General features: G+C 72.4%; 86 protein-coding genes, 2 tRNA genes, 1 other RNA gene and 1 pseudogene (1 of these 90 running past the window's edge). 63 read left to right on the top strand and 27 right to left on the bottom strand.

The window, feature by feature from the left end:
• Window positions 1-85: 85 nt before the first annotated feature.
• Window positions 86-1,045: a prolyl aminopeptidase gene (pip, locus tag CK485_RS03565; protein WP_109446825.1), complete on the bottom strand. Its 960-nt coding sequence runs from the start codon at window positions 1,043-1,045 to the stop codon at window positions 86-88.
• Window positions 1,046-1,248: 203 nt separating this feature from the next.
• A complete protein-coding gene (locus tag CK485_RS29360; RefSeq protein ID WP_241968104.1) occupies window positions 1,249-2,172 on the bottom strand; it encodes a hypothetical protein in 924 nt (307 codons plus the stop codon).
• Between the two features lie 747 nt (window positions 2,173-2,919).
• Between CK485_RS29360 and mtnA the strand changes: the two genes are divergently transcribed.
• The 7 genes from mtnA to CK485_RS03605 all read left to right on the top strand — a co-directional run bounded on the left by mtnA (window position 2,920) and on the right by CK485_RS03605 (window position 12,531).
• Window positions 2,920-4,035: an S-methyl-5-thioribose-1-phosphate isomerase gene (gene mtnA / locus CK485_RS03575; RefSeq protein ID WP_109446829.1), complete on the top strand. Its 1,116-nt coding sequence runs from the start codon at window positions 2,920-2,922 to the stop codon at window positions 4,033-4,035.
• A 242-nt stretch (window positions 4,036-4,277) separates the two neighbouring features.
• Complete coding sequence (gene mtrA / locus CK485_RS03580; RefSeq protein ID WP_109446831.1) at window positions 4,278-4,955, top strand: two-component system response regulator MtrA; 678 nt, start codon at window positions 4,278-4,280, stop codon at window positions 4,953-4,955.
• A 31-nt stretch (window positions 4,956-4,986) separates the two neighbouring features.
• Window positions 4,987-7,269, top strand: a complete 2,283-nt coding sequence (gene mtrB, locus CK485_RS03585; protein WP_241968105.1) for an MtrAB system histidine kinase MtrB — start codon at window positions 4,987-4,989, stop codon at window positions 7,267-7,269.
• 95 nt (window positions 7,270-7,364) lie between these two features.
• Window positions 7,365-9,215: an LpqB family beta-propeller domain-containing protein gene (locus tag CK485_RS03590; protein ID WP_241968106.1), complete on the top strand. Its 1,851-nt coding sequence runs from the start codon at window positions 7,365-7,367 to the stop codon at window positions 9,213-9,215.
• A gap of 279 nt (window positions 9,216-9,494) precedes the next feature.
• Window positions 9,495-10,352, top strand: a complete 858-nt coding sequence (locus CK485_RS03595; RefSeq protein ID WP_109446833.1) for a phosphoribosyltransferase family protein — start codon at window positions 9,495-9,497, stop codon at window positions 10,350-10,352.
• Between the two features lie 394 nt (window positions 10,353-10,746).
• Window positions 10,747-11,463: a ribosome-associated translation inhibitor RaiA gene (gene raiA, locus CK485_RS03600; RefSeq protein ID WP_199239218.1), complete on the top strand. Its 717-nt coding sequence runs from the start codon at window positions 10,747-10,749 to the stop codon at window positions 11,461-11,463.
• A gap of 357 nt (window positions 11,464-11,820) precedes the next feature.
• Window positions 11,821-12,531, top strand: a complete 711-nt coding sequence (locus tag CK485_RS03605) for a response regulator transcription factor (protein ID WP_342673458.1) — start codon at window positions 11,821-11,823, stop codon at window positions 12,529-12,531.
• Between the two features lie 177 nt (window positions 12,532-12,708).
• On the opposite strand, the gene CK485_RS03610 is transcribed toward CK485_RS03605, so the two are convergent.
• On the bottom strand, window positions 12,709-13,893 hold the full coding sequence (locus CK485_RS03610; RefSeq protein ID WP_199239219.1) for a crosslink repair DNA glycosylase YcaQ family protein: 1,185 nt from the start codon (window positions 13,891-13,893) through the stop codon (window positions 12,709-12,711).
• A gap of 115 nt (window positions 13,894-14,008) precedes the next feature.
• Entirely contained in the window at window positions 14,009-14,596 is a 588-nt protein-coding gene (locus CK485_RS03615; RefSeq protein WP_109446841.1) for a GNAT family N-acetyltransferase, read from the bottom strand.
• A 209-nt stretch (window positions 14,597-14,805) separates the two neighbouring features.
• On the opposite strand from CK485_RS03615, the gene secA reads away from it, so the two are divergent.
• Complete coding sequence (gene secA / locus CK485_RS03620; protein ID WP_109446843.1) at window positions 14,806-17,592, top strand: preprotein translocase subunit SecA; 2,787 nt, start codon at window positions 14,806-14,808, stop codon at window positions 17,590-17,592.
• 140 nt (window positions 17,593-17,732) lie between these two features.
• Here secA and CK485_RS03625 read toward each other — a convergent pair whose 3' ends face one another.
• Entirely contained in the window at window positions 17,733-18,245 is a 513-nt protein-coding gene (locus CK485_RS03625; RefSeq protein ID WP_241968107.1) for an Rv3235 family protein, read from the bottom strand.
• Window positions 18,246-18,596: 351 nt separating this feature from the next.
• Here CK485_RS03625 and CK485_RS03630 point away from each other — a divergent pair, with 351 nt between their 5' ends.
• Together CK485_RS03630 and CK485_RS03635 are read left to right on the top strand one after the other, a co-directional pair.
• Window positions 18,597-19,103, top strand: a complete 507-nt coding sequence (locus tag CK485_RS03630) for a hypothetical protein (protein WP_109446845.1) — start codon at window positions 18,597-18,599, stop codon at window positions 19,101-19,103.
• Between the two features lie 91 nt (window positions 19,104-19,194).
• On the top strand, window positions 19,195-19,857 hold the full coding sequence (locus tag CK485_RS03635; protein ID WP_109446847.1) for an HAD family hydrolase: 663 nt from the start codon (window positions 19,195-19,197) through the stop codon (window positions 19,855-19,857).
• Between the two features lie 99 nt (window positions 19,858-19,956).
• Here the strand turns inward: CK485_RS03635 and CK485_RS03640 are convergent, their stop codons facing one another.
• Entirely contained in the window at window positions 19,957-20,523 is a 567-nt protein-coding gene (locus CK485_RS03640; protein ID WP_109446849.1) for a DJ-1/PfpI family protein, read from the bottom strand.
• A gap of 485 nt (window positions 20,524-21,008) precedes the next feature.
• On the opposite strand from CK485_RS03640, the gene CK485_RS03645 reads away from it, so the two are divergent.
• Window positions 21,009-25,979, top strand: coding sequence for an NAD-glutamate dehydrogenase (locus CK485_RS03645; RefSeq protein ID WP_109446851.1), 4,971 nt, complete (start codon window positions 21,009-21,011; stop codon window positions 25,977-25,979).
• 106 nt (window positions 25,980-26,085) lie between these two features.
• On the opposite strand, the gene CK485_RS03650 is transcribed toward CK485_RS03645, so the two are convergent.
• Window positions 26,086-27,657 carry a hypothetical protein gene (locus tag CK485_RS03650; protein ID WP_241968108.1) on the bottom strand — a complete coding sequence of 524 codons (1,572 nt, stop codon included), beginning with the start codon at window positions 27,655-27,657 and terminating at the stop codon, window positions 26,086-26,088.
• Window positions 27,658-27,907: 250 nt separating this feature from the next.
• On the opposite strand from CK485_RS03650, the gene CK485_RS03655 reads away from it, so the two are divergent.
• Complete coding sequence (locus CK485_RS03655) at window positions 27,908-28,996, top strand: acyltransferase family protein (RefSeq protein ID WP_109446853.1); 1,089 nt, start codon at window positions 27,908-27,910, stop codon at window positions 28,994-28,996.
• A gap of 91 nt (window positions 28,997-29,087) precedes the next feature.
• Here the strand turns inward: CK485_RS03655 and CK485_RS03660 are convergent, their stop codons facing one another.
• A complete protein-coding gene (locus CK485_RS03660; RefSeq protein WP_109446855.1) occupies window positions 29,088-32,240 on the bottom strand; it encodes an FtsK/SpoIIIE domain-containing protein in 3,153 nt (1,050 codons plus the stop codon).
• A gap of 561 nt (window positions 32,241-32,801) precedes the next feature.
• Here CK485_RS03660 and CK485_RS03665 point away from each other — a divergent pair.
• The 4 genes and pseudogenes from CK485_RS03665 to CK485_RS03680 all read left to right on the top strand — a co-directional run bounded on the left by CK485_RS03665 (window position 32,802) and on the right by CK485_RS03680 (window position 39,442).
• Window positions 32,802-34,526 carry a serine/threonine-protein kinase gene (locus CK485_RS03665; RefSeq protein ID WP_109446857.1) on the top strand — a complete coding sequence of 575 codons (1,725 nt, stop codon included), beginning with the start codon at window positions 32,802-32,804 and terminating at the stop codon, window positions 34,524-34,526.
• A gap of 237 nt (window positions 34,527-34,763) precedes the next feature.
• A pseudogene (locus CK485_RS29365) lies at window positions 34,764-35,975 on the top strand (serine/threonine-protein kinase); the annotation flags it as partial.
• Window positions 35,976-37,071: 1,096 nt separating this feature from the next.
• Window positions 37,072-38,178, top strand: a complete 1,107-nt coding sequence (gene prfB, locus CK485_RS03675) for a peptide chain release factor 2 (protein WP_109446861.1) — start codon at window positions 37,072-37,074, stop codon at window positions 38,176-38,178.
• A gap of 352 nt (window positions 38,179-38,530) precedes the next feature.
• The gene (locus CK485_RS03680) at window positions 38,531-39,442 is read left to right on the top strand and encodes a hypothetical protein (RefSeq protein WP_241968109.1); all 912 of its coding nucleotides are present in this window, start codon (window positions 38,531-38,533) and stop codon (window positions 39,440-39,442) included.
• Window positions 39,443-39,530: 88 nt separating this feature from the next.
• Here CK485_RS03680 and CK485_RS03685 read toward each other — a convergent pair whose 3' ends face one another.
• Window positions 39,531-44,504 (bottom strand): LamG-like jellyroll fold domain-containing protein, encoded by a 4,974-nt coding sequence (locus CK485_RS03685; RefSeq protein WP_241968110.1) that lies wholly within the window; start codon window positions 44,502-44,504, stop codon window positions 39,531-39,533.
• A 424-nt stretch (window positions 44,505-44,928) separates the two neighbouring features.
• Here CK485_RS03685 and CK485_RS03690 point away from each other — a divergent pair, with 424 nt between their 5' ends.
• Both CK485_RS03690 and CK485_RS28410 read left to right on the top strand, forming a co-directional pair.
• Complete coding sequence (locus tag CK485_RS03690) at window positions 44,929-51,927, top strand: RHS repeat-associated core domain-containing protein (protein WP_109446867.1); 6,999 nt, start codon at window positions 44,929-44,931, stop codon at window positions 51,925-51,927.
• Between the two features lie 29 nt (window positions 51,928-51,956).
• Window positions 51,957-52,352, top strand: coding sequence for a hypothetical protein (locus CK485_RS28410; RefSeq protein WP_146214480.1), 396 nt, complete (start codon window positions 51,957-51,959; stop codon window positions 52,350-52,352).
• A 220-nt stretch (window positions 52,353-52,572) separates the two neighbouring features.
• On the opposite strand, the gene CK485_RS03695 is transcribed toward CK485_RS28410, so the two are convergent.
• The gene (locus tag CK485_RS03695; protein WP_109446869.1) at window positions 52,573-52,761 is read right to left on the bottom strand and encodes a hypothetical protein; all 189 of its coding nucleotides are present in this window, start codon (window positions 52,759-52,761) and stop codon (window positions 52,573-52,575) included.
• 299 nt (window positions 52,762-53,060) lie between these two features.
• Between CK485_RS03695 and ftsE the strand changes: the two genes are divergently transcribed.
• From ftsE to ssrA, 5 genes are all read left to right on the top strand, one after another.
• Window positions 53,061-53,750, top strand: coding sequence for a cell division ATP-binding protein FtsE (ftsE, locus tag CK485_RS03700; protein WP_109446871.1), 690 nt, complete (start codon window positions 53,061-53,063; stop codon window positions 53,748-53,750).
• 115 nt (window positions 53,751-53,865) lie between these two features.
• Window positions 53,866-54,783 carry a permease-like cell division protein FtsX gene (ftsX, locus tag CK485_RS03705; RefSeq protein ID WP_109446873.1) on the top strand — a complete coding sequence of 306 codons (918 nt, stop codon included), beginning with the start codon at window positions 53,866-53,868 and terminating at the stop codon, window positions 54,781-54,783.
• 57 nt (window positions 54,784-54,840) lie between these two features.
• Window positions 54,841-56,106, top strand: coding sequence for a S41 family peptidase (locus CK485_RS03710; protein ID WP_109446875.1), 1,266 nt, complete (start codon window positions 54,841-54,843; stop codon window positions 56,104-56,106).
• Window positions 56,107-56,124: 18 nt separating this feature from the next.
• On the top strand, window positions 56,125-56,604 hold the full coding sequence (smpB, locus tag CK485_RS03715) for an SsrA-binding protein SmpB (protein WP_109446877.1): 480 nt from the start codon (window positions 56,125-56,127) through the stop codon (window positions 56,602-56,604).
• Window positions 56,605-56,734: 130 nt separating this feature from the next.
• Window positions 56,735-57,115, top strand: a transfer-messenger RNA (tmRNA) gene (gene ssrA, locus CK485_RS03720).
• Between the two features lie 205 nt (window positions 57,116-57,320).
• Here the strand turns inward: ssrA and CK485_RS03725 are convergent.
• Entirely contained in the window at window positions 57,321-57,536 is a 216-nt protein-coding gene (locus CK485_RS03725; RefSeq protein ID WP_109446879.1) for a KTSC domain-containing protein, read from the bottom strand.
• 99 nt (window positions 57,537-57,635) lie between these two features.
• Window positions 57,636-58,058 (bottom strand): Hsp20/alpha crystallin family protein, encoded by a 423-nt coding sequence (locus tag CK485_RS03730; RefSeq protein WP_109446881.1) that lies wholly within the window; start codon window positions 58,056-58,058, stop codon window positions 57,636-57,638.
• A 232-nt stretch (window positions 58,059-58,290) separates the two neighbouring features.
• Here CK485_RS03730 and CK485_RS03735 point away from each other — a divergent pair, with 232 nt between their 5' ends.
• The 3 genes from CK485_RS03735 (at window position 58,291) to CK485_RS03750 (ending at window position 63,281) form a co-directional block, all read left to right on the top strand.
• On the top strand, window positions 58,291-60,597 hold the full coding sequence (locus CK485_RS03735; RefSeq protein ID WP_109446883.1) for an AAA family ATPase: 2,307 nt from the start codon (window positions 58,291-58,293) through the stop codon (window positions 60,595-60,597).
• A gap of 620 nt (window positions 60,598-61,217) precedes the next feature.
• Entirely contained in the window at window positions 61,218-62,660 is a 1,443-nt protein-coding gene (locus tag CK485_RS03740) for an NAD-dependent malic enzyme (RefSeq protein WP_109446885.1), read from the top strand.
• A gap of 339 nt (window positions 62,661-62,999) precedes the next feature.
• The gene (locus CK485_RS03750) at window positions 63,000-63,281 is read left to right on the top strand and encodes an HU family DNA-binding protein (RefSeq protein WP_109446887.1); all 282 of its coding nucleotides are present in this window, start codon (window positions 63,000-63,002) and stop codon (window positions 63,279-63,281) included.
• A 128-nt stretch (window positions 63,282-63,409) separates the two neighbouring features.
• On the opposite strand, the gene murA is transcribed toward CK485_RS03750, so the two are convergent.
• Window positions 63,410-64,750 carry a UDP-N-acetylglucosamine 1-carboxyvinyltransferase gene (murA, locus tag CK485_RS03755; protein ID WP_109446889.1) on the bottom strand — a complete coding sequence of 447 codons (1,341 nt, stop codon included), beginning with the start codon at window positions 64,748-64,750 and terminating at the stop codon, window positions 63,410-63,412.
• Window positions 64,751-65,146: 396 nt separating this feature from the next.
• On the opposite strand from murA, the gene CK485_RS03760 reads away from it, so the two are divergent.
• The 7 genes from CK485_RS03760 to CK485_RS03790 all read left to right on the top strand — a co-directional run bounded on the left by CK485_RS03760 (window position 65,147) and on the right by CK485_RS03790 (window position 74,291).
• Window positions 65,147-65,725 carry a YqgE/AlgH family protein gene (locus tag CK485_RS03760; protein ID WP_199239220.1) on the top strand — a complete coding sequence of 193 codons (579 nt, stop codon included), beginning with the start codon at window positions 65,147-65,149 and terminating at the stop codon, window positions 65,723-65,725.
• Window positions 65,726-65,794: 69 nt separating this feature from the next.
• Window positions 65,795-66,082: a DUF3039 domain-containing protein gene (locus tag CK485_RS03765; RefSeq protein WP_109446893.1), complete on the top strand. Its 288-nt coding sequence runs from the start codon at window positions 65,795-65,797 to the stop codon at window positions 66,080-66,082.
• Between the two features lie 104 nt (window positions 66,083-66,186).
• Window positions 66,187-67,815: a beta-N-acetylhexosaminidase gene (locus tag CK485_RS03770; RefSeq protein WP_199239221.1), complete on the top strand. Its 1,629-nt coding sequence runs from the start codon at window positions 66,187-66,189 to the stop codon at window positions 67,813-67,815.
• Between the two features lie 296 nt (window positions 67,816-68,111).
• Window positions 68,112-69,011, top strand: coding sequence for an FAD binding domain-containing protein (locus CK485_RS03775; RefSeq protein WP_109446897.1), 900 nt, complete (start codon window positions 68,112-68,114; stop codon window positions 69,009-69,011).
• A 137-nt stretch (window positions 69,012-69,148) separates the two neighbouring features.
• Window positions 69,149-70,471: a (2Fe-2S)-binding protein gene (locus tag CK485_RS03780; RefSeq protein WP_241968150.1), complete on the top strand. Its 1,323-nt coding sequence runs from the start codon at window positions 69,149-69,151 to the stop codon at window positions 70,469-70,471.
• Window positions 70,472-70,526: 55 nt separating this feature from the next.
• On the top strand, window positions 70,527-72,860 hold the full coding sequence (locus CK485_RS03785; RefSeq protein WP_109446899.1) for a xanthine dehydrogenase family protein molybdopterin-binding subunit: 2,334 nt from the start codon (window positions 70,527-70,529) through the stop codon (window positions 72,858-72,860).
• 642 nt (window positions 72,861-73,502) lie between these two features.
• On the top strand, window positions 73,503-74,291 hold the full coding sequence (locus CK485_RS03790) for a transglycosylase SLT domain-containing protein (RefSeq protein ID WP_109446901.1): 789 nt from the start codon (window positions 73,503-73,505) through the stop codon (window positions 74,289-74,291).
• Window positions 74,292-74,405: 114 nt separating this feature from the next.
• Here CK485_RS03790 and CK485_RS03795 read toward each other — a convergent pair.
• Window positions 74,406-74,477: transfer RNA gene (locus CK485_RS03795), tRNA-Cys, on the bottom strand.
• Window positions 74,478-74,732: 255 nt separating this feature from the next.
• Between CK485_RS03795 and CK485_RS03800 the strand changes: the two genes are divergently transcribed.
• From CK485_RS03800 to CK485_RS03810, 3 genes are all read left to right on the top strand, one after another.
• Window positions 74,733-76,514, top strand: a complete 1,782-nt coding sequence (locus CK485_RS03800) for a DEAD/DEAH box helicase (RefSeq protein WP_109446903.1) — start codon at window positions 74,733-74,735, stop codon at window positions 76,512-76,514.
• Between the two features lie 297 nt (window positions 76,515-76,811).
• Window positions 76,812-77,501, top strand: a complete 690-nt coding sequence (locus CK485_RS03805) for a helix-turn-helix domain-containing protein (RefSeq protein ID WP_109446905.1) — start codon at window positions 76,812-76,814, stop codon at window positions 77,499-77,501.
• 60 nt (window positions 77,502-77,561) lie between these two features.
• Window positions 77,562-78,344, top strand: a complete 783-nt coding sequence (locus tag CK485_RS03810; protein ID WP_109446907.1) for a S16 family serine protease — start codon at window positions 77,562-77,564, stop codon at window positions 78,342-78,344.
• A 53-nt stretch (window positions 78,345-78,397) separates the two neighbouring features.
• On the opposite strand, the gene CK485_RS03815 is transcribed toward CK485_RS03810, so the two are convergent.
• The gene (locus tag CK485_RS03815) at window positions 78,398-78,871 is read right to left on the bottom strand and encodes an Lrp/AsnC family transcriptional regulator (protein WP_109446909.1); all 474 of its coding nucleotides are present in this window, start codon (window positions 78,869-78,871) and stop codon (window positions 78,398-78,400) included.
• A 121-nt stretch (window positions 78,872-78,992) separates the two neighbouring features.
• Between CK485_RS03815 and hppD the strand changes: the two genes are divergently transcribed.
• Together hppD and CK485_RS03825 are read left to right on the top strand one after the other, a co-directional pair.
• Entirely contained in the window at window positions 78,993-80,105 is a 1,113-nt protein-coding gene (gene hppD, locus CK485_RS03820) for a 4-hydroxyphenylpyruvate dioxygenase (protein WP_109446911.1), read from the top strand.
• 102 nt (window positions 80,106-80,207) lie between these two features.
• The gene (locus CK485_RS03825) at window positions 80,208-81,575 is read left to right on the top strand and encodes an FAD-linked oxidase C-terminal domain-containing protein (protein ID WP_109446913.1); all 1,368 of its coding nucleotides are present in this window, start codon (window positions 80,208-80,210) and stop codon (window positions 81,573-81,575) included.
• A 20-nt stretch (window positions 81,576-81,595) separates the two neighbouring features.
• On the opposite strand, the gene CK485_RS03830 is transcribed toward CK485_RS03825, so the two are convergent.
• Window positions 81,596-82,072 carry an SsgA family sporulation/cell division regulator gene (locus CK485_RS03830; protein WP_109446915.1) on the bottom strand — a complete coding sequence of 159 codons (477 nt, stop codon included), beginning with the start codon at window positions 82,070-82,072 and terminating at the stop codon, window positions 81,596-81,598.
• 295 nt (window positions 82,073-82,367) lie between these two features.
• Between CK485_RS03830 and CK485_RS03835 the strand changes: the two genes are divergently transcribed.
• Window positions 82,368-83,729 carry an RDD family protein gene (locus CK485_RS03835; protein WP_109446917.1) on the top strand — a complete coding sequence of 454 codons (1,362 nt, stop codon included), beginning with the start codon at window positions 82,368-82,370 and terminating at the stop codon, window positions 83,727-83,729.
• 75 nt (window positions 83,730-83,804) lie between these two features.
• Entirely contained in the window at window positions 83,805-84,458 is a 654-nt protein-coding gene (locus tag CK485_RS03840) for an RDD family protein (protein ID WP_109446919.1), read from the top strand.
• 21 nt (window positions 84,459-84,479) lie between these two features.
• Here CK485_RS03840 and CK485_RS03845 read toward each other — a convergent pair whose 3' ends face one another.
• Entirely contained in the window at window positions 84,480-84,743 is a 264-nt protein-coding gene (locus tag CK485_RS03845; protein ID WP_109446921.1) for a hypothetical protein, read from the bottom strand.
• A gap of 316 nt (window positions 84,744-85,059) precedes the next feature.
• Here CK485_RS03845 and CK485_RS03850 point away from each other — a divergent pair, with 316 nt between their 5' ends.
• A complete protein-coding gene (locus tag CK485_RS03850) occupies window positions 85,060-85,371 on the top strand; it encodes a hypothetical protein (RefSeq protein WP_109446923.1) in 312 nt (103 codons plus the stop codon).
• 19 nt (window positions 85,372-85,390) lie between these two features.
• Here the strand turns inward: CK485_RS03850 and CK485_RS03855 are convergent, their stop codons facing one another.
• Together CK485_RS03855 and CK485_RS03860 are read right to left on the bottom strand one after the other, a co-directional pair.
• Window positions 85,391-85,981 carry an isochorismatase family protein gene (locus CK485_RS03855; protein ID WP_109446925.1) on the bottom strand — a complete coding sequence of 197 codons (591 nt, stop codon included), beginning with the start codon at window positions 85,979-85,981 and terminating at the stop codon, window positions 85,391-85,393.
• Window positions 85,966-87,330, bottom strand: coding sequence for a nicotinate phosphoribosyltransferase (locus CK485_RS03860; protein WP_109447557.1), 1,365 nt, complete (start codon window positions 87,328-87,330; stop codon window positions 85,966-85,968). Before CK485_RS03860 ends, CK485_RS03855 begins: the two co-directional genes overlap by 16 nt.
• Window positions 87,331-87,482: 152 nt before the next feature.
• Here CK485_RS03860 and clpS point away from each other — a divergent pair, with 152 nt between their 5' ends.
• The 7 genes from clpS to CK485_RS03895 all read left to right on the top strand — a co-directional run bounded on the left by clpS (window position 87,483) and on the right by CK485_RS03895 (window position 92,358).
• Window positions 87,483-87,794 carry an ATP-dependent Clp protease adapter ClpS gene (clpS, locus tag CK485_RS03865; protein ID WP_199239222.1) on the top strand — a complete coding sequence of 104 codons (312 nt, stop codon included), beginning with the start codon at window positions 87,483-87,485 and terminating at the stop codon, window positions 87,792-87,794.
• 31 nt (window positions 87,795-87,825) lie between these two features.
• A complete protein-coding gene (locus tag CK485_RS03870; protein ID WP_109446927.1) occupies window positions 87,826-88,416 on the top strand; it encodes a DUF2017 domain-containing protein in 591 nt (196 codons plus the stop codon).
• A gap of 417 nt (window positions 88,417-88,833) precedes the next feature.
• On the top strand, window positions 88,834-90,249 hold the full coding sequence (locus tag CK485_RS03875) for an amino acid permease (RefSeq protein ID WP_241968151.1): 1,416 nt from the start codon (window positions 88,834-88,836) through the stop codon (window positions 90,247-90,249).
• Between the two features lie 89 nt (window positions 90,250-90,338).
• Entirely contained in the window at window positions 90,339-90,764 is a 426-nt protein-coding gene (locus CK485_RS03880; RefSeq protein WP_109446931.1) for a M67 family metallopeptidase, read from the top strand.
• A 109-nt stretch (window positions 90,765-90,873) separates the two neighbouring features.
• Window positions 90,874-91,035, top strand: coding sequence for a putative leader peptide (locus CK485_RS03885; RefSeq protein WP_342673453.1), 162 nt, complete (start codon window positions 90,874-90,876; stop codon window positions 91,033-91,035).
• A gap of 94 nt (window positions 91,036-91,129) precedes the next feature.
• On the top strand, window positions 91,130-91,408 hold the full coding sequence (locus CK485_RS03890) for a MoaD/ThiS family protein (protein WP_109446935.1): 279 nt from the start codon (window positions 91,130-91,132) through the stop codon (window positions 91,406-91,408).
• The gene (locus CK485_RS03895; protein ID WP_109446937.1) at window positions 91,408-92,358 is read left to right on the top strand and encodes a cysteine synthase; all 951 of its coding nucleotides are present in this window, start codon (window positions 91,408-91,410) and stop codon (window positions 92,356-92,358) included. The genes CK485_RS03890 and CK485_RS03895 overlap by 1 nt, the downstream gene beginning before the upstream one ends.
• Window positions 92,359-92,430: 72 nt before the next feature.
• Here the strand turns inward: CK485_RS03895 and CK485_RS03900 are convergent, their stop codons facing one another.
• Window positions 92,431-92,943: a type II toxin-antitoxin system PemK/MazF family toxin gene (locus CK485_RS03900; protein WP_109446939.1), complete on the bottom strand. Its 513-nt coding sequence runs from the start codon at window positions 92,941-92,943 to the stop codon at window positions 92,431-92,433.
• 324 nt (window positions 92,944-93,267) lie between these two features.
• Here CK485_RS03900 and CK485_RS03905 point away from each other — a divergent pair, with 324 nt between their 5' ends.
• A complete protein-coding gene (locus CK485_RS03905; protein ID WP_109446940.1) occupies window positions 93,268-94,020 on the top strand; it encodes an MBL fold metallo-hydrolase in 753 nt (250 codons plus the stop codon).
• 130 nt (window positions 94,021-94,150) lie between these two features.
• Here CK485_RS03905 and CK485_RS03910 read toward each other — a convergent pair whose 3' ends face one another.
• Window positions 94,151-95,452 carry a PTS transporter subunit EIIC gene (locus tag CK485_RS03910; RefSeq protein WP_109446942.1) on the bottom strand — a complete coding sequence of 434 codons (1,302 nt, stop codon included), beginning with the start codon at window positions 95,450-95,452 and terminating at the stop codon, window positions 94,151-94,153.
• 547 nt (window positions 95,453-95,999) lie between these two features.
• Here CK485_RS03910 and CK485_RS03915 point away from each other — a divergent pair.
• From CK485_RS03915 to CK485_RS03925, 3 genes are all read left to right on the top strand, one after another.
• A complete protein-coding gene (locus CK485_RS03915; protein WP_275124586.1) occupies window positions 96,000-96,263 on the top strand; it encodes a PTS glucose/sucrose transporter subunit IIB in 264 nt (87 codons plus the stop codon).
• Window positions 96,264-96,512: 249 nt separating this feature from the next.
• On the top strand, window positions 96,513-97,247 hold the full coding sequence (gene rph, locus CK485_RS03920) for a ribonuclease PH (protein WP_109446946.1): 735 nt from the start codon (window positions 96,513-96,515) through the stop codon (window positions 97,245-97,247).
• Between the two features lie 2 nt (window positions 97,248-97,249).
• Window positions 97,250-97,636, top strand: a complete 387-nt coding sequence (locus CK485_RS03925) for a hypothetical protein (protein WP_109446948.1) — start codon at window positions 97,250-97,252, stop codon at window positions 97,634-97,636.
• Between the two features lie 67 nt (window positions 97,637-97,703).
• Here the strand turns inward: CK485_RS03925 and CK485_RS03930 are convergent, their stop codons facing one another.
• Window positions 97,704-99,203 carry an MFS transporter gene (locus CK485_RS03930; protein ID WP_158288151.1) on the bottom strand — a complete coding sequence of 500 codons (1,500 nt, stop codon included), beginning with the start codon at window positions 99,201-99,203 and terminating at the stop codon, window positions 97,704-97,706.
• Between the two features lie 112 nt (window positions 99,204-99,315).
• Between CK485_RS03930 and CK485_RS03935 the strand changes: the two genes are divergently transcribed.
• Together CK485_RS03935 and rdgB are read left to right on the top strand one after the other, a co-directional pair.
• Window positions 99,316-99,840: a helix-turn-helix domain-containing protein gene (locus CK485_RS03935; RefSeq protein WP_109446952.1), complete on the top strand. Its 525-nt coding sequence runs from the start codon at window positions 99,316-99,318 to the stop codon at window positions 99,838-99,840.
• A 174-nt stretch (window positions 99,841-100,014) separates the two neighbouring features.
• The gene (gene rdgB, locus CK485_RS03940; protein ID WP_109446954.1) at window positions 100,015-100,617 is read left to right on the top strand and encodes an RdgB/HAM1 family non-canonical purine NTP pyrophosphatase; all 603 of its coding nucleotides are present in this window, start codon (window positions 100,015-100,017) and stop codon (window positions 100,615-100,617) included.
• 41 nt (window positions 100,618-100,658) lie between these two features.
• Here the strand turns inward: rdgB and CK485_RS03945 are convergent.
• From CK485_RS03945 to bcp, 3 genes are all read right to left on the bottom strand, one after another.
• Window positions 100,659-100,735, bottom strand: a tRNA-Leu gene (locus CK485_RS03945).
• Window positions 100,736-101,268: 533 nt separating this feature from the next.
• Window positions 101,269-102,762 carry a glycine betaine/L-proline transporter ProP gene (gene proP / locus CK485_RS03955; protein WP_241968111.1) on the bottom strand — a complete coding sequence of 498 codons (1,494 nt, stop codon included), beginning with the start codon at window positions 102,760-102,762 and terminating at the stop codon, window positions 101,269-101,271.
• 236 nt (window positions 102,763-102,998) lie between these two features.
• Window positions 102,999-103,466, bottom strand: a complete 468-nt coding sequence (gene bcp, locus CK485_RS03960; RefSeq protein ID WP_109446957.1) for a thioredoxin-dependent thiol peroxidase — start codon at window positions 103,464-103,466, stop codon at window positions 102,999-103,001.
• A 150-nt stretch (window positions 103,467-103,616) separates the two neighbouring features.
• Between bcp and CK485_RS03965 the strand changes: the two genes are divergently transcribed.
• Together CK485_RS03965 and CK485_RS03970 are read left to right on the top strand one after the other, a co-directional pair.
• Window positions 103,617-103,940, top strand: a complete 324-nt coding sequence (locus CK485_RS03965; protein WP_109446959.1) for a DUF3618 domain-containing protein — start codon at window positions 103,617-103,619, stop codon at window positions 103,938-103,940.
• Window positions 103,941-104,097: 157 nt separating this feature from the next.
• Window positions 104,098-104,400, top strand: coding sequence for a co-chaperone GroES (locus tag CK485_RS03970; protein ID WP_109447561.1), 303 nt, complete (start codon window positions 104,098-104,100; stop codon window positions 104,398-104,400).
• 161 nt (window positions 104,401-104,561) lie between these two features.
• Here the strand turns inward: CK485_RS03970 and CK485_RS03975 are convergent, their stop codons facing one another.
• Window positions 104,562-106,970: a transglycosylase domain-containing protein gene (locus CK485_RS03975; protein WP_109446961.1), complete on the bottom strand. Its 2,409-nt coding sequence runs from the start codon at window positions 106,968-106,970 to the stop codon at window positions 104,562-104,564.
• Between the two features lie 329 nt (window positions 106,971-107,299).
• On the opposite strand from CK485_RS03975, the gene CK485_RS03980 reads away from it, so the two are divergent.
• The 3 genes from CK485_RS03980 (at window position 107,300) to CK485_RS03990 (ending at window position 109,955) form a co-directional block, all read left to right on the top strand.
• Complete coding sequence (locus tag CK485_RS03980) at window positions 107,300-108,097, top strand: ABC-2 family transporter protein (protein WP_109446963.1); 798 nt, start codon at window positions 107,300-107,302, stop codon at window positions 108,095-108,097.
• 121 nt (window positions 108,098-108,218) lie between these two features.
• Window positions 108,219-108,983, top strand: a complete 765-nt coding sequence (locus tag CK485_RS03985; RefSeq protein WP_109447563.1) for an ABC-2 family transporter protein — start codon at window positions 108,219-108,221, stop codon at window positions 108,981-108,983.
• A gap of 3 nt (window positions 108,984-108,986) precedes the next feature.
• Window positions 108,987-109,955 carry an ATP-binding cassette domain-containing protein gene (locus tag CK485_RS03990; RefSeq protein WP_109446965.1) on the top strand — a complete coding sequence of 323 codons (969 nt, stop codon included), beginning with the start codon at window positions 108,987-108,989 and terminating at the stop codon, window positions 109,953-109,955.
• Window positions 109,956-109,982: 27 nt separating this feature from the next.
• On the opposite strand, the gene CK485_RS03995 is transcribed toward CK485_RS03990, so the two are convergent.
• On the bottom strand, window positions 109,983-111,299 hold the full coding sequence (locus CK485_RS03995; protein WP_109446967.1) for an SGNH/GDSL hydrolase family protein: 1,317 nt from the start codon (window positions 111,297-111,299) through the stop codon (window positions 109,983-109,985).
• Window positions 111,300-111,549: 250 nt separating this feature from the next.
• Between CK485_RS03995 and CK485_RS04000 the strand changes: the two genes are divergently transcribed.
• From CK485_RS04000 to CK485_RS04015, 4 genes are all read left to right on the top strand, one after another.
• Window positions 111,550-112,980, top strand: coding sequence for a DUF445 domain-containing protein (locus CK485_RS04000; protein WP_109446969.1), 1,431 nt, complete (start codon window positions 111,550-111,552; stop codon window positions 112,978-112,980).
• A gap of 268 nt (window positions 112,981-113,248) precedes the next feature.
• On the top strand, window positions 113,249-113,569 hold the full coding sequence (locus CK485_RS04005; protein WP_241968112.1) for a DUF6412 domain-containing protein: 321 nt from the start codon (window positions 113,249-113,251) through the stop codon (window positions 113,567-113,569).
• Between the two features lie 254 nt (window positions 113,570-113,823).
• Window positions 113,824-114,609, top strand: coding sequence for a membrane protein insertase YidC (yidC, locus tag CK485_RS04010; RefSeq protein WP_241968113.1), 786 nt, complete (start codon window positions 113,824-113,826; stop codon window positions 114,607-114,609).
• A 100-nt stretch (window positions 114,610-114,709) separates the two neighbouring features.
• A protein-coding gene (locus CK485_RS04015; RefSeq protein WP_109446975.1) for a fumarylacetoacetate hydrolase family protein crosses the window boundary here: on the top strand, window positions 114,710-115,343 show its 5' portion. It continues 224 nt past the right edge of the window; the window shows 634 of its 858 coding nt (coding positions 1-634); it begins with the start codon at window positions 114,710-114,712; the stop codon falls past the right edge of the window.

The raw sequence follows: 115,343 nt of genomic DNA on the forward strand, positions 1-115,343 counted from the left end.
GCGGTAGCGGACGCCACCGTGACGCCCCTCAACTCCCTTCGTTTCGCCGGACGTTCAGACGGCGAAAGCGCCTACAGCCTTGCGGTCAGCGGTTCTTGAACTCCTCCAGCGCTGCCCTGACCACGCGCTTCATCGCCTCACTGCCGACGTGCCCGGAGTCGTCGAAGTTGTGGAGCCGTGCGTCCGGCCATGCCTTGGCCAACTTCCAGGCCGTTTGCGGTGGGCCGCCCATGTCGTGTCGGCCGTGGACCAGGACGCCGGGGATTCCGGCGAGCTTGTGGGCGTTGCGAAGGATCTGGTCCTTCTCCAACCACGCGCCGTTGCTGAAGATGTGGGAGCAGATCCGTACGAACGCGATCCGTGCGTCGCCCTCGCGGTCGCTGTACATGCCGGGGGTGCCATTGGGCTCGTTCGAGATGACCGCGTCCTCCCAGGCGAGCCAGTCGGCGGCGGCCTTCTCGCGGATCGCGCGGTCGGGGTTCTCCATCAGGCGTGCGTATGCGGGCAGAAGGTCGCCGTCGCGTTCGTCCTCCGGGACGCCGTCGCGGAACCGGTCCCAGGCCTCCGGATAGAAGCGACCCGCGCCCCGGTAGAGCCAGTCGAGTTCAGCGGGGCTGCTCGTCGTCACCGCCTGGATGACGATCTCGGTGACCCGCTCGGGGTGCTGCTGGGCGTAGGCGAGACCGAGCGTGGAGCCCCAGGAGGCGCCGTTCACCAGCCACTTGTCGATGCCGAGGTGCTCGCGCAGCCGCTCCATGTCGTCGATGAGGTGCTGCGTGGTGTTGAGGCTCATGTCCGCCGCGGGGTCGGCGGCGTGCGGGGTGCTGCGTCCGCAGTTGCGCTGGTCGAAGCGGATGAGGCGGTAGCGCTCGGGGTCCCAGGCTCGCGTCGGTCGTTGCGCGGTACCGCTGCCCGGGCCGCCGTGGACGTGCACCGCGGGCTTGCCGGCCGGGTTGCCGAGCTGCTCGTAGTAGACGCGGTTGCCGTCCCCGGTGTCGAGGAAGCCGTGATCGTAGGGGTAGGTGGGCTGGTAGAGGTCGACCATGACCAGCGAGCCTAGACCGCGGCCCCGCGCCGGCTCACGTGGTTTTGTCTCAACCTGCCGTCAAGCCAAGGGCGTTGTGCCAAGGGCGCGGTGTGCCGCCCCGGCCTGCCCTCCCACTGAACGAGACGGAGGCCGGGGCGCGGTCCACCTGCCGAAGCCTGACACGACTGACGAAGCTGACGCGGGCTGACGAGGTCGTTCCGTCACGCGGCGGGCCGGGCCGGCGTGGCCGCCCGGATCAGTTCGATGTCCAGGGACTCCTTGCGGATGCGCTGGTCGAGGTAGAGCAGGACGCTGATGCCCGCGCTGAAGGGGAACGTCAGCGTCGCACCGACGACCGTTCCGATACCGGTGATGATCAGATACGGCCAGCCCGTCGTGCCGCCGCCACTCGCGACGGTCGCGGCCATCGTGAACGGGATTCCGATGATCGAGGTGACCACGAGCGTCAGGAGTCCGGCCAGCAACTGCACGCCGAAGACCCGCCACCACGTGCCGCGCACCAACCTGAACGAGCGGGCGATCGAGGTGAGGACGCCCTGGCGCTCCAGCATCAGCGCGGGCGACGCCAGGGACAGGCTGACCCACAGCCACACCACGACGACGATGCCGACCAGGGAGCCGAGGGCGATGAAGCCGGTGCCCGCGTCCCCGTTGCCGAGCAGGGCGACCGCGGTGCCGGGGGCGACGGACACCACAAGGACCGCGACCGCGATCAGCGGCAGCAGCAACGTCAGTCCCAGCAGTCGCGGCACCTGGGGGCGCGCGTCGCGCCACGCCTCGTTCACGCCGGCCGTGCGGCCGAGGACGGCGCGGCTGACGATCATCGTGAGCATCGCGGTGGCGACGATCTGGCCGAGGAGGCTGATCACGGAGGCCAGAAGGCCGCCGGCGAGGGTGTCGCCGACGGTGTGCAGCACGTCGTGCAGCGTCGGGTTCGGTGTGGAGCGCAACGCGTCAAGGCCGCCGCCGTGATCGAAGAAGAGCCCGTTGACCAGCGTGGACGCGGTGACGGTCAGGAGCGCGACGACGAGCGAGATACCGAAGACCGTGCGCCAGTGGGTCCGCATGGTGGAGATCGCGCCGTCGAAGATCTCGCCGACGACCAGCGGCCGCAGCGGGATCACGCCCGGCTTCGGCGCCTGCGGTGCGTGTTGCCAGGGCGGAACAGGGCCGGGGCCCTGCGCGGACACGCCGCCCCAGCCCCAGCCCTGCGGCGGCGGCGTGCCCCAGCCGCCGTTGCCGTACCCGGGCGGCGGCGGGGTGTGGCCGGGAGCAGGCGGGGGCGGAGGCGGCGGTACAGCGCCGGAGGGCCGGCCCGAAGGCGCCCCGGCCCCGGGGCCGTTCCACTGGGCGGGAGGAGGCTGGTTCGGCGACCAGTTGGGCGGTACTGGGGGCACGGGGGACGCGTCGGCCTGTTCTGGTTGGTGGGCCTGTTCGGCCTGTTCCGCCTTGCCGGCCTGGTGAGGCTGACCCGCCTGATCGGAGTGGCCAGTCTGCCCAGCCTGATCGGACTGATCCGCCTGATCGGACTGCCCACCCTGATCGGGCCGACCGGGCTGGTCCGGCACGCCGGGCTGGTTCGGCCCGCCCGGCCGGTCTGGCTGGTCCGCCGCGGGCGGGGTCCGGGTCGGAGTCGTCGTGGGGTCCGACGAGTCGGCGGGAGTGGATCCGGGCGAAGCCCAGCCCGCAGAGTCGTTCATCGATGCTCCTTCGTGGCGGCGCCTCTCGCCGCGGCGCGTCAGGACCGTCCGTCCGCGGCCCTCGGGTGGCCGTCGGTCCGCGGCCATCGTGTCATGGGGCCCTTCGCGCCGTGTCGGGCCGCCCGCTCCCGGGCATTCTGCCGACGGGGTGCGACAGGGCAGACTGGGCGAATGGATGATCAGTCCGTCACACCCCAGGCCAACGATCAGGTCCGCGGCGTCCCGGCTCCGTTCGCCGCGCTGCGCTGGGAGGAGCCGCCCGAAGGACCGGAGGGCGCCGTCCTCGTACTGCTCGACCAGACCCGGCTGCCCGCCGAAGAGGTGGAGCTGGTCTGCACGGATGTCCAGGCGCTCGTCGCGGCGATCAGCACGCTCGCCGTACGGGGCGCGCCACTGCTGGGTCTCGCGGGGGCGTACGGCGTCGCGCTGGCGGCCGTACGCGGCTACGACGTGGACGAGGCCGCCGAGCTGCTGGCCGCCGCCCGCCCCACGGCGGTCAACCTGAGTCGCGGCGTACGCCGGGCGCACGGCGCGTACCGTGCCGCGCTGTCGGCCGGGTCGGACGTGTCCGCGGCGGCCGCCGTCGCGCTGTCCGAGGCCCGCGCCCTGCACGCCGAGGACGCCCGCGCGAGCGAGAGCATGGCGGCGCACGGCCTTGCCCTGCTGGAACGGCTCGTCCCGGGCGGCGGCTACCGCGTGCTGACGCACTGCAACACCGGTGCGCTGGTCTCCGGGGGCCGGGGCACCGCGTTCGGCGTCGCGCTCGCCGCGCACCGGGAGGGCAGGCTGCGGCGGCTGTGGGTGGACGAGACGCGTCCGCTGCTGCAGGGCGCCCGGCTCACGGCGTACGAGGCGGCCCGCGCCGAGATGCCGTACACGCTGCTGGCCGACAACGCCGCCGGCTCGCTGTTCGCGGCGGGCGAGGTGGACGCCGTACTTGTCGGGGCGGACCGCATCGCCGCCGACGGCTCGACGGCGAACAAGGTGGGCACCTATCCGCTGGCGGTGCTCGCCCGGCACCACGGGGTCCCGTTCGTGGTGGTCGCGCCGACGACCACGGTGGACCCGGCGACGCCGGACGGCGCGTCCATCGAGGTCGAGCAGCGCCCGGGCCACGAGGTCACCGAGCTGCCCGGGGCGGCCGGCCCCGCCGCCCCGCTGGGCACGCAGGCGTACAACCCCGCCTTCGACGTCACCCCGCCCGACCTGATCACGGCGGTCGTCACGGAGACCGGCGTGGCGTCCCCGGTCGACGCGGCGTCGATCGCGGCCCTCGTCGCGAGCTGATTCGCGGCCCTGGCCGTGAACCGAGAACGGGTGCCCGTACGTCAGCGGCGGCGCCGGATCGTACCGGCGCCGCCGCGAGGCAGCAGGGGGCGTACCGGCGACGCCGTAAAGGCGACACCCTTCTGCTGCCCGCGCCACCGCACGTAGGTGACTGATTACGGACATAGCCGCACGTCATCGCAGGCCAGTGACCTGGATCACCCGGCCGCACATAACGGATGGGTAAATGGGATGATGTCTCTATGAAGGGACGCGTCCTTGTCGTCGACGACGACACCGCACTGGCAGAGATGCTCGGCATCGTGCTGCGTGGAGAAGGTTTTGAGCCGTCGTTCGTGTCGGACGGGGACAAGGCTCTCGCCGCCTTCCGCGAGACCAAACCCGACCTGGTCCTGCTGGACCTGATGCTCCCGGGACGTGACGGCATCGACGTCTGCCGGCAGATCCGGGCCGAGTCCGGGGTGCCGATCGTCATGCTCACCGCCAAGAGCGACACCGTCGACGTGGTCGTGGGCCTGGAGTCGGGCGCCGACGACTACGTGATCAAGCCGTTCAAGCCCAAGGAGCTGGTGGCCCGGGTGCGGGCGCGGCTGCGCAGGGCCGAGGAGCCGACGCCCGAGCAGCTGACCATCGGCGACCTGGTCATCGACGTCGCGGGACATTCGGTCAAGCGGGACGGCCAGCCGATCGCGCTGACCCCGCTGGAGTTCGACCTGCTGGTCGCGCTCGCCCGCAAGCCCTGGCAGGTCTTCACCCGCGAGGTGCTGCTCGAACAGGTCTGGGGCTACCGCCACGCGGCGGACACCCGCCTGGTCAACGTGCACGTGCAGCGGCTGCGTTCCAAGGTCGAACGGGACCCGGAGCGCCCGGAGATCGTCGTGACCGTGCGCGGCGTCGGCTACAAGGCCGGGCCGGGCTGAGCACGGCATGCCCGCGAGCAGGGGCCCCCGTATGACCGGGCCCGGGTACGAGAGCGGTCCGGTGCCGCCCGAGGAGCACCGCGACGGCGCGCTGCCGCGTTCCCTGACGGCTGAGCGCGGCGCGGCGGCGGAACCGGTGGAAGGCGGCCAGGGCGCACTGCCCGGCGCGCGACGGGAGGCCTCAGGGCCCGCCACGGCGCCTGACGCCGGCGCGCAAGACGGTCGGCCCGCCGCTCCCTCCGGGCCGCCGGAGACCCGGCACACCGACCCCCTGCTCGGTCTGCTGCCCGTCCTGCGGGCCGCCTGGCGGTGGGCGCGCCGACCGCTGCTGCCCGCCGCCCGGCTGTGGCGGCGCAACATCCAGCTGCGCGTCGTCGCCACGACACTGCTGATGTCGATGGGCGTCGTCCTGCTGCTCGGCATCGTCGTGATCGGCACCGTGCGCAACGGGCTGCTGGACGCCAAGACCAAGGCGGCGCAGGGCCAGGCGCTGGGCGGCTTCAGCGTCGCCCAGGCGCAGGCGACGGCCGCGGACGACCCGGGCGCCGCCGAGGACGGATCGTCCTCCGCCGCTGCCGGCGCGGCCGGTGCGAACGGCTCCGGGCACGCCACGGTCGACCCCGGCACCTGGCTGACCAACCTCGTCCAGCAGCTCGCCAGCGGCGGCCAGGGCGTGTTCTACGTGGTCGCGCTCAGTTCCGACGCCGACCAGCAGCCGTACCAGTCGGACAGCCCCAGCACCCGCGGCCCGCGCGCGTCCGGTGACGTGCTGCCCGAGGAGAGCGTGCCGATGGCGCTGCGCAACGAGGTCGCGCAGCAGGGCGGCGTCTACCAGCGGGACACCAGCATCATCCGCGAGGGTGATTCGGGCGGTCAGCCCGGCCTGGTCATCGGCAAGCGGCTCACCGATTCGAGCGGTAAGTCGTACGAGCTGTACTACCTCTTCCCGTTCACCCAGGAGGAGAAGACCCTCAGCCTGGTCGAGACGACCCTCGCGACCGCGGGGGTGTTCGTCGTCGCGCTGCTCGGCGCGATCGCGTGGCTGGTGGTGCGGCAGGTGGTCACGCCGGTGCGGATGGCGGCCGGGATCTCCGAGCGGCTGGCGGACGGCGTGCTCCAGGAGCGGATGAAGGTCTCCGGCGAGGACGACATCGCGCGGCTCGGCGAGTCGTTCAACAAGATGGCGCAGACCCTCCAGACCAAGATCATGCAGCTGGAGGAGCTGTCGCGGATGCAGCGGCGGTTCGTCTCAGACGTCTCGCACGAACTGCGCACGCCGCTGACGACCGTACGGATGGCGGCCGAGGTCATCCACGACAGCCGCGAGGACTTCGATCCGATCACCGCGCGCTCCGCGGAACTGCTGCAGAGCCAGGTGGAACGGTTCGAGTCGCTGCTGTCCGACCTGCTGGAGATCAGCCGCTTCGACGCGGGCGCGGCGGCCCTGGAGGCCGAGCCGATAGACCTGCGCGAGGTGGTGCGCCGGGTGGTCGACGCCGCGGAGCCGCTGGCCGAGCGCAAGGGCAGCCGGGTGCTGGTGCGCGGCGACGAGCAGCCCGTGGTCGCCGAGGCGGACGCCCGCCGCGTCGAGCGCGTCCTGCGCAACCTCGTGGTCAACGCGGTCGAGCACGGCGAGGGACGCGACGTGGTGGTCCGGCTGGCGACGGCCTCCGGCGCGGTCGCGGTCGCGGTGCGCGACTACGGCGTCGGGCTCAAGCCCGGCGAGGCGACCCGCGTCTTCAACCGCTTCTGGCGGGCTGACCCGGCCCGCGCCAGGACCACCGGCGGCACCGGCCTCGGTCTGTCGATCGCGGTGGAGGACGCCCGGCTGCACGGCGGCTGGTTGCAGGCGTGGGGCGAGCCGGGCGGCGGTTCGCAGTTCCGGCTGACGCTGCCGCGTACGGCGGGCGAGGCGCTGCGCGGATCGCCGATCCCGCTGGAACCGGAGGACTCGCGCCGCCAGCGCAGGGTCAGGGCGCAGGCGTCGGCGAAGGCCTCTGCGGCGCCGGCGGCGCCCGCGCTGCCGTCGGCGCGTTCGCCGATACCGCGGATGCCGATGAGCCCGCCGAGGCCGCCCGCCGCCGATCCGGCCGCGCTGCCGGGCAGCGGCGCGCGGGTGGTGGGCACACGGGCGCAGGACGCGCCCGCGCCGCAGGAGCCGGACGCGCGGGACGACGACACCGCCCGCGGTGACGCCGCGAGCAGGCACGCCCTGGGCGGTGACGACGTACGGCCCGGGGGCCCGGCGGCGTCCGCTCGGGCGGGCACCGTACAGTCGCAGACCCGGCGGCAAGGACGACCGGGCAGCAGCTGAGCGGTTCCGGCGGCTGAGCGGCGCGCAGGACCGGCCGGGACCCACCGGGCCCGGACGGCACGGGCGCCGCCGGGCCCGCAGGAGCCGGGGGAGGGATGGACGCGATGCCGCACACCAGGGGTGGCGTACGCGGGGCGGGCCGTGGTCCCGCGCCGCGCCGCCGCGCGCTCGCCAAGGCGGGCGCGCTGCTGGCCTGCGCCGCGCTGCTGACCGGCTGCGCGTCGATGCCCGACAGCAGTGACGTGACGAAGGTGGGCGACGAGACGCGCACCGACTCCGATCCGCAGGTGCGGGTCTTCGGCGTGCAGCCGCAGAAGAACGAGCAGCCGATGCAGATCGTCAGCGGCTTCCTGGAGGCGGTGACCAGCGACGAGGCGGACTACCAGACCGCCCGCAAGTACCTGACGGGACCGGCCGCCCACTGGGACCCCTTCAGCCAGATCACCGTGGTCTCCGGCGGACCCCGGTTGACGGTGCAGCACAACGACGCCGACCGCCTGGAGAACGGCACCACCATCGCGTTGACGGCCGACCAGGTCGCCGTGGTGGACCGCAAGCACTCCTACACGCCGGTTTCCGCCACCTACCGCACGAGTTTCCATCTGACGCAGGTGGGCGGCGAGTGGCGGATCGACGCGTTGCCGGACGGGCTGGTGCTCGGCGATTCCGACTTCCAGCGCATCTACCACTCCGTCAACATGTACTACTACGCGCAGCTCGGCACGGACGCGGAGGGCCTGGCCAAGGACGTGCTGGTGGCGGACCCGGTGTACGTGCGGCGGCGGATAGACCCCGTCACCTCGTCGGTGCAGGCGCTGCTGTCGGGACCGAGCACCTGGCTGCAGCCGGTGGTCGCCTCCGCGTTCCCCGCCGGCACGACGCTGAAGGGGCAGAACCTCGCGCTGGACGACTCCGGCAGGCTGCGGGTGCCGCTGAGCAGCGCCGCGGAGCACGCCTCCCGTCCGAGTTGCGAACGCATGGCGGCGCAACTGCTGTTCACCGTTCAGGACCAGTCGACCGCTCAGGTGTCGTCGGTGGACGTGGAGCGCGCCGACGGCTCCTCGCTGTGCTCGATGAGCCGCGACCGCGCGCAGGCGTACGCCCCTGCCAGGGTGACCGGCAGCGGCAGCGAGCAGTACTTCGTCGACGACGACCACCGCCTGGAGAGCGTCGACCCGGGGGGCGGCACCCCGCAGCCGGTCGTGGGCCCGTTCGGCAAGGAGCAGGCCAGGCTGGAGTCGGTGGCGGTCTCCCGCGACGAGCAGACCGCGGCGGGCGTGTCCACGGACGGCCGGACGCTGTCCGTTGCGCCGCTCAACGCCTCCGGCACGCCGAAGCAGGTGGCCACCAGCGCGGCGCACTCCACCGACGAGGGCTTCACGGCGCCGAGTTGGGACGGCCTGGGCGACCTGTGGGTGGCCGACCGCGACCCCGGCGATCCCCGCCTGCTGATGTGGCAGGACGGCCGGACCACCGAGGTGTCGGTGCCGGACCTGTCGAACGGCACGATCGAGGCGGTGAAGGTCGCGGCGGACGGCGTGCGCATCGCCCTGCTGGTCAGCCGCGGCGGGCACACCACGCTGCAACTCGGGCGCGTCGAGCGCACCGGCACGGCCGCCGCACCGCAGGTCTCGGTCACCGAACTGCGCGACATCGCACCGCAGTTGGAGGATGTGCAGGCCGCGTCGTGGGCGGGGGAGAGCAGGCTGGTCGTGGTCGGCAAGCAGTCGCGCGGAGTGCAGCAGTTGCAGTACGTCGACACCGACGGCTCGGCCGCGTTCACCCCGACGCTGCCCGGCATCAGCAAGGTCTCGGCGGTCGCGGCCTTCGAGGATCAGACGCGTCCTCTGCTGGTCGCCTCCGACGAGGGCATGTTCCGGCTGCCGGAGGACGGCGAGTGGAGGCTGGTCTCCCAGGACGGGATGTCGCCGGTCTACCCGGGCTGAGGCGGACGGCCTGATCGGGCGGGGCAGCGAGGGCCGGCTCGGAGGAGGGACCGACGGCCCGGTCATGGCGGGGCAGGGCGGGCCGGCTCGGAGGAGGGCTGCGTGGGCCCGCTTGTGAGGGGCCGCGGTGGCGCGGGGACGGGCTCGCGGTGCCGAGGCGGACGCGATCCTGGCCTTCTGACCTGCCGTGATCCCATCGCCCGTGAGGCTGCGCAGAGTTGTCCACAGGCGTTGTCCACAGGGCTGGTGGCGTCGGGCGCGAGTCGGCACAGTGGAGCCATGAAAGGGATGTGGCGGGAGCTGGCGGACCTGGTGCTCCCGGTCGACTGCGCGGGGTGCGGCCGGGCCGGCGGCGGCACGCTGTGTGAGGGGTGCGACGGACGGCTGACCGGCGCGGGGGCGGCCCGCCGGGTCAGACCGGACCCCGAGCCGCCCGGGCTCCCCGAGGTGTACGCCGCCGGGGCGTACGAGGACACGGTGCGCTCCGCGCTGCTGGCCCACAAGGAGCGCGGTGCCCTGCGGCTGGCCGGGCCGCTGGGGGACGCCCTGGCGCGTGCGGTGCGGGCGGCGTGCGGGGCGGGTGCCGCGGTCGGCGGTGGTGCCGGGGCCGGGAGCCCGGTCGGCGCCGGGCCGCCCGGGCCGCCCGGGACGGACGCGCCGTTGCTGCTGGTCCCGGTGCCGTCGTCGCGGCGGGCGGTGGCGGCCCGGGGACACGATCCCGCGCGGCGGATCGCGTTGCGGGCGGCGCGGGCGCTGCGTGGGGGAGGGGTGCCCGCGCGGGTGCTGGCGGTGCTGCGGCAGCGGCGGCCGGTCGCCGACCAGACGGGGCTGTCCGCGGCCGGGCGGATGGCCAACCTCACCGGTGCCCTGGGCACCGTCGCGGGCGGCGAACGGCTGCTGGCGCACGGCCCCGTTGTGGTGGTCGACGACCTGATGACCACCGGTGCCTCGCTGGCCGAGGCGTCCAGGGCGGTCCGTGCGGCCGGCGGTGCGGTGTGCGGCGCGGCGGTGATCGCGGTTCCGCCGCGGGCCTGGGAGGCGCCGCAGCCGGTGCGGGTGTGCGCGGGAGGGGCGTGGGCAGGCGAACGATCGCCCTACCCGGCGGTACGGCGGAGGATGAGGGACGGAGGCGGTTGACGGTGGACGTGAGGCGCCACGGGGCGCGGGGAGACGGTGCCGGAACCGATCGCGGACGCGCTTCGTTCCTGCTGGTGCAGGGTGCCGTTCACTCGAACGGAGGTATAGCACCGCAGGGGGTGCCGACCATCACCCCAGGGGGATATGTTCGGGTATGAGAAGCGCGGACGCTTTGTCGCAACCCCGTCGTATCCCGGTGTTGTCCGGCGGTCCCCCGGGCGTTTCCCTCGGGATCCCGGGGATTCCGTGAATCGCGTGGGGTGTTGATCTTCCCCTTGGGGGAGGAGGAGGTGAAAGCCGCGACCCCGCCGCTCCGGAGGCGTCCGGAGCCCGCGGATGCAGCTGTGAACGCAGTGCCGGACGGGACCGGTGCCCGCCGGCCTTAGCGCAAGGGATGTGCCCCGCGCGCCGGGGCGATCCGGGAACGGAGTTCTGCGTGGACATCGTCGTCAAGGGCCGTAAGACCGAAGTGCCCGAGCGGTTCCGCAAGCACGTCGCGGAGAAGTTGAACCTGGAGAAGATCCAGAAGCTGGACGGCAAGGTCATCAGCCTCGATGTGGAACTCTCCAAGGAGCACAACCCGCGTCTCGCCGACCGTTCCGACCGGGTGGAGATCACGCTGCGCTCCCGGGGTCCGGTGGTCCGGGCCGAGGCGTCCGCGGGTGACCCGTACGCGGCGCTGGACGCGGCGACCAGCAAGCTGGACGCACAACTGCGCAAGCACGCCGACAAGCGGCACATGGCGCGACGCGGCGGGCGTACCGCGGTCAGCGTCGCCGCCTACACCGCGCCGCTCGCCACGCCCGCCGAGGAGGACGGTTCCGCGGGGGTGGGCGAGGTGCCCACCACGAAGGTGGGGCCGCTCGACGTCCAGGGCGAGGGGCCGCTGGTGGTCCGCGAGAAGACGCACGCCGCCTCCCCGATGACCCTCGACCAGGCGCTCTACGAGATGGAGCTGGTCGGGCACGACTTCTACCTCTTCGTCGACTCGGAGCGGAACCAGCCGAGCGTCGTCTACCGGCGGCACGGCTACGACTACGGCGTCATCTACCTCAAGGAGGACCCGTCCGCCGAGCCGCCCTCGGGCGCCGGCGGCATGCTGCACCGGTGAGCCGCCGGTGATCCGACGCACGCGGTGCCCCCGGCGAGCGGCCGGGGGCACCGCCGTTCCCGGGCGCAGACGGCGGCGCGTGGTGCTCGGCGCATGGTGCTCGGCGCGGGGGGCGCGCGGAGCGGGAAGTGCGCCGTTGGCGGCCGTCAACCGGCTGCCCGGCGCTGCCGCGGAATCGCCGGTGCGCGGCCCGGGCATGAAATCATGATGAGAGTCAACCGCCGGGCAGCGCAGCCGCGTTGACTCGTCACCGTGCATGCGTGCGTGCGATGCGGTGGGGACCGGCTCGAGGGAGGGGAACCGATGCCGGACAGCTTCGATTCGACGGCCGTCGGTGCCGTGGGCGCCGTCGATGCCATCGGCACCGACGAGTGCCCGGACGGACCGGGGGCGGGCGCGCGGCGCAGCGAGCCCATCAGGGTCCTGGTCGTCGACGACCACGCGCTCTTCCGGCGCGGGCTGGAGATCGTGCTGGCGGCTGAGGAGGACATCCAGGTCGTCGGTGAGGCCGGAGATGGCGCGGAGGCCGTCGACAAGGCCGCTGACCTGCTGCCCGACATCGTTCTCATGGACGTGCGGATGCCGCGTCGTGGCGGGATCGAGGCGTGCACGTCCATCAAGGAGGTGGCCCCGAGCGCGAAGATCATCATGCTGACGATCAGCGACGAGGAGGCCGACCTCTACGAGGCGATCAAGGCCGGCGCCACGGGTTACCTGCTCAAGGAGATCTCCACCGATGAGGTCTCGACCGCCATCCGCGCGGTCGCCGACGGCCAGTCGCAGATCAGTCCCTCGATGGCGTCCAAGCTGCTCACCGAGTTCAAGTCGATGATCCAGCGCACCGACGAGCGACGTCTCGTCCCGGCCCCCCGGCTCACCGACCGGGAGCTGGAGGTGCTCAAGCTGGTCGCGACCGGCATGAACAACCGTGACATCGCCAAGGAGCTGTTCATCAGCGAGAACACCGTCAAGAACCACGTGCGCAACATCCTGGAGAAGCTCCAGCTGCACTCCCGGATGGAAGCGGTGGTCTACGCGATGCGGGAGAAGATACTGGAGATCCGCTGAGCCGGGCGCCCGCCCCGCCGCCCCCTCCAGCTCCACCAGCCGCTGCGCCCCGCCGCCTCCGGTTGCCCGCGTGGCCGCCTTCGGCCGCCCCGCTCCCCGCATCACCTCCGCGATCGGACTTCCCGCGGCAGATTTCGGCCAACCGCGGGCCGTCCCCACCGCCCCCGGCCTCCGTGGTCAGGACCGTCCCAGCTCCGTGATCAGGGCCTCCCTCAACCGCGTGTCGTCCACCCGCTCGACGCGCACCGCGTCGCACCCCACCCACTCGGCGGCCTCGCGCAGCGCACGGGCCATGGGCCCGACCGCTTGGGGACCCGCCATCGACGCCTGCCGCGCGACGAGCGTGCCGCCCTCGCGGGCCGGGTCGACGCGGCCGAGCAGCCTGCCGCCCGACAGCAGCGGCATCGCGAAGTACCCGTGGATCCGCTTGGGCTTCGGCACGTACGCCTCCAGGCGATGCGTGAAACCGAAGATCCGCTCCGTGCGGGCGCGGTCCCACACCAGGGAGTCGAACGGGGACAGCAGCGTCGTGCGGTGACGGCCGCGCGGCGCCTCCTCCAACGCCGCTGGGTCGGCCCACGCGGGCCTGCCCCAGCCCCGCACCTCGACCGGCACCAGCCCCGAGTCGGCGACCACCGCGTCGACCTGGGCGCCGGTGAGCCGGTGGTAGTCGGCGAGGTCGGCGCGGGTGGCCACCCCCAGCGAGCGTCCGGCCAGCGTCACCAGCCGCCGCACGCACTCGGTGTCGTCCAGGTCGTCGTGCAGGAGCGCGTCCGGCACGGCGCGCTCGGCGAGGTCGTAGACCCGCTTCCAGCCGCGCCGCCGGGTGCACACCACGTCGCCGGTGTCCAGCAGCCACTCGACCGCGATCTTCGTCTCCGACCAGTCCCACCAGGGCCCGCCGTTCTTGGCGCCGCCCAACTCCGTGGAGGTGAGCGGGCCTTCGGCGGTCAGGCGCTCCAGGACCGCGGCGCACGAGCGGTCGGCGTCGGCCATCACGTGCCAGCGGCGGCCGCGGGCCCGGCGGGCGCGGCGCCGGAACGCGAAGTGCGGCCATTCCTCGATCGGCAGCACGCACGCGGCGTGAGACCAGTACTCGAAAGCGTGATTCCCGCTCCAGTACGCCTGTTCCACCGCGTCACGGCCCACGGCGCCGAGACGGGCGTACGGGATCAGCTCGTGCGAGCGGGCCAGCACCGAGATCGTGTCGAGCTGCACCGCGCCGAGGGAACGCAGCACGCCGCGCACCCCGGCCCGCCGGTCGGGCGCCCCGAGCAGGCCTTGCGCGCGCAGCGCGACCCGGCGGGCCTCGTCGGCGGACAACTCGGTGCGCGGGGGCGGCAGCGTCGGCGTCGTCGTCATGGCCCTCAGCCTAGGAGCCGCCACTGACAACGCCGGGCCGCGGCAAGGCCGCACGCCGGCCGCTCCGGGCCGTCCGTCACCCCTCCAGTCGTCCCGCCCCACCGCACCGGCGCCGTCAGTCCCGTTCGTACGGCAGGTACGCGGTCGCCGACGGCAGGCCCAGGTCGGACGGCAGGAGAGCGGCGATCCATATGTCGCGGCGGGTGCCGCCGTGCAGGGTCTTGGCGCGCTGGGTGCCCTCCATGCGGAAGCCCGTCCTGAGCGCCACCGCGCGGGACGCGGCGTTGCCCGCCTCCGCGTGCCACTCCAGGCGTTCCACGCCCAGGTCCGTGAAGGCCCAGCGGGCCACCGCCCGGGCCGCCTCCACGGTGTAGCCGCGACCGCGCTGCTCCTTGGCCGTCCAGTAGCCCAGCTCCGCCTGGCGTTCCGGAGCCCGCAGCAACGCCAGCCGCACCAGTCCCATCGACCCCACGAGCTCGCCGCCGGCGCGGGTGAAGACCCCGAAGTTCAGCAGTGACTCGTCCTGCCAGCCACGCCGGGAGGTGGCGACGAAGGCGTCGGCGTCGGCACGGGAGTAAGGGGAGGGCACCGTGGTCCAGCGGGGGATCTCCGGGTCCTGGCAGGCCAGGTGGAGCGCGTCGGCGTCGGCGGGGCCGAGGGGGCGCAGCAGCAGTCGTTCGGTGGTGAGCGTTACCGGTTCCATCCAGGAAGTATTCCTGAGCGCCCGCGCCCCCGGCGCACCGCGCGCGTCACCGTACGGGGTGATGGAACGCCGGTGCGCCGCCGGACCTCCCGGCGGAGTGGCCCCTTCGCTTACGATGGCCGGTGCGGTAGGTGCCCACGGCAAGGAGGGGCCCGCCGCGCCCAGCGCGAGAGAGCGTGCCAGGCCCGACCGGCAAGGAGCCAGCCTACGTGTCCGTCTTCGGCAAGATCCTGCGCGCAGGTGAGGGAAAGATCCTGCGCAAGCTGAACCGCATCGCGGAACAGGTGAAATCCATCGAAGAGGACTTCGTCAACCTGAGCGACGCGGAGCTGCGGGCCCTCACCGACGAGTACAAGCAGCGGTACGAGGATGGCGAAAGCCTCGACGACCTGCTGCCGGAGGCGTTCGCCACCGTTCGTGAGGCCGCCAAGCGGGTGCTCGGCCAGCGCCACTACGACGTCCAGATCATGGGCGGTGCCGCCCTGCACCTCGGCTACGTGGCCGAGATGCGCACCGGTGAGGGCAAGACCCTCGTCGGCACCCTGCCCGCGTACCTGAACGCGATCTCCGGCAAGGGCGTCCACCTGATCACGACCAACGACTACCTCGCCGAGCGCGACTCGGAGTGGATGGGCCGGGTCCACAAGTTCCTGGGCCTGAACGTCGGATGCATCCTCGCCAACATGACGCCCGCCGAGCGCCGTGAGCAGTACGCGTGCGACATCACCTACGGCACCAACAACGAGTTCGGCTTCGACTACCTGCGCGACAACATGGCGTGGTCGGCCGACGAACTGGTGCAGCGCGGGCACAACTTCGCGATCGTCGACGAGGTCGACTCCATCCTCATCGACGAGGCCCGCACCCCGCTGATCATCTCCGGCCCGGCCGACCAGGCCACCAAGTGGTACAGCGACTTCGCCAAGCTGGTGCTGCGCCTGAAGCTCGACCGCGACTACGAGGTCGACGAGAAGAAGCGCACCGTCGGCATCCTGGAGGAGGGCGTCACCCGGGTCGAGGACTGGCTGGGTATCGACAACCTCTACGAGTCGGTCAACACCCCCCTCGTCGGCTTCCTGAACAACGCCATCAAGGCGAAGGAGCTGTACAAGAAGGACAAGGACTACGTCGTCATGGACGGCGAAGTCATGATCGTCGACGAGCACACCGGCCGTATCCTCGCCGGCCGCCGCTACAACGAGGGCATGCACCAGGCGATCGAGGCCAAGGAGGGGGTGGAGATCCAGAACGAGAACCAGACGCTGGCCACCATCACCCTCCAGAACTTCTTCCGCCTCTACGACAAGCTGTCCGGCATGACCGGTACGGCCATGACGGAGGCCGCGGAGTTCTACCAGATCTACCAGCTCGGCGTGGTCCCCATCCCGACCAACCGCTCGGTGCAGCGCCTCGACAAGGCGGACCTGATCTACCGCACCGAGGAGGCGAAGTTCGCGGCGGTCGTCGAGGACATCGCGGAGAAGCACGAGAAGGGCCAGCCGGTCCTGGTCGGCACGACCTCGGTGGAGAAGTCGGAGTACCTCTCCCAGCAGCTCGCCAAGCGCGGCGTGCCGCACGAGGTGCTCAACGCCAAGCAGCACGACCGTGAGGCCACGATCGTCGCGCAGGCGGGCCGCAAGGGCGCCGTCACGGTGGCCACCAACATGGCCGGCCGCGGTACCGACATCAAGCTCGGCGGCAACCCCGACGACCTGGCCGAGGCGGAGCTGCGGCAGCGCGGCCTGGACCCGGTCGAGCACGTCGAGGAGTGGGCCGCGGCGCTGCCCGAGGCGCTCAAGCGCGCCGAGGCGGCGGTGAAGGCCGAGTTCGAGGAGGTCCGCGAGCTGGGCGGCCTGTACGTGCTGGGCACCGAGCGCCACGAGTCGCGGCGCATCGACAACCAGCTGCGCGGCCGCTCCGGCCGTCAGGGCGACCCGGGCGAGTCCCGCTTCTACCTGTCGCTGGGCGACGACCTGATGCGGCTGTTCAAGGCCCAGATGGTCGAGCGCGTCATGGCGATGGCCAACGTGCCGGACGACGTGCCGATCGAGAACAAGATGGTCACCCGCGCCATCGCCTCCGCGCAGTCGCAGGTCGAGCAGCAGAACTTCGAGATCCGCAAGAACGTCCTGAAGTACGACGAGGTGCTCAACCGGCAGCGCGAGGTCATCTACGGCGAGCGCCGCCGCGTCCTTGAGGGCGAGGACCTGCACGAGCAGATCGCCCACTTCATGGACGACACCATCGACGACTACATCAAGGCGGAGACCGGCGAGGGCTTCGCCGAGGAGTGGGACCTCGACCGGCTGTGGAGCGCGTTCGCGCAGCTGTACCCGATCAAGGTCACCATCGAGGACCTGGACGACGAGGCGGGCGACCGCGCCGGAGTCACCGCGGACCTCATCGCCGAGATGATCAAGGAAGACATCCACGAGCAGTACAAGGCCCGCGAGGACCAGCTCGGCTCGGAGATCATGCGCGAGCTGGAGCGCCGGGTCGTGCTGTCGGTGCTGGACCGCAAGTGGCGCGAGCACCTCTACGAGATGGACTACCTCCAGGAGGGCATCGGCCTGCGTGCCATGGCGCAGCGCGACCCGCTGGTGGAGTACCAGCGCGAGGGCTTCGACATGTTCAACGCGATGATGGACGGCATCAAGGAGGAGTCGGTCGGCTACCTGTTCAACCTGGAGGTCCAGGTCGAGCAGCAGGTCGAGGAGGTCCCGGTGCAGGCCGAGCCGGTCGACCTGGAGAAGCAGGACGCGGTGCCGGTCGGCGCCGGCCGCCCGGAGATCCGCGCCAAGGGCCTGGAGGCCCCGCAGCGTCCGGACCGGCTGCACTTCTCCGCGCCGACCGTGGACGGCGCGGGCGGCGTCATCGAGGGCGACTTCGCCGACGACGGCGAGGTCGACGGCCACGGTGGCGACTCCGACTCCGACGGCCTGACCCGCGCGGAGCGCCGCAAGGCCCAGAAGGGCGGCCGCCGCCGCAAGAAGTGACGCGGGCGCGCGATGCGCCGGTAGTCCAAGGGACCGCGCGCGTCGCGCCCGTGGTCCGAGGGGCCGGGTTCCGCAGCAGCGGGGCCCGGCCCCTCGCCCGTGCGGGGAGCTTCGTCCGGCGGTCGCGGGACCCGCGCTCGTCACCATGACGGGCCCGCCGCGTCCACGGCCGTGCAGCGCCAGCGCAGGTCCGCGCCGCGCTCCAGCCGGAAGGCGAGGGCGCGCGAGGCGTCCCCCGAGGCGACCCGGGCGAACGCCTCCAGCACGCCCGGCGCCACCACCCGGCAGCCGCAGCCGCGCACCAGCGGCACCGGCCGCCCCTTCGGCGGACGCAGCACGCCCTGCGCCGCCAGCTGCCACAGCCGGTCGTACGCGGCCTCGCCCGCCGTGTGGCCCAGCATCCAGGCGACCGGGCGCTGCCCGCTCAGGACCTCCAGCAGCCGGTCGGCGAACCAGCGGTGCGGCTGCACGCGCCGTGTGGTCTGCCGTACCGGGAGCGCTCCGGGGCGGCGGGCGTCGCGGCGGCTCGGGGGAGCGGTCACGGAGGGTGTCCGCCGCAGCGGTCGCGGCGCCCGCCGCCCGGCCGCCGCCCCCGCCGAGCCGGTCGTGGCAGGGGCGGCGGAGGTACTGGTCATCGTGGTGGTCGTCGTCATGGCCCTCGCCCCTTGCCGTCGGCAGTCGCGGTCGCTCTGCGTGATCGTCTCGATGTCAGACTTCTAACGACCGCGGAGCGCGGCGGACAAGGAAGAAGCGGGGCCGCGTCGGGGGTGCCGGAAGTTCACCTATCAGGGTGATTCGTGGTCCGGCGGGGTGAACCGGGGCCCGTACCACCGGCCCAGGGGCGGGGCAGGGCGTACGGCGCCAGGACCGGCGCGGTCGAGCGGATCCGCCCGAAGGGGTACCTGGCGGGGACCCGCGGCTGACCGCGCCGGCCGGTCCGACCGTATGCTGAGACCGTCCCCGTACGCAGGTCACGCCTTACGCAGGTCACCGGAGCGGCACCGATGCGCGTCTACATCCCCACCACCCTGCCCGCCCTCGCCGAGGCCCACCGGGCGGGCGAGCTGGGCCCGGCCCCGCTGGACGCCTACGCGGTCACCCCGGCGCTGCGCGAGTGGTACGTCTCCGACGACATCGAGGAGCTGGAGTACGCCGCGCTGACCCGCGCCGCGCAGACCAGCCTCCGCCTGCTCGCCGGGCAGCCGGACGCGGCTCGGCGGCGCGTCGTGGTCGCCGTCGACGTCCCCGACCAGGAGGCGGCGTTCGACCCGGACCGCGGACTCGATCCCGCGGCGCTCGGCGCGGTCCGGCTGGCCTCCGCCGTGCCGCTGGCCAAGGCCGCCGCGGTGCACGTGGACGCCGACGACGCGCAGGAGGACGTGGCCGCCGCCGCGGCGGCGCTGGGCGCGGCGGACGCGGGCGACGACGACGCGCGCTTCACGGTGGACGGCGCGGAGGACCACGAGCTGCTGTGGTTCGCGACCCAGGAGATCCCCGGCCTCATCGCCTGAGCCGACGTCCGGCCGGCGCGCGTCAGGCGCTCTGGCCTGCCGCGACGGACGGGAGGGGTCCGCTGTCGGTGGCCGCGGGTAGGGTCGTCGCATGGCCAGGGACCTGACCCACATCGTGTGGGACTGGAACGGCACGCTGTTCCACGACATCGACGCCGTCATCGAGGCGACCAACGCCGCGTTCGGCGAGCTGGGCCTGCCGCCGATCACCCTCGAGCGGTACCGCGAGCTGTACTGCGTGCCGGTGCCGAGGTTCTACGAGCGGCTGCTGGGGCGGCTGCCCACGAACGACGAGTGGCTGGTGATGGACCGCATCTTCCACCGCCACTACTGGACCCTGGCCGGCACCTGCGGGCTCGCCCAGGGCGCCGCCGAGCTGCTCGCCGCCCACCAGTCGGCCGGGCACACCCAGTCGCTGTGCTCCCTGGCCCCGCACGAGAAGCTGATACCGATCGTGGACACGCACGGCATCACCGGGCGCTTCGTGCGGGTGGACGGCGCCACCGGGCCGTCCGGCACCGGCAAGGCGGAGCACATGGCGCGCCACCTCGCGGCCCTCGACGGCGTCCTGGCGCGGCGCACGGTGGTCATAGGCGACGCGGTCGACGACGCGGTGGCGGCCGAGCACGTGGGCGCGCTGGCGGTGCTGTACACCGGCGGTTCGCACAGCAGGGCCAGCCTGGAGGCGGCCGGCGTGCCCGTGGTGGACACGCTCGCCGAAGCGGTCATGGAAGCCCTCCGCCTGACCGCCTGAGCCCCGATCGCCTGAGCCTCGATCGCCCGCGCCCCGATCGCCTGGCCCCGGTCGCCGCCTGAGCCCGGACCGCCCGCCTCGGCCCCGATCGCGGTGCCCTCAGCCGACCGGTGCCTTCTCGCGCAGGACCTTCAGGAACTCCCGCATCCACGCCGGGTGGTCCGGCCAGGCACGGGCCGAGACCATCACGCCGTCGACGACGGCCTCCGCGTCGTGGAAACGCGCGCCCGCGCTCTCCATGTCCGGCTCAAGCGCCGGGTAGGCCGCCGTGCGCCGCCCGTGGAGCGCCCCGACCGCCGCGGTGATCAGCGGACCGTGGCAGATCTGGGCGACCGGCTTGTCGGCGTCGAAGAACGCCTTGAGGATCTTGCGCAGCAGCGGATCGTTGCGCAGGTACTCCGGGGCCCGGCCGCCGGGGATCACCACGGCCGCGTACTGGCCGGGATCGACCTCGGAGAAGGCCAGGTCGGCGGGCCAGGTGTAGCCGGGCTTCTCGGTGTAGGTGTCGAAGCCCTCCTCGAAGTCGTGCACGACGAAGCGCAGCTTCTTCGCGGACGGCGCCGCGAGGTGGACCTCGTACCCCTCCTCGCGCAGCCGCTGGTACGGGTAGAGCACTTCCAGCGACTCCGCCGCGTCGCCGGTCACGATGAGAACCTTCGGTGCCATGGCGTCCTCCCGCCTTCCCGTCACACCGCTCCCGCCCTCACGCTCCACGCTGCACCGCACGGCGCCCTTTGCCAACCGGGCCGCGCGGGCGGCGACCGCCGAGGCGCCGCCGCGCGGGCGGCGACCACCCGAGGGGCGCACGCGGGGCGCGCTGCGGCGCGCGTTCGGCGCACTGTCCAAAGCGTCGAAGACGGGGATGTGGCTTTGTACACAAACGGTCCCTGACAGCTCCCCTCCCAGGAGCGATAGCCTTACCTGGTGATCAGCGCGATACCGAGCGACGGCGACGAGGCCGTCGAGCTGCGCCGCCGGCGGAATCCCGCCCGGCGCCCCGCTGGTCGTCACATCCGGGTCACAACACCGAACGCGCACCCGGATCGGCCCGTACGAGGCATAACGTCGTCCCCGAACGGCAACACCGCGCCGGGGCGACGCGCACATCAATCCCGACGTCACGCAACGGCGCGCGACAGGAGTCAGAGGACATGCAGACCAAGCTGGACGAAGCCAAGGCCGAGCTGCTCGACCGGGCGGCACGGGTAGCTGAGAACAGCCCGGCGGGGGGACTACCTGACGAGGGCCTCGACGCGGAGGCCATCGGAACGTTCCTCCAGCGCTACTACCTGCACACCGCGCCCGAGGACGTCGTCGACCGCGACCCGGTGGACGTCTACGGTGCCGCGCTGTCGCACTACCGCCTCGCCGAGACGCGCCCGCAGGGCACGGCGAACGTACGGGTGCACACCCCCTCGGTCGAGGAGAACGGCTGGACCTGCAGCCACACCGTCGTCGAGGTCGTCACCGACGACATGCCCTTCCTGGTGGACTCGGTCACCAACGAGCTGTCCCGCCAGGACCGCGCCATCCACGTCGTCATCCACCCGCAGGTCGTCGTCCGCCGTGACGTCACCGGCAAGCTGCTGGAGATCCTCGGCACCAGCAACCTGGTCGAGGCCGCCGGAGCCGGTCTGCCCGGCGCCCAGCTGCCGCACGACGCGCTGATCGAGTCGTGGATCCACGTCGAGGTGGACCGCGAGACCGACCGCGCCGACCTCAAGCAGATCACCTCCGACCTGCGCCGCGTGCTGTCCGACGTGCGCGAGTCCGTCGAGGACTGGACGAAGATGCGCGACGCCGCGCTGCGCATCGCCGACGAACTGGCCGCCACCCCGCCCGCGCTGCCGGAGCAGGAGGTCGGCGAGGCGTGGGAGCTGCTGCGCTGGCTCGCCGACGACCACTTCACCTTCCTCGGCTACCGCGAGTACAAGCTGACGACCGAGACGACCGCGGACGGCACCGAGGAGGACGTGCTGACCGCCGTCCCCGGCACCGGCCTGGGCATCCTGCGCTCCGACCCGGTGCACCGCGAGGACGAGGGCGGCAAGCCGATCGCCTCCTCGTTCAACCGGCTGCCGGCCGACGCCCGCGCCAAGGCCCGCGAGCCGCACCTGCTGATCCTCACCAAGGCCAACAGCCGCTCCACCGTCCACCGCCCCTCGTACCTGGACTACGTGGGCGTCAAGACCTTCGACTCCGAGGGCAACGTCACCGGTGAGCGCCGCTTCCTCGGCCTGTTCTCCTCCGCCGCGTACACCGAGTCCGTCACCCGGGTGCCCGTGGTGCGCCGCAAGGTGCAGGAAGTGCTGGCCGGTGCCGGGTTCGGCCCCGACAGCCACGACGGCCGGGACCTGCTGCAGATCCTGGAGACCTACCCGCGCGACGAGCTGTTCCAGACCGGCGCGGACGAGCTGCGGCCCATCGTCACCAGCGTCCTGTACCTCCAGGAGCGACGCAGGCTGCGGCTGTTCCTGCGGCAGGACGAGTACGGCCGCTACTACTCGGCCCTGGTCTACCTGCCGCGCGACCGCTACACCACCGAGGTGCGGCTGCGGCTGACCGAGATCCTGCGCGAGGAACTCCAGGGCCGCACCGTCGACTTCACCGCCTGGAACACCGAATCGGTGCTCTCCCGGCTGCACTTCGTCATCCGCGTCGCCCCCGGCACCCGCCTGCCGGAGCTGACCGACGCCGAGATCGACCGCATCGAGGCCCGGCTGGTGGAGGCCGCCCGCTCCTGGACCGACGGCTTCACCGAGGCACTGGGCGCCGAGTGCGGCGAGGAGCGCGCCGCCGAACTCGCCCGCCGTTACGCGCACGCCTTCCCCGAGGGCTACAAGGCCGACTTCTCCGCCCGCACCGCGGTCGCCGACCTCCAGCACCTCGAACAGCTCGCCCCCGAGGGCGACTTCACCCTCAGCCTCTACGAGCCGGTCGGCGCGGGCCCCGGCGAGCGCCGCTTCAAGATCTACCGCACCGGCGCCCCGGTCCTGCTCACCGAGGTGCTGCCGGTCCTGGAGCGCCTCGGCGTCGAGGTCGTCGACGAACGGCCGTACGAGCTCAAGCGCGCCGACCACTCCAAGGCGTGGATCTACGACTTCGGGCTGCGCCTGGACCGTTCGCTCGGCGACCTGGGCGACGACGCGCGCGAGCGCTTCCAGGAGGCGTTCTCCGCCACCTGGACCGGCAAGGCGGAGAACGACGGCTTCAACGCGCTGGTGCTGCGCGCCGGGCTGACCTGGCGCGAGGCGATGGTGCTGCGCGCGTACGCCAAGTACCTGCGGCAGGCCGGCGCCACCTTCAGCCAGGAGTACATGGAGGAGACCCTCCGCACCAACGTCCACACCACCCGGCTTCTGGTCAACCTCTTCCAGGCCCGCATGTCGCCCGACCACCAGCGGGCCGGCGCCGAGCTGACCGACGGCCTGCTGGAGGAGCTGGACGGCGCGCTGGACCAGGTCGCCTCGCTCGACGAGGACCGCATCCTGCGCGCGTTCCTCACCCTGATCAAGGCGACGCTGCGCACCAACTACTTCCAGCTGGACGGCGACGGCCACGCCCACCCGTACCTGTCGGTGAAGTTCGACCCGCAGGCCATCCCGGAGCTGCCCGCGCCGCGTCCGGCCTACGAGATCTGGGTCTACTCGCCGCGCGTCGAGGGCGTCCACCTGCGGTTCGGCAAGGTCGCCCGCGGTGGCCTGCGCTGGTCGGACCGCCGGGAGGACTTCCGCACCGAGGTCCTGGGCCTGGTCAAGGCGCAGATGGTCAAGAACACCGTCATCGTGCCGGTCGGCGCCAAGGGCGGCTTCGTCGGCAAGCGGCTGCCCGACCCGGCGGCCGACCGCGACGCGTGGCTGGCCGAGGGCATCGCCTCGTACAAGACGTTCATCTCGGGGCTGCTCGACATCACCGACAACCTGGTCGGCGGCGAGGTCGTGCCGCCCAAGGACGTCGTGCGGCACGACGGTGACGACACCTACCTGGTGGTCGCCGCCGACAAGGGCACCGCGGCCTTCTCCGACATCGCCAACGAGGTCGCGATCTCCTACGGCTTCTGGCTCGGCGACGCCTTCGCCTCCGGCGGCTCGGTCGGCTACGACCACAAGAAGATGGGCATCACCGCCAAGGGCGCCTGGGAGTCGGTCAAGCGGCACTTCCGCGAGATGGGCCACAACACCCAGGAAGAGGACTTCACGGTCGTCGGCGTCGGCGACATGTCCGGCGACGTCTTCGGCAACGGCATGCTGCTGAGCGAGCACATCCGCCTGGTCGCCGCCTTCGACCACCGGCACATCTTCCTCGACCCCGAGCCCGACGCGGCCTCCTCGTACGCGGAGCGGCGCCGGATGTTCGAACTGCCGCGCAGCAGCTGGGCCGACTACGACACCAAGCTGATCTCGGCCGGCGGCGGCGTCCACCCGCGCACCGCCAAGTCCATCGCGATCACCCCGCAGGTCCGCAAGGCGCTGGGCATCGAGTCCGGCGTCGCGAAGATGACGCCCGCGGAGCTGATGAAGGCCATCCTCCAGGCCCCGGTGGACCTGCTGTGGAACGGCGGCATCGGCACGTACGTGAAGGCGTCCACCGAGTCGCACGCCGACGTCGGCGACAAGGCCAACGACGCCATCCGCGTCAACGGCGACGAACTGCGCGTCAAGGTGGTCGGCGAGGGCGGCAACCTGGGCCTGACCCAGCTGGGCCGCATCGAGTTCGCCCGCAGCGGCGGCCCCGGCGGCAACGGCGGGCGGATCAACACCGACGCCATCGACAACAGCGCCGGCGTGGACGCCTCGGACCACGAGGTGAACATCAAGATCCTGCTCAACTCGGTCGTCGCGGACGGCGACCTGACCGTCAAGCAGCGCAACGCGCTGTTGGCGGAGATGACCGACGAGGTCGGCTCGCTGGTGCTGCGCAACAACTACGCGCAGAACGTGGCGCTCGCCAACTCCATGGCCCAGGCGCACAGCCTGCTCCCCGCCCAGCAGCGCTTCATGCGCCGCCTGGTGCGCGACGGCCACCTGGACCGGGCCCTGGAGTTCCTGCCCACCGACCGCCAGATCCGCGAGCGGCTCAGCGCCGGGCAGGGGCTGACCGACCCCGAGACCTGCGTGCTGCTCGCCTACACCAAGATCACGGCGGCCGACGAGCTGATCGCCACCGACCTGCCGGACGACCCGTACCTGCGCTCGCTGCTGCACGCGTACTTCCCGCACGCGCTGCGTGAACGGTTCGCCGCCCAGGTCGACGGGCACGCGCTGCACCGCGAGATCATCACCACGCTGCTGGTCAACGACACCGTCAACACCGGCGGCACGACGTTCCTGCACCGGCTGCGCGAGGAGACCGGCGCGTCCACCGAGGAGATCGTGCGGGCGCACACCGCCGCCCGGGCCATCTTCGACCTGGCCAGGATCTGGGACGACGTCGAGGCGCTGGACAACGTGGTGGCGGCCGACGCGCTGACCCGCATCCGGCTGCACTCGCGGCGGCTGGTCGAGCGCGGCACCCGCTGGCTGCTCAACAACCGCCCGCAGCCGCTCCAGATCGCCGAGACCATCGACTTCTTCGGCGAGCGCGTCGCGACGGTCTGGGCGCAACTGCCCAAGCTGCTGCGCGGTGCCGACCTGGAGTGGTACCAGGGCATCCACGACGAGCTGACCGGTGCCGGGGTGCCGGAGGAACTGGCGACCCGGGTCGCGGGCTTCTCCTCGGTCTTTCCCGCGCTCGACATCGTCGCGGTCGCCGACCGGGTCGACAAGGACGCGCTGGACGTCGCCGAGGTCTACTACGACCTGGCCGACCGGCTCTCCATCACCAAGCTGCTCGACCGCATCATCGAGCTGCCGCGGGCCGACCGCTGGCAGTCGATGGCGCGGGCGGCGATCCGCGAGGACCTGTTCGCGGCGCACGCGGCGCTGACCCAGGACGTGCTGTCGGCCGGCAACGGCGCCTCCACGCCGGAGCAGCGCTTCGAGGAGTGGGAGCGCAAGAACGCGGCGCTGCTGGGCCGTGCCCGCGCCACGCTGGAGGAGATCCAGGGCTCGGAGTCCTTCGACCTGGCGAACCTCTCGGTGGCGATGCGGACCATGCGCACCCTGCTGCGCACCCACAGCTGATCCGCCGAAGCAACTGGCCCGCTGAAGCAGTCGACTTGCTTGCGCAGCTGACCTGCTGAAGCGACGAGGGGCCCGCGGCACGCGCCGCGGGCCCCTTCGCCGTGCCTCAGCCGCCCAGCGCGACCAGCCGTTCGCCCGTGGCGTGGTCGGCCGCGACGACCCTGCCGCCGTACGGCACGGGCTGGCCGTGGTCGAGGAACGCCCAGCGCGCGTGGTAGCGGGCGGCGATCAGGCGCTGGACGGACGCGGTGGCGTGCGGCGAGAAGTAGGCGCGCACGTCGTGCGCTCGCCGGTCGCGCACCTCCGGCGTGAGCGAGGGGTCCGGCCAGGTGTCGGAGACCAGGAACATCCCGTACGCGGGCAGCACATGGGTGGCGTGGAAGTCGTCGGTGAGCACCGTGTCGCCCACCGGCACGCGGTCGGCCACCCACGCGTAGCTCGGCCAGGTCACCAGATGTGTCAGCCGTACCGGCCCGATCGGCGGCAGCTTCACGATCGCCGCGGTCTGCACCACAAGCCCCAGGCACGCGGCTGCCGCCGCCACCGCGGCCATCACCTTGCGCGCCGCCGACCACGGCCGGGCCCGGGTCAGCTCGACCGCCAGCGCGAACTGCGGCGGGAACAGCAGCAGTCCGAAGATCCGGCCGTAGGTGTAGTGCCCGCTGAACCAGCCGTACGCGGCGATGGCGACGTCGGCCAGCCACAGCAGCGGCAGCGGGTCCATCCGGTGCCGCCGCCAGCGCATCACCAACGCCGGGACACCGACCGCGCTCAGGCCGTACCAGGTGACCAACCGCCGCCCGTACAAGGCCTTGTGGAACTTGTCGACCGTGGTGTCGCCGACCAGGCCGAAGACGTCGTAGTACGGCCACAGCACCGCGATCGCCACCGCGACGCCGACCGTCAGCAGCCAGCGCGCCGCCACCCGCCGGTCCCAGCCGCGCTGCCAGCCCGCGACGATCGCCGCGATGCCTGCCGCCGCACCGATCGAGGTGATCGGGTGGATCAGCAGGATCAGGCCCATGCTCAGCCCCACCACCGCGTGCGTCAGCAGTGAGCAGCGGCGGCGCGCGGCGCGGGCGGTCAACGCCCAGGTGTGCAGGGCCAGTCCGATGGCGAACGCGGACGGGAAGGTCAGATTGCGCGTCATCGCGCCGACGTTGAGGAACCCGCTCCAGGCCGCCGGGCGGATCCCCCACAGCAGCATCATGGCGGCCAGCGCCAGCACCGGCACCCAGCGGTCGCGGCTGAGGGTGCGGGAGAACGCGGCGACACCCGTCAGCAGCACCGCGAGGTTCACCGCGCCCCAGCCGCGCAGCACCTGCCAGCCGGCCAGCCCGGTCGCCTTGGCGATCACCCCCAGCACCACGATCAGCGGGGAGTAGTAGGGGCTGTCGGTGCCCGGCAGGTCGACCAGCGGGTTGGCCGGATGCAGCGGGTTCGCCTTGACGCGTTCGATGGCGGAGGCGTGCTGGCCGAAGTCGGAGATGATGTTGTTGCGCCACGCGAGCACGTTCATCAGCACGAAGAAGACGCCCGCCACGACCACGTACGGACTCGGCCGTCGCAGCGTCAAGTACCGTACCCGCAGGCCCGGTTGGGGTCCGCCGTCGGCCGTGGCGGGATCTCGCGCGCGGTCCGCGCCGATCGTGCGGGTATCCGTCGTGGCGTCTGTCATGGGTCTCCCACCCTCTCGCCGGGCACCGAGAAGGATGACCGCGCCAGGGTTACGGGCAGGGGGCGCGCGGGCCGCGGGCGTCCGACGCCCGGCGGTATGTTTTGTGACGTGCGTGAAGTTTTGGGGTGTGGTCAGGTGTCCGAATGACGTTGGATGGCGGGCTTCATCCTGTGAAACATGTCACCCGTCGGAGTTATACGGCTCCCCGCACTTGCGGACCCCGGGTGGGTTCTGACTAGCGTCGAGTCCGATGACTACAGCGGACACTTTGCAGAAGAGCGACCCCGTCGCGGGAGAACCATCGGCGGAAGCGCTGGTGCCGCCAAGACCCCGCGCCGCTCGTGACCCGTTCTTCGACAACGCGAAGTTCCTGCTGGTCGTCCTCGTCGTCATCGGCCACAACTGGTACCCGCTCATCGGCCAGTCGCGCTCCGTCAAGGCCGCGTACATGGTCGTCTACGCGTTTCACATGCCCGCGTTCATCCTGCTCAGCGGCTACTTCTCGCGGAGCTTCGAGGCCCGCCCCGACCAGGTGCGCAAGCTCGTGAAGTCCGTGCTGCTGCCCTACCTGATCTTCCAGGTCATCTACCTGGTCGTCATCGACAAGATCGACAACCAGCCGTTCACGATGAACTGGAACTACCCCAGCTACCTGTGCTGGTTCCTGGTGGCGCTGTTCGCCTGGCGGCTGACCACACCGCTGTGGAAGGCGCTGCCGCAGCCCGTCGTGATCGCCGTGCTCATCTCCATCGTCGCCGGTCTGATGAACGTCGGACTGGACTTCGCCTTCGCCCGCATCCTGGAGTTCCTGCCCTGGTTCGTCGCCGGACTCTGCATGAAGCCGGAGCACTTCCAGTGGCTGCGGCGCTCGTCGGTGCGCCGCTGGAGCGCGGCCGCCGTGCTGGTCGCGCTGCCGGTCGCCTACCTGCTGGCCCCCGCCGCGAACGTCAAGTGGCTGGACAACGAGTGGGGCACCGACACCCTCGGCGTCGGCGACGCGGAGTACGTCGGCATACGGCTCGCGCTGCTGCTGGCCAGCACGATCATGGTGATCTCGGTGCTGGCGCTCGTCCCGCGCCGCAAGCTGTGGTTCACCGCGCTGGGCGCCGTGACCATGTACCCCTACCTGCTGCACGGGCTGGTCGTGCAGGCCGGTGAGTGGGCGGGCGTGCACAACGAAGTCGCCAAGGACGGGCCGCTCGCCGTCGTCTCGCTGACCGCGGGCGCGGTGCTGCTGGCGCTGGTGCTGGCCTCCCCGCCGGTGCGGAAGCTGGCGCACTGGGCGGTCGAGCCGTCGGTGCCGCGCCCGCCGAGCCCGAGGGCGCTGCTGGGCCGCTGAGTCCCCGAACGGGTGAGGGGCGTGGACGTCACCGGCGTCCACGCCCCTCACCCGTTCGCGGGCCTCTCGCCCTCCCGGTCGCACCCTCGCGTTACGACGACTCCGCCGCGCGGACCAGCGCGCTGGCCAGCAGAGCCAGGTCGGTCGGGCCGTTGCCCAGCTCGCGGGGGGTCCTGCGGGTCGGCGGATCACCCATCCGCTCCCACTCGAGCGGCACGACCGTGGGCCGCAGCGTCGCCGTGCGCGGGATGCGGCCACTGACCCGGCCCGCCTGGAACGGCGTCACCCCGCCGTCCGGCCTGCGCAGGTAGCCCCGCCCCGGCACCGCCTCGTCCAGCCCGGCCGGGTCCTCGACGTGCACCAGCAGCGCGGCCGACTCCGGGTCCTCGGTGCGCAGCGCGATCCGCAGCCGCGACAGCTCGTCCGCCTCGGTGCCCGCGGTGCGCTCCGGGCGCCCGGTGGACAGCACCAGGTGGACCCCGAGCCGGGCACCCGCCCGGGCGGCCGCCTCCACCGCGCGGACCACGGAACCGGCCGCGGGCCGCCCCGGGCTGCCCAGCGCGGGCGCGGTCAGCGCGTCGAAGTCGTCGACCACCACGACCAGCCGGGGCAACTCCTCGCCCGCGCGGGTGCGCAGCTTCAGCGATCCCCGCGCGGCCTCCTGCGCCGCTTCCCGCGCCGAGGGCGAGCGGTCCGCCTCGGCGGCCGGCGCGGTGCGCTCGGGGGGCGTCGTGCCGGCCCGGGCGCGCGGGGCGGCCGACTGCGCGGCGAGCGCCCGCTCGGCCTGCCAACGGTCGAAGGACGTGCCGTCCAGCAACTCCTCGCGCCGCTTCAGCTCCGCCGCCAGGCCCTGCGCGAACTCCCGCATCCGGACCGGATCGCCGGCCGCCAGATGGGTGCCGACCTGCGGCAGGTCGGTGCAGACCCGCAGGCCCTCGCCGCGCTCCGGGGCGCCGTCGACCAGCACCAGCTCCAGCCGCTCCGGGCGGGCGGAGGCCGCCAGCGCCGCCGCCACCGACCGCAGCAGCTCCGTCTTCCCCGAGCCGGGCGCCCCGCCGACCAGCAGATGGGGGCCCTCGGCGGCCAGGTCGACGGTGACCGGACCCTCGGGACCGCTGCCCAGCGCGGCCCGCGGCGCGTCCGCCCCGGCACTCCAGCGCGCGGCGACCTTGGACGGCGTGGCGACCGCCAGGTCGAGCGCGTCCAGCAGGCGGGCCGTCGTGGGCAGCGCGGTACGCGTCGTACGCCCCGCGCGGTCGGTCTCGCGCAGCGGCGCCAGCGCCCGCGCGAACCGCTCGGCCCAGGCGGGCGAGACCGCGTCCACGGTGACGTGCGAGACCGCGTCCACCGCGCCGTGCGACGGGCCGCCGGGGGTGAGGCTCAGCGTGGTCGCCACCTCACCGTCCAGCCGGGCCGTCGCGCCGCACCGGGCGACCGGCTCCTGCGGCGGGGCGGCCAGGCACAGCACGTGCACCCCGGCGGCCGGACCGGCCTGCGTCAGCCGCGCCACGCTCTCCCGCAGCGCCGCGGAACCCGGATCGCCGTCCACCACGAGCAGGGTGAACGGTCCGCCTCGGCGGGCGGCGGCCTCGGCGACCGCGCTCTCGCCCGCCGCCGCCCAGCCGGGCCCCAGCGGCCCGTCCTCCAGCCGCCGGGCCAGCTCGGCCGTGCGCGCCTCGGCCTGGTCACGGTCGAAGGCGAGCAGCAGACGGCAGTCCTGGCCGTGCGCCGGACGCAGGTGGGGCAGCCAGGACAGCCACGCCCACTCCTCCACGCGCTGCTCGGCCGGGCGCCCGCGATCCGCGCTGAGCAGCACGACCTCCAGGGCGGTGGGGGAGTGCAGCGCGCACAGCTGCGCGACGACGGAGCGGGCCAGGCCGCTCAGCCTCGGGCGCGGGCCGGTCAGCGCCAGCGAGCCGGTACGGCGCAGGTCGACGGTGACCGGGACCGCGGGCAGGGTGCCGAGCGCGGTGGGCAGGTCGGCGGTGCCCAGCCGCACCGTCAGGGCCGCCGGGTGGTCCGGGCCCCGCTCCCACAGGCGCGGGCCCGGGCCGAGCGCGGTGACCAGGACGGTGGCCGGGTCGGGTGACCGCTCGCGCAGCGCGGCGGCCTCTGCGGCGAGCCGGTCGGCGTCCTCACGCCCCGATCCGGCGCGGGCGCCGCCCGGCCGCCCGGAGGCGATCCGCCGAGCCCAGGCCCCTATGGCACCGCCGCGCCCGCTGTCCTGGCCGGAGGCGGCGCCGTCGCGTCCCGTGCCGCCCGGGGCCGCGCAGGCCTGGCCCGGGGCGCTCCCGCGTCCGGCGAGCGTGACGGCGTCCCGGCTCGCCGACGTCAGCCGGTCCCGGGTGTCGGCCCGCCCGTCACCGCCGAACGCCCCGCCCGGAGCGGAGCCCACGACACCCGGCCCGAGGTGACCCGCGCCCGCCTCCGAAGGACCCGCGCCGCCCGGTCCTGTGCCGCCGGAAGTCCGCGGGGTCGTCGTGGCGCCCGGAGCGGACGGGGCGCCCGCCCTCAGCGGTCCGCGCGGCGCCGGGACGCGCCCCGCGCCGGAGCCGGGTGTCACCCGAAGGTGTCCCTCGGCGTCGGGCACCACGGGGGGCCCCGGGGGAGGCGGGGGCGTGCCGCCGTCGTACGCGGCCGACGGCTCCACCCGCAGCGTCGACTCTCCGGTGCGCAGCAGCGCTCCCGGGGCCAGCGGCACCGGACGCGGTCCGACCGGGCGGCCGTCGAGGTACGTGCCGTTGGTCGAGCCCAGGTCGGCGACGAGGAAGCGGCCGTCCGCGTCGAGCGTCACGGCGCAGTGCAGCCGGGAGACGTCCGGGTCGTCCAGCGGCACGTCGGCGTCCGCGGACCGGCCGATCCGCACCTGGCCGCCCTGGAGCAGATGGACACCGCCCGCGTCGGGCCCGCCCACGACGAGCAGCCGGGCCGGGGCGGCGGGGGTGGGGTGCCCTGCGTGCAGCGGGCCCTCGTGACCCGGGTCGGCCGGGGCGTGCACGGAGAGGACGGCGCCGTCCACCAGCGGCGGCACGCCCAGCACGGAGGCCTTGGGGTCGAGCCGCCGGGTGCCCGCGTAGAGCACCACGGAGGAGCCGGAACCGGACGAGCGCGCCGGCTGCCCGGATCCGGCGCTCGCCGCGAGCGCGCCCGCCACCGCGCCGAGGGCCGTGCCGGCGGGGGCGGTCACCAGCACGTCGCGGGCGCGAGCACCGCGCGGCCCCAGGACGGTCAGCCGGATCTGCATCGTCGTCCGCGTCCCTTCACCAGGAAGCCCGGCGGGGGCGCTGTCTCCCCCACCGCGTCGTACGGAAGGCATCCTCCCACCCGCCACTGACACCCCGCCCTCGGCATCCCCCGCAACGATCTTGTCCGGTCACGGGTGGATCACCGGTGGACGAAGGACGGATCGCACACGGACCGCGGCCGGACGAATTCGGACGGAACGCGACGCGCCCCGGAGGCGGTCCGCGCAGCAGCCCGCGAGGCCGGCCCCGGAACGGCTCCCGACAGGGCGCGATACCGCCTGCGCCGACCGCGTCCGCCCGCCCGGGCAACCAATGCCGCCGCGATGACGTCCTCGATGCCAGCGGAGCCGGTTCCGGGCCGGCCCGCGACCCGCCGAGGGCGGAAGCGGACATCGGGGGACGGAAAGGGGAGCGGATCCGGAAGCGCGAGGGGAGCCGGTCGTCACGACCGCCGCCCGCCCGCACGACCGGACCCCGCGAGGCGTCCCGCACTACAGTGGGGCGGACGGGCCCGCACCGGCCCGGTGAACGTTGACCACCACGATCTGGGAGCGCATGACGTGCGGCCGGTAGGCAGCAAGTACTTGCTGGAGGAGCCGCTCGGGCGAGGAGCCACGGGCACCGTCTGGCGGGCCCGGGTACGCGAGGCCGCGGAGCCGGTCGAAGGCGTCGAGTCGCGGCCCGGCGAGGTCGTGGCGATCAAGGTCCTCAAGGAGGAGCTGGCCGGCGACCCGGACGTGGTGATGCGCTTCCTGCGCGAGCGTTCCGTACTGCTGCGGCTCACCCACCCCAACATCGTGCGCACCCGCGACCTGGTCGTCGAGGGCGACCTGCTCGCACTGGTGATGGACCTGGTCGACGGCCCGGATCTCCACCGCTATGTACGCGACAACGGCCCGTTCAGCCCGATGGGCGCCGCGCTGCTGACCGCGGGCATCGCCGACGCGCTGGCCGCCAGCCACGCGGACGGCGTCGTGCACCGCGACCTGAAGCCCGCCAACGTGCTGCTGGCGACCAACGCCGACGGCTCCGAGATGCACCCGATGCTCACCGACTTCGGCATCGCGCGCCTCGCGGACTCGCCCGGCGTCACCCGAACGCACGAATTCGTCGGCACGCCCGCCTACGTCGCCCCGGAGTCCGCCGAGGGACGGCCGCAAACCTCGGCCGTCGACGTCTACGGCGCGGGCATCCTGCTGTACGAGCTGGTCACCGGCCAGCCGCCGTTCCGCGGCGAGAGCGCCCTCGAAGTGCTCCACCAGCACCTGAGCGCGCAACCGCGCCGCCCGTCCACCGTGCCCGAGCCGCTGTGGACGGTGATCGAGCGCTGCCTGCGCAAGAACCCCGAGGAGCGCCCCAGCGCGCTCAACCTGGCCCGCGCCCTGCGCGTCGTCGGCCACGGCGTCGGGGTGCACGCCACCCCGCAGGCCGCCGAGGCCGCCCTCGGCGTCGCCGCGCTGCTCGTCCCCGACCCCGATCCGGCCCGCGTGCCCGGCACCGGCACCGCGGCGGGCAACGGTCTCGGCGCGGGAGGCGGCTCCGGCGAGGCCGCCCCCACGCAGGTGCTGCCCGGCGGCAGCCGCGGCCCGCTGCCCGGCGGCTTCGGCCCCGCCGACCCGAACGCGGCCACCAGCGTGCTGCCCAGCACCGGTTCCGGCTCCGGCGGCGGTGACGACGCGGCGGGCGGCACCCGGGTCATGCCCCCGATGCCGGACGGCACCCCGCCGCAGCCGCAGGGCCCGCACCCGTGGGAGTCGCAGCTGAGCGCGGCCCGAAGCCGCAACGAGCAGACCGAGGTGCGCTACCTCGACCCCAGCGAGGACCCGCTGCGCCACCGCCCGCGCCGCAGGCCGGGGCAGGGCCAGCTGCCCCCCGACCTCGCCCGCCCCCAACAGCCGTACCCCCAGCAGCAGTACGGCGGACAGCAGCGGTACGCGGGAGCCCCGCAGCCCCAGCGGTACGCGGAACCGCAGCCGCAGCGCTACGCGGAACCGCAGCGCCGCCCGGAGCGCGAGCCCGCGCCGCGCCGCGAGCCGAGGCCGCGCAGCCGCATGCGCATCCCCGGTGCGGGCTGCCTCAAGGGCTGCCTGTTCATGGTCGCGATCATCGTGGTCATCGGCGTGCTGGTGTGGAACTTCACGCCGGTGCCGCAGTGGGTCGCGGACGGCCGCAGCTGGTGGCAGGCGAGCAGCGACTGGGTCCGCTCGGCCTGGCACTGGGTCTCCAGCCTCGGAAACTCCGCCGGCACCGTCCGGCGGTCCGTGCCCACGAACTACGGGCAGTAGGGCGGCGGTCAGCGCTCCGGCGGGCGGTCAGCGCTCCGGCGGGGGTCAACTGCCCCGCCGGAGACGCTCACTGAGGTGATTTGTCGACTTCCTGAGGGTGATTTCCCGCGCAGAAGCCGCACTCACCACCCTCCGGTGCCCCCAACACCCCCTCCTCCGCGTAGCTTTGTCGCCAACGCATTCGCCGCGGCGGACCGTCGTACGACATCCGCGGGCGTGGGACGAGTCGGAGCAGCCTTGGCACGGAAGATCGGCAGCCGGTACACCGCCCAGCAGGTCCTCGGGCGGGGATCCGCCGGAACGGTATGGCTGGGCGAGGGACCCGAAGGTCCGGTCGCCATCAAGCTGCTGCGCGAGGACCTCGCCTCCGACCAGGACCTGGTCGGCCGCTTCGTGCAGGAACGCACCGCGCTGCTCTCCCTCGACCACCCCCGCATCGTCGGCATCCGCGACCTGGTCGTCGACGGCACCGACCTCGCCCTGGTGATGGACCTGGTGCGCGGCTCCGACCTGCGCTCCCGGCTCGAACGCGACCGCCGCCTCGCCCCCGAGACCGCGGTCGCCATCACCGCCGACGTCGCCGACGCGCTGGCCGCCGCGCACGCCGCGGGCGTCGTCCACCGCGACGTCAAGCCGGAGAACGTGCTGCTGGACGCCGCCGCCCCCACCGGCCCCGGCGGCGCCCCGCCCGCGCTGCTCACCGACTTCGGCATCGCCCGCCTCGTGGACGCCCCGCGCCGCACCCGCGCCACCCGCATCATCGGCACGCCCGACTACCTGGCCCCCGAGATCATCGAGGGCCTGCCGCCGCGCGCCAGCGTCGACATCTACGCGCTCGCCACCGTGCTGTACGAACTGCTGGCCGGCTTCGCGCCGTTCGGCGGCGGCCACCCCGGCGCCGTGCTGCGGCGGCACGTCACCGAGACCGTCACCCCGCTGCCCGGCGTCCCGGAACCGCTGTGGCAGATCCTCGCCCAGTGCCTGGCCAAGGCGCCCGCCTCCCGGCTGACCGCGGGCGAACTCGGCGACCGGCTGCGCGGAACGCTGCCCCTGCTGGCCGGGGCGCCGCCGATCGAGGTCGCCGCACCGGACGGCCGCGGCGAGGAGGCCCGGGACGCGTACGACGACGAGGACGAGGCGGGGGAGGCGGCGCACGGCGAACGGCCGGAGGGCGTCCGGCGCGGCGCCGTGCCGCTGGTGCGCGGCGCGGCCCCCGACTCCAGCCGCGACACCCACACCAGCATCAAGCTGCCGACCGCCGAGGAACTGGCCGCGGGCCCGCCCGGCGCCCGCCGCGATCCGTACGACCGCGGCAACCACGGCCACAAGCACCGCGCGGTGCCCGTCGCGGTGCGGCGGCGCAGACTGAAGCTGGCCGCCGCGGCCGCCGCCACCGTGGTCGCGGCGGGGCTCGGCGGCTGGGCGCTGGCCTCCGGGGGCGACGGCGGCAAGCACCACGCGCGCCAGGACGACGCCCCCGGTTCCGGCACCCAGGGCCACGCGATCCCCACCGCGCCCACCGGTACCGCGGCCTCCCCGCAGGGCGGCACCGGGGCACCGGTCGCGTTGCCGCGCTGGTCGGCGTTCCACGACCTGCCGAGGGCGGGCGTCCCCCTCACCGGCGGCCCCCGCGCGCTCGACCTCGCCGGGACCACCTACGTCTTCGCCCGCGGCACCGACCAGAACATCTGGTACCTGACCAGGGACGACGCGACCGGCCGCTACGGCTCGTGGCAGCGGCTGACCGGCATACACGTCGCCGACGACCCGGCCGTGGTGTCCGCCTCCCCCGGCACGCTCGACCTGTTCGCGCTCGGCACCGACGGACTGCTGTACCGCAGGACCCTGGGCACCACGGGCGGCGGCTGGAGCGAGTGGTTCCAGGTGGACGAGCGCACCCGGTTCGACGCCGCCCCCGCCGCCGCCTCCAGCGAACCCGGCCGCATCGACCTCGTCGGCCGCACCGGCGGCGACCTGGTCACCGCTTCCCTGGTGGACGGCCGCTGGAACGCCTGGGCGGTCGTCCCCACCCCCGGCCAGATCACCGGCGCCCCCGGCCTGGTCTCCCGCCGCGGCGGCACGCTGGACGCGTTCGTGGTCCGCAAGGCGGACGGCGCCGTGCTGAGCCTGCCGTACGCGGACGGGGCGTGGCGCCCCACGCAGGTCGTCCAGGGCATGCCCGCCTCCGGCCGGGTCGAGCCGGTCACGCTCGCCGGGCACACCTGCCTGCTGGCTCCCGCCCCGGGCGGATCGCTGGCCCAGGCGGTCAGTTCACCGGCGGGCGTGTGGGCCGTGCAGCCGCTGCGTGAGCGCACCTCGTCGGGCGTGGCCCTGACCGCCTCAGGCGGCACCGCGGACGCGTGGGTGACCACCGCGGACGGCGGCCTGGCGTGGGCCTCGGGACGGCTGTAGGGCGCTTCGCGCGGGGAACGGTGGCGGCCGGGCGGGGCGACGGCGGTGGCCGCGGCCGTGCGAGGGCGGCGGCCGGGGCCGGTGACCGCCCGCTGGGGGCCGCCTTCCGGGGCGAACCGGTACCCTGAACCCCGTGGCAATCCTCGACGCATCCGAAGAGCTGAAGTCCCTCTCCTCCACCATGGAGTCCATCGAGGCCGTTCTCGACCTCGACAAGATGAGGGCCGACATCGCCGTGCTCGAGGAGCAGGCCGCGGCCCCCTCGCTGTGGGACGACCCCGAAAGCGCCCAGAAGATCACCAGCCGCCTGTCCTACCTCCAGGGCGAGCTGCGCAAGACCGAGGCGCTGCGCGGTCGGATCGACGACCTCGAGGTCCTCTTCGAGCTGGCCGAGGCGGAGGACGACGCCGACACCCGCGCCGAGGCCGAGGCGGAGCTTTCCGCCGTGCGCAAGGCGGTCGACGAGATGGAGGTGCGGACCCTCCTGTCCGGCGAGTACGACGCCCGTGAGGCGCTGGTCAACATCCGCGCCGAGGCGGGCGGGGTGGACGCCGCCGACTTCGCCGAGCAGCTCCAGCGGATGTACCTGCGCTGGGCCGAGCGCCACGGCTACCCGACCGAGGTCCTCGACACCTCGTATGCGGAAGAGGCCGGCATCAAGTCGACCACCTTCGCGGTCAAGGCCCCGTACTCCTACGGCACGCTCTCCGTCGAGCAGGGCACCCACCGCCTGGTGCGCATCTCGCCCTTCGACAACCAGGGCCGCCGCCAGACGTCGTTCGCCGGCGTCGAGGTGCTGCCGGTGGTGGAGCAGAGCGACCATGTCGAGATCGACGAGTCCGAGCTGCGCGTCGACGTCTACCGTTCCTCCGGCCCCGGCGGCCAGGGCGTCAACACCACCGACTCCGCGGTCCGCATCACCCACCTGCCGACCGGCATCGTCGTCTCCTGCCAGAACGAGCGCTCCCAGATCCAGAACCGCGCCTCGGCGATGAACGTCCTGCAGGCCAAGCTGCTGGAACGGCGCCGCCAGGAGGAGCAGGCCAAGATGGACGCCCTCAAGGGCGACGGCGGCAACTCCTGGGGCAACCAGATGCGTTCGTACGTGCTGCACCCGTACCAGATGGTCAAGGACCTGCGCACCGAGTTCGAGGTCGGCAACCCGCAGGCGGTGCTGGACGGCGAGATCGACGGCTTCCTGGAGGCGGGCATCCGCTGGCGCAAGCAGCAGGAGAAGTAGTCCGGCTCACGGCTCACGCCTTACACGCGACGGTCTTCCGCACGAACAACTCGTGCCGTTTGTGCGGAAGTTGGAGTTCTTTATCACAGCCGTATACCCAACTGCCCGGCAAACGTTGTCAATTTCGGGCATCACGCGCCGAACGACCTTGACGGTGCCGTGGAAAATGGGAAGGCTGGCGCGCGGCAAGCGTATGGCGGGGCGCGGGCGAACGGGGGCGGGGGGACCGAAGACGGTCCCCGGGTTCGAAGCGCCCCGAGATGTCGCCGCTTCGGTCATAGCTGCCCCGTATTCGATGTGATCAGCTACTGGGGGTAGTTGGCGAATGACCAATCGTAAGACTCGCGTGCGCATGGCACGCATAGCCGCCGGCACGGTGTTCCTCGCCGGCGCGTCCCTGACCGCGGTGGGCACGGCCCAGGCGGTCGGCCTGACCGCGGGCGGTTCCACGCCCACCACGCTGGCCGCCCCGCAGGACACGGACGGCGGGACGTCGACGGTCGGCGGCGACGCGGTGGGCGGCACGGTGACCACCGGCGGCGACGCTGCTGTCGGCGGCACGGTGACGACGGGCGGCGACGCTGCTGTCGGCGGCACCGTGACCACGGGTGGTGACGACTCCACCGGGGGGACCGTGACCACGGGTGGCGACGACTCCACGGGCGGCTCGGGTACCGGTGGGACCTCGTCGACCGGTGGCGACAACTCCGCCGGAGGCACGGGTACTGGCGGCACCTCGTCGACCGGCGGCGACAACTCCGCCGGAGGCACGGGTACCGGGGGCACCTCGTCGACCGGCGGCGACAACTCCGCCGGAGGAACCGGCACCGGGGGGACCACGTCGACCGGTGGTACCGGAACTGGAGGCACCACCAGCACTGGCGGCTCCTCCTCGACCGGGGGCTCGACCACCGGCGGTGGCACCTCCTCGACCGGCGGTTCCTCTTCGACCGGCGGTTCCTCCACCAGTGGTGGTAGCTCGTCCACCGGTGGCGGCACCTCGTCCACCGGTGGCAGCTCGTCGTCCACCGGTGGCGACAGCACCTGCACGCTGTCCCAGGACAGCGTGACCTGCGGTGGCAACAACGCCAGCACGGACAACACTGCGACGTCCCAGGTCGCGCAGGGCAAGGCCAAGGAGCAGCTGGCCGAGACCGGCGCGGGCGACACCACGTTCCTGATCGTGGGCGCCGCGACGATGATCGCGGGCGGCATCGCCTTCCGCGTCATGCCCCGCCTGAGCAGCCGCCGTACGGCGGCCTGACCGGCTGAGCACGGAAGAGGCCCGGCCCGGTGCGGCTGACGCACCGGGCCGGGCTTTCGTGTGCTTGACGGTTACATCCCGGCCCGCCTCATTGCAGGTGCTCGTCGAGGGCGGAGACCTGGAAGGAGTCGAGCGCGTAGTTCCACATCTGAACGTGGCTGATCAGGCCAGGGAAGTAGTGGGTGTCGCTCCCGTCGGTCCTGTCTCGCCCGACGGTGAGAGGCCCTGAGGCCTTCCACGACGACACATTGCTTACGGTGGCGGCCAGCGTGCCGTTGACGTAGAGCTGGGCCGTTTTGGTTTGGGCGTCGTACACCCCGACCAGGTGGGTCCAGGTGTTCGCCGTGATCCCGGCTGAGTAGGCGTTGCTGAACGACGCCGGTGTGGCATCCGACGACGGGACTGCGAAGTCCCACCCAGTGTTGTCACAGACAAGGGAGAAGGCGCTCTGCTGGTCACCGGTCTGCGCGGCCACGGTGGCGATGCCTGTGGGCAACGAGGAGAGCTTCGCCCAAGCGGACACGGAGTAGCTTTGCGATGTGTCAAGAACCGGAGCGCTGGTCGCCGCGTACGCCGTGCTGCCGTCGAAGGACGCCACCTCGCCCTGAGTGCCGTCGTCTGCCCAGGTGACCGCGCCACTGAGAGCGAGCGGACTGGCTCCGGCGGTCGGGTCGCCCACCATCGAGGCGGTGTCCGTCGCCGCCGTGTCGCTCGCGGTGGTGAGGCCGTTGCCGTCGTTCAGTTCCCACGAGTCATGAGGTGACAGGATGGTGGCGGCTTCCGCCGCGTACCCGTTGGAGTTCAGGTTGACGTGGTCGCCCGTGTCCACTTGGGAGTTGAGCTTCTCCTCGTCGTCAGTGGTGTCGGGGACGGCCACCGCTTGGTCGAAGTCGGCGAAGTACACCGCGGGGGTGGACCATGGACTGCCGACGTTCCCACCGCCCAGCCATGCGTTCACGTTGGTGCGGTAGCCGTCGACCGTCGAGGTGCAGGGATCGTTGAGCGACGTGCTGTCGCCCGGGTATCCGTCACAGGGCGTCAGCGACGCGAGGGTGGTGGAGACGCCCCAGCCCTGTAGCTGCTGGACGAGCGCCGTGTAGCCGTTCGCCTCCAAGTCCTCGTCGCTGCGGCCTCCCAAGAGGTCCTCCAGGCCTTCCGTGACGATCACCTCTCCGAGCCCGGGCTGATCGAGTATGTCGCGATCGATGCGCGACAACGCGGCCGCGCCGCCGACGCGTGCGCCGGAGGCGTTCGGTTCGGGGAAGTCGGTCATGAGCTCGTTGGCCTGGATCCCTTCCGCGATCGTGCTGTAAGAGTCCGGCGATGTGGGCACGGTGTCGTCCATGATGTCCGGGATTCGGTACCCGTTCGCCTGGGCCTTCGAGTTGGCCTGGATCGGGTCCACGAGCCCGTCTCCGAGCACGGCCTGCGTAGGCATGTTGTCCGTCGTCACGTCGAGGTCGGTCAGAAGGTCGGTGAACGAGCCGTCCGTCGTGCCGGTGCCGGTGAACGGCGTCAGGGTGGTGTTCGTCGTCAGGTCGCCAGACCCGGGAGCGGTGATCATCTGGTAGGTCGTGTTCGCGTACGCGTGTTGTACGAGGTAGGGCACGGAGTTGGACAGGTAGAAGGAGACGAGCAGGTACCGGTTCTGCGGCACTGGGTAGGTCAGTGGATCGCTGTAGACCATCCCGCCCGCCGGGATCGCCACGGACGTGCTGCCGCCGAACGTCAGCGTCGTGGGTGTCGACGTGGGAGTTCCGTTGATGTGGAACTCGGTGGTGGACGAGTCCGTCGCCACGGTGGCGTGCCCGATCGACAGTTTCTCGGTGCCGAGCGCGTTGTCCAGCTTGATCCTCACGACGTTCCCGGAGACGGAGGGCTTCACCGCGACGCGGAAGGTCTGGTTGCCGAATCCGCTTCCGTTGAGGTTGTACTCGCCGTCGTTCGGGCTTGCCCAAGCCCCCGTCCAGCTCCGGCCGTTGGGAGCCGCGACCGTGGAGCCGTCAGCCTTGGGGGTGCCGGTGGTCGTGTCGCGCGTCGCCATTCCGAAGATGTGCAATGCCGGTGTGTTGTTGTCGGCGGACTGCGACACGTCCGGCAGAGTCACCGACGCGATGGTCTTCGACGGGTCGAGGGGAACGGCGAAAGAGTAGATCTTCGGTTGCTTGGTCGTGTCCGTCGACTGCCCCGAGGGAGTGTTCCAGTGGGGCAGACAGGCGCCCGACAGAGTGGAGGGCCCCGTGATCCAGTCCGGCACCGTCAGGTCGTAGGACGCCGTCGTCCCGTCCGTGTACGTGATCAACCCCGCGGCGGGGCATGCCTGGCCCGCGTCCGTGCCCGAGAAGCAGTACGACCCCGTCACCGCCGTGCCCTCGGGCACGTACGGCGCGGTCGCGTCGCCGCTGATGGCTCCCGGGTCCTGGGCCGTGGCATGGGTGGACGTCGCCAGGAACATCAGCGCGTTGCCCGAACCACCGTAGGTGATGGTCTGGTTGGCGGCCAGGACGTTGTCCTTCTGGCCTGAGCCGTACGCGGGCAGCGTGAACGTGGCGCCGTCGATGGTGACCTTGCCGCCGCTGTTCCAGCCGGACGTCGTCAGGTCCCCGGCGGAGTAGCTGTCGGAGCCGTCCGCGTCTCCCGCCGAGGTGTTCGTGTCGGCGGTGATCGCGGTGTTGTCGAAGCAGGCCGCGAGGCTCGCGCAGGTCTTCGCGGCGTGGTTGGCGGCGACGAATCCGTAGCCGTACGCACCGGACACGTCGATGTCGCCGGCCGCGTCCACGGAGTAGACCCACAAGGTGTGCGGGCCGGGGGAGGGCGGGGCGATGGAGATCGTGGCGGTGTTGCCGCCGGCGGCGACCACCTCACTGGCCGGCGGGTTGCTGGTCGCCGGAGGCGTGTCCAGGCGGTAGACGAACTTCGACACGCTCGTCCCGCCGCCCGCGGTCAGGGTGAACTGTCCCGACGTGCCGGCCGCGGCGCCCGTGGCGCCGTCAGCGCCGTTGTTGGTCTGCGGGTACAGGCCGTCCTTGGAGCTGACAACGGGGGTGTCGGGTGCCGTGGGCTCCGCGGTGAAGTGGCAGACGGACGAGTAGGCACTGGTGTCCTCGCCGTCGGTCACCCTGGCCTGCCAGTCGACGACCTGCCCGCTGGTCAGCGAGGAGATGAAGCTCGCCGGCAGGCTGTACGCCGCGTAGCTGCCGCTGGCGAGGTTGTCACCGCTGACCCCGGTGGCCTTGGTGGACGAGCCGTCGACCCAGTACTGGAAGGTGGCCTGGAGCTTGTCGCCGTCCGGGTCGGAGACCTTGGCCTTCAGCACCGGCGGCGTGCTGGCGATCGTCTTGCCCATGTACGGGTAGGGGGCCGAGGTGTCGCAGGCCGCGTTGTCGGCACCGGAGACGGCCGCCATGGTGGCGGGTGTGGGCGTCGCCGGGACGCGGTTGAACTGGATCTCCAGGGCCGGGTTGTGGGCGAAGCGGGAGAATCCGTCGTCGTCATGGCGGGACTCGGCCGAGTCCTCGGACAGGGTGGCCGTGAACGACGACGAGTGGCCGGCCGCGTCGTCCTTGATCGGGGCCAGGACGTTGAAGCCCTCGCTGACGCTGCCGCTGCTGGGGCAGTGCGTCGGGTTGTACGCGCGGCCGAAGTCCGTCGACGTCGAGTAACTGTTGTACCCGGGGCGGTTGTTCCAGTCCGTTCCGGACCCGATGCCCTTGGACCAGTGCAGGTTGACCGTGTAGGAGCCCGCGGTGCACGACGCCGAGTAGACCTCGGTGGCCTTCACCGTGGCGCTGTTGATGTGCGCGCCCCACAGGAGCGAGGGCAGGTTCCACTGGTAGAGGGCGTGTTCGTCGCCGGTGTCGCAGTCGCCCTCGATCCAGCCGTTGTACCCGACGCCCAGGTAGCCGTCGTCGGCCCTGTCGGAGGACTCGTCGTAGAACGACGTGCTGGAGCAGCCCTGCTTGACCTCGTCGAAGGCGGGCGCCGCAGGGTCTTCCGGGTGCCAGTTGAACGTGGGGTCGATGTAGACGGGGTACGCGGTGGAGCGCGCGGCCAGCAAGGAGCCGCTGGGCTTCAGCGACAGCGCGTTCCCCGACACCTCGGCGCCCACCGGCGCGACCCGGGCGGCGAGCCCGGGGTGGCCCGGGTCGGACGCGTCGGCGGCGACCCCGCTGCGGGAGGCGCCCTTGGCCGCCGTCAGCCGGGTGTTGGAGTCCCACATCAGGGGGCTCGCGGCGTCCAGCAGGTCCCGGCCCCGCTCGTCCACGACGCTGAGGGCGCCGTTGCCGGTGGAGGCGAGACGGCCGCCGGACACGTGTGTGGTCATGCGCAGATCGCGTACCGCCGGGTTCGCCGCGGCCTTGGCGTCGTGGACGACCAGGGTGTCGGAGAAGCCGCCGGTGGCGGTCGCCGTCATCACGAGGTCAACCGAGGGCAGCACGGAACGGTACGTGGCGGTGGAGCCGTCGACCACCGGCTTCGGCAGCCTGCCGGGCCAGGACAGCGCCAGCGTGGTGCCGCCGGAACGTGTGGTGACCAGGGGACCGCTGCCGCCCGGCGAGAAGGAGACGGTGCCGTAGGCCGTCGCCGCCGGGGACCACGAGCCGTCCGCTCCCTGGCGGAGGGACAGGCTGACCGGTACCCAGGAACCGTGTTGGCGGGTGCGGACCGGCTCGGGACTGGAGGTCAGTTCGAAGCCGCCGCGCGGGTTCGCGGTCACCTGCTGCACGGGGGTGGTCAGCGCGTCGACCACGGCCGTCTTGCCGCTGCCGGCCGCCCGCGCCGCCGCCGAGGCCATGGCCGAGTCCTGCCCTGCCGTCGCCCCGTAACCGTCGGAAAGCGGCCGCAGGTTGGACGTGCTCCCGCCGGAACGCGGCTCCGGCGCGGGTTGGCCGGACTCGTACCGGGGGTGCTGTGCGGCGGGCGCGCTGACCGCGTGCGCGGCCGGCAGCCCCAGCGGGCCGATCAGGAGGGCCGCTGTCAGTCCCGCGGTGACTCTGCCGCGTCTGCGTCTTGGTCGCGTCCCGGGTCTCGGGGTCGTGTGCATCGTGGTGCCAGCTCCCATGCGGTGCTCATCGGGCCGGAGGGTCCGGTCGCTCCCGAAGCTAGGAGCGGGCCGGTGCCCGTGTCAGCGCGCGTCCACTGCCCACATGGGGGGTTGATGTGCATTGTGCAGTAAGTGTGCTGGTTCTGTAGAGGTAAAAGTCTTTTCAAGAGCGTCAAGTGTCCGGTTGACGACGTTGGGCGATCGACCACCAACCGCCAAGCGACCGATTCCATGGCCCTGTTGACCGGTGATCCGGTCAGCGGTGACGACTTTTGCGGCAGTTGTGCCGTATGGGTCGGCGGGAACCCGCCAACTTCACTGCGGTGAAAGCGCGGCACCGGTAAAGAGTCCGTCCGCAGTTGGTTGCAAAAGGCTCCAGAAGGTGAGGGGTTGGTAGCTTCCCGTCGACCTTTGATCACGGGCGGGCTGGGGGGAACACACGGTGACGTCACGCGGGAGCACGCACAGACCCGGACTCTTCGGGGACCCGCGTCGGCCGTCATGCGCCACACCCCTGTGGCGTTCGGCGGTCGCGCTGCTCGTCCTCGCCCTGCTGAGCTACCTGTCGCAACTCACGGCGCCGGCCGAGGCCGCGACGGCGCACCGCCGCCCGCCGGTCGCGGCCAAGGACAAACCCGTCCCCGTCACCCCGGTCACGTCGCACTACCAGCGGCCGAAGACGATGCCCGCCTACCGCTCGTCCCCGGTGACCTGGCCGACCGGGCAGGCGAAGGTCACCCTCGGGCAGACGACCGCCTCCGGGCAGAAGGACTCGACGTCCTCTGACTCGGCCACCCCGGACGGCACGGCTCGCGGCGCCAGGGCGGGCGCCCTGCCCGTCTGGCTGTCGGCGCCCGCCTCGCACGGCCGCGCCGCCTCTCACTCCGCCCCGTCGCCCTCCACCTCCGCGCCGGCGGCATCCCCGGCCGTGGACGTCGACGTCCTGCCCCGCGACCGCGCCACGGCGGTCGGCACCAACGGCGTGCTGTTCACCCTGAACCGGGCGGACGCGGGCCGGGCGGGGGCGAACGTCGGGGTCACCTTCGACTACTCCTCGTTCATCTCGGCCTTCGGCGGCGACTGGGCATCGCGGCTGCGCCTGGTCACGCTGCCCGCCTGCGCCCTGACCACCCCCACGCTCGCCTCCTGCCGTACCGAGACCCCGGTCGCCTCGTCGAACGACGCTTCCACGCACACCCTGACCGCCGACGTGACGCTGTCCGGCGCCAAGGGCGGGACCGCGGCCGGCCCGGCCACCGGGTCGCGCGCCTCCGCCGCGGTGCTGACCGAGGCCGCCGGGGCGTCCCGGGTGCTGGCCGCCACCTCCGCGCCGGGCGGTGGCGGTGGCGACTTCACCGCGACCTCCCTGTCGCCCTCCAGCTCCTGGCAGGCGGGCGGCAGTTCGGACGCGTTCCAGTGGTCGTACCCGATCAGCGTGCCGAGCGTGCCCGGCGGGCTCGCGCCGAAGATCGCGCTCAGCTACGACTCCCAGTCCCAGGACGGCCTCACCTCGTCCACCAACAACCAGGCCTCCTGGGTCGGCGACGGCTTCGACTACGACCCCGGCTTCATCGAACGCTCCTACCAGTCCTGCGAACGCAACCCCTCGGGACCGACCAAGACCGCGGACAACTGCTGGTCCGACGACAACACCATCACGCTCTCGCTCAACGGCACCTCGGCGACGCTCGTCAAGGACGACACCACCGGCACCTGGCACGCGGAACACGACGGCGACGAACGCGTCCAGTACAAGACCGGGGCGGTCAACGGCGCCCAGAACGGCGAGTACTGGGTGGTCACCACCGACGACGGGACCCAGTACTACTTCGGCCTGAACCAGTTGCCCGGCTACGCCTCGGGCGACACCGCCACCAACTCGGTCTGGACCGAGCCGGTGTACGCCACCGCCTCCGGCCAGCCCTGCTACAACACCACCTTCGCCAACTCCTGGTGCCAGCAGGCCTACCGCTGGAACCTCGACTACGTCGTCGACCCGCACCAGGACGCCATCTCGTACTTCTACACCACGGACACCGGCTACTACGCGCGGGACAACGGCACGACCGCCGACACCTCCTACACGCGCGACGGCTACCTGGGCAAGATCCAGTACGGCCAGCGGGCGGGCCAGGTGTACACGACCTCGCCGGCCGCCCAGGTCACGTTCAAGGTCAACGGCAGGTGCGACACGTCGCAGAGCGGCTGTGCCACCTCGGGGCTCATCTCGTCCAGCGCGGCGCAGTGGCCCGACGTGCCCTACGACCTCAACTGCGCGAACGGCAAGGCCTGTTCGGTCACCTCGCCGACGTTCTGGTCGGAGAACGAACTGACCACCATCCAGACGCAGGCACTGGTCGGCACCACCGAGACCGATGTCGACTCCTGGAGCCTGGCCCACACCTTCCCGGCGACCGGTGACTCGACCACGCCCTCCCTGTGGCTGTCCACCATCACCCGCACCGGGCAGGACACCACCGGCGGCGGTTCCACCGCGCCCCTCACGATGCCGCCCGTCACACTGACCGGCACGGCGCTGTCCAACCGCGTCGACGTCACCGACGGGTACCCGCCGATCACCCGGCACCGCCTCAACGGCATCACCACCGAGACCGGCGAGATCATCGACGTCGCCTACTCGTCCGCCGCCTGCGGTTCCGGCACCCCGTCCGACGCCAGTCAGAACACCAGCCTGTGCTACCCGGCCTACTGGACGCCCGCCGGAGTCACCTCCCCCGAGGAGGACTGGTTCAACAAGTACATCGTCACCGGTGTCACCCAGCAGGACCCCACCGGCGGTGGTGTGAACGACACCATCACCACCCACTACCAACCGGTGGGAACGCCCGCCTGGCACTACGACGACAACCCGCTCACCCCCACCGCCCAGCGCACCTGGAACCAGTGGCGCGGCTACCAGGGGATGAAGGTCACCACCGGCACGGCGCCCGACCCGGTGACCGAGACCGACTACACCTACTTCCGCGGCATGGACGGTGACACGCTGCCCGGCGGCGCCACCCGGTCGGCGACGGTCACCGACTCGCGCAAGGACACCGCGGTCACCGACTCCGAGCAGTACACCGGCACGACGTACGAGACGATCCAGTACGACGGCGCGGGCAGCGGCAAGGTCGTCACCGACACGATCACCGACCCGTGGTCGTCCGCGGCGACCGCCACCCACAAACTCGGCGCGGGACTGCCGGACCAGGTCGCGTACATCACCGGCGAGGCCAAACAGCGCGTCTACACACCGCTGTCCAGCGGCTCCACCCGGGAGACCGAGGTCTACTACACCCACGACAGCCGCGGCCGGGTGACCCAGACCGAGGACCTCGGCGACGCCGCCGTCGCCTCCGACGACCTGTGCACCACGGTCACCTACGACGACAACACCGACGCCTGGATCCTCGACACCCCCGACGAGACCGACACCGTCTCGGTCAAGTGCGGCGCCACCGTGAAGCTGCCGGACGACGCGGTCTCCGACGTCCGGCGGTTCTACGACGGCTCCACGACGTTCGGCTCACCGCCGACCGCGGGCGACGTGACCTCGCAGCAGAAGGCCACCTCCTACAACGGCTCCACGCCCGTCTACACCACGACCTCCTCCGGCCAGGTCGACGAGTACGGCCGCGCCCTCGCCGCCACGGACGCGGACGGCCGCACCACCAAGACCGCGTACACCCCCGCCACGGGCGCCGAACCGACCTCCGAGACGGTCACCGACCCGCTCGCCCACACCACGACCACGACGTACGACCCGCTGCGGGAGCTGACCACCCAGACCACCGATCCCGCGGGTTACGTCACCAAGGAGCAGTACGACGCCCTCGGCCGGGTCACCGCCGACTTCAAGCCGGGCATCACCGCCGCGTACGACAAGTACACCTACTCGGTCTCGAACACCGCGCCGTCCGTCGTCACCACGCAGACCCTCGACGACGACCAGACGTACCGCACCGGCGAGGTGCTCTACGACGCGATGCTGCGGCAGCGCGAGACGCAGAGCTCCACCATGGACGGCGGCCGGGTGGTGACCGACACCGTCTACAACACCGACGGCCTGACCGCGAAGACCACCAGCCCCTACTACGCGGGCGGCGCCCCCTCCACGACCCTCGTGCAGGCGCAGGACGGTGACGTCCCGTCAGAGACGGGCTTCCTCTACGACGGCGCGGGTCGGCAGACGGCCGCGGTCTCGTACGCCCTGGGCACCGAGACCTGGCGGACCACCACCTCGTACGGCGGCGACGTCACCACGACCGTCCCGCCCGCCGGCGGCACCGCGCAGAGCGTGTTCACCGACGCCCGCGGCAACACCACCGCGCAGTACCAGTACCACCAGGGCGTGCCCGACGATCCGAGCGACCCGTCCGCCGACTACTCGGTCACCAAGTACGCCTACGACGCCGCGGGGCACCGCACCGGCGAGACCGACGCCGCGGGCAACTCCTGGTCCTGGTCCTACGACCTGCTGGGTGACGACATCTCGCAGGCCGACCCGGACACCGGCACGACCGTGTCGACCTACGACAACGCCGGGCAACTGCTGACCACCACGGACGCCCGGGGCAAGCAGACGACCTACCAGTACGACGCGGACGGCCGCAAGACCGCCGCCTACGACACCACCGGCGGCGCGACCCCCTCCGCTTCCGACCAGATCGACGCGTGGACCTACGACACGCTCAAGAAGGGCCTGCCGACCTCTTCCACCTCGTACCAGAAGGGCACGACCAGCCCCTCCGTCACCAGCACCGTCCTCGCGTACAACACCTTCGGCGCGGCCGTCGCCCAGCGCGAGACCCTGGCCGGCCTGCCGTCCTCCGAAGCCGCGTTGGAGCCGTCCGGCGGCTACGTCAGCAGCAACACCTTCACCGCGGGCACCGGACTGGTGGCGAGCCAGAGCTACGCGGCCGTCGGCGGGCTGCCCGCCGAGCAGGTCTACTACGGCCACGACACCTACGGCGACCCCACCAGCGCCGAGAGCAACAGCACCACGGTCTCCGCCGACTACGTCAGCGCCCTGGGGTACGACGAGTTCGGCAAGCCGTTGCAGTACACGATGGGCACCTCCGGCGACTGGGTCGCGCTCGACCTCGCCTACGACCCGCAGACCCAGCGGCTGACCGACGCCCGCACCACCGACTCCGCCGCGTCCAGCACCGTCGACGACACCCGGTACACGTACGGCGACGGCCAGGTGTCGGCGGGCTCCGGCCTGGTCACCTCGACCACGGACGCGCAGAACGGCGGCGCCGTCACCGACACCCAGTGCTTCCAGTACGACTACGCCACCCGTCTGACCGCCGCCTGGACCGCGACCGACAAGTGCGCCGCGACGCCCAGCGCGGGCAACAGCTCCACGGTCGGCGGACCGCAGCCGTACTGGCAGAGCTGGACCTACGACGCCGCGGGCGACCGGCAGACCCAGACCGACCACGACACCGGCGGCGACACCGCCGACGACACGACGACGACCTATGAGTACCCGGCGCAGGGCTCCGCCGGCGACCAGCCGCACACCCTGAGCAACACCACCGCGACCGGGCCGGGTGAGACGGCCGGGACGGCGAGTTACAAGTACGACGCGTCCGGCGACGACACCTCCATCACCACCGACGGCGGAACCCAGACGCTCACCTGGAACGACCAGGGCAAGCTCGCCTCGCTCGCCGACACCGCCACCGGCGGCACGACCGGCTACCTCTACGACGCCGACGGCAACCTCGTCCTGCGCACCGACGCGCACCAGGCCACGCTGTTCCTCGCCGACGACCAGCAGGTCACCGAGAACCTCTCCAACGGCGCGCTCTCGGGCACCCGTTACTACGAGATCGGCGGCGCGACGGTCGCGGAACGCTCCAGCACCGGGGACGTCCAGTACCTGATCCCGGACCGGCAGGGGACCGACACCCTGGCGGTGGACTTCCCCTCGATGAGCGTCACCCGCCGCGCGTACCTGCCGTTCGGCCAGGCCCGGGGGACCGCGCCGTCCTCCTGGCCCGGCGACGACGGTTACGTGGGCGGCACGCCCGACCCCGACACGGGCCTGGAGAACCTCGGGGCGCGCGAGTACGACCCTGGCACCGGGCGCTTCCTGTCCGCCGACCCCGTCCTCGAGGCCTCCGACCCGACCCAGCTGGGCGGCTACGACTACGCGGGCAACGACCCGGTGACCGGCTCCGACCCCGACGGCACGATGCTCATCGGAGGCGACGGCTACGTCGGCAGCGAGGCGTGGTTCCAGTCGAATCCGCAGGTCACCCACAGCGGCCCGCCGAGGGACCCGTCGTCGCCCTCCTACCAGTTCGACCTGGAGGTCTACCACAACAGCGCGACCTTCGGTGACCCCGTCTACTACCACCCCGCCCCCAAGCCGAGCCACCCGTCCTTCTTCGACTACCTCAAGGACGCCGCCAGGATCGGCTACCACCTCTCGGGCGCCGACACGGTCGTCGGATGCGTGGCGAACCCGTCGGTGGGCGGCTGCGTGCAGGCGGCGACGATCGTCGGCGGGGCGCTGCTGACGGGCGGCGAGGACGAACTGGAGATCGCGGCCGCGCGGGAGGGGGAGGAACTCGCGGCCGACGAGGGAGCGTCACTCGGCGAGGACGCGGCGAGCTGCGCGGCGTCGGCCGTCCCGCACAGCTTCGTGGGCGCCACCAGGGTGCTGGAGGCGAACGGACGCGCCGCCCGGATCCAGAACGTGCACGTCGGCGACAAGGTCATGGCCACCGACCCGCTGACCGGCCGGACGGCCGCGCACACGGTCCGCAATGTCATCAGGACGACGACGGACCGCCAGTTCACGGCCCTGACCATCGCGGCGCCGGGCGCCAAGCCCGCCACGCTGACGACGACCTGGCACCACCCCTTCTGGGACGCCACGACGAAGACCTGGACCGACGCCTCCCACCTCACCCCCGGCACCCACCTCACCCAGCCCAACGGCAAGCCGGCGGTGGTAACCCGAGTCCACAACTACGTCAGCAAGGCGATCACCTACGACCTGACGATCGCGGACCTGCACTCTTACTATGTGCTGGCGGGGGCTACACCGGTCCTCGTCCATAACTGTCCCGCAGGCGGATTCTTCGGCAAAATATTCGGCAAGGGCGCGAAGGCGGAGAACCCTGAGGCAAACGCAACTGTGGGTGATCTGCGTGGAGTTGCTCACGACAACGTGGATGCCGACGGCAAATGGATTCCTGATCCGGAAAAGCAAGCCGCGCTGAAGGGACAGACCGACACAAGCTTCCTGCGGTCGGTCTTCTCCCCGGACGACGAGGCTAAAACCTATATGACGTACCATAGCGATGGTCACATGATGGAAGGTAACCATAGAATGGCGGAGCTCCTCTCCCGTGCAGAGGACCCATTGAGTTCCATCAGTGATGACACGCCGATTTACATCAGGGGCTGGGGAGAATGAGAGCCCGGCTGATCGGCAGGATCATAGCCTTGGAGCCTTCCAGATTTGCAAAGCGGGCAAAAATTGATGAAGTCATCGCGCTCATGGATGAGGCGGAGCGTGCAGGAAGGAGTCGGCAGGGAAACGCTACGTGGGTCCGCCGACACTCCGAACATTTTGACTCCGGGCTTGTTATCCCGGTGGCGGAGCCCGTTTTGGCGAATGGTGCCATCCGTTGCTCCGTCCTCCTGCTGGGGGCGCGAGGGAACATCGCCATTCAGGTATTTCTCGACCTGTCGCCCATGTCTGTGCTCCTTCTCAAGCGTCTGAGGCGCGTGGAATTGGCCGCACTTCTCCGACGGCTCGCCTCTTTGCAGGCGGGTCTGCACATGAATGAGACGCTCATTCCGCCGAATGATTCATGGAAAACACTTGAGGAGGAGTGAGCGGGGCTGAGTGTCGTCTTTTAGAGCGGGGTCGGGGGTTGACCACGTGCCGATGAATGGTGTTGCCCGCTGGCGCGGCCCAGGCCTCTCTTATGGAATGATCGCGCCATCCTGAGGCCGTGCTCAGCGGGACATCCCGCAACTCTCGGAGGTGCGAGCGGAAGACGGACCGGCTCAGGGGTCGCTTCCCGTGATCGGTGACGGGACAGGCTCCAAGTGCTCACACGGCCTGGTGGATCACCAACGCCACCGCTATCAGCGCCACCAGCAGAGCGACCAGCGTGGCGGGGGTCAGGTTGGCGAAGGGGGACTGCTGGTGCAGGCGGGCTCGGCTGGCCCGGCAGACCGGGCAGCGGCCCTCGGATACGGGGTTCGCGCAGTTGGCGCACACCAGTCGGTCGCATGTCATGCGATGTCCTCCTCACCCTTGACAACGCCGCCAGGCGTCCACGGGTTCCCGAGGCGACCGCGCCGTGCCGCGGCGCCTCGTACACCGCTGAAGTCCACTGTGCCAGTTCCCGGCCGATCCGGCGCGCCCCGCCGACTCCGTACGCGGTCGATGCGGCCTTTGTCCCCGAATCGCGGGTGAGGAAACCCACCCTCCCCGTACGCCGCCTGCGCCGCCATGGCCGCTTCGCGTAAGGTCTGGCCACCGGGAGAGCCGCGCTGACGGCTGTCCGTCCCCTCCAGACCCATCCTGGTGCAGCTGTGATCCGATTCGACAATGTCAGCAAGACCTACCCCAAACAGAACCGTCCCGCACTCCGGGACGTGTCGCTGGAGATCGAGAAGGGCGAGTTCGTCTTCCTGGTGGGTTCCTCCGGCTCCGGGAAGTCGACGTTCCTGCGCCTGATGCTCCGCGAGGAGCGCACCGACACCGGCGCGGTGCACGTCCTCGGCAAGGACCTGGGCAGGCTGTCCAACTGGAAGGTGCCGCAGATGCGCCGCCAAGTGGGCACCGTCTTCCAGGACTTCCGCCTGCTGCCCAACAAGACCGTCGCGCAGAACGTCGCGTTCGCGCTGGAGGTCATCGGCAAGCCGCGCGGCACCATCCGCAAGACCGTGCCCGAGGTCCTCGACCTGGTCGGCCTGGCCGGCAAGGAGGACCGGATGCCGGGCGAGCTGTCCGGCGGTGAGCAGCAGCGCGTCGCCATCGCCCGCGCGTTCGTCAACCGCCCGCTGCTGCTGATCGCGGACGAGCCGACCGGCAACCTCGACCCGCAGACCTCGGTCGGCATCATGAAGCTGCTGGACCGGATCAACCGGACCGGCACCACGGTCGTGATGGCCACCCACGACCAGCAGATCGTCGACCAGATGCGCAAGCGCGTCATCGAGTTGGAGCAGGGGCGCCTGGTGCGCGACCAGTCGCGCGGTGTGTACGGCTACCAGCACTGAGTGCGGTCCCCCACGGGCGATCCCCCGGACCGCCCGCCCGCGCTGAGCCCGCCCGCGCCGCCCGCGGGCCCGTCGCACCCGTCCCGCCGCCCAGCAGAAAGGCCCCCACGTCACCATGCGCGCGCAGTTCGTCCTGTCGGAGATCGGCGTAGGCCTCCGGCGCAACCTCACCATGACCTTCGCGGTCATCGTCTCCGTCGCCCTGTCCCTCGCGCTCGCCGGCGGCTCCTGGCTCGGCCGGGAGCAGGTGAGCCACATGAAGGGCTACTGGTACGACAAGGTCGAGGTCTCGATCTTCCTGTGCAACAAGACCGACGGCACGGACACCGCCAACTGCTCCAAGGGAGCCGTCACCCCGCAGCAGATGGCGCAGATCCACTCCGACCTGGTCAAGCTGCCGATCGTGGAGAAGGTCTACGAGGAGACCCCGCAGCAGGCCTACGTCCGCTACCAGCAGCAGTTCAAGGGGCAGGCGGGCATCGACCTGCTGACGCCGGACCAGATGCAGTACTCGTACCGCGTCAAGCTCAAGGACCCCAACCAGTACCAGGTCATCACCAGCGCCTTCGAGGGCCGTCCCGGCGTCCAGTCGGTGCAGGACCAGCGGCAGTTGCTGGAGAACCTCTTCGGCCTGCTCAACGGCATGACCTACGTGGCGCTCGCGGTGCTGGCGTTCATGCTCACGGTCGCCATGCTGCTGATCGTCAACACCGTGCGCGTCTCGGCGTTCAGCCGCAGGCGGGAGACCGGGATCATGCGGCTGGTGGGGGCGTCCAGCTTCTACATCCAGATGCCGTTCATCATGGAGGCCGCGCTCGCCGGACTGATCGGCGGCGGTCTCGCCTGCGGCATGCTGCTTGCCGGGCGGTACTTCCTGATCGAGGGCGGCCTCGCGCTCCAGGACAAGATCAAGCTCATCCAGTTCCTGGGCTGGGGCGACGTCGTCAAGGTGCTGCCGCTGGTGCTGGCGGTCGGGGTGCTGATGCCCGCCCTCGCGGCGTTCTTCACCCTGCGCAAGTACCTGAAGGTGTGACGAACGGCCCGTCACCGGCCGCCGTACGGCCCGCCCTTCTGGCCTAGACTCGCCCGCATGTCCGGCCCCACGACGTACGGTCCCCCGGTGTACCGGGGCCCGCGGCGGATCCGCCGCGGAGTGACGCTGACCCTGGTGTTCGGCGCCGTCCTGGCGACCGGCGCGGCCACCGGGTCGATCGGCGCCCACCGCTCGGCGTACGACGGCCGGCCCGAGGCGTACGGGAGCCGTCGCGCCTCGGGCCGACCGGCCGGCCGGCCCGCGCCCGCCCGTACGCCCGGCGGCGGCCTCGACACCGCCGAGATCGCCCGCGCCATCGACGAGGGCCGGGTCGGCCCGCAGGCCGCCGCACAGCTGGTCAGCCGCAGCGGCGACCGCTGGTCCGCGTTCTACACCGCCCAGCAGTACGAGGGCTTCCAGCAGGAGCTGAACGGCACGTACACCGGCGTCGGGCTGTGGGTGCGGCGGGCGCCCGACGGCGTGGTGTCCGTCTCCCGGGTCCAGTCCGCGAGCCCCGCCGAACGCGCCCGGCTGCGCGTCGGCGACCTGCTCACCGCGATCGACGGCCACCCGGTGACCGGACTGCCGGTGACCGAGGTGGTGGCCCGGCTGCGCGGCGTCGACCCGGCGGGCCCCGGCGACCCCCAGGACGCGTCCGCGCCGCGCCCCGGCAGCACCGTGCGCCTGTCGCTGCAACGCGCCGGGCGGTCCTGGACGGTGTGCCTGCACCGCGCGGTCCTGCCCACCGACGCGGTCACCGTGACCCAGCCGGAGACCGGCGTCACCGACATCGCCGTCGACTCCTTCGTGCACGGCGTCGGCGGCCAGGTGCGCGCCGCCCTCGACCACGGCGACCACCGCGACGGCGTCCTGCTCGACCTGCGCGGCAACTCCGGCGGCCTGGTCACCGAGGCGGTCGCCACCGCGTCCGCGTTCCTCGACGGCGGCCTGGTCGCCACCTACGACGTCCACGGCACCGAGCACTCGCTGTACGCGGCGCGCGGCGCGGCCGACACCACGACGCCGCTGGTCGTACTGGTCGACGGCGGCACGATGAGCGCCGCCGAAATGCTCACCGGCGCGCTCCAGGACCGGGGGCGGGCGGTGGTCGTGGGCTCGCGCACCTTCGGCAAGGGCTCCGTGCAGATGCCCTCCACCCTCCCGGACGGCTCCGCCGCCGAACTGACGGTCGGCCACTACCGCACCCCGACCGGGCGCGCGGTGGACGGCGTGGGCATCCGGCCCGACGTCGCGGTCAGCGGCGGGCAGGACGCGCGGGCCGAGGGCGAGGCGGTATTGAGTGGCCTCGACACCGGGCCGTAGTGCGAGAATGGCCACGCTATGGCTAAAGAGACGGGTCGCAAGCTGATCGCGCAGAACAAGAAGGCGCGACACGACTACCACATCCTCGACACCTACGAGGCGGGCCTGGTGCTGACCGGCACCGAGGTCAAGTCGCTGCGCCTGGGGCGCGCCTCGCTGGTGGACGGCTTCGCGCAGCTCGACGGGGGCGAGGCGTGGCTGCACAACGTGCACATCCCCGAGTACAGCCAGGGGACCTGGACCAACCACTCCGCGCGCCGCAAGCGCAAGCTGCTGCTGCACCGCGCCGAGATCGACAAGCTGGTCGGCAAGACGCAGGAGACCGGCCACACGCTCGTCCCGCTCCAGCTGTACTTCAAGGACGGGCGGGCCAAGGTCGAGCTCGCGCTCGCCAAGGGCAAGAAGGACTACGACAAGCGGCAGACGCTGCGGGAGAAGCAGGACCGCCGCGAGGCGGACCGCGCGATCTCGGCGGCCCGCCGCAGGCAGCGCGCCTGAGCCCGCGCGCCGGTCACCCCGGTCGGGAGCCGGGCGCGGGAATGCGCTGGCAGTGCGGGGCGTTGTTCCCGTACGATGGCAGTGCACCAGCGGGGCCCAGGTTTCGCTGCGCACCTTGAGAAGAGAACATGGGGATGATCGGTTTCGACTGCGGTTGTCGAGGCAGGGGAAGCGAGCCGAGGAACGCGGCAATGATCTCGTAAACCACGTGCCGCAAAACAATAATCGCCAACACCAAGCGCGATTCCTTCGCCCTCGCTGCCTGATCTAACAGACAGCGACTTTGCGAAGTGTCAGCCCGGGGCTGTTCCCGACCCGGATCCTGGCATCAGCTAGGGAACTCCACCACTGGACCCGGCCACGGGGGCCAGTGGAAAACCACACAGTGGCTGGGCCCGTCGGCGGCTTGTCCGCGTGACTGCCGGGGCCGAGAAAAGCACAGCGGACTGCGCTCGGAGAAGCCCTGGTTCCACACCGTAGGACGCGGGTTCGATTCCCGCCATCTCCACGAGGTCGAGGGCGAAGTGTGCTCGCGGAAACGCGAGCCGCTTCGCCCTCTTCTGTTTCTGCGCGGCTCCGCCGCGCGTGGCGGGGGGCTTCGCCCGCCCGCACCCCCCTGCCCACGGAGGCGGGGGCACCGCGATCGGCCCCTCGGGCTGCGGGAGCTTCGCCCACCCGCGGCGGGGCGCCGTCATCGGACCCGCCGGGGGCGGCTCTCAGCGGCCGCGGGGGACGGGGCGGTAGCGGTAATGGTTCTTGACCTGGGCCTTGACGTAGCGGCCCTTGCTCTCCGCCTGCATCAGCGCCTCGTAGACCGGACGCGGTACGTCCAGGTAGTCGTAGATCTGGCCCTGGACGTATTCGATCCCCAGGACGCGTTCCTCGTAGCCGACCGACTTCAGCGCCGACGACGTCACAGGTGTCCGGTGCATGGGGCGTCCGCATCGTTGAGGCCCCGGGGAGGCTCCCCGGGGCCTCTTCAGCGTGCGCGCTCGGGCGTGGTGCCGCAGCCTCAGGCCTTGGCCGCAGCCTCAGGCCTTGATCGCCCTGCGGCTGTCGCCGCCGGTGATCTGGATCTTGCGGGGCTTGGCCTGTTCGGCGACCGGGATCACCACGGTCAGCACGCCGGCGTCGTAGGAGGCGTCGATGCGCTCGGTGTCGAGGCTGTCGCCCAGGAACAGCTGCCTGCTGAACGTGCCCGACGCTCGCTCGTCCACCAGCACCTCGGCGCCCTCCGGCGCGGTGGAGCGGCGCTCGGCCCGCACGGTGAGCACGTTGCGCTCGACGTCGACGTCCACCGTTTCGGGGTCGACACCGGGCAGGTCGAAGCGGACCACGAACCGGTCGCCGTCCCGGTACGCCTCCAGCGGCATCGCGGCCGGGCGGGCCGTCGTGCCGAAGACCTGCTGGGTCAGGCGGTCGAACTCGCGGAACGGGTCGGTGCGCATGAGCATCACAAGTCATCTCCTCTCGTGGGGCGGTCCCGGTCGGGACCGTCGCGACGACACTTCTTATATAGCTCGCGAGAGAAAACTTGACAAGCTACGGCTCAAGTTAGGTGCGCGTGAGGCGGTGAAAGGGGCGCGTCACCATGGATTACGTGCATCGATGCCACCCGTTCGCGTACGGTTGCAGGTCGCTTGAGCGCACGGGGCGCACGCGGAAGCAAGAAGAGGGGGTCCTTGCGTGGCAGCGCAGGACGCAGTCCGGGAGGCACTCCGGGACCGTGAGGTCGCGGTGGAGCAGGCGCACCTGGACCGGGTGTACCGCCGCCTGGAGGAGAAGATCCACGAGGCCGAGTTCCTGGTGGACGACGCCGAGAAGCGCGGGCAGGTCGGCACGCCCGGCGCGCTCGCCGAGCGCGACGCCCAGGTCTTCCAGGCCGGGGTCCACCTCAACCGGCTCAACTCCGAGTTCGAGGACTTCCTCTTCGGCCGCATCGACCTGCTGCCCGGCAAGGACGGCAAACGCGGCCCGGACGGCGCCTTCACCGCCACCGAGGTCGCCGAGGACGCCATCGCGCCCGACGGCACCGCGGGCATCGCCGAGACCCTGCACATCGGCCGCCTCGGCGTGCTCGACGCCGACTACGCGCCGCTGGTCATCGACTGGCGCGCGCCGGCCGCCGCGCCGTTCTACCGCTCCACGCCCAAGGACCCGGGCCGGGTGGTGCGCCGCCGGGTGATCCGCAGCAGGGGGCGTCGGGTGCTGGGCGTCGAGGACGACCTGATGCGGCCGGAGGTGGCGGCCACCCTCGACGGCGAGGACCTGGCCGTGGTCGGCGACGGCGCCCTGATGGCGGCGCTGGGCCGGGCCCGCGGTCACTCCATGCGGGACATCGTCGCCTCCATCCAGGCCGAGCAGGACATGGTGATCCGCGCCCCCGCCCCGGGCGTCACCGAGGTCACCGGCGGCCCCGGCACCGGCAAGACCGCGGTCGCCCTGCACCGTGCCGCCTATCTGCTCTACCAGGACCGGCGGCGCTACTCGGGCGGCATCCTCGTCGTCTCGCCGACGCCGCTGCTGGTGTCGTACACCGAGGGCGTGCTGCCCTCGCTGGGCGAGGAGGGGCAGGTCGCGATCCGCGCGGTCGGCTCGCTGGTCGAGGGCGCCGAGGCCACCACGTACGACGAACCGCAGGTGGCCCGGGTCAAGGGGTCCTCGCGGATGCTGCCGGTGCTGCGCCGGGCGGCGCGAGGCGCGCTGGAGCTGGGGGAAGGCGTGCCGACCTCGCTGCGGGTCGTCGCCTTCGGCGCCCGGCTGGAGCTGGACCAGGAGGTACTGGCCGCCATCCGCCGCACCGTGCTCGGCGGCACCGCGCCGCTGAACCTGATGCGCCCGCGGGCTCGCAGGCTGCTGCTGGACGCCCTGTGGGAGAAGTCGGGCCGCGGCAGGCATCTGCTCGACCCGGAGCTGATCGCGGAGGCCAGGGCGGCGTTCGACGAGGACGTCTCCGGTGAGGACGCGTTCGCCGGATTCCTGCACCGGTGGTGGCCGGTGCTCACCCCGCGCGGGGTGCTGGCCGCGATGGCCGAAGAACGGCGGCTCGGCCGCTGGTCGCGCCGGGTGCTGGCGCAGCGCGAGGTGCGGCAGCTGGCCCGCTCGCTGGGACGGCTGGACGCGGCCGGGCAGGGGCCGCTGTCGGTGCACGACGTGGCGCTCCTGGACGAACTGCGGATGCTGCTCGGCACGCCGCCGGAGCCGGTGAGGCCGCGCGAGGTCGACCCGCTGGACGAGCTGACCGGCCTGGAGGAGGTGACGACGTACGCGGACCGCATGGCCGCCGGGCGCCGCACCCGCGCCGAACGCCGTGAGCAGGAACGCACCGAGTACGCCCACGTCATCGTCGACGAGGCGCAGGACCTCACCCCCATGCAGTGGCGGATGGTCGCCCGGCGCGGCACCAGCGCGACGTGGACCGTGGTCGGCGACCCGGCGCAGAGCTCCTGGGTGGACGTGGACGAGGCGACCAGGGCGCGCGACGAGGCGCTGGGCGCACGGGTGCGGCGGCGCTTCGAACTCACCGTCAACTACCGCAACCCGGCGGAGATCGCGGAGCTGGCGTCCAAGGTGCTGCGGCTCGCCATGCCCGGGACGCGGCCCCCGTCCGCCGTACGGTCGACGGGGCTGGTGCCGCGGTTCGAGGTCGCGGGCGACGACCTGGGCGCGAGCGTGCGGCGGTGCGCGGAGCGGCTGCTGGACGAGGTCGAGGGGACCATCGGCGTGGTCGTCGCGATGGGCCGGCGGGCGCAGGCGCGCGCATGGCTCGCGGGGCTGGGGGAGCGGGTCGTGCCGCTCGGCAGCCTGGAGGCGAAGGGCCTTGAGTACGACGCGACGGTCGTCGTCTCCCCGGCGGAGATCGCGGACGAGTCACCGGCGGGGCTGCGCGTGCTGTACGTCGCCCTGACGCGGGCCACTCAACGGCTCACCGTGGTGGCGGGGCCGCGGGACGAGCCGGACGGGGCCGGGGTGCCGGATCTCCTGCGCGACTAGGAGAGCGGCGCGGGCCGCTGCCACCGCGAAGGCTGCTCTCCCGGGGGCGGGCGCGTCGTGCCTCCCGCTTCCGCGCGGGGCGCCCCGGCACCGGCTGGAGGAGGAAGACTTCCCGGTGCGGGCTGCGGCCTACGGGTACTTGCGCTTCGTTGCCGGGCGTAAGCCGGTGAGTCCTTTGTGTCTTCTCCTCGCAGGCGCTGTGAGGCGCCCTCCGCGCCGCGGGACGACCGGCCACACAGGCGGCGAAAAGCCAGAGGGCCCCTCGTGGAGGGGCCCTCTGTTCGTCTGTGACACCGACCCGCCATGCTCGCCTCGCGGCTAGCGGTCGCTCGTAGCGACAATGGTTGGGCCCGGGGGCTTGGATCGAGCCGGTGCCGTATCCAGACTAACAAACGACTCGCGATGTCCATTCCTGTCGCGGAAGTTGGGCCTCTTCCGGGCTCCCGCGGTCACCGGATCGGACCCCTGACCACCCCGCGTCTACCGCATGGTGGAATATTGTTTCCGCAAAGATGGTGGCCCAGTTACCGCCTACTCGCCAGTAGGTGGGACGATCGGATGTCTCGTGCCCGACCCATGGGCACGGGCGCGGACAACGCGGAACAGCGGAGGAAGTCGGCATGGCAACGGCGCCGAGCGTCTCGTACTCGATCACGGTCCGACTGGAGGTCCCGGCCAGCGGGACCGCGGTCAGTCAGCTCACCACCGCGGTGGAGGCGTCCGGCGGGTCGGTCACCGGCCTCGACGTGACCGCCTCGGGCCACGAGAAGCTCCGGATCGACGTCACCGTGGCCGCCACGTCCACCGCGCACGCCGACCAGATCGTCAGCAAGCTGCGCGGCATCGAGGGCGTCACGATCGGCAAGGTCTCCGACCGTACGTTCCTGATGCACCTCGGCGGCAAGATCGAGATGGCGTCCAAGCACCCCATCCGCAACCGTGACGACCTGTCCATGGTCTACACACCCGGTGTCGCCCGGGTCTGCATGGCCATCGCCGACAACCCCGACGACGCCCGCCGCCTGACCATCAAGCGCAACAGCGTCGCGGTCGTCACCGACGGCTCCGCGGTGCTGGGCCTGGGCAACATCGGCCCCAAGGCGGCGCTGCCGGTGATGGAGGGCAAGGCGGCCCTCTTCAAGCGCTTCGCGGGCATCGACGCCTGGCCGCTGTGCCTGGACACCCAGGACACCGACGCGATCGTGGAGATCGTCAAGGCGATCGCCCCCGGCTTCGCGGGCATCAACCTGGAGGACATCTCCGCCCCGCGCTGCTTCGAGATCGAGGCGCGGCTGCGCGAGGCGCTGGACATCCCGGTCTTCCACGACGACCAGCACGGCACCGCGATCGTGGTGCTCGCGGCGCTCACCAACGCGTTGCGCGTCGTCGGCAAGAAGATCGAGGACCTGCGGGTCGTCATGTCCGGCGCGGGCGCGGCCGGCACCGCCATCCTCAAGCTGCTGATCGCGGCCGGCGTCAAGCACGCGGTGGTCGCCGACATCCACGGCGTCGTGCACAGCGGGCGGCCCGACCTGGTCGACGCCGACCCGGAGTCGCCGCTGCGCTGGATCGCCGACAACACCAACCCCGAGGACGTCACCGGCACCCTGAAGGAGGCCGTCGTCGGCGCCGACGTCTTCATCGGCGTCTCCGCGCCCAACGTGCTGGACGGCACGGACGTCGCCGCGATGGCGGACGGCGCGATCGTCTTCGCGCTGGCCAACCCCGACCCCGAGGTGGACCCCGCGATCGCCCGCGAGACCGCCGCGGTCGTGGCCACCGGCCGCAGCGACTTCCCCAACCAGATCAACAACGTGCTGGTCTTCCCGGGTGTCTTCCGCGGTCTGCTGGACGCCCAGTCGCGTACGGTGAACACCGAGATGATGCTCGCCGCCGCCCGGGCGCTGGCCGAGGTCGTGGCCGACGACGAGATCAACGCCAACTACATCATCCCCAGCGTCTTCAACGACAAGGTCGCCGGGGCGGTCGCCGGTGCCGTCCGGGACGCCGCCAAGGCGCAGGGTGTCACCGCGCCCAACGCGGTCGCGACCGCCGTCCAGTAACCACGCGGTCCGCGCGTCGTGTGAAGGCGACGGCCGCCGGGGCCCTATGGTTGCGGCAGCCGTGGCCGGACAAACCATCCGCTGCGCTGTCAGGGGCGGACGGAGCGTCACCAAGCTGTCGCAGTGGCGCTTTTCGTGTGACTCTCACGGGTGCCGGATTGGCTTTCCCGCCGCTGATAAGGGCAGGATGCGTATTCGGGCGGGAGCTCGTGCCAAAGACCCGGGTGCGTGGAGTGTCCGGGGGCCCTGGCAGCATCGGCTTCGACGCGGCGGCCATCCTCAGGGGCGGCCGAGGATCGCAATACGCCTCAATGGCAAGAAGAACACGGGAGTACGAATATGAACCGCAGTGAGCTGGTGGCCGCTCTGTCCGAGCGCGCAGAGGTGACCCGCAAGGACGCCGACGCCGTTCTGGCCGCCCTCGCCGAGGTGACGGGCGAGGTTGTCGCCAAGGGCGACGAGAAGGTCACCATCCCCGGCTTCCTCACCTTCGAGCGCACCCACCGTGCCGCTCGCACCGCGCGCAACCCGCAGACCGGTGACCCGATCCAGATCCCCGCGGGTTACTCCGTGAAGGTCTCGGCGGGCTCCAAGCTCAAGGAAGCCGCGAAGGGCAAGTAAGGCGCCCGGCGTATTCCGTACGCCGAGAACGCCCGAAGGGCGGCCACCTCGCGGTGGCCGCCCTTCGCGTTGCCGAGCGGACGGCGTAGGGCGTCCTGCGCGCTCGCGGACGCCCTACGCCTGATTCCTCACGCGCTCGCCGCCGCCTGCGCGGGCAGCTCGACGTTCGCGCCCAGCGCGCGCAGCTTGTCCATGAAGTTCTCGTAGCCCCGGTTGATCAGGTCGATGCCGTGGACGTGGGAGGTGCCCTCCGCGGCCAGGGCGGCGATCAGGTACGAGAAGCCGCCGCGCAGGTCGGGGATGACCAGGTCGGCGCCCTGGAGCTTGGTGGGCCCCGAGACGACCGCCGAGTGCAGGAAGTTGCGCTGACCGAAGCGGCACGGCGTGCCGCCCAGGCACTCGCGGTAGAGCTGGATGTGGGCGCCCATCTGGTTGAGCGCGGAGGTGAAGCCGAGCCGCGACTCGTACACCGTCTCGTGGACGATCGACAGGCCCGACGCCTGCGTCAGCGCGACCACCAGCGGCTGCTGCCAGTCGGTCTGGAAGCCGGGGTGGACGTCGGTCTCCAGCGCGATCGCGTTCAGGTCGCCGCCGGGGTGCCAGAAGCGGATGCCCTGCTCGTCGATGTCGAACGCGCCGCCGACCTTGCGGTAGGTGTTGAGGAACGTCATCATCTCGCGCTGGCTGGCGCCGCGGACGTAGACGTTGCCCCGGGTGGCCAGGGCCGCGCTCGCCCAGGACGCCGACTCCAGGCGGTCGGGCAGGGCGCGGTGGTTGTAGCCGCCGAGCCGGTCCACACCGGTGATGCGGATCGTGCGGTCGGTGTCCATCGAGATGATCGCGCCCATCTTCTGCAGGACGCAGATCAGGTCCTCGATCTCCGGCTCGACGGCCGCGTTGGCCAGCTCGGTGACGCCCTCGGCGAGCACCGCCGTCAGCAGCACCTGCTCGGTCGCGCCGACCGACGGGTACGGCAGCCGCACCTTGCAGCCGCGCAGCCGGTGCGGCGCCTCCAGGTACTGGCCCTCCGGGCGCTTCTCGATGACCGCGCCGAACTGCCGCAGCACCTCGAAGTGGAAGTCGATGGGACGGCCGCCGATCTCGCAGCCGCCCAGGCCCGGGATGAACGCGTGGCCGAGGCGGTGCAGCAGCGGGCCGCAGAAGAGGATCGGGATGCGCGACGAACCGGCGTGCGCGTCGATGTCGGCGACGTTGGCGCTCTCCACGTGCGACGGGTCGAGCACCAGCTCACCCGCCTCCTCGCCCGGGCCCACCGTGACCCCGTGCAGTTGCAGCAGCCCGCGCACCACGCGCACGTCCCGGATGTCGGGCACGTTGCGCAGGCGGCTGGGACCGCTGCCCAGCAGGGCGGCGACCATGGCCTTGGGCACGAGGTTCTTCGCACCGCGGACCCGGATCTCGCCCTCCAGCGGGGTGCCGCCGTGGACAAGCAGTACGTCGTCGGTCATGAGGCTCGCGTTCCTGGAGAAGGGCAGAACGGGGGAAGGCGTGACGCCTGGGTAAGTCTCGCAGCGGTACCTGTGTCCGCCGCGCGGCCGTGGTGGACGGGGCGCGGGCGCGGTACCGGAAGAAATGGTAATGCGCTCGGCGGCCACAACCGTCAAGGCCGTACGCGACTGCGCCATACGGTCGTTACGACCGCCACGGCGCGGTCACGAGGTGTGCCACAGGTCATCACACGGCGGTCACACGCGGGGTGGACGGCGTGTCGCGGCGGCCGCCTCCCGCGTGGTCGTGCACGCCGTCGTCTCGCCGTCGTCTCGCCGTCGTGTCGCGGTCGTGTCGCGGTCGTCACGTCGGGCGGGGGACGCCCACACGCCGCCGGGATGCGGGATCATGTGGGCATGACGGAGGTGTCCTCGCTCACCGGGCGGCTGCTGGTCGCGACACCGGCCCTCGCCGACCCGAACTTCGAGCGGGCGGTGGTGCTGCTCCTCGACCACGACGAGGACGGCACCCTCGGCGTGGTCCTCAACCGGCCCACCCCGGTCGGCGTGGGCGACGTGCTGGAGCCGTGGGCGGGGCTCGCCGGCTCGCCGCAGGTGGTCTTCCAGGGCGGGCCGGTGGCGCTTGACTCGGCGCTGGCCCTGGCCGTGGTGCCGGGGGAGGCGCGGGGCGAGGGCGAGGGGGAGCCGCTGGGCTGGCGGCGGGTGCACGGGGCGATCGGCCTGGTCGACCTGGAGGCGCCACCGGAGCTGCTGGCGGCCGAGCTGGGGTCGCTGCGGATCTTCGCCGGGTACGCGGGCTGGGGGCCCGGCCAGCTGGAGGACGAGCTGGTGGACGGCGCCTGGTACGTGGTGGAGTCCGAGCCGGGGGACGTCTCCTCGCCCGATCCGGAGCGGCTGTGGCGCTCGGTGCTGCGGCGGCAGCGCAGCGAGCTGGCGATGGTCGCCACCTACCCGGACGACCCCTCCCTCAACTGAGCGCCGGGGCGAAACAGGACGGCGCTCGGTTGGACCGCGCCGGGGGTCCGTCAATTAGGCTAGTTCGACATGAGCACTCTTGAGCCCGAGCGCGGGGCGGGTACCGGAACCCTTGTCGAGCCGACGCCCCAGGTGTCGCACGGTGACGGGGACCACGAGCGCTTCGCCCACTACGTCCAGAAGGACAAGATCATGGAGAGCGCGCTCTCCGGGTCCCCGGTGGTGGCGCTCTGCGGAAAGGTCTGGGTCCCGGGCCGCGACCCGAAGAAGTACCCGGTCTGTCCGATGTGCAAGGAGATCTTCGAGTCCATGGAAGCCGGCGGCGACGGCGACAAGGACAAGGGCGGCAAGAAGTAGCCCCTGGACCCCGGGGGCGGCTCCGCCGGGCCCTCACCCCTCGTCGGCCGTAGGCGCTTTTTGGTCCAGACCACTTGTGCTGAGTGGTCTGGACCGGTAGGCACATGCCTATGGATCTCATCCCCGCGCCCCGCCTCGTCCGGACCGCGCCCCGCGGTGAAGACTTCGTCCTGAATGCCGGCACGTCCCTGGACGCCGGTCCCGGCACTGAGGGCACCGCGCGCTGGCTGCGGGGGGCGCTCGGGGGTGCTTTCGGGGTGGACCTCGCCCCTGGAGCCGGCGGGATCGTGCTGCGGGTCGACGGCGGGCTGGACGCTGAGGCGTACCGCCTCGACGTCGGTCCGGAACGCGTCGAGATCGCCGGTGGCGACGCGGCCGGCGTCTTCTGGGGGGCGCAGACGCTGCGGCAGCTCGCCGGGGAGCGCGCCTTCCGCAGGGCGCCGGTCGGCGGGCGCGAGGCACGTCTGCCCGCCGTGGCGATCGAGGACGCGCCGCGCTTCGGCTGGCGCGGCTTCATGCTGGACGTGGCGCGGCACTTCATGCCCAAGGACGTCGTCCTGCGCTACCTCGACCTGCTCGCGGCGCACAAGCTCAACGTGCTGCACCTGCACCTGACCGACGACCAGGGCTGGCGCATCGAGATCAAGCGGTACCCGCGGCTGACCGAGGTCGGGGCGTGGCGGACCGGGACCAAGGTGGGGCTGCGGGAGTCGACGCGCTTCGACGACCGCCCGCACGGCGGCTACTACACCCAGGACGACATCCGCGAGATCGTCGCCTACGCCGCCGAGCGCCATATCCGCGTGGTCCCCGAGATCGACGTCCCCGGGCACTCGCAGGCGGCCATCGCCGCGTACCCGGAACTCGGCAACACCGACGTCATCGACACCACCACCCTTCCCGTGCTCACCACTTGGGGCGTCAATCCCAACGTACTCGCCCCCACCGACAGCACCCTTCGCTTCTACGAGGGCGTGCTCGAAGAGGTGCTGGACCTCTTCCCCGCCGACGTCTCGCCGTTCGTGCACATCGGCGGCGACGAGTGCCCCAAGGAGCAGTGGCGGGACTCCAAGACCGCGCAGGCGCGCATCGAGGAGCTGGGACTGCGCGACGAGGACGAGTTGCAGAGCTGGTTCATCGGGCACTTCGACCGCTGGCTCACCGAACGCGGGCGGCGGTTGATCGGCTGGGACGAGATCCTCGAAGGCGGCCTCGCGCCGGGCGCGGCCGTCTCCTCCTGGCGCGGCTACGCGGGCGGGATCGCCGCCGCGCGGGCCGGGCACGACGTCGTGATGTGCCCCGAGCAGCACGTCTACCTCGACCACCGGCAGGACGGCGGCCCCGACGAGCCGATCCCCATCGGATGGGTGCGCAGCCAGGAGGACGTGTACCGCTTCGAACCGGTTCCCGCGCAACTCGCCGAAGAGGGAGCCCGGTTGACGCGGCGGGTGCTCGGCGCCCAGGCCAACCTGTGGACCGAGGCGCTCGACACCGTGCGGGCCGTCGACTATCAGACGTTCCCGCGCCTGGCCGCGTTCGCCGAGGTCGTCTGGTCCGACCTGCCCGCTCCCGCGCTGCGCGACCACGACGGCTTCGCCGCCCGGATGACCGCGCACCGGGCCCGACTTGACGCCCTCGGTGTCGAATACCGGCCGCCCGGCGGCCCGCACCCGTGGCAGCGCCGCCCCGGAGTGGTCGGACGACTCAAGGAGGGCCCGCCCCCGATCGTGTGAAGACAGGCCCGAACACGCCCCCGAACACCCGCCGTTCCTGCGAGCATGGAAGGGTGGAAAACCGTACAACACGCCTGAAGGGCGGCAAACAGCGAGTAGTGGCGAGACAGTCGTCAAGCGGATGATCGTCCCTTCCGGGGACGGAACCACCCTTCACGGACCCACGGGTTGATCGGTCCGGAACATGTGCCAGAGTTGCCGTCACCGGGCTGTCAGCACGTACCGTACGGCGGACAGGACCGGGCAGGCCGGCAAGGTCGGCGACGGCCGTTCGGCGCCGTGGAAGGGGCAGCTGCGTGAGCACGTACGCACGGCAGACGGGACGCACGGTGACGCTGCCTGCCTCCCTCGACGAGGCGGTGGCGGCGCTCGCCGCCATGCCCGCGGCCGTGCCGGTCGCCGGCGGCACCGACCTGATGGCCGCGGTCAACTCGGGCCTGCTGCGCCCCGCCGGGCTGGTCGGGCTCGGCCGGATCAGCGAGATCCGCGGCTGGTCCTACGCCGACGGCCACGCGCTGCTCGGCGCCGGGCTGACCCACGCGCGCATGGGGCGGCCGGACTTCGCCGCCCTCATCCCGGCGCTCGCCGCCGCCGCCCGCGCCGCCGGGCCCCCGCAGATCCGCAACGCGGGCACCCTCGGCGGCAACATCGTCACCGCCGCGCCGACCGGCGACGCGCTGCCGGTGCTCGCCGCGCTGGAGGCGACCGTGGTGCTGGCCGGGCCCGAGGGCAGCCGCGAGGTGCCGGTGAGCCACCTGCTGACCGGCATGGACCCGCTGCGCCCCGGCGAGCTGCTGTCGTTCGTACGCGCGCCGCTGCTGCACGCCCCGCAGACGTTCCTGAAGGCCACCGCCCGCACCGGACCCGGCCGGGCCACCGCCTCCGTGGCGCTGGTGCTCGACCCGGCCCGGCGCGGGGTGCGGTGCGCGGTGGGCGCGGTCGCCCCGATGCCGCTGCGCCCGCTGGAGGCGGAGGCGTGGGTCGCCGGGCTGATCGACTGGGACGGCGACCGCACGCTGGAGGCCGAGGCCTGCGCCGCGTTCGGCGAGTACGTGGCGATGGCCTGCATCCCGGACCCGGCCGACCACGCGGATCCGGCGAACCCCGCCGCGGGTGAACTGCCGCCCGCGGTGGCGCATCTGCGGCGTACCGTGGCCGCACTGGCCCGCCGCGCACTGGGGAGGGCGCTTTCGTGAGCGACGAGTTCGGCACCAACGACTACCCGGCCGAGGGCACCGACGAGCACCGGGCCGGCGACCGCGCGACCGGCCACGGCGGCGGTCCCGGTGGGGGCGAGGGCGCCCGCGCGGACGCCTTCGGTGCCGGGGACGGCGTGTGGTACCCGCTTCCGGCCGGTGGCGAGTTCGACGGCGAGGCGACGATGCACGTCTCGTTCGCCGGTCAGCTCCCGGACGTCGTCGCCCTGCGCGCGGGCGCCGACCCGCTCGCCGCGCCCGGCCACGGCTACGTGCCGCAGGAACACCAGCCGCAGGCGCCGCAGGAGACGACCGGGCAGTGGGCGGTGCCGATAGAGGCCGTCGCGGTCGAGCCGGGGCAGGGTCCCGCGGCGGTGCCCTCGGTCCCCGCGCCCGCCGCCGATCCGTCCGCCACCCAGCAGTGGTCGGTCCCGTTCGCGGCCGACGACCCGGCGGAGGAGTCCGGGGAGTACTCGCTCGGCGCCCTGATCGAACGCCGCCAGGGCGCCCCGCAGCCCCCGTACGCACCCGAGCAGCCGCATCCGTACGCGCCGGAGCCCGACCCGCTCGCGCAGACGCCGCCGTACGAGCCCGTTACGCACGAGCCCCCGGTCCACGAGCCGGCGCGGCACGGCCAGGACGGCTACGAGGCCGTGACCCCGGCCGCCGTGGACCCCGTGGGCGAGCACGCCCCCGCACCCGTCGAGCACGCTCCCGTACCGGCGGAGGAAGCCGCCGCGCCGCAGGCCGCCCAGCTCCCGGAGCACCCCGGCGCCCCCGAGGACGCGGGCGTGCCCGGCCTCTCCGCGCAGGCCTCCGCTCCCGACACCGCCTCCGCCGCTCCCGACGCTCTCGTCGGCGAAGGCGACCCGCACACCGAACACCCCCTCGCCTCCTACGTGTTGCGTGTCAACGGCGCCGACCGCCCGGTCACCGACGCGTGGCTCGGGGAGTCCCTGCTGTACGTGCTGCGCGAGCGGCTCGGGCTCGCCGGGGCCAAGGACGGCTGCGAGCAGGGCGAGTGCGGTGCCTGCTCGGTGCAGGTCGACGGGCGTCTCGTGGCGTCCTGCCTGATGCCCGCGGCGACCGCCGCCGGCTGCGAGGTGCGCACCGTCGAGGGGCTGGCGCAGGACGGCAGGCCGTCCGACGTGCAGCGGGCGCTGGCCGAGTGCGGCGCGGTGCAGTGCGGCTTCTGCGTGCCGGGCATGGCGATGACGGTGCACGACCTGCTGGCCGGCAACCACCACCCGACCGAGCTGGAGACCCGCCAGGCGCTGTGCGGCAACCTGTGCCGCTGCTCGGGCTACCAGGGCGTGCTGGCCGCGGTGCGCCAGGTGGTCGCCGAGCGGGAGGCCGCCGCGGAGGCGGGCGAGGAGGGGGAGCCGGGACAGGACGGCCTGGCCCGCATCCCGCACCAGGCCACCGGCGAGCAGAGCCAGGGTGGCGGAGCGTCAGGGTGACCGCCGTGACCGACGAGACCACCGTGACCACCGACCGGATCGGAGACAAGGCCGGATGACTGGACCCGACGCGGTGACCGCGACGCCCGCTGCGGTCGCGTCCGGAACCCCGGCGGCCGGCGGGGACGAGGAGCGCCCGCGCGGCCTCGGCGCGTCCGTCCCGCCCGCCGACGCGGAGGCGAAGGCCAGGGGCGTCTTCCCGTACGCCGCCGACCTGTGGGCCGAGGGCCTGCTGTGGGCCGCCGTCCTGCGCTCCCCGCACGCGTCCGCGCGCATCGTCTCCCTCGACACCTCGGCCGCCGCCGCCATGCCGGGCGTCCGCGCGGTCGTCACCCACGCCGACGTGCCCGGCGCCGCCACGCACGGCCGCCGGGTCGCCGACCGCCCGGTCTTCGCGCACGACGTCGTACGCCACCACGGCGAGCCGATCGCCGCCGTCGCCGCCGACCACCCGGACACCGCCCGCCTGGCCGCCGCCGCGATCGTGGTCGAGTACGAGGTGCTGGAGCCGGTCACCGACCCGGAGACGGCGTTCGAGGCGCCCCCGCTCCATCCCGACGGCAACCTGATCCGCCACATCCCGCTGCGCTGCGGCGACCCCGAGGCGGTCGGCGAGGTGATCGTCGAGGGCCTGTACCGGGTCGGCCGCCAGGACCCGGCCCCGGTCGGCGCCGAGGCCGGGCTCGCCGTGCCGCGCCCGGACGGCGGCGTCGAGCTGTACCTGGCCTCGACCGACCCGCACTCCGACCGCGACCTGGCCGCCGCCTGCTTCGGCCTGGAGCCGGATCGGGTCAAGGTCGTGGTCACCGGCGTGCCCGGTGCCATGGCGGACCGCGAGGATCCCGGCTTCCCGCTGCCGCTCGGCCTGCTGGCGCTGCGCACCGGCTGCCCGGTGAAGCTGGTGGCGACCCGCGAGGAGTCCTTCCTCGGCCACGCCCACCGCCACCCGGCGCTGCTGCGCTACCGCCACCACGCGGACGCCGAGGGCAAGCTCGTCAAGGTCGAGGCGCAGCTGCTGCTGGACGCCGGCGCCTACGCGGACGCCTCCTCCGACGCGCTGGCCGCCGCGGTCGCCTTCGCCGCCGGGCCCTACGTCGTGCCCAACGTCTTCGTCGAGGGCTGGGCGGTGCGCACCAACAACCCGCCCTCCGGCCACGTGCGCGGCGAGGGCGCGATGCAGGTGTGCGCCGCGTACGAGGGCCAGATGGACAAGCTCGCCGCCCGCCTCGGCCTCGACCCGGCCGAGATCCGCATGCGCAACGTGATGTCCACCGGCGATCTGCTGCCGACCGGGCAGGCGGTGACCTGCCCGGCTCCGGTCGCCGAGCTGCTGACCGCGGTGCGCGACGCCCAGCTGCCGCCGCTGCCGGACGCCGAGGACGAGACGGAGTGGCTGCTGCCGGGCGGTCCCGAGGGCGCGGGCGAGCCGGGCGCGGTGCGGCGCGGCGTGGGCTACGGCGTCGGCATGGTGCACATGCTCGGCGCCGAGGGCCACGACGAGGTGTCCACCGCCACCGTGAAGGTCGCCGACGGCGAGGCCACGGTGATCTGCGCGGCCGTCGAGACCGGGCAGGGCTTCGCCACGCTGGCCCGGCAGATCGTGCAGGAGGTGCTGGGCGTCGAGCGGGTCTCGGTGGTGGCCGCCGACACCGACCAGCCGCCCGCCGGACCCTCCGCCCGCGGACGGCACACCTGGGTGTCGGGCGGTGCGGTGGAACGCGCCGCGAAGATGGTCCGCACCCAGCTGCTGCAACCGCTGGCGGCCAAGTTCGGGATGTCGGTGGAACTGCTGGCCATCGCGGACGGCAAGATCACCTCGTACGACGGTGTGCTGAGCACCACGGTCGCCGAGGCACTGGAGGGCAAGGAGCTGTGGGCGACCGCGCAGTGCCGCCCGCACCCCACCGAGCGCCTGGACGAGACCGGCCGCGGCGACGCCTTCGTCGGCCTGGCCTTCGCCGCCGTGCGCGCGGTGGTGGACGTCGACATCGAGCTGGGCACGGTCCGGGTGGTCGAGATGGCGGTCGCCCAGGACGTGGGCCGGGCGCTCAACCCGCGGCAGGTCGCCGCGCGCATCGAGGCCGGGGTCACCCAGGGCGTCGGCATGGCCCTCATGGAGGACCTGCGGGCACCGCGCGGGGTGATCAAGCGCCCGACGCTGACCGGCTACCCGCTGCCGACCGCGCTGGACGCGCCGGCCGTGCGCATCGTGAAGCTGGTCGAGGAACGGGACGTGGTGGCGCCCTTCGGGGCCAAGGCGGTCAGCGCGGTCCCGGTGGTGGCCTCCCCGGCCGCGGTGGCCTCGGCGGTGCGGGCCGCCACCGGGCGCCCGGTGGGCAGGCTGCCGATCCGTCCGCAGGCGGCGGTGGCGAAGCCGGCGGGGGCGTAGCGGGCCGCCTGCGGCGCCGCGCGTCCAGGCTCCGGCTTCCGCGTTCACTGCCCGCGGCCCTCGCCTCCTCAGCGCCCCGGCCCCACGGCCCCCGCGTGTGTCCGGGCCTGGGCCACGCCTGCCCAGCGCCCGGGACCGCCCCCGCCTGAACACCTCGGCGCCCGCGCCTCCGCAGGGCACCCCCCGTGCTCCGTGGTCCGGCACCCCCCATTCCACGGAATCCGAGGCCTCGACGCGCGTCGAGGCCTCATTCGTGTCCGATTCGTGGCAGCTCGCTCCGAAAACCGTAGCGATGACGCGTCCAGATCCGTGCCCGTCCGGCGACGCAGAGTGATAATCAGACCCGCCTCGTGTGACCCTCCGCATAGGGCGTGGATCACTTACGAAGATGTGTAGTGGGGTTATAAAGACCGGGTGAACGGGCGTACAAAGCCTCGGGCGCGCTATTTCGCGCCCCGCCGTTACGGAGATTCAACGAAGACCGGTAGTACGTCACACCTTTGCCACGCGATTTTCCGGTCGCTAACAATTACCGAGCCGCAGGGCGCCGCGTATCTGACACGCGGCGCTTTTTGCCGGACGGGCGACTGCGACTCGCCCTGCCGACGACTGCGACTCCGACCGGAAGAGGACAACCACCCCATGCCCATTCCCGCCGCTTTCAACCGCCTGACCCGGACTTACCAGAACTCCACCGCGCGCATGACCCGGAAGCAGAAGCTCTCCGCGGCCGGTGTGGCCGTCGCCGGAGCCTCCGTCCTGGCCTTCACGGTCGTACCGGCGTCGGCTCACGCAGCCAACCCGAGCAACCCCGTGATGGGTGTCGCGATGGCGTGGAACGGGTCGGGTCACACCGGCGACGGCAAGCACATCCAGCCCAGCGTCGCGGACGGCCTCGCCGTCACCGGCAAGCAGACCGGCAACAACGACCTCCCGAAGTCCCAGGCCGCCCAGAAGAAGGCCGACGACGCCAAGGCCGCCGCGGACAAGGCTGCCCGGGACAAGGCCGCCAAGGCCGCCAAGGACGAGGCCGCCAAGGAGCGCAAGGCCGACAAGCCGGCCGCCAACCGCTCCGAGCAGCGCAAGCCCGTCGCGGCCGCCCCGAGTTACGCGAACAACCTCAACGGCTGGATCAACCACGCGCTGGCGATCATGCACCAGCACAACATCCCCGGCACGTACGAGGGCATTCACCGCAACGTCATGCGGGAGTCCAGCGGTAACCCGAACGCGATCAACGACTGGGACATCAACGCGAAGAACGGCATTCCCTCCAAGGGCCTTCTCCAGGTGATCCAGCCCACGTTCGACGAGTACCACGTCTCCGGCACCGCGAACAACCTGTACGACCCGGTGGCGAACATCGTGGCCGCGTGCAATTACGCCGCCCACCGCTACGGTTCCATCGACAACGTGAACTCGGCGTACTGATCGAATTCACGCGCGCCGATTCACCGGCGCCGACCGGCACTGCCGACGGCCGGGGCCCGCAATCCGTAAAGGGATTGCGGGCCCCGGCCGTTGACGCGTTCGGCACTTCGTCGGAGGCCGTGGCGGGAATTGAACCCGCGTAACTCGCTTTGCAGGCGAGCCCCTCAACCACTCGGGCACACGGCCGTGTTGGCACCGCACGTACGACGCCCGCTTCGGGCGCCTTCGCGGCGCTTCTTCGCACTTCATCGGTAGTCCTCCGGATTGCCCCGGGTTTCTCCGACGTCTCAGACGATAGGCCCCGGCTCCCGGGCGGGGTCAACGGCCGCGCGGGGAAAGCAACGTGACCGCCATACCGCGTTCACGTTCGGGCGGGGCGGTCCCGGGCCGGTAGGCTGTCACGGTTTTCGTACCTAACCGACGAGAGACGGACCGGAGACCGTGACCACGACCGCCTCCCACCACCTCTCGCCCGCCTTCCCCGGCCGCGCCCCCTGGGGTACCGCGGGCAAACTGCGTGCCTGGCAGCAGGCCGCGCTCGACCGCTACATCGCCGAGCAGCCGCGCGACTTCCTCGCGGTGGCGACGCCGGGGGCCGGCAAGACCACGTTCGCGCTGACCCTCGCCTCGTACCTGCTGCACAACCACGTCGTCCAGCAGGTCACCGTGGTCGCGCCGACCGAGCACCTGAAGAAGCAGTGGGCCGAGGCGGCGGCCAGGATAGGGATCAAGCTCGACCCGGACTACAGCGCCGGCCCGGTCTCGAAGGAGTACCACGGCGTCGCCGTCACCTACGCGGGCGTCGGCGTGCGGCCGATGCTGCACCGCAACCGCTGCGAGCAGCGCAAGACCCTCGTCATCCTCGACGAGATCCACCACGCCGGTGACACCAAGTCGTGGGGCGAGGCGTGCTTCGAGGCGTTCGAGCCCGCGGCCCGGCGGCTCGCGCTGACCGGCACACCGTTCCGCTCCGACACCAACCCGATCCCCTTCGTCGCCTACGTCGAGGGCTCCGACGGCATCCGCCGCTCGTCAGCCGACTACACCTACGGCTACGGCAACGCGCTCGCGGACGGCGTGGTGCGGCCGGTCATCTTCCTCTCCTACAGCGGCAACATGCGCTGGCGCACCAAGGCGGGCGACGAGATCGCCGCGCGGCTCGGCGAGCCGATGACCAAGGACGCCATCGGCCAGGCCTGGCGCACCGCGCTGTCACCGACCGGCGAGTGGATCCCCAACGTGCTGCGCGCCGCCGACCAGCGGCTGACCGAGGTGCGCAAGTCCATCCCCGACGCGGGCGGCCTGGTCATCGCCTCCGACCAGGACTCGGCGCGCGCGTACGCGAAGCTGATCCGGGAGATCACCGGCACCAGGGCGACCGTGGTGCTGTCCGACGACGCGGGCGCCTCCAAGCGCATCGACGAGTTCAGCGGCAGCGAGGACCGCTGGATGGTCGCGGTCCGCATGGTCTCGGAAGGCGTCGACGTGCCGCGGCTTGCGGTCGGGGTGTACGCCACGACGATCTCCACCCCGCTGTTCTTCGCACAGGCGGTGGGCCGCTTCGTACGCTCCAGGCGGCGCGGCGAGACCGCCTCGGTCTTCCTGCCCACGATCCCGATGCTGCTGGGCTTCGCGGGCGAGATGGAGGCCGAGCGCGACCACGTGCTCGACAAGCCGAGGAAGGACGGCGGCGAGGAGGACCCGTACGCTGAGGAGGACAAGCTCCTCGCCGAGGCGGACAAGCAGCAGGACGAGGCGACCGAGGACCAACTGCCGTTCGAGGCGCTGGAGTCCGACGCGGTCTTCGACCGGGTGCTCTACGACGGCGCCGAGTTCGGCATGCAGGCCCACCCCGGCAGCGAGGAGGAGCAGGACTACCTGGGCATCCCCGGCCTGCTGGAGCCGGACCAGGTGCAGATGCTGCTCCAGCGGCGGCAGGCCCGTCAGATCGCGCACAGCCGCAAGAAGCCGGACGCGGAGGCCGACCTGATCGAGCTGCCCGCCGAACGGCGGCCGATCGTCACCCACAAGGAACTGCTGGAGCTGCGCAAGCGGCTCAACACGATGGTGTCCGCCTACACCCACCAGAGCGGCAAGCCGCACGGCGTCATCCACAACGAGCTGCGCCGGGTGTGCGGCGGGCCGCCCTCGGCGGAGGCGACGGCCGGGCAGATCGAGGAGCGCATCAAGAAGGTCCAGGAGTGGGCGACCCGGATGCGTTGAACGGGCCCGCCCGCCCTGCTCCCCCCGCGCCGCCGTCCGCGCCGCGCGACCTGCCCTGTCACCACGCTCGCGGGTGCCCTCCATGCGCCGTTAAAACGAGGGCAAAGCTCTCCGCCCGGATTGTGGACCTGCCCTTCCGCTGAGCGGTACGCCTGGTTACTGTCCCGTCACGCACGCGCCGTGGCAACGTCGCCGCGGAGTGCGGCCGGGAAACCACGCGACCGGCGGCCTTCGCGCGCTGCCGTCCCGGGCAGCCCCCGCCGAGCACGAGCCGCCACTCACGGATAGGGGGGCGTCGTGACCGCGGAGACCTCACAGACGCTGGACCGGGGCCTGAGGGTCCTCAAGCTGCTCGCCGACACCGACCACGGCCTGACCGTCACCGAACTGGCCGGCCGCCTCGGCGTCAACCGCACCGTCGTCTACCGCCTGCTGGCCACCTTGGAGCAGCACGCCCTGGTCCGCCGCGACCTCGGCGGCCGGGCCCGGGTGGGCCTGGGCGTGCTGCGCCTGGCCCACCAGGTGCATCCGCTGCTGCGGGAGGCCGCGCTGCCCGCGCTGCGCTCGCTCGCCGAGGACGTCGGGGCGACCGCCCACCTCACCCTGGTCGACGGCAACGACGCGCTCGCGGTGGCCGTCGTCGAGCCGAGCTGGACCGACTACCACGTCGCGTACCGCACCGGCTTCCGTCATCCGCTGGAGCGCGGAGCCGCGGGCAAGGCCATTCTGCGCGCCCGCGAGCGCGCCGCCCAGCCGCTGGCCACCGTGCCCCCGCAGCCCCGCGACGGCGACCGCCCCGCGCCGCCGCCGTACGTCCTGACCCACGGTGAACTGGAGGCGGGCGCCAGCGGGGCCGCCGCGCCGCTGTCCGGGGTGACCGGCGTCGAGGGCAGCGTCGGCGTGGTCATGCTGGCGGACGCGGTGCCCGAACGGGTCGGCGCCCGGGTCGTGGAAGCCGCCCTGGAGGTGTCGGAAGCGTTGCGATGAGGCATCGGTGACCCCCGGGGACGCGGGCGACGCGAGGGGAGGGGCGGGCGGAATGCTGTAATGCCCTACGTGTCTTCTCGCGCCAGGATCCTCACCGTCTGCTCCGCCGTCGTCGTGGCACTGCTGTGCGTGGCGGCCTTCGCACCGCTCCCGGTCACCATCGCCTACCCGGGCATGACCGCGAACGTCCTGGGCTCCAGCAGCGGCCAGAAGGTGATCACGATCACCGGCACGCCGACCCGCAGGACCAGCGGGCAGTTGCGCATGGTGACCATCGAGGCGACCGCGCCCAACGCGCCGGTGCACTTCCTGGACGTGGCCAGGGCGTGGTTCAGGACCGACGAGGCCGCCATGCCGCGCAGCGCCGTCTACCAGGGCTCGGCCCAGCAGGCCGACCAGGTCAACGCGCGAGAGATGCAGCAGTCGCAGGACGCGGCCACCTCGGCGGCCCTGGGTCATCTGGGCCTGTCCCCGAAGAAGGTCCACGTCGACCTGACACTGGCCAACGTCGGCGGGCCCAGCGCGGGCCTGATGTTCACCCTGGGCATCGTCGACAGCATCGACGGCAACGGCCACGGCGGCGACCTGAGCGGCGGCCGGGTCATCGCCGGCACCGGCACCATCACCGCCAACGGCGCGGTCGGCGCGGTCGGCGGCGTCCCGCTCAAGGAGCAGGCGGCCCGGCACGACGGCGCCACCGTCTTCCTCACCCCCAAGGCCGAGTGCGCCGACGCCAAGGCGCTGCCCCCGGCGGGCCTGAAGGTGATCCCGGTGACCTCGCTCGACGACGCGCTGTCGGTGCTGTCCGCGCTCAACTCCGGTGGCAAGGTGCCGAGTTGCTGACGCAGCGCACGCGCTGAATCCCGCGCGAACCCCGTTCGGCCCGTCCGGACCGGTCAGTCCGCGTCCCGGGACGCCTGCTCGACCAGCGGGATGATCCGCAACGGCACCGGGTTCTCCATGACGATCGCCGTCGCGGCGCGCACGATGCCCTCGAAGCCGACCACGCGGTCGATCACCCGTTGCAGGTCCGCGTTGGAGCGCGCCACCAGGCGGCAGAGCATGTCGCCCTGGCCGGTGGTGGTGTGCAGCTCCAGCACCTCCGGCACGCCCGCCAGGTGCGCCCGTACGTCCGTGCCCTGGCCCTGCTTGATCTCCAGCGTCGCGAACGCGGTCACCGGATAGCCCAGGGCGGCCGGGTCGACCTGCGGCCCGAAGCCGCGGATCACCCCCTTCTCCCGCATCCGGTCCAGCCGCGCCTGCACCGTGCCGCGGGCCACGCCCAGGCGCCGGGACGCCTCCAGGACGCCGATGCGCGGCTCCCGTTCCAGCAACCGGATCAGACGCCCGTCGAGCGCGTCGATGCCCATCCGCCACCTCCCGTGGTCACCCTGCACAGATTGACCGGTCGATCCCGCTCTTCGCTGTACAGGTTGCCCAGCGAATGCGCGAACTATTGCGCAGTATGGGGCACGGGGAGACCCTTCTGCCATGACTCAGACCCAGGACAACTTCCCCGTCAAGGGCATGGACGCCGTCGTCTTCGCGGTCGGCAACGCCAAGCAGGCCGCGCACTACTACTCGACCGCCTTCGGCATGAAGCTCGTCGCCTACTCGGGACCGGAGAACGGCAGCCGCGAGACCGCCAGTTACGTCCTGGAGTCGGGCAGCGCCCGCTTCGTGTTCACCTCCGTCATCAAGGCCGACAGCGACTGGGCCCGCTTCCTGGAGCGCCACGTCGCCGCGCACGGCGACGGCGCGATCGACCTGGCGATCGAGGTGCCCGACGCCCGCGCCGCCTACGAGTACGCCGTCGCGCACGGTGCCACGGGCCTTCGCGAGCCGTACGAGCTGAAGGACGAGCACGGCACCGTGGTGATCGCCTCGATCGCCACCTACGGCGAGACCCGCCACAGCCTGGTGGAGCGCACCGGCTACGACGGCCCGTACCTGCCCGGCTACGTGGCCCGCGAGCCCATGGTGGAGCCCGGCCCGCGCCGCTTCCAGGCCATCGACCACTGCGTCGGCAACGTCGAACTCGGCAAGATGGACGAGTGGGTGGCGTTCTACAACAACGTCATGGGCTTCACCAACATGAAGGAGTTCGTCGGCGACGACATCGCCACCGAGTACTCCGCGCTGATGTCCAAGGTCGTGGCGGACGGCACCCGCAAGGTGAAGTTCCCGCTCAACGAGCCGGCCATCGCCAAGAAGAAGTCCCAGATCGACGAGTACCTGGAGTTCTACGGCGGCCCCGGCATGCAGCACATCGCCCTGGCCACCAACGACATCGTCGCCTCGGTGCGCGCGATGCGGGCGGCGGGCGTGGAGTTCCTCAACACCCCCGACTCCTACTACGACACCCTCGGCGAGTGGGCCGGCGAGACCCGGGTGCCGGTCGAGACGCTGCGCGAGCTGAAGATCCTGGTCGACCGCGACGAGGACGGCTACCTGCTGCAGATCTTCACCAAGCCGGTCCAGGACCGCCCGACCGTCTTCTTCGAGATGATCGAGCGCCACGGCTCCATGGGCTTCGGCAAGGGCAACTTCAAGGCGCTGTTCGAGGCCATCGAGCGCGAGCAGGAGCGCCGCGGCAACCTGTGACGCGCCCCGCGGGCCAGGCGGGCCCGGCACGCCCGACGTGCCGGGTCCGGCGCGGGACGGGGAGTCCTTCCCTGACAGGGCGCACGGTGACACGCTGAGCCCATGGGCGATCTGATCTCACTGCTGCGCACCGGACTCCCGGACGAGGCGGTGGTGGCCGACCCGGACATCACCGCCTCGTACGCCACCGACATGGCGAGCTTCTGCGACAGCGGCACCCCGGCCGTCGTGGTGCTGCCGCGCACCGTGGAACAGGTCCAGCACGTGATGCGGGTCGCCACGCGACTGCGCGTCCCCGTCGTCCCGCAGGGCGCCCGCACCGGCCTGTCGGGGGCCGCCAACGCCTCCGACGGCTGCGTGGTGCTGTCGCTGACGCGGATGAACCGCATCCTGGAGATCGACACCGTCGACCGGGTCGCCGTCGTGGAACCCGGTGTCGTCAACGCCGAGTTGTCCCGCGCGGCAGCCGCCGAGGGCCTGTACTACCCGCCGGATCCCTCCAGTTGGGAGCAGTGCACCATCGGCGGCAACATCGGCACCGGCGCGGGCGGCCTGTGCTGCGTGAAGTACGGGGTCACCAGCGAGTACGTGATCGGTCTCGACGTCGTGCTGGCCGACGGGCGGCTGCTGCGCACCGGGCGGCGTACCGCCAAGGGCGTCGCGGGCTACGACCTGACCCGGCTGTTCGTGGGATCCGAGGGCAGCCTGGGCATCGTGGTGCGCGCGGTGCTCGCCCTCAAGCCCACCCCGCCCGCGCAACTGGCGCTGGCCGCGGAGTTCCCCTCGGTCGCCGCCGCCTGCGACGCGGTGTGCGCGATCGCGGAAGGAGGCCACGTCCCCTCGCTGCTGGAACTCATGGACCGCACGACGGTGCGGGCCGTCAACGACATGACGCGCATGGGCCTGCCGGACACGACCGAGGCCCTGCTGCTCGCCGCGTTCGACACCCCCGACCCCGCGGCCGACCTCGCCGCCGTCGCGGCGCTGTGCGCAGGGGCCGGGGCGAGCGCGGTGGTGCCCGCCGAGGACGCGGCGGAGTCCGAACTGCTGCTCCAGGCACGGCGCTGCGCGCTGCCCGCCCTGGAACGCGCCACCGGCACCACGATGATCGACGACGTCGCGGTGCCGCGCTCCCGGCTGGCCCGGATGCTGGACGGCGTGGCCGCCATCGCCGACCGGTACGACCTGGTCATTGGGGTGTGCGCGCACGCGGGCGACGGCAACACCCACCCGGTGGTCTGCTTCGACCCGGCCGACGCCGACCAGACCCGGCGGGCCCGCGCGTCCTTCGACGAGATCATGGCGCTCGGCCTCGAACTCGGCGGCACCATCACCGGCGAACACGGCGTCGGCGTGCTGAAGAAGGACTGGCTGGCCCGCGAACTCGGCCCGGTGGCGCTGGAGTTGCAGCGCGGCGTCAAGCAGGTCTTCGACCCCCTCGGGCTGCTCAACCCGGGCAAGCTGTTCTGACCCCCGCTCCCCGGCCGCCGTCAGGCACCGCCCTCCGGCGCGTCGTCGCCCGGCCATGGATCGCGCGGCCACAGCTCGTCGCGCGTGGTCGGTGCCAGCAGCCGGCTCAGGCCGTCCTCCATCCCCAGTTGCTCGTGCTCGGTGCCGGGCGGCACGACGCGCAACGTCCGCTCCAGCCAGGCCGCCACCGGCGAGGACGCCGCCTCCAGCAGCGCGTTGCCGTCCGGGGAGCTGAGCGCGAGGCACACCACGCTGCGGCCCTCCACCTTCGCCGGCCAGATCCGCACGTCCCCGTGCCCGCACGGCCGGAACACCCCTTCGACCAGCAGCTCCCTGGCGAACGTCCAGTTCACCGGGGAGTCGGAGCCGATGTGGAAGGTGATGTGCACGGCGAACGGATCGTCGGCCCGGTAGACCAGCCGGGCGGGCACCGGCACGCTGCGCTCGGGGGAGAGCACCAGGTTCAGTTCGAGTTCGCGTTCCACCACGGTGTGCATGAAGAGACGTCCTTTCCTCGGCGACCCCTGGCGGAGTGACGCAGCGGGCGCTGCGGGGGCCGCACCGGGAGAGAGCGCATACTCCCCACACCATTACGCGACTTGCGCGGACTGTGTTGGGTTTTTCGGAACGTCTCCCGGGCCCGGCGCGCAACGGCTAAAGGGGCGCTCGGCCCGAACGCGCGCCGGGCGCGCGCGTTCGGTGGGCGAACGTCCGATTGATCCGGCTTCGGGGGCGCGCGTTCTTCGTTAGTGTCTTCCCCCGGGTACTTGGCGCAGAGGGGAGTTGGGGGCATTGTCGACCTCCGGTGGCGGAGCGGAATCACCTCGTGAGGGGTACTACCCGGACCCGTCGATCCCGGGCTATGTCCGGTACTGGAACGGCTCCGCATGGGTGCCCGGCACCAGTCGCCCGCAGCCCGCGCCGGGCGAGGTGCTGACCCCGCCGGCCGCGGCCGTCTCGGCGGCCTCCTCCGCCCCCGCGCCCGCCCCCGCTCCCGCGCCCGTCAGGCCGCCCGCGTCGGTCGAGGAGTCCGGCCCGATGTTCCTGGACGAGGACCCCGCCGCGCCGGTCGCGCAGCACGGCGAGCGGGCCGCGGGGGAGTCGGCATGGAAGGCGGACCCGGCACGGCAGTCCGGCGTGGGCGAGGACGCGCGCCGGGTGGCGTGGGGCTCGCAGGACGCCAAGGGGGCGGAGCAGGGCGGGAGTTCGCAGGCCGAAGCGGCGTCGCCCGCCGGGGCCGCGCCGACGCCGCCCGCGCCCGCCCCGCCTTCCGGTGCGCAGCCCGCCGCCCCGGCTTCCGGCGCGCAGGCCGCGGAGTCGGCCCCGCCCGCCTCGGCCCCCGTCGCCTCCGCGCCTGCCGCCTCCGCGCCCGCCCCCGGCGCGGGGGTCGCTCGTGAGAGTGGTTACGGGTACCCGCGCACCGCGCCCCCCGCCGCGCCCGCCGGGGGCTACGGCTACCCGCAGGGCAACGCACCGGCCGCGCCCGGCAGTTACGGCTACCCGCAGCCGCGGAGCGGCTCCGGCGACCCCGCCGTGCCATGGCAGCGCCAGGTGCAGCGGCTGGCGGCACCCGCGCAGGACGCGGCGGGCGAGGCCGCCGAGGCGCACCCGGTGCCCTGGCGCCCGCCGGCCGCCCCGAGCAACCCCTTCCTCGCCGCCCAGGAGCCGGACCGCCCCGCGGGCCCCGGCCGCCGCCTGCTCGCCGGGATCGTGGACACCGTCGTGCTCGGCGCGGTCGTCGGCGCCGCCACGTTCCCGCTGGTGACCGCGTCCGTCCGGCACCTCCAGCACAAGATCGACGCCGCCCGGCTCAGCGGTGAGAACGTGCAGATCTGGCTGATCGACGGCACGACCGGCCTCTACCTCGGCATCGTGCTGGCCGTCCTGCTCGTCGCCGGACTGCTCTACGAGGCGCTGCCGACCGCCCGCTGGGGCCGCACGCTGGGCAAGAGGCTGCTGGGTGTGCGGGTGCTGGACATCGAGTCGCAGCTCACGCCGGGCTTCGGCCGGTCGCTGCGCCGGATGCTGGTGCGCCTGGTCCTGCACCTGCTGGTGATCGGTGTGGTCAACGACGTGTGGTGCCTGTTCGACCGCCCCTGGCGGCAGTGCTGGCACGACAAGGCCGCCCGCACCTTCGTCGCCGGCGGCTCCTGACCGCCTCCTCCCCTGCGTCCCCCGAACGGGCCAGGAGCGCGGGCGGGGGCGCGGCGGCCGGGTTTGACTCGGTGCATGAGTACCGATCAGCCGCCGCCCGGCTCGGGCGACCAGCCGCCCGAAGACCCGTTGGGGAAGCGGCCGGAAGGCGGCGAGGGCACGCCCTACGGCTCCGGCGGGCCGTACGGTGCCCCGCCCCCCGGACCGGCCGAACAGCCCTTCGGCGGCGGCACCGGCACCCCGCCGCCGTACGACGCCTCGTACGGCACGCAGGCCCCCGATCCGCTGGCCGGGATGCCGCCGCTGGCCGCCCGGCCGCGCCGTCTGCTGGCCCGGATCATCGACGCGTTGATCGTCGGCATCCCGCTCGGCATCATCCTGGGCTTCGGCTTCGGCGGCTACAACTACAACAACACCGGGCGCAGCTTCTGGGAGGAGCTGATCTACGCCGTCGTCTACTTCCTCTACGACGGCTACATGCTCACCACCCGGGGCCAGACCTTCGGCAAGATGGCGATGAAGATCCGCGTGGCCATGCTGGAGAACGGCACCACCCCGGCCGGTCAGCCCGGCTGGACCCGGGCGGCCGTCTACGCGCTGCCGCCCATCGTGCCGTGCTGCGGTTCGCTGTTCTGGCTGGTGAACGTCCTGTGGTGCCTGTGGGACAAGCCGTACCACCAGTGCCTGCACGACAAGTCGGCGAAGACGGTCGTGGTCTCGACGGCCTGAGCGCGGACCCGTGGGCGGGCCTCAGCGGCGCAGCGACACCGGGGTGCGGGCGGCCGGGCGGGACGGCGGGGCAGGTTCCGCGGCCGCGCCCGGTGGCTCGGGGGTCCGCAGGGCGCGTGGCATCGCCACGGTGAGGGCGACGAGCAGCCCGAGCGCCAGCCCGGCCAGCGCTATGACGATCACACCGGGGCCTTCGTGCACTCCGGACAAGAGCAGCATCGCCAGGGTCGACAGGACGACGGTGGCCGAACCAGAGGCGCACTGGACGCGGGTCGGACGCGGCATGGCGGAATCCGTCCTCGATACGGGGGGTGTGGCTCGTACGTCGGTCAGGGCGTGGCGGTGCCGCCCTGAAGACTCTACGAGTCCGCATGCCCGATGGGAACGCCCGGTAAGCGCGACCTCACTCCTGGTGCGATGCACAAGGGGCGCACGGATTCACACCGCCCCGTGAGCCCCAGCCGTGACGGCGGCAAGTGACCGGAAAGCGGCTCCGCCGGCCCTCCGTCCGGCCGCCCTCGCCTGGCGCGTCCGGGGCGTCCGGCCCGATCATCGAAGCAGGGGAGCGCCGGGGGAACCGGGGGAGAGAGCGGGACGGGACGTGGCACCTGGTGGATTCAGCAGACTTCCGAGCGGCAGCGTGGTGGTCGCGCTGACGCTGCCGCACCCTGACGCGGCACGGCACGGCGGAACCGGCACGATACGCGTCCTGGTCCACGCCGCCAACCGCCAGCGCGCCCTGACCCGGATCCGGAACCTGGGCTTCCGCTCGGTCCGCCTCACCGGCAACGCCGAGCCGCCCACCCCCGACGAGATATCGGCCGTGCTGCACCACCCGGACGGCATGGTCTGGCGCCGCAGCAAGGCCTGCGACACCGACCTGTGGCAGCCGCTGAGCGCCCTGCGCGCGTAGCCGCGGCCTGGCCTCGGCCCTACCCGCCCACCACGGGCTCGCCCACCAGCGTCACCCCGGCCGCGCGCATCTCCTCCAGCGCCCGCGCCGTGGTCCGCGGCGCGACCCCCGCGGTCAGCTCCAGCAGCACCCGTACCGTGAACCCCTCGCGCGCCGCGTCCAGCGCGGTGGCCCGCACGCAGTGGTCGGTGGCGATCCCCACGATGTCGACCTCCGCGACGTCCCGCTGCCGCAGCCAGTCCGCGAGCCCGGTGCCGTGCTCGTCGGTGCCCTCGAAGCCGCTGTACGCCGCCGCGTACGCGCCTTTGTCGAAGACCGCCTCGACCCCGCCGGACGCCACCGCGGGCGCGAAGTTCGGGTGGAACCCGGCGCCCTCGGTCCCGGCCACGCAGTGCCGCGGCCAGGTGTGCACGTAGTCCGGGCGGCCGGAGAAGTGCGCGCCGGGGTCCACGTGGTGGTCGCGGGTCGCCACGACGTGCCGGTAGCCCGGCTGCGCCTGGGCGACCAGGTCGGTGACGGCGGCGGCCACCCCCGCGCCGCCCGCGACGGCCAGGCTGCCGCCCTCGCAGAAGTCGTTCTGCACGTCCACCACGATCAGTGCCCGCTGCATGACGCCCGTCCTTCCCCGGTTCCCGCCGTCACGAACTCCGTCGGGATGACCGGCTCGCCACGCGAGAGCTGGGTCGCCGACAGCGGCAGCCCGGCCCGCGCCTCGATGTGCCGGGTGCGGGCCGCCTCCAGCGGCTCGCGTCCCACGACCTCGCCGCGCACGACCAGCGGCACCAGCAGCCGCCGGTCCTGGAGATCGGCCGGGACCGGCCCGGTGCCGACCACCTCGGCCTCCGCCACGCCGTCCTCGTCCAGCCGGCGGGCCGCCCACTTGCGGCCGCCCACCGAGGTCTTCGTGCCCATCGACTTCTTGGCGACCGCCACCAGCTCGTCGTCCCCCTCGCCGGCCCTGGCCACCAGCTTGTAGACCATCGAGCAGGTCGGGTGGCCGCTGCCGGTGACCAGCGAGGTGCCCACCCCGTAGGCGTCCACCGGAGCCGCCGCGAGCGAGGCGATGGCGTACTCGTCCAGGTCGGAGGTGACCACGATGCGGGTCTTGGCCGCGCCCAGGTCGTCCAGCTGCTGGCGGACCCGGTGGGCGAGCAGCAGCAGGTCGCCGGAGTCGATGCGCACCGCGCCCAGCTCGGGCCCTGCGACCTCGACCGCGGTCCGCACCGCCTCGGCCACGTCGTAGGTGTCGACCAGCAGCGTCGTGCCGCTGCCCATGGACTGCACCTGGGCCCGGAAGGCGTCGCGCTCGGTGTCGTGCAGCAGGGTGAACGCGTGCGCGCTGGTGCCGACGGTCGGGATGCCGTAGCGGAAGCCCGCGGCCAGGTCGGAGGTGGTGGTGAAGCCGCCGACGTAGGCGGCGCGCGAGGAGGCGACGGCGCCGAGTTCGTGGGTGCGCCGGGCGCCCATCTCCATCAGCGGGCGCCCCCCGGCGGCCACCGCCATCCGGGACGCGGCCGCGGCGACCGCCGAGTCGTGGTTGAGGATCGACAGCACCACCGTCTCCAGCAGCACCCCCTCGGCGAACGTGCCCTCGACCCGCATGATCGGAGAGCCGGGGAAGTACACCTCGCCCTCGGGGTAGCCGTGGATGTCGCCGCGGAAGCGGAAATCGGCCAGCCAGTCGAGGGTGGCCCGGTCCACGACCTTCTCGCGGGCCAGGAAGCCCAGCACGTCGTCGTCGAACCGGAAGTTCTCCACCGCGTCCAGCACCCGCCCGGTCCCGGCGACCACCCCGTAGCGGCGGCCCTCCGGCAGCCGCCGGGTGAAGACCTCGAAGACCGAGCGCCGGTGCGCCGCGCCGCTGTGCAGAGCGGCCTGCAGCATGGTCAGCTCGTACCGGTCGGTGAACAGCGCCGTGGACGGCACGGCCACCGGCAGTCCCAGGGCGGAACCGGTCAGCCGGTCGGGCCCGTCTGGAGAGTTCATGGCCGGATCCTACCCCCACTAGTCGTCAGAGTGACGATTTCCCTTCCTGTGATGATCGTACGGCGCGTCGGGCGGCGGGCGCCAAGGCCCCCGCGCGATCGCAACGGCCGCACCGAAGTGGCAGCATGGGAAGCGTGAGTGTCGCCCCCGCGGAAATCGAGCAGACCGAGTCGAGCGAAGCGCCCTTCGAGGTGCCTTCCCCCGATGTCCCCTGGGTGACGGTCGTCCACAACGACCCGGTCAACCTGATGAGCTACGTCACCTACGTCTTCCAGGCCTACTTCGGTTACTCGAAGGACAAGGCCAAGAAGCTGATGATGGACGTGCACAACAAGGGTCGCGCCGCCGTCTCCACGGGCAGCCGTGAGGAGATGGAGCGCGACGTGCAGGCCATGCACGGCTACGGTCTGTGGGCCACGCTCACCCAGGACCGCTGACCCGACCCAGCTGGGAGACTTGACGGGCCTCATGGCCGGATACTTCGAAACCGCCCCCGACGGCGGCGCCGCGATCGCGCTGGACGAGGTGGAGATCTCCATCCTGCGCAGCCTCACCGTCCAGTTCCTCGAACTCGTCGGCCCCGGCCCCGCCGGGCCCGAACCGGGCGACGACCCGCTCGCCGAGCTGTTCGCCGAGGGCCCCACGGAACGCCCCGTGGACCCCGCGCTGGCCCGGCTCTTCCCGGACGCCTACGTCGACCCCGAGGGCAAGGCCGACGACGAGGCGCTGGCGGCGTCCTCGGAGTTCCGCCGCTACACCGAGAACGACCTGCGCGCCCGCAAACGCGACGACGCGCTCGCGGTGGTCCGCTCGCTCGACGCCCTCGACCCGGCCCGGAACCGCGCCGCGCTGCTCACCCTGTCGGACCAGGAGTCGCGCCGCTGGCTCGGCACGCTCAACGACCTGCGGCTGACCATAGGGACCCGGCTGGACGTGGACGAGGACCCGGACGGCGACCTGTACCGGCTGCCGGACGAGGATCCCCGCAAGCCGCTGATGATGGCGTACATGTGGCTCGGCGGTCTCCAGGAGACGCTGATCGAGACGCTGACGCCCTGACGCGGGCCTGGCAGGGGGGGCGTTCGCTCAGCGGACGCTCAACTCCGTATAACGATCGCGTCACTCACGCTGTCCGCCTTTGGTGGCTTCCGTCCTTTTCGTCCCACGTGTGGTGTGGTGTCCGCCACCACCACGCTCCGTGGTGACCGAAAAGCCCGTGATAGGACTTCACGACCAGCCGCCAGGACGCCACCCCTGTCCCACGGTGGCGGGCGCTGGGCCGGCCGATCGCCGGCGCGCACTCCATCGGGGCCAGTACAGACGTGGAGAAAGGCGCAGCACACCATGACCTCGAAGCAGGTCACCTCGGCGATCGAAGACGCCGACAACGCCCGCACCCCTGACAGCGGCGACACCGACCGGACCGAGGCTCCGGCGGAGGGCTACCAACGCGGCCTGGGCAACCGGCAGATCCAGATGATCGCCATCGGCGGCGCGATCGGCACCGGCCTGTTCCTGGGCGCGGGCAAGGCCATCTCGAAGGCCGGACCCAGCCTCGTCCTCGCCTACGCGGTCGTGGGCGTCGTCATCTTCCTCATCATGCGGGCGCTGGGCGAACTGCTCATGTACCGCCCGGTGTCGGGGAGCTTCTCGGAGTACGCGCGCGAGTTCCTCGGCCCGTTCTTCGGCTACGCGACCGGCTGGACGTACTGGCTGTTCTGGGTGGTCACCGGCATCACCGAGGTGACCGCCGCGGCCAACTACGTGGACTACTGGTGGCACGGCGTACCGCAGTGGATCTCGGCGCTGGTCTTCACCGTCGTGCTCTACCTGGTCAACCTGATCTCCGTGAAGCTCTTCGGCGAGCTGGAGTTCTGGTTCTCCATGGTCAAGGTGACCGCGATCATCGGCATGATCCTCATCGGGATCGGCGTGCTGACACTCGGCTTCTCCAAGGCCGGTGACACCGCGTCGGTGAGCAACCTGTGGCAGTTCCACGGATTCTTCCCGCACGGCGTCGGCGGCACGCTGATGACCCTCCAGATCGTGATGTTCGCCTTCCTCGCCGTCGAACTCGTCGGCGTCACCGCGGGCGAGTCCAAGGACCCGAAGACGACGCTGCCGAAGGCCATCAACACCGTCCCGTGGCGCATCGGCCTGTTCTACATCGGCTCGCTGATCATCATCCTGTCCGTCGTGCCGTGGACCGAGTTCTCGCCCGGCGTGAGCCCGTTCGTGGCCGCGTTCGGCAGGATCGGGCTCCCGCTGGGCGCCGGGATCGTCAACTTCGTCGTGCTGACGGCCGCGTTGTCGTCCTGCAACTCCGGCATGTACTCCACCGGCCGCATGCTGCGCGACCTGGCGCTCAACGGGCAGGGCCCGAAGGCGTTCGCGAGGCTCACCAGCAGCGGCACGCCCCTGCTGGGCACCACCGCCTCGGCCGCCTTCATGCTGGTCGGCGTCTGGATCAACTACGAGTGGCCGTCCGACGCGTTCACCTACGTCGTCTCCTTCGCGACCATCTCCGGCATGTGGGCGTGGATCATGATCCTCGCGGCGCAGATCCGCTACCGCGCCAAGGCCGACCGCGGCGAGCTGCCGCGTTCGGGGTTCCGGATGCCGGGGGCGCCCTGGGCCAGCTGGATCGCGCTGGCCTTCATCGGCCTGGTCGTCGTGCTGATGGGCGTCGACAAGGACACCCGCGTCTCGCTGTACGTCGCGCCGGTGTGGGCCGTGATCATGGTCGTGTCGTACTACGTCCTCAAGGCGCGCACCCCGGAGGTCTTCGCGGCGGCGCCCGTGGCGGAGGCGACGCCGCCCGCGACGGAGGCGGCAGCGCCCAGGACGGAGGCGGTGGGCCCGGCCGAGGCGGCGGTGGACGCCGAGGCGTGAGCCGCGTGACCGCGGAGTGTCCCATTCCGCGTACCGCCTGATGAGACCGCCCCCGGCCGGCCGGGGGCGGTCTGCCTATTCTGTCGCCCATGCTGACCATCACCCAGGCCCTGCGCGACGAGATCGTCGCCCACGCCCGCGCCGACCACCCCGACGAGGCGTGCGGGATCGTCGCGGGCCCGGCCGGCAGCGACCGGCCCGAGCGCTTCGTGCCGATGCTGAACGCGGCCCGCTCGCCCACGTTCTACGAGTTCGACTCCACCGACCTGCTCAAGCTCTACCGCGACCTGGACGACCGGGACGAGGAGCCGGTGGTCGTCTACCACTCGCACACCGCGACCGAGGCGTACCCGTCGCGCACCGACATCAGCTACGCCAACGAGCCGAACGCCCACTACGTGCTGGTCTCCACCGCCGACGCCGACGGACTCGGCCCCTTCCAGTTCCGCTCGTTCCGCATCGTGGACGGCGTGGTCACCGAGGAACAGGTCGAGGTCGTGGAGTCCTACGCCTGACCAGCGCGTTCTCCGCGGCGCCCGCCCTGCTCGCGCCACCGCCGGGCCACGGTCCCGGATGGTGGGACGGCCATCTCGGCCCGTCGTGGGGAATCGATACGATGACCCCATGGTTCTCCACGACGTGAGCGAACAAGCGCCGGGCACCCTGCTCGCGGCGCTCGCGCTCGCTCACTCCGCCTCGGCTCTGCTCGGAGCCTTCGGAGGCGGAGCGGCGCGGCTGCACGTCGATCTGTGCCGCCTCGCCAGCGCGGCCTGTCCGCGCGCCTGACCCCGGCGTGACGGAACCGCGCGCCGAGCCGCCGCACGCATCGCCCTCTCACCCACGACGATCACCGACGTCACGCACTCACGGGAGCCCACTGATGGCCATCGAGGTCCGCATTCCGACCATCCTGCGCACGTACACCGACGGGCAGAAGTCCGTCGACGGCAGCGGCGCCACCCTGGACGAGCTGTTCAAGGACCTCGACACGCGCCACGCGGGCCTGCGCGACCGCGTGGTCGACGGCGGCGAGCTGCGCCGCTTCGTCAACGTCTACCTCAACGACGAGGACGTCCGCTTCCTCGACGGCATCGCGACGAAGCTGACGGACGGCGACAACGTGACGATCCTGCCCGCGGTCGCCGGCGGCGCCCGCTGATGCGGTACGACAATCCGCTCGCGGCAGTCGGGAACACCCCGCTGGTCCGGCTGCCGCGGCTGTCGCCCTCCGCGAGGGTGTCGCTGTGGGCCAAGCTGGAGGACCGCAACCCCACCGGCTCGGTCAAGGACCGCCCCGCGCTGCACATGATCGAACAGGCCGAGCGCGACGGCACGTTGACCCCCGGCTGCACCATCCTGGAGCCGACCTCCGGCAACACCGGCATCTCCCTGGCGATGGCCGCCCGGCTCAAGGGCTACCGCATCGTGTGCGTGATGCCGGAGAACACCTCCAGCGAGCGCCGCGAACTGCTCGCCATGTGGGGCGCCGAGATCATCTCCTCGCCGGCCGCGGGCGGCTCCAACACCGCCGTGCGGGTCGCCAAGGAACTGAGCGCCGAGCACCCGGACTGGGTGATGCTCTACCAGTACGGCAACCCGGCCAACACCGGCGCGCACTACGCCACCACCGGCCCGGAGATCCTCGCCGACCTGCCCACCATCACGCACTTCGTGGCCGGCCTGGGCACCACCGGCACCCTGATGGGCGTCGGCCGCTACCTGCGCGAGAAGGTCCCCGGTGTCACGATCGTCGCCGCCGAGCCGCGCTACGACGACGTGGTCTACGGGCTGCGCAACCTCGACGAGGGCTTCGTGCCCGAGCTGTACGACGAGTCCGTGCTGAGCACGCGCTACTCCGTGGGCAGCGAGGACGCGGTGCGCCGCACCCGTGAACTGCTGCGCGAGGAGGGCGTCTTCGCGGGCGTGTCCACCGGAGCCGCTCTGCACGCGGCCCTCGGGGTGGCGGCCAGGGCGGTCAGGGAGGACCGGGACGCGGACATCGTCTTCGTCGTCGCCGACGGCGGCTGGAAGTACCTGTCCACCGGCATCTACACCGCCGAGTCGACCGAAGCCGCCATCGAGGCCCTGCACGGCCAGCTCTGGGCCTGAGGCCGGGCCCCGCCGGTCCCGGCCCGCCTCCGGGGCTCCGCTCGCCGCCGCCCTGCCCGCCGCCAGGACCCGCTATACCCGCTGGACCCGGCTCCACACGGCCGGGTCCAGCGGGCCGACCCGGCGCCGGAAGCCGTGCAGCGGCACCTGCCGGGTCTCCTCGGTCTCCAGGTACGAGGTCCTGCCCCGGGCGTCGCCCACCGCGCCCGGCGGCAACGCGATCACGCCCGGCAGTTCGCCGTGGTACTTGCTGGTGATCTTCACCACCCGGGCGGCCTCTCCGCGCACCGACAGCACCAGGCACGGCCGGTCCTTCGCGCCCGGCCCGTCCTCGTACGGCACCTCGGCCCACCAGATCTCACCCGGCCGCGGCCCGACGCCGGCGACCGCGCCGGACGGCCGCCCCGCCGCCGGACCGCGCGGTGGCCGGACCCGCCCGGCCGGACGCCGCGAGACCGCCCCGGACGACCCCGAGGAACGCCGGGTTGCGCGCGAGCGCCGTCCGCCGTCCCGCAACCGCCCGTCGGCCACCGCCGCGACCAGGGCCAGTACCACCACGACCAGACCCACGACCCACCACGCCATCGGGCGCCCTCCCGTCTCCCGCCGCCACGTCCGCGAACCCCGACGCTACCGCCCCCGCCCGCCGCAAGCCGCGGGCCTCCCGGCTCGCCGGGCACGGCGGCGACCGACAGTGAGCGGGGGACCACACGTACTGGTGATTCCGCCCACAACGGCGCCTGGTGGAGGGGCGGTGACGGGAACCGCGGCTTACCCTCGACTGCACATGGCGGCGCTTTCTGTCCTCCGCCGGCGCCGTTCCCGCCCGTGGCCTCCGGCGCAGAGCGCTGTCCGAAGCCAACCGAACCGGACCACGCAAGACCCCCGGACCCCCCTGGAGGCCCCTGCATGAAGCTCACCGTCGTCGGCTGTTCTGGGTCCTTCCCGTCCGCGGACTCAGCCTGTTCGAGCTACCTCGTAGAGGCCGACGGCTTCCGGCTGCTCCTCGACATGGGCAACGGCGCCCTCGGCGAGCTGCAGCGCCACTGCGGGCTGTACGACCTGGACGCGGTCGTCCTCAGCCACCTGCACGCCGACCACTGCATCGACATGTGCGGCTACTTCGTCGCCCGCTACTACCGGCACGACGGGGGAGTCCCGCGACCGCTGCCGGTCCACGGCCCCGAGGGCACCGAGGCGCGCCTGGCGACGGCGTACGGGGACGTGCCGGACGACAAGTGCATGGGCGAGGTCTTCGACTTCCACACGCTGGCGCCGGGGAGCTTCCGGGTCGGGCCGTTCACGGTGCGCGCCGAGCGGGTGAGCCACCCGGTCGAGGCGTACGGGTTCCGCATCGAGCACGGCGGGCGGACCCTCACGTACTCCGGAGACACCGGCCCGTGCGACCCGCTGCTCGAACTGGCCGCCGGGAGCGACCTGTTCCTGTGCGAGGCGTCCTTCACCCACGGCAAGGAGGACGTGCCCGACCTGCACCTCACCGGCCGCGAGGCGGGCGAGTACGCGGCCCGAGCCGGTGCGGCCCGCCTGGTCCTCACCCACATCCCCCCGTGGACCGACCCCAAGACCAACCTCACCGACGCCCGCTCCGCCTACCCCGGCCCGGTCGAACTGGCCCGGTCGGGGGCGGTGTACGAGCTGTAGCCGCCTCGCGGCGCCGGCGGCCCCCCACTTCCGCGCCGCGGGCCGAGCGCCGCGGGCCGAGCGCCGCGGGCCGAGCGCCGCGGGCCCGCCAGGAGTTCCTGGCGGGCCCGCGCTGCTTCGGTGAGGACGGCTACTTGGTGATGTCCTCGATCTCCTCCTCCGGCTCGCGGCCGGGGGTGGGGAGGTTGAACTTGAGGATCGCGAAGCGGAAGACCACGTAGTAGACCACCGCGAAACACAGTCCGATCGGGATGATCAGCCATGGCTTCGTCGCGAAGTGCCAGTTGAGCACGTAGTCGATCACGCCGGCGGAGAAGGTGAAGCCCGCGTGGACGCCGAGCGCCCACGTCACCGCCATCGAGATCGCGGTCAGGACCGCGTGGATCGCGTACAGCACCGGCGCGATGAACATGAACGAGAACTCGATCGGCTCGGTCACGCCGGTCACGAACGCGGTGAGCGCGACCGAGACCATCATGCCGGTGACCGCCTTGCGGCGCTCCGGGCGGGCGCAGTGCGCGATCGCCAGGGCGGCGGCCGGCAGACCGAACATCATGATCGGGAAGAAGCCGGACATGAACTGTCCCGCGGTCGGGTCGCCCGCGAAGTAACGGGTCAGGTCGCCGTGGACGATCTGACCGGCGGAGTTCTTGTAGTCACCGATCTGGAACCACGCGACGGCGTTGACGAACTGGTGCATGCCGATGGGCAGGAGGCCACGGTTGACCAGGCCGAACAGGCCCGCGCCGAGGGCGCCGAGCCCCGTCATCCACTTGCCGAAGCTGCTGATCGCGTCGCCGATCGGCTGCCAGCCGAGGGACACCAGCACGCCCATGGCGGTGCCGACGAAGGCCATGATGATCGGCACCAGCCGGCGGCCGTTGAAGAAGCCCAGCCAGTCGACGAGCTTGGTGCGGTGGAACCGCTGCCACAGCACGGCCGTCAGCAGACCCAGGATGATGCCGCCGAGAACGCCCGGATTCTGGTACGTCGCCGCGGTGACCGTCGTCCCCTTCACGCACGCACCGCTCAACGAGCCTGTCGAGGTGAAGGTCTGGCCGGCGCCGCACGAGATCGGGAACTGGTGGATCACCGTGTAGTAGACGAGGAAGCCCACGACCGCGGCCAGCGCGGTGGACCCGTCCGACTTCTTGGCGAAACCGATCGCGACGCCTATGCAGAACAGCAGCGGCAGGCCGAGCGAGGCGTCGAGCAGCGCACCACCGGCACCCGCGAAGACCTTGGCGACGTTGTTCCAGTGCAGGCCCGTCTGGCCGAAGACGTCGTCCTGCCCCAGGCGCAGCAGGATGCCGGCGGCGGGGAGGACGGCGATCGGCAGCTGCAGGCTGCGGCCGACCTTCTGCAAACCCTGGAACACTCCGGACCCGCGCTTCTTGGCGGGCGCCGCCGGGGTGGCGGTGTCCGAACTCATCAGAGATTCCTCCTGGAGGCAGGCGGGCTCCGGGGGAATGGGGACGGCCCGCACTGTGGTCTACACCACTGAGTGGTGTAGACCAGTTCTAACATGTCGGAGGCGGGTAAAGGAACGCGTGGCAGAGCGCCCGATGGTCACGCTTGGACAACCATGCGGAGTGCTCTCGTTCCGTCACGCCGCGAGGTCGGCCGCGCGGACGCGCGGCACGGCGCCGCCGACCGCGAGGGCTGGTGTACCGGGGTTCGCCCGCGCGGGAACAGGGGTCGCGTGGAAGACGACAGAAGCATAGATCGGTCGGAATGATCAAATTCGGACTTGTCGTCCGGCTAGTGCGGGAGCGCGGGGGAAGCCGTCGCCGGGGCCGTGGCCGGGGCCTGTGAGGGGAGCCGCGCCCGTCGATGCGCCCCTCGTTTTGCCGGAGCCGTAAAGTGGTGTAGACCAGTTTCGCACGCTTGCGCCCTTGTCGGGACACCACGGCGGACCAGCCCGTATCGACCGGCGAAGACAGTCCATCCGTGCGTTACCGTGTGGAACCGTCACCAGCGTGCGCAACAGGACGCGACAGGGAGTGGACATGGCCAGCAAGGCTGAGAAGATCGTCGCCGGTCTCGGCGGGCTCGACAACATCGAGGAAGTCGAGGGCTGCATCACGCGCCTGCGCACCGAGGTCCACGACGCCTCGCTGGTCGACGAGGCCGCGCTCAAGGCCGCGGGCGCGCACGGCGTGGTCAAGATGGGCACCGCCATCCAGGTCGTCATCGGCACCGACGCCGACCCGATCGCCGCGGAGATCGAAGACATGATGTGAGCCTCGTCCGCTCGACGAAGCGGGGCCCGCTCCCGAAGGGGGAGCGGGCCCCGCTTCGTCGTGACGACGACAGGGCCGCGGACGCGTGCGGCTCCGTGAGCCTGGAGGGGGCGCGGGAACTGCGCGACCAGCCCCCCTCGGCCGGCGGTCCGGAGACGAGCCGTCGGCCCCACGGCGGGTGGCGGCCATCCGCCGGTCCGCAGGCGGGGCCCGCGTCCCGCGCCGTGCGCGGCGGATAGGCTCGGGCGCATGTCTCGTATCGACGGCCGTACCCCCGAACAGCTCCGCCCCGTCACCATCGAACGCGGGTGGAGCAAGCACGCGGAAGGCTCGGTGCTCGTCTCCTTCGGCGACACCCGCGTCCTGTGCACCGCCAGCGTCACCGAAGGCGTGCCGCGCTGGCGCAAGGGCAGCGGCGAGGGCTGGGTGACCGCGGAGTACGCGATGCTGCCGCGCGCCACGAACACCCGCGGCGACCGCGAGTCCGTCAAGGGCCGCATCGGCGGCCGCACCCACGAGATCTCCCGCCTGATCGGCCGCTCCCTGCGCGCCGTCATCGACTACAAGGCCCTCGGCGAGAACACCGTCGTCCTCGACTGCGACGTCCTCCAGGCCGACGGCGGCACCCGCACCGCCGCCATCACCGGCGCCTACGTCGCCCTCGCCGACGCCGTCGCCTGGGCCCAGGAGCGCAAGCTCATCAAGGCCAAGGCCCAGCCGCTCACGGGCGCGGTCAGCGCGGTCAGCGTCGGCATCGTGGACGGCGTCCCGCTGCTCGACCTGTGCTACGAGGAGGACGTGCGCGCCGAGACCGACATGAACGTCGTCTGCACCGGCGACGGCCGCTTCGTCGAGGTGCAGGGCACCGCCGAGGGCCAGCCGTTCGCCCGCGCCGAACTCGACGCCCTGCTCGACCTCGCGGTGGCCGGCGCCGCCCAGCTCGACGGCGTCCAGCGGGCCGCCCTCGCCACGGCGCGGGGCTGACCATGCGCGCTCCCGCCCTGGCCGCCACCGCCGCGGCCGTCCTGGCCCTGCCGCTGCTGGCCGCCTGCTCGGGCTCCAGCAGCAGCACCCAGGACTGCCCGACGGTCGCGCACACCGTGCGGACCCAGGTCGCCAAGCTCGACGCCGCCGTGCGCAAGAGCGCCACCGACCCGCGCGACGCGGCGACCGTGCTGCGGCAGATCCAGACCAACCTGGACGACATCGCGGGCCACACCGGCGACTCCGGCACGGCCGCCAGCAAGGCCGTCGGCGACCTGTCGCTCGCGGTCTCCAACGTCAAGAACGAACTGGACAAGGGCCAGCCGGTCGACGTCGCACCGATCGACCACGCCGCGTCCGAACTGACGACGGCCTGCCCGAAGAAGTGAGACCGCGCGGGGGGACGTGACAGGACGGGGGTGCGCCGCGCGGGCGCGTCCCCCGTCCGGCCTTCCGTCAGCGCGCCGCCCGGGCGCCGCTCCCGCACACCGTGCCGCCCTCGTACGCGCCGCCGCCCGCCGCCGTACCTCCCGGCTCAGGTGGTACCGCCACCGGCGCCTCCCGCGTTCCGCGCCGGTCCGCCGCGCGGTGGGTCACCGTCACCACCAGCGCCGCCCCGAGCGCCGCGCCCGCCACCAGCGCCCAGCCGCGGTGGAACGCCGCCAGCGCGTGCGGCTGCGGCGAGGCCAGCAGCGCCACCAGCACCGCCACCCCGATCGCGCTGCCGACCTGCCGGGACATGTTGAGCACCGCGCTGCCCGTCGTCGCCCGGTCAGGCGGCAGCGTGCCGGCCGCCGCGAACATCGGCGCCTGCGCCAGCCCCGCCCCCGCGCCACCCAGCAGCAACCCCGGCAGGAAGTCCGCCGCGTACGCGGGATGCGCGGGCGCGACAAGCAGCCAGAAGACCGCCGCGAGCGCCAGCAGCGACGTACCCGCCGCCGCGGGCAGCACCCGCCCGAACCGCCCCGTGATCCGCCCGCTGTTGACGGCGAACGCGGCCGACGCCAGCGGCCCCGGCACGATCGCCACGCCCGCGCGCAGGGCGCTGTAGTGCCAGACGTCCTGGAGGAAGAGCACCGTGATCAGCAGCCACGCGCCGAACGCCACGTAGAACAGCAGCAGCGCCACGCTCGCCCCGGTGAACTCCCTGCCCCGGAACAGACTCGCCTCCACCAGCGCCCGCGGATGCCGCGCCGAGCGCCGCACCGTCACCACCGTGGCCAGCGCCGCCGCCGCGAGCAGCCCCACCACCCCGGCGCTGCCCCAGCCCCAGGCCGGACCCTGCACCGTCGCCAGCACCAGCAGCGTGACGGCCGCGAGCAACGACACCGTGGAGACCGCGTCCGGCAGCCGCGCGCCGCGCCCGGCACGTATCTCCGGCAGCACCCGCAGCCCCGCGACCACGGTGGCCACGCCGATCGGCACGTTGACCAGGAAGATCCACCGCCAGTCCACCGCCACCAGCACACCGCCCACCGGCGATCCCGACGAGGCGGCCACCGCGGCGACCCCCGCCCAGACGCCGACGACCAGGGTGTGCTGCCGGGGCGGGAAGGACGGCAGCAGCAGTCCCAGCGAGGTCGGCACGATCATCGCCGCGCCCACCGCCTGCACCGCCCGGCCGCCGACCAGCACCGGCAGCGTCGGCGCCAGCGCGCACAGCACCGACGCCAGCGTGAAGACCACCACCCCGGACAGCAGGACCAGCCTGCGCCCGAAGTGGTCGGCCAGCCGCCCCGCCGGGACCAGCAGCGCGGCGAAGACGATCGCGTACGCGTTGAGCACCCACGACAGCCCCGACAGGCCCGCGCCGCCGAAGGAGCGGCTCATCGCGGGCACGGCGATGTTCACGATGAACAGGTCGAGTTGCGCCATGAACGCCACCGCCGCCAGCACGGCGAGTACCGCCCACCGGCGCGGATGCCCCGCCCCGGACCGCGTCGCCTCAGTCGCCATCACGCACCACCTGGGATGTCGAAGAATTGGTTCATTCACTGAACCGGGCTCATGGTCCGACCGTAGCACGTTTGGTTCGGTGAATGAACTGAACGAGCGATATGCTGGAGCCATGGCACTCCCGCGCGACTACACCGGACAGGCCTGCTCGCTCGCCCGCGCCCTCGAGGTCGTCGGCGAACGCTGGACCCTGCTCGTCGTCCGCGACGCCTTCTTCGGCGTGCGGCGCTTCGGGGACTTCGCGGACCACCTCGGCATCCCGCGCGCCGTCCTCACCGACCGGCTCGCCTCACTGACCGCGCAGGACGTGATGGCCCGTGTACCGGGCACCGGGCGGCGCTCCGAGTACGAACTGACCGCCAAGGGCGTGTCGTTGTGGCCCGTGGTGCGCGGGCTGATGTCGTGGGGCGACGACCACTACGGCGAGAAGGGCCCGCGACGGGTCTTCCTGCACGCGCCGGACGGCGCCACCGTCGACCCCGGCGGGCGCTGCGAGGGCTGCGGCGCGGACGTGCCCCCGGCGGACGTCGTGGTGGCCCCGGGCCCCGGACTACCCCCGGCGTCCCCCGACGACGACCCGGTCACGGCCGCCCTCGCCACCGCGCACCGATTGCTGACGCCGCTGCGGGCGGGGTGAGGGCTTCGCGGCTCTGGGGCGGGCGTGCGGGGTCGGGCGCGCGCGTGCGGGGCGCCCGTGCGCTGGGCGGTGAGGCGGGGCGGGCGCGTGCGCGGGACGGGAGGGTGCGCGGGGCGCGCGGCTTCGGGCGGACGGGCGGGCTCGTGACCGGCGGCGGGCGGCATAATCGCCCCCATGCAGCGTCTAGTCCTCGCCACCCGCAACGCCCACAAGGTCACCGAACTGCGCGCGATCCTCACCGGCGCAGGCCTCGACGTCGAACTGGTCGGCGCCGACGCGTACCCGGAGATCCCCGACGTCAAGGAGACCGGTGTCACCTTCGCGGAGAACGCGCTGCTGAAGGCGCACGCTCTCGCCGGCGCCACCGGCCTGCCCGCGGTCGCCGACGACTCCGGGCTCTGCGTGGACGTGCTGGGCGGGGCGCCGGGCATCTTCTCCGCGCGCTGGGCGGGCCGGCACGGCGACGACGCGGCCAACCTGGCCCTGCTGCTCGCCCAGCTCTCCGACATCGCCGCGCCGCACCGCGCGGCGCACTTCGCCTGCGCGGCGGCGCTCGCCCTGCCGGACGGCACGTCGCGCGTGGTCGAGGGCCGCCTCGACGGCACCCTGCGCGAGACCCCGGCCGGCGAGGGCGGCTTCGGCTACGACCCGATCCTCCAGCCCGACGGCGAGACCCGCACCTGTGCGGAGCTGACCCCGGAGGAGAAGAACGCCATCAGCCACCGCGGCAAGGCTTTCCGCGAACTGGTGCCGGTGGTACGGGAGTTGCTGGGCTGAAAAGCGAAGGGCGTGGCATCCGTCGGATGTCACGCCCTCGGTGGTGGGCCCGGTGGGACTCGAACCCACGACACACCGGACCTAAACCGGCGCCCTCTTCCAGCTGGGGTACGGGCCCGCCGCGGCCACTCTACCGGCCTGCCCTCATCGTCCGCGCCACCGGGCGAAGTTCCCGGTCTGACCGTGGCAGGAGGGGCACAGATGGCGCAGGTGCCCAGTCCGGCGATGCGGCGGCCGATGTGCGCCTCGTTGCCGCCGACCGGGCTGACGCCGAGACGGCGGACGACCTCGGCGACGCTGTGCGACGCGGCCACGGCCTCCCGGAGCCGTCGTTCGGTGTGGCGGATCGCCTCGCTCCGCAGGTGGCAGGCGTCGATCTCCCAGCGGGCGATGAGCTTGCGCACGTACGCCCGCGAGCCGCTGGTGGGTGTTCCGCCGCACCGGGTGATGACGTCGGACAGGCACTCCGCCTGCGCGACAGCCGCCGCCAGTTCCGTCTTGCCGTATGTCGCCGTCCGTCCGGGCCCGGTGGTCTCCATGGTCCTCCCCTCCCCTTCCCCTCCGCTTCAGTCCCGTTCTCGCACCGATGAACGAGCCGAACGAATGACCGGTTACGGGGAAGAGGCGACGGAACCCAAAGAGGCCAGGTGGTCAGAAGCGGGGTTCCGGGGTCTGGGACTGGACCAGTTCGACCGCTTCCTCCTTCGTGGCGACCGCCGGCGGGGAGCCCTCCAGGGGCTGGCGGGCCGTCTCCCGCATGCACGCCACCGCGATCACGCCCACCAGCGCCGCCGCCATCGCGTAGTACGCGGGCGTCATCTTGCTGCCGGTGAGGCTGATCAGCCCGGTGATAACCAGCGGCGTCGTACCGCCGAACAGCGACGTCGAGACGTTGTAGCCGATGGACAGCGCGCCGTACCGGGTCTGCGTCGGGAAGAGCGCGGGCAGCGCCGCCGACATCGTGCCCAGCAGGCACAGCAGCGACAGCCCCAGCATCAGCATCCCCGCCACGATCGCGACGATGCTGCCCTGCCGCACCAGCAGGAACGCCGGCGCCGACAGCACCAGGAACCCCAGCATGCCCGCCATCAGCAACGGCTTGCGGCCGAAGCGGTCGTTGAGGCGGCCCACCTGGTTGATCAGGCACATCATCGCCACCATCACGAGCAGCAGCACCAGCAGGCCGTGCGTCGTGCTGTAGTCGAGCTCGTCGCTGAGGTAGGTCGGCATGTACGACAGCAGCATGTAGTCGGTGATGTTGTACGCCGCGACCAGCGCCACGCACAGCAGCAGGCGCGGCCACTGCTCCACGAAGATCGCCCGGAACTCCCCCTTGGGGAGGGTCTCCACGCCCTGCGCGGCCTCCGTCGCCTTGACCGGCGCCGTGTCGTTCTCAAGGCGCTGGAACGCCGGCGTCTCGTCCAGCTTCAGCCGCAGGTACAGGCCGATCGCGCCGAGCGGGCCCGCGACCAGGAACGGCAGGCGCCAGCCCCAGGAGGTCATCGCGTCGTCGCTGAGCACCGAGGTCAGCAGGGTGACCAGGCCGGCCGCGCCCACGTAGCCGGCGAGCGTGCCGAACTCCAGGAAGCTGCCGAAGAACCCGCGCCGCTTGTCGGGCGCGTACTCGGCGATGAACGTGGAGGCGCCGCCGTACTCACCGCCGGTGGAGAAGCCCTGGATGAGCCGGAAGAGGATCAGCAGGGCGGGCGACCAGAAGCCGATCGCCGCGTAGCTGGGGATCAGGCCGATCGCGAAGGTGCCGACGGCCATCATGATCATCGTGACGGCCAGTACGGTCTTGCGGCCGATGCGGTCGCCCAGCGGACCGAAGAACGTGCCGCCCAGCGGCCTGACCAGGAACGCCACCGCGAACGTCGCGAAGGACGACAGCAGGGAGGTGGTGTTGCTGCCGGAGGGGAAGAAGACGTGACCGAGGGTGGCCGCCAGGTAGCTGTAGATGCCGAAGTCGAACCACTCCATGGCGTTGCCGAGGGCGGCGGCCTTCACGGCGCGCTTGACGGCCCGCTCGTCCGTGACCGTGATGTCGGTCCGGCGCAGGCGGGGGTTCCTCCGGCGTTCGATGGCCTGGAAGAGCGTCCGGTGGCGGCGGTACGCCGCCGGGTCGACGGTCTCCTCGGTCGTCACAGCTGGGCTTCCTTTCGTCGGCCTGCCAGGAGGTGGCCAGGCAAAAGGAACGTCTTTACGTTTTGGCCTCCGGTAAACCCATGTTTTTCGGCGCTGGAAACGGTCGTTCATTAACGACGTGTATATGGGTATTTATAGGCCTTGGGCCGGTTTTCGGCTCGTTGTGGAACGGAGGCCTGGGGACGCGCGACACCAGCCCCGGGCCGGCCTCCTGAGGCCGGCCCGGGCGGCGTGGTTCAGATGCCCAGGTCCTTGATGATCTTCGCCACGTGGCCGGTGGCCTTGACGTTGTACAGCGCGCGCTCGACCTTGCCGTCCTCGTCGACCACGACCGTGGAGCGGATGACGCCGGTCACCGTCTTGCCGTAGAGCTTCTTCTCGCCGTACGCGCCGTACGCCTCCAGGACCTTCTTGTCCGGGTCGGCGAGCAGCGTGACCTTCAGGTTCTCCTGGTCGCGGAACTTCGCCAGCTTCTCCGGCTTGTCCGGCGAGACCCCGATGACGTCGTAACCGGCGCCCGTCAGCAGCTGGAGGTTGTCGGTGAAGTCGCAGGCCTGCTTGGTGCAGCCCGGGGTGAGCGCGGCCGGGTAGAAGTAGACGATGACCTTGCGGCCCTTGTGGTCGGCGAGGGAGACCTGGTTGCCGTCCGCGTCCGGCAGGGTGAAGGCGGGGGCGGTGTCGCCGGGCGTCAGGCGCTCGCTCATGGCTGGACTCCTCGTTCGTGCGCGGGGTACGCGGTAGCGGGTGTACGGCGAAGAGCCTAGACGGGGTGCCGAGGGGCGCGCCGGGACGCGAGCTGACAGACTGTCCGCACGGCAGGGACGGTACGGACCCGAGGTGACGGAGGCAGCGCGGTGTCGGAAGGCAGGACTCCGGCTCAGATCGAGGCGGACATCGTCCGCAGGCGGCAGCAACTCGCCGTGACGCTGGACGAGATCGGGGTGCGGGTGCACCCGAAGACCATCGCGGACAACGCGAAGGCCTCGGTGCGTGAGGCGGTGGACCGCACGGCGGGGCGCGCCTACGTGGCGGTGAACCGCGCCGTGTCGGGCGTGCGTGCCGAACTGGTGTCGCAGGACGGTGCTCCGCGCCTGGAGCGGATCGTGCCCGTCGCGGTCGCGGCGGTGGCCCTGGTGGCCGTCGTCGCGGGGCTGTCGTCGCGGCGCAGGAACAAGTAGCGGCGACGACGAACAGCGGGGGCGGGCGCCGGGAGGACCGCGCCCTACCCGGCGGCCCCCGCCACGTGCGGCGCGGGCGCCGGGTAACGTCGTGGTCGTGAGTGCGAACACGTCCATCGACACGCCCGGCAGCGGGCACGACAAGCTGCCCATCCGCATGCTGCACGACCGGGTGCTGGTACGTACCGACATCCCGGAGGGCGAACGGCGTTCGTCCGGCGGCATCCTGATTCCCGCGACCGCCGCCGTGGGGCGCCGTCTGGCGTGGGCGGAGGTCGTCGCCGTGGGGCAGAACGTCCGCACGGTGGAGATCGGTGACCGGGTGCTGTTCGACCCGGAGGACCGCGCCGAGGTGGAGGTCCGGGGGGTCGCGTACGTACTGATGCGGGAGCGCGATCTGCACGCGGTGGCCGCCGAGCGGCTCCAGGGCGCGGACGACTCGACCGGGCTGTATCTGTGACCGCGTGAGGCCTGTTGACCGCGTGGCGCCCGTGACCGCGTGACGCCTGTTGACCGCGTAACGCCTGTTGACCGCGTGACGCGACACCTTCGTACGGAAAAGGGGGCGGCGGCCGTGTCGGCCGCCGCCCCCTCGCATGCCCGTGTCAGCGCATGCCCGCGTCATCCCGCGGGTGGTCCGCCCGCCCCGCCCGGACTACCGCCGCCCGCGGCGCCCATCGTGGTGCCGCCGTCCGTCCCGGCGATCGTGCCGCCGTTCGTCGTGCCGCCGGAGGGCCCGACCGTGCCGCCGGGGCCGCCGTCCGTGCCGCCCGCGCCGCCGGTGCCCCCGGAGGTGTCGCCGCCGTCGCCGCCGCCGTTCGTGCCGCCGGAGGCGCCCGCGTCCAGGCCGCCGTCGAGCCCGCCGGTGAAGCCGCCGCCGGAGGGGCTCATGCCGGGCGGGGAGGACGGTTCGCCGGGCGGGGTGCCCGGGGGCTGGGACGGCGGCGTGGTGTCCGTGGGCGGTCCGCTGTCGGGCGGGGTGCTGGGGGAGGGGCCGGCGCCGGGCTGGAGGTGCAGGTCGAAGTCGGGCACGTCGACGCCCTGGAGGGCGGCGGCCGTGTAGGCGGCCCAGATCTGGGCGGGGAAGCCGCCGCCGTTGACCCGGTCGAGGCCGGTCGCGCCGTAGAGCGGTTCCTGGGTGCCGGTGTCGGAGTTCTGGCCCATCACCGCGACGACGGTGACCAGGTCGGGCGTGTATCCGGCGAACCAGGCCGCCTTGTCGTCCTCCGCGGTGCCGGTCTTGCCTGCCGCCGGGACGCCCGCGGCCTGCGCGGCGGTGCCGGTGCCGTCGGGGGCGTCGACCACGTCCTGGAGCATGGAGGTCGTGGTGTCCGCGGCCTGGCGGCTCACCGCGGGCTTCGGCGTGCGGTGCGGCAGCGGCACCGTGTGGCCGTCCTTCACGATCTTCGTGACGAGGGTGTACGGCAGGTAGCTGCCGTGGTCGTCGAGCGTCGCGTAGGCCTGGGCCATGTCCAGCGGGCTCGCGGTGGCGACGCCGAGCGCGATCGAGGGGTAGGCGCTCAGGTTCGGGGTGGCGGCGGGCAGGCCGAGCGAGACCGCGGTGGACTTCACCTTCGCGGGACCGACGTCCTCGGCCATCTGCGCGTAGACGGCGTTGACCGACTGGTTGGTGGCCTGCGCGACGGTGATGTCGCCGTAGTCGACGTCGTCCTCGTTGTCCGGCGCGTAGCCGATGGGGCCGTTGGGGCCCTGCACCTGGCGGCCGTTGGTGCCGTCGTAGACGGTGTCGGGGGTGATCGGCTCGCCGTCCTGGGTGGTCGAGCCGTTCTGCACGGCGGAGGCGAAGACGAAGGGCTTGAAGGTGGAGCCGACCTGGTAGTCGCGCCGGGTGGCGTTGTCGACGTACTGCTTGGTGTAGTCGACGCCGCCGTAGAGGGCGACCACGTTCCCGGTGGCCGGGTCGATGGAGGCGCCGCCGGCGCGCACGTAGCGGTCGGTGCCGGAGTCGCCGAGTTTGCCGAGGAGTTGGTCCTGGGCGGCGGCGGTGAAGTCGTCCTCCCTGGCCTTGTCGATGGTCGTGGTGATGCGGAAGCCGCCGGCGTCCAGGGTCTGCTCGTCGATGATCTTGTTGTCGACCAGGTAGTTCCTGATCGCCTCGACGAGGTAGCCGCGCTGGCCCGACAGGCCGGAAGGGGCGCTGGACTGCGCCGGTTGCGGGAAGCGCAGGGCGGCGCGGGTGGGGGCGGCGAGCCAGTGCTCCTTGACCATGCCGTCCAGCACGTAGTTCCAGCGGGCCACCGCGCGGCCCTTGTTCTGCGGGTTGGCCACCACGTCGTAAGCGCTGGGGGCGTTGAGCAGGGAGGCGAGGTAGGCGCCCTGCGCGGTGTCCAGTCGCGAGACGTCCTCGTTGTAGTAGGCGTGGGCGGCCGCCTGGATGCCGTAGGCGTTGCGGCCGAAGTAGCTTGTGTTCAGGTAGCCCTCGAGGATCTGGTCCTTGCTCTGTTCGCGGTCGAGCTTGATGGCGATGAAGAACTCCTCGACCTTGCGCTTCACCGTCTGCTGCTGGTTGAGGTAGTAGTTCTTCACGTACTGCTGGGTGATGGTGGAGCCGGACTGGATGCCCTTGCCGGTCACGGTGTTCCACGCGGCGCGCACCATGGCGCGCGGGTCGATCGCGGACTCGTGGTAGAAGTCCCGGTCCTCGGCGGCCAGTACGGCCCGCTGCACGGTCTTGGGCACCGCGCTCAGCGGTACGTTCTCCCGGTTGACGGTGCCGCTGCTGGCGATCTGGGTGGTGCCGTCCGCGTAGAGGTAGATGTTGCTCTGCGCGGTGGCGGAGGCGTTGGCCGGCGGGATCTTCACCAGCAGGTAGCCGGCGGCGAAGCCGCCGCACAGCAGCAGGAACAGCAGCAGTGCCCCGCCGAGCACCATCCGCCAGGTGGGCAGCAGCCGCCGCCAGCCGTGCCGCCTGCGGCGCGCCCTGCGCTCCGCCCGGCGGGCTGCCCGCTCGTGCGGCCGGTCCACGCCGTCGCCCGTCCCGGGCGGCCCGGCGGGCTCGTCGCTGCTCATGTCTGTACGGACTCCTCGGGCCCCGCGGGGGTTGTGCCGCGGACGGCGGGCGCGGCAGTCGCTGTGGCGTCCGCCGGGCGGTGGGCTGGTCGACCGGAAAACACTGTTTCATCCCCTTGGGTAACGTTCGCCGGTAACGTTCGGTGACGCGATCCTCGCACGGGCATGTCATGAAGCCGTGGCAGCGCGGGACGTCACGGCTTCGTGGCAGTCCGAACGGCTGTGTCGTTCCACGGCGGGGGCGGGGAAAACCACTGGCGGCCCGTCTGGGGCCACACCTAGGCTTGCGCGCTTCGGCCGGAACCGGACAGGGCGGGAGGCGGAGCGGGATGGGGCTGTACTTGGCCGTGCTGGTGAGGGGCTTCAGACGGTACGCGACATACCGTACGGCGACCCTGGCCGGAGTGTTCACCAACACCGTCTTCGGTTTCGTCGTCGCCTACACCTACATCGCGCTGTGGCGGGTGCGCCCGCACCTGGGCGGCTACGACCTCGGGCAGGCGGTGACGTTCGTCTGGCTCGGGCAGGCGCTGCTGATGACCACGGCGCTCTTCGGCGGCTTCGAGGCCGAACTGATCGACCGCATCAGGTCGGGCGACGTGGCGACCGACCTGTACCGCCCCGCCGATCTGCAACTGTGGTGGCTGGCGCGGGACATCGGGCGCGCCGGGTTCCACCTGGTGGGCCGGGGCGTGCTGCCGATGGTCACCGCGGGCCTGTTCTTCCCGCTGGTGTGGCCCGCGTCGCCGGGTGTGTGGGCGGCGTTCCTGGTGGCGGTCGCGCTGGGCGTCGTCATCAGCTTCGCGCTGCGCTACCTGGTGGCGCTGGCCGCCTTCTGGCTGCTGGACGGCACCGGCATCGTGCTGCTGGCCTCGCTGGCCGCGATCTTCTTCTCCGGCATGCTGCTGCCGCTCACCGTCTTCCCCGGTGCCCTCGGGGTGCTGGCCCGCGCGCTGCCGTGGTCGGCGCTGTTGCAGGTGCCCGCCGACGTCTACCTGGGCCGCGACACCGGTGCGCGACTGGCGTCCGCGCTGGGCTTCCAGGCGGTGTGGGCACTCGTCCTGCTGGGCGCGGGACGGCTGGTGCAGTCGGCGGCGACCCGCAGGGTGGTGGTGCAGGGTGGGTGAGGTCTCGTACGCACCGGACGCGGAGGCGGTCGGCGTCGGCTCCTACGCCGCGCGGTGGCCGGTGCGCGACCGGCTGCGGGAGGCGGTCGCCGGGTGCCGCGCGTATCTGCTGATCGCCGGTATGTGGTCGCGTTCCACGCTGACGTATCGCGTCTCGTTCCTGATGACCGTCGTCGGCAACGCCTGCATGACGGCGCTGGACTTCGCGACGATCGCCATCATCTTCGGGCACACCCGCACCCTCGGCGGTTTCACGCTCGCCGAGACAGCGTTCCTGTACGGGAGTTCTGGGGTCGCCATCGGGCTGGCCGATCTGCTGCTGGGCAGCCTGGACGGGCTCGGCCGCAGGGTGCGCGACGGGACGGTGGACGCGTTGCTGGTGCGGCCGGTGCCGGTCTTCGCGCAGGTCGCCGCCGACCGCTTCGCGTTGCGGCGGCTGGGGCGGCTGACGCAGGCGGGGGTGGTGCTGGTCTGGTCGCTGACCCGGCTGAACGTGGCGTGGACGCCGGGCACGGCGCTGCTGCTGCCGGTGATGGCGGTCAGCGGGGCGGCGATCTTCGGTGCGTTCTACACGGCGGGCGCGGCGCTGCAGTTCCGCGCGGGCGACGCTGCGGAGGTGCAGAACTCGTTCACCTACGGCGGCAGCACGATGACGCAGTACCCGCCGACGCTCTTCGCCAGGGAACTGGTGCGCGGCGCGGTCTTCGTCGTGCCCGTCGCCTTCGTCAACTGGATGCCCGCGCTGCGCATCCTGGGCAGGCCGGAGCCGCTCGGACTGCCCGGCTGGACGGGATGGCTGTCGCCCGCGGTCGCGGTCGCGGTGTGCGCCCTGGCGGGGCTGGCCTGGCGCGCGGGCCTGAGGTCGTACCGGAGCACGGGGAGCTGAACGATGGGCACACAGGCACTGATCCGGTTCGAGGGCGTGGAGAAGGTCTTCCAGGTGCGCCGCAAGGCGGGCAGGCTGCGCCGCGAACGGCACGAGGTGCGCGCGGTGGACGGCATCTCCTTCGAGGTGCCGCGCGGCGAGATGGTCGGCTACATCGGGCCCAACGGCGCGGGCAAGTCCACGTCGGTGAAGATGCTCACCGGCATCCTGGTGCCGAGCGCGGGCCGGGTGACGGTCGCAGGGATCGACCCGTCGCGCGAACGGCTGCGGCTGGCCCGGCGGATCGGCGTGGTCTTCGGGCAGCGCACGACGCTGTGGTGGGACCTGCCGCTGCGCGACTCCTACGAGCTGGTGCGGCGCATGTACCGGGTGCCGGACGCCCGTTACCGCGCCAATCTCGACCGCTGCGTCGAACTGCTCGATCTGGCCGCCCTGCTGGACGTGCCGGTACGGCAGCTTTCGCTGGGCCAGCGGATGCGCGGCGACATCGCGGCGGCGCTGCTGCCCGACCCCGAGGTGCTCTACCTCGACGAGCCCACCATCGGCCTCGACGTGATCAGCAAGGCGAAGGTGCGCGACTTCCTGCGCGAGGTGAACGCCGAGAACGGCACCACCGTGCTGCTGACCACCCACGACCTCACCGACATCGAGCAGTTGTGCCGCAGGGTGATGGTCATCGACCACGGCCGCCTGGTCTACGACGGCGGCCTGGACGGCCTGCACGCCGTAGGCGACAGCGAACGCGTCCTCGTCGTCGACTTCGACCGCGAGCTGCCGCCGGTCGAAGTCGACGGCGTGCGGTCGGTACGGGTGGAGGGCCCGCGCCAGTGGCTGGGCTTCCCCGCCTCCGAGAGCGCGGCCCCGCTGGTGGCCCAACTGGCGGCGCGCTACCCGCTGGTGGACCTGTCGTTGCGCGAGCCGGCGATCGAGGACGTGATCGCCAGGATGTACGCGGGCAGCCCGGGGCTGTAGCCACCACGGCGTCGGCGCCGCCGGCGGTCACACGCCGGCCGGGGCCGCGCCCGTCAGGGTGTCCAGCTCGATCGCGTCGGCCATCGCCCGGTATCCGGCGTCCGTGGGGTGCAGATGGTCACCGGAGTCGTAGGCCGGGCGCAGCCGTTCGGGGTCCATGGGGTCACGCAGCGCCTTGTCGAAGTCGACCACCGCGTCGAACACCCGCCCGGAGCGGATCACTTCGTCGACCCGCTCGCGCACCGCCTCCAGCCGCGGCGTCCAGCCACGTGTGCCGCGGAACGGCGTCAGGGTCGAGCCGACCACCCGCAGGCCGTGCGCGTGCGCCTCGCGGGTGATCGCCTGGAGTCCGGCGACCACCGCGTCGGGCGTGATGGTGCGCGGGTCCTGGAGGATGTCGTTGATGCCGAGGTCCACGATCAGCACCTTGGCGCCGGGCTGCGACAGCGCGTCGCGGTCCAGTCGCGACAGACCGCTTCGGCCGTTGCCCGGCACGTCCGGCTGGGCGTTCGACAGCAGGCGGTTTCCGCTGATGCCCTCGTCGACCACGCTCAGCCGGGGGCCGTTCGGGGCCGAACGCAGCCGCTGGGCCAGGTAGTCGGGCCAGCGGTGGTCGGCGCCGACGGTCGAGGTGCGGCCGTCGGTGATCGAGTCGCCGAACGCCACGACGGTGCCGGTGGCGTCCGCGGTCCACACGTCCACGCCCGTCACGTAGCGCCAGTACGGCGTCTGCTCGGTGAACGCGGTCCCGTCCGTGTCCCGCGCGTGGTCGCCGCGCGCCAGGTAGGACGTCTCGCGGGCCATCGGGTGGTACGTGACCGGGCCTGAGGGATCCGGCGTGTAGGTGGTCACCAGCAGGTCGGCGGCGGCCGGTACGCGCAGTCGCACCGGGTCGCTCAGCACGCTGGCGCCCGCCGGGATGGTCACCGTGGGCCGCCCGTCGAAGGCCAGCCGCACCAGCGCGCCGGGCACCGCGTCGGCGCCACCGGGTCCCGCGGCGACGGCCAGCGTCACGTCGGTCAGGGTGAGCGGCGCGGCGCCGAAGAGATTGGACACCTGCACGCGCGCGGCGGTGCCCCCGATGTCGGCGTGCACCACGTTGCGGATGGACATGCCCGGGTAGCCGTTCCGGGTGTTCGGCTCGCCCGCGGCGGGTGACGTCGCCCAGCTGGCCACCCAGTCACCGGCGGACGCCGGGTCGGCCAGGGTGGCGTGCGGCTGGGGGGCCGCCTCGTCGGTCACGGGGGCGGCGGCGTGATCGACGCCGGCGACGATCACGGCGCAGACGACGGCCATCACGGCCAGCAACGCGGCGGCCAGCGTATAGCCGGACTTCCGGGTCACGCGGCGTTCTCCTCGAGTGGATGGGCGGAGCGAGCGGCTGCGGAAGCGACGTCGGTCCGGCGGCCTCGTCCGGATTCCCATGATCCCACGCGGATGTGCGCGTTCGCCCATCGACCGGTACCGCTTCGGCCACAGCGGCGTCACGGCGCCGCCCCGCCCCGCGGAACCCGTAGGGGGAGGGCCAGGGTCGTGATGGGGGCGTGTGCGCGTGGCGGACGGCGCACCGGGGGCACAATCACGGGGTGGAGGCATGGACGTGGTGAGGGAGAAGCGGGACGGGGCGACTGGTGCTGGTGCGGCCGCAGGTGCTGCCGGTGCTGTCGGTGCGGAGAGGGCCGACGGGGCTGATGGGGCTGGCGGGATCGACTCGGCCTCCGAAGTCGCCGTGGTCGCCGGGGCGCGGATCGGCGGGGGCGGGGGGTTCGCCTTCGGGCCCGCCGACGAGGAACGGCGGCGCGGCGTACGCCGGATGAAGCTGATCGCGACCGGCTTCCTGCTGGTCGCCACCGCCGTCTACGGGCTGGCCAAGTGGGCCGGGGCGTCCGGCGCCGGAGCCTGGGCGGGTTACGTCGCGGCAGCGGCCGAGGCGGGCATGGTCGGCGCGCTGGCCGACTGGTTCGCGGTGACCGCGCTGTTCAAGCGCCCGCTGGGCCTGCCCATCCCGCACACCGCGATCATCCCGACGAAGAAGGACGTGCTGGGCCGCTCGCTGGGCGAGTTCGTGGGCGAGAACTTCCTGTCGGAGGCGGTCGTACGCGCCAGGCTGCGCGCCGTGGGGATCGGGCGGCGGCTCGGCCACTGGCTTGCCGACCCCGAACACGCCGACCGCGTCATGGAACAGGCCGCCGCCGCGCTGCGCGGCGCCCTCACCGTGCTGCGCGACTCCGACGTGCAGGCCGTCGTCGGCGAGGCGGTCACCCGGCGCGCCGACGCGATGGAGGTCGCGCCGGGGCTCGGCCGGATGCTGGAGCGGGTCGTCACGGACGGCGGCCACCGCAGGGTCGTGGACCTGGTGTGCACGCGGGCGTACGACTGGCTGGTGACGCACGGGGACTCGGTGATGGCCGCGGTGCAGGGCGGCGCGCCCGGCTGGACGCCGCGGTTCGTGGACCGGAGGGTGGGGGAGCGCGTCTACAAGGAACTGGTCAGGTTCGTCGGCGAGATGCGCGACATGCCCGAGCATCCGGCGCGCGGCGCGCTCGACCGCTTCCTGGGTGACTTCGCCCGTGAGCTCCAGTCCGACCCGGACACCCGGGAGCGGGTGGAACGGCTCAAGCGGGACGTCCTGGCCCGCGGTGAGGTGCAGGACCTCATCGAGTCCACCTGGAACGCGGTGCGCTCGATGGTCGTCGCGGCGGCCGAGGACGACCACAGCGAACTGCGGCTGCGCGCCCGGGCGTCGCTGCTGTCGCTGGGCACGCGGATGGCCTCGGACGAACGGCTCCAGGCGAAGGTGGACGGCTGGCTGGAGGACGCGGCGACGTACGTCGTGACCACCTACCGGGACGAGATCACGCTGCTGATCACGGACACCGTGGCGAGCTGGGACGCGGACCAGACGTCCCGCAAGATCGAGGCCCACGTAGGCCGCGACCTGCAGTTCATCCGCATCAACGGCACCGTGGTGGGCGCGCTGGCCGGCCTGGTCATCTACACGGTGTCGCGGCTGGTCGGGGGCTGAGGGCATCCGACGGCAGGGCGGCGGGGCCCGCGGGTCGCGAGGCTTCGAGCCCGGGAACCGGGGGCGGGCGCGGGGCGTTGTCAGACGGCGGGCATAGCCTCGCAAGTGGCTCGAAGTCCGGGGCGGAGAAGGGCTCTTCGCGAGCGGGGGAAGGGGGTGAGCCGCGATGGCAGGACGTCGGAGGGATCGCCGTGACGCAGTCCGTCGCGGTGACGTCCCGCGTGCCCGGGCCGTGCCTTTCGGGCGCACGGGGGAGCGCGCCGCGCGGGTGAGCCGTCCGGCTCGTGAGCCGGTTCGTGGCCGGGTGGGCGTCGCCTTCCTGCTGCTGGTCGCCGCCGCGCTCGGCCTGCTGCTGGTCGACGCGGGGCCCGCCACCGCGGTCGCCGCCGTCACGAGCACGGCCGCCGTGCTGCTGCTGTGCCGCGCGTTCGCGGTCGCCGCCTGCGTGCGGCCCGTTCCGCCCGGGCGAATACGAACCGCGATACGAGACCGTGAGCGGCGTACGGCCTTTCTGGCGCAGCGTGATCCCGACGCGTCCGGCCGACCCCGGCCCAGGGCACCCGGCCGTCCCCTCAGGACGGCCGCGTAGGGCCCACCGTGCCCTGAGACCGCGACGCACGGGATGCGCGATGCGTGCCGGTGCGCGATGCGCCGGGGTGCGCGACGCGCCTGAAACCGTGACGTCAGTGGGTGCGACGCGCCCGAGCGCGTGACCCCATGCGGAGCGTGGCGCACGTAAGCGTGCCCGCGCGGCTCGTCCTTGCCGAGATCTCCTCCGGATGCCCGCCCTTCGCCGGGCCGCGTCCGGACTCCGGCTCGACGAGACCCACGGAGGGCTCAACCGTGTTCGCTTTCACGCCACTTGTCACTGTCCTGTCCTATCTCGCGGGCGGCTTGAGCCCGTTGCTGGGCACCTCGGTCACGGCCGCCGCGATCGTCCTGTTCACCGTCTGCGTCCGCCTGGCGCTGCATCCGCTGGCCCGGGCGGCCGCCCGAGGGGAGTGCGTGCGCGCCCGGCTGGCGCCGGACGTCGCGCGGTTGAACGCGCGGCACCGCGGCGACCCGGAGCGGATGCGTGGCGCGCTGACCGAGTTGTACGCACGAGAGGGGGTGTCGCCCATCGCCGGGTGCCTGCCGATGCTGGTGCAGTTGCCGTTCTTCTTCGTGATGAACCGGCTCTTCTGGACCGGGGGCGGCGGGTTGCTCGACCACGCCATGCTGCTGGGCGCACCGCTGGAGGGCCGCTGGACGGGTGCGCTGCGAGACGGCGGGCCGTTCGGGGCGCACGGGCTGGTGTTCCTCGCGCTGTTCGCCGTGGTCGCGGTGGTCGCCACGTGGACGTACCGCAGGACGCGCGCGGCGACGGCAGCGGCGGGCAGGTCCGGCGCCGCCGGTGAGGTCGGAGCGATCGGCGGGGTGGGCGCGACGGGGGCCGTCGCCCCGGTGGGCGGGGGTGCCGTGGCGCGGATGACGCCGTGGCTGTCGTTCGCGAGCCTGCTGACGGTGGCCGTCGTCCCGCTGGGGGCCGGGCTCTACACCGTGACCACCGTGACCTGGACCGCGGTGGAGCGGGCCTGGCTCACGCGCCGGCGGGCGGTGGCACCGGGTGCCGTGGCGTCCACTGGGTGAGCGGCGGTTGCGGACCGGGCGGCCGGGCTTGGAGGATCGAACAAGTCGCCCGATGACCGTCCTCGTCGGCGGAGAACCAACCACGATCACGGGAGGGTGCATGAAGCTGCTGCGTGTCGGACCGGCCGGAGCCGAACGCCCGGCGCTGCTCGACGGCGACGGCGTCGTACGGGGCCTGTCGGGGCTCGTGCCCGACGTCGACGGGACCCTGCTGGCCGACCAGGCCGCGCTGGAGCGTATACGGCAGGCCGCGCGGGACGGCGGGCTGCCCGTGGTCGACCCGGCGGGCCTGCGCGTCGGGCCGCCGCTGACCGGCATCGGCAAGATCGTCGGCATCGGGCTCAACTACCACGACCACGCGGCTGAGACCGGCGCGCAGGCCCCGGCCGAGCCGATCGTCTTCATGAAGGCGACGGACACGGTGGTGGGGCCCGAGGACACCGTCCTCGTCCCGCGCGGGAGCGTGAAGACCGACTGGGAGGTGGAGCTGGCGGTGGTCATCGGCCGCACGGCCCGCTCCCTCGCCTCGGACGAGGAGGCGCTGGCGGCGGTGGCGGGGTACGCGGTCGCCAACGACGTGTCCGAGCGCGCCTTCCAGATCGAGCGCGGCGGCCAGTGGGACAAGGGCAAGAGCTGCGAGACGTTCTGCCCTCTGGGCCCTTGGCTGGTGACCGCCGACGAGGTGGCCGACCCGCAGGCGCTGGCGCTGCGGCTGTGGGTGAACGGGACGCTGC

The sequence above is a fragment of the Streptomyces sp. ICBB 8177 genome (genome assembly GCF_003144095.1).
GTDB lineage: Bacteria > Actinomycetota > Actinomycetes > Streptomycetales > Streptomycetaceae > Streptantibioticus_D.

What these genes read in the sequence shown, in the direction of transcription:
- pip (WP_109446825.1), bottom strand. Translation starts at nt 1,045, where the DNA reads ATGGTCGACCTCTACCAGCCCACCTACCCCTACGATCACGGCTTCCTC.
- mtnA (WP_109446829.1), top strand. Translation starts at nt 2,920, where the DNA reads ATGGATGATCAGTCCGTCACACCCCAGGCCAACGATCAGGTCCGCGGC.
- mtrA (WP_109446831.1), top strand. Translation starts at nt 4,278, where the DNA reads ATGAAGGGACGCGTCCTTGTCGTCGACGACGACACCGCACTGGCAGAG.
- mtrB (WP_241968105.1), top strand. Translation starts at nt 4,987, where the DNA reads ATGACCGGGCCCGGGTACGAGAGCGGTCCGGTGCCGCCCGAGGAGCAC.
- CK485_RS03590 (WP_241968106.1), top strand. Translation starts at nt 7,365, where the DNA reads ATGGACGCGATGCCGCACACCAGGGGTGGCGTACGCGGGGCGGGCCGT.
- CK485_RS03595 (WP_109446833.1), top strand. Translation starts at nt 9,495, where the DNA reads ATGAAAGGGATGTGGCGGGAGCTGGCGGACCTGGTGCTCCCGGTCGAC.
- raiA (WP_199239218.1), top strand. Translation starts at nt 10,747, where the DNA reads ATGTGCCCCGCGCGCCGGGGCGATCCGGGAACGGAGTTCTGCGTGGAC.
- CK485_RS03610 (WP_199239219.1), bottom strand. Translation starts at nt 13,893, where the DNA reads ATGACGACGACGCCGACGCTGCCGCCCCCGCGCACCGAGTTGTCCGCC.
- CK485_RS03615 (WP_109446841.1), bottom strand. Translation starts at nt 14,596, where the DNA reads ATGGAACCGGTAACGCTCACCACCGAACGACTGCTGCTGCGCCCCCTC.
- CK485_RS03625 (WP_241968107.1), bottom strand. Translation starts at nt 18,245, where the DNA reads ATGACGACGACCACCACGATGACCAGTACCTCCGCCGCCCCTGCCACG.
- CK485_RS03630 (WP_109446845.1), top strand. Translation starts at nt 18,597, where the DNA reads ATGCGCGTCTACATCCCCACCACCCTGCCCGCCCTCGCCGAGGCCCAC.
- CK485_RS03635 (WP_109446847.1), top strand. Translation starts at nt 19,195, where the DNA reads ATGGCCAGGGACCTGACCCACATCGTGTGGGACTGGAACGGCACGCTG.
- CK485_RS03640 (WP_109446849.1), bottom strand. Translation starts at nt 20,523, where the DNA reads ATGGCACCGAAGGTTCTCATCGTGACCGGCGACGCGGCGGAGTCGCTG.
- CK485_RS03645 (WP_109446851.1), top strand. Translation starts at nt 21,009, where the DNA reads ATGCAGACCAAGCTGGACGAAGCCAAGGCCGAGCTGCTCGACCGGGCG.
- CK485_RS03650 (WP_241968108.1), bottom strand. Translation starts at nt 27,657, where the DNA reads ATGACAGACGCCACGACGGATACCCGCACGATCGGCGCGGACCGCGCG.
- CK485_RS03655 (WP_109446853.1), top strand. Translation starts at nt 27,908, where the DNA reads ATGACTACAGCGGACACTTTGCAGAAGAGCGACCCCGTCGCGGGAGAA.
- CK485_RS03660 (WP_109446855.1), bottom strand. Translation starts at nt 32,240, where the DNA reads ATGCAGATCCGGCTGACCGTCCTGGGGCCGCGCGGTGCTCGCGCCCGC.
- CK485_RS03680 (WP_241968109.1), top strand. Translation starts at nt 38,531, where the DNA reads ATGGCACGCATAGCCGCCGGCACGGTGTTCCTCGCCGGCGCGTCCCTG.
- CK485_RS03685 (WP_241968110.1), bottom strand. Translation starts at nt 44,504, where the DNA reads ATGGGAGCTGGCACCACGATGCACACGACCCCGAGACCCGGGACGCGA.
- CK485_RS03695 (WP_109446869.1), bottom strand. Translation starts at nt 52,761, where the DNA reads ATGACATGCGACCGACTGGTGTGCGCCAACTGCGCGAACCCCGTATCC.
- ftsX (WP_109446873.1), top strand. Translation starts at nt 53,866, where the DNA reads ATGCGCGCGCAGTTCGTCCTGTCGGAGATCGGCGTAGGCCTCCGGCGC.
- CK485_RS03710 (WP_109446875.1), top strand. Translation starts at nt 54,841, where the DNA reads ATGTCCGGCCCCACGACGTACGGTCCCCCGGTGTACCGGGGCCCGCGG.
- smpB (WP_109446877.1), top strand. Translation starts at nt 56,125, where the DNA reads ATGGCTAAAGAGACGGGTCGCAAGCTGATCGCGCAGAACAAGAAGGCG.
- CK485_RS03725 (WP_109446879.1), bottom strand. Translation starts at nt 57,536, where the DNA reads ATGCACCGGACACCTGTGACGTCGTCGGCGCTGAAGTCGGTCGGCTAC.
- CK485_RS03730 (WP_109446881.1), bottom strand. Translation starts at nt 58,058, where the DNA reads ATGCTCATGCGCACCGACCCGTTCCGCGAGTTCGACCGCCTGACCCAG.
- CK485_RS03740 (WP_109446885.1), top strand. Translation starts at nt 61,218, where the DNA reads ATGGCAACGGCGCCGAGCGTCTCGTACTCGATCACGGTCCGACTGGAG.
- CK485_RS03750 (WP_109446887.1), top strand. Translation starts at nt 63,000, where the DNA reads ATGAACCGCAGTGAGCTGGTGGCCGCTCTGTCCGAGCGCGCAGAGGTG.
- murA (WP_109446889.1), bottom strand. Translation starts at nt 64,750, where the DNA reads ATGACCGACGACGTACTGCTTGTCCACGGCGGCACCCCGCTGGAGGGC.
- CK485_RS03760 (WP_199239220.1), top strand. Translation starts at nt 65,147, where the DNA reads ATGACGGAGGTGTCCTCGCTCACCGGGCGGCTGCTGGTCGCGACACCG.
- CK485_RS03765 (WP_109446893.1), top strand. Translation starts at nt 65,795, where the DNA reads ATGAGCACTCTTGAGCCCGAGCGCGGGGCGGGTACCGGAACCCTTGTC.
- CK485_RS03770 (WP_199239221.1), top strand. Translation starts at nt 66,187, where the DNA reads ATGCCTATGGATCTCATCCCCGCGCCCCGCCTCGTCCGGACCGCGCCC.
- CK485_RS03785 (WP_109446899.1), top strand. Translation starts at nt 70,527, where the DNA reads ATGACTGGACCCGACGCGGTGACCGCGACGCCCGCTGCGGTCGCGTCC.
- CK485_RS03790 (WP_109446901.1), top strand. Translation starts at nt 73,503, where the DNA reads ATGCCCATTCCCGCCGCTTTCAACCGCCTGACCCGGACTTACCAGAAC.
- CK485_RS03810 (WP_109446907.1), top strand. Translation starts at nt 77,562, where the DNA reads ATGCCCTACGTGTCTTCTCGCGCCAGGATCCTCACCGTCTGCTCCGCC.
- CK485_RS03815 (WP_109446909.1), bottom strand. Translation starts at nt 78,871, where the DNA reads ATGGGCATCGACGCGCTCGACGGGCGTCTGATCCGGTTGCTGGAACGG.
- hppD (WP_109446911.1), top strand. Translation starts at nt 78,993, where the DNA reads ATGACTCAGACCCAGGACAACTTCCCCGTCAAGGGCATGGACGCCGTC.
- CK485_RS03825 (WP_109446913.1), top strand. Translation starts at nt 80,208, where the DNA reads ATGGGCGATCTGATCTCACTGCTGCGCACCGGACTCCCGGACGAGGCG.
- CK485_RS03830 (WP_109446915.1), bottom strand. Translation starts at nt 82,072, where the DNA reads ATGCACACCGTGGTGGAACGCGAACTCGAACTGAACCTGGTGCTCTCC.
- CK485_RS03840 (WP_109446919.1), top strand. Translation starts at nt 83,805, where the DNA reads ATGAGTACCGATCAGCCGCCGCCCGGCTCGGGCGACCAGCCGCCCGAA.
- CK485_RS03845 (WP_109446921.1), bottom strand. Translation starts at nt 84,743, where the DNA reads ATGCCGCGTCCGACCCGCGTCCAGTGCGCCTCTGGTTCGGCCACCGTC.
- CK485_RS03855 (WP_109446925.1), bottom strand. Translation starts at nt 85,981, where the DNA reads ATGCAGCGGGCACTGATCGTGGTGGACGTGCAGAACGACTTCTGCGAG.
- clpS (WP_199239222.1), top strand. Translation starts at nt 87,483, where the DNA reads ATGGGAAGCGTGAGTGTCGCCCCCGCGGAAATCGAGCAGACCGAGTCG.
- CK485_RS03870 (WP_109446927.1), top strand. Translation starts at nt 87,826, where the DNA reads ATGGCCGGATACTTCGAAACCGCCCCCGACGGCGGCGCCGCGATCGCG.
- CK485_RS03875 (WP_241968151.1), top strand. Translation starts at nt 88,834, where the DNA reads ATGATCGCCATCGGCGGCGCGATCGGCACCGGCCTGTTCCTGGGCGCG.
- CK485_RS03880 (WP_109446931.1), top strand. Translation starts at nt 90,339, where the DNA reads ATGCTGACCATCACCCAGGCCCTGCGCGACGAGATCGTCGCCCACGCC.
- CK485_RS03885 (WP_342673453.1), top strand. Translation starts at nt 90,874, where the DNA reads ATGGTTCTCCACGACGTGAGCGAACAAGCGCCGGGCACCCTGCTCGCG.
- CK485_RS03890 (WP_109446935.1), top strand. Translation starts at nt 91,130, where the DNA reads ATGGCCATCGAGGTCCGCATTCCGACCATCCTGCGCACGTACACCGAC.
- CK485_RS03895 (WP_109446937.1), top strand. Translation starts at nt 91,408, where the DNA reads ATGCGGTACGACAATCCGCTCGCGGCAGTCGGGAACACCCCGCTGGTC.
- CK485_RS03900 (WP_109446939.1), bottom strand. Translation starts at nt 92,943, where the DNA reads ATGGCGTGGTGGGTCGTGGGTCTGGTCGTGGTGGTACTGGCCCTGGTC.
- CK485_RS03905 (WP_109446940.1), top strand. Translation starts at nt 93,268, where the DNA reads ATGAAGCTCACCGTCGTCGGCTGTTCTGGGTCCTTCCCGTCCGCGGAC.
- CK485_RS03910 (WP_109446942.1), bottom strand. Translation starts at nt 95,452, where the DNA reads ATGAGTTCGGACACCGCCACCCCGGCGGCGCCCGCCAAGAAGCGCGGG.
- rph (WP_109446946.1), top strand. Translation starts at nt 96,513, where the DNA reads ATGTCTCGTATCGACGGCCGTACCCCCGAACAGCTCCGCCCCGTCACC.
- CK485_RS03925 (WP_109446948.1), top strand. Translation starts at nt 97,250, where the DNA reads ATGCGCGCTCCCGCCCTGGCCGCCACCGCCGCGGCCGTCCTGGCCCTG.
- CK485_RS03930 (WP_158288151.1), bottom strand. Translation starts at nt 99,203, where the DNA reads ATGGCGACTGAGGCGACGCGGTCCGGGGCGGGGCATCCGCGCCGGTGG.
- CK485_RS03935 (WP_109446952.1), top strand. Translation starts at nt 99,316, where the DNA reads ATGGCACTCCCGCGCGACTACACCGGACAGGCCTGCTCGCTCGCCCGC.
- rdgB (WP_109446954.1), top strand. Translation starts at nt 100,015, where the DNA reads ATGCAGCGTCTAGTCCTCGCCACCCGCAACGCCCACAAGGTCACCGAA.
- bcp (WP_109446957.1), bottom strand. Translation starts at nt 103,466, where the DNA reads ATGAGCGAGCGCCTGACGCCCGGCGACACCGCCCCCGCCTTCACCCTG.
- CK485_RS03970 (WP_109447561.1), top strand. Translation starts at nt 104,098, where the DNA reads ATGCTGCACGACCGGGTGCTGGTACGTACCGACATCCCGGAGGGCGAA.
- CK485_RS03975 (WP_109446961.1), bottom strand. Translation starts at nt 106,970, where the DNA reads ATGAGCAGCGACGAGCCCGCCGGGCCGCCCGGGACGGGCGACGGCGTG.
- CK485_RS03980 (WP_109446963.1), top strand. Translation starts at nt 107,300, where the DNA reads ATGGGGCTGTACTTGGCCGTGCTGGTGAGGGGCTTCAGACGGTACGCG.
- CK485_RS03985 (WP_109447563.1), top strand. Translation starts at nt 108,219, where the DNA reads ATGTGGTCGCGTTCCACGCTGACGTATCGCGTCTCGTTCCTGATGACC.
- CK485_RS03990 (WP_109446965.1), top strand. Translation starts at nt 108,987, where the DNA reads ATGGGCACACAGGCACTGATCCGGTTCGAGGGCGTGGAGAAGGTCTTC.
- CK485_RS04000 (WP_109446969.1), top strand. Translation starts at nt 111,550, where the DNA reads ATGGACGTGGTGAGGGAGAAGCGGGACGGGGCGACTGGTGCTGGTGCG.